The organism is Kribbella sp. NPDC050470 (assembly GCF_044458365.1).
Lineage (GTDB): Bacteria > Actinomycetota > Actinomycetes > Propionibacteriales > Kribbellaceae > Kribbella.
The window spans coordinates 1-115343 of record NZ_JBITHV010000006.1; the positions used below are offsets into that span (position 1 = coordinate 1).

The following is a 115343-nucleotide window of genomic DNA, read 5'->3' on the forward strand; positions in this document are numbered from 1 at the left end:
AGCGTTGCGCATCGGGGCCTGACCTTCGGAGGGATATCCGTTCGAGTTGTGGGTTCTCCTCTCGTCTGCGAGGGGAGAACCCACAAGCGAAGGGGCTATCCCCTCCCGCGGCGAGGGTGGGGGAGCTGAGGCGGGGCGGTCATGGCTGGGCTGGGTGGGGTTAGTTGAGGAGGCGGAGGGCGGTGAGGGTGTAGGTGCGGGTGGCGGTTAGTAGGTCGGCGATGGGGACTGACTCGTCGGCGCGGTGGGCTTGGGTGGTGACTGAGCCGGGGCCTAGGACGACGACGGGTACGGCGAGGTCTCGGGCGATGTAGCCGCCGTCGCAGGCGGCGGTCCAGCCGGCCAGGGGTACGTCGGGACCGCCAGCGTCGACGCGGGCCGCCTCGACCACCCGGACGAGGTCCGCGTCCGCGGGCGTCTCGAAGGCGGGCATCTCCATCGGCATGTCGAGCTCGACCGACAAGCCGCGGTCCTCGAGCCGCAATGCGGCCACGCGGGCGCGCAGATCGGAGAGTACGGCGGCCGGCGACTCAACCGGCAGCAGCCGCCGATCCGCCACGATCACGCACTCGGCGGGCACGATCGAGCCACCCGTACCGCCGTTGATCTGACCGACGCTCCACGTCGCCGGACCGAGCAACGGATGCGGGTCGGCAGCAAGCGACGTATGCAGCCGCTCGATCTCGGCCACCACCGCGGCGGCGCCGTAGATCGCGTTCGCCCCGTCGTCCGGGTTACCCGCGTGACAGGCCCGCCCATGGATCGCGACCCGCAGGTACGAGTCGCCCCGCGCCGCGATGATCGTCTGCAAATCCGTCGGCTCGGCAGTGATGCAGCCGGCAAACGCCCGCGGCCCACGCGCGACGTACGACCGGATCCCCTTGCCGGTCTCCTCCTCGTCGACCACCGCCGCGAGCTCGACCGGACCGCTCAGCCCGGCGCCGCGAAGGGCGGCCATCGCGACCAACGCAGCCGCCAGACCGCCCTTCATGTCCGACGCGCCACGCCCGTAGATGCGGCCGTCCTTCACGACACCGCCGTACGGGTCGACGGTCCAGCCATCGCCTACCGGTACGACGTCGGTGTGTCCGAGGATCAGCAACCCCGGACCGTTGCCCCGGGCAAGCGTGATGCTGAGGTTGTCCCGCCCGGGCTCGACCGTCGAGGTGACCACGTCGAGCCCGAGGTCACGCCCCGCCGCCGCGAGTACTGCGACGGTCGCGGCCTCCCCGCCGGGTGGGTTCTGTCCGGTTGCCTGCAGCAACTGACAGGTGAGCCGTACCAGCAGCTCCTCGTCGATCCGGTCGAGCACACTCTGTTCGGCGGGCGTCATGAGGACCAAGCTTAGGGCGACCCCGAAGCCAGGTACGCGCGCCAGCCGCCGAAGCTGGTGATGTCACGCGCTGGGACCGCGGCGTCCGCCGTACACACGAATCCTAGGATCCGCCGCCCGTCCGAGAGCTCGAGCGGCCCGATCGCCAGCGGCGGCTCGACCGTCTGCGCGAACCCGCCGAGTTCCGCCGCAGGCATGCTCCACACCTCCACTTCGATCCCGGGACCGGTCTCACGGGAAGGCGTCAGCCCGGGCCGCGGCCCCTCGACCAGATACATCCGGTACGACGAGGCCGTCCGCGCATTGAAGGCTAGCCGGGCGCCACGTCGTACCAGCTCCGCATTCAGAGGCTGGCCCGACAGATGAGCACCGGCTACCGCCAGCAGCACCTCGTCGTCGGCCGGCTCGGGTGGCGCGGTCTCCTCGCCGCACCACACGGCGGCGAGGTCGATCAGCACCCGATCGTGACCCGCCGGGGCGAGCAACTGGATGCCGAACGGCAGCCCGTCGGCCCGATCCGGCCCTGGGAAGGCGACCGCGCACAGGTCGAGCAGGTTGACCATGTTGGTGAACCGCCCGAGCCGGCTGTTCACGCCGATCGGGTCCGCCGCCACCTCGGCCAGTGTCGGATGTCCGTACGTCACCGGCAGCAACAACGCGTCGAGCTGCGTCCACAGGTGCTCGCTGGCCCGAGCGAGCGTGGCGAGTCGATCGAAGCCGGCGAAGGCGTCCGCCGCGGTCAGGATTGCCCCATTGTTGACAATCGACCGCACGGTCGGGTCCACCGCCGGATCGTCGTCCAGCTTGTCCCCGAACGCGAGCCACCGCTCAGCCAGCCACGGCCCGGAGTACAGCAACTCCGCCGCCTCGAGCAGCGGCCGCACATCCACCTTCACCACGTCCCCGAGCCGATCGACCTGACCGAGCGTCTCCTGCCACGCGGCCTCATGCAGCGGCTCCAGATCCAGATCCAAATCCGGTACGCCGATCACCGCGCGACCCAACGCCCGTCCGGAGACAACACCGGCCGACCGTGGCCCCAAGCGTGCAGCAGGCAGTGAAGGGGCACGCCGCGACCACGGGTCGTCCGGGTCGAAGGACACCATCACGTCGAAGGCGGCCCGCGCCGTACTGACCGTTCGCGCCATCACCGTGACGCAGTCGAGCGATCGGCACGCCGGTACGACGCCACGCGCCGACACGAGACCACGCGATGGTTTGATGCCGACAATCCGATTGAAGGCAACCGGCACCCGCCCGCTCCCGGCCGTGTCGGTGCCGAGCGCGAAGTCCACCTGCCCCGACGCCACCGCGACTGCACTGCCAGAGCTCGACCCACCCGACACGTGCTCCTCCGAGAACACCGAGTGACAAGCGCCGTACGGCGACCGCGTGCCGACCAACCCGGTCGCGTACTGGTCGAGATTCGTCTTCCCCAACGGAACGGCGCCCGCCTCGATCAACCGGTCGACCACGAATGCGTTCCGCTCGGCCGGCTGATCGTTGCGCGGATCGCCGGCAGTCGTCGGCACCCCGGCAAGGTCGATGTTGTCCTTCAGCGCGAACGTCAGGCCGTGCAGCTGTCCCGGCGCCGGCGCGACCGGGTCGACCCGGGTGATCCAGACGTTCACGCACCCCACCTCGCCCGCTCCGCCTCGAACGCGGCCCGCCGTCGGGCCCGCACTGTCGCGATATCCACAGGTGCCTCCTGTTCGATCCGGCGTACGTCGGCGATCGAGAAGGTCGCCGGGCTGACCCGCAGGTCGGCCCGCCCGGCCGCGAGCTCGGCCCGCTCGTGAGCAAGCTGCTCCGCACTCACCGGAGTGAATCTGATCAAGTCGAACTGCCGCAGCAACCACGGCTGCTCGTCGGCAGGCGACAACCGCCACACCGGGACGGTGCGCCCGACCAACTGGTACCCACCCGGCCCTTCCATCCCGTACACGCACAGGTAGATCCCGCCGATGCCGACCGCGTTCTGCGGCGTCCAGGTCCGGGCCGGGTTGTACTTCGTCGTCACCAGCCGGTGCCGCGGATCGATCGGTACGGCGACCGGCGCGCCGAGGTAGACGTCGCCCAGCCCGACCACCAGGTACGTCGCGGCCTGGACGATCTCGAACACCTCATCACGCTCGCCCAGATCGTTGACCCGCCGGATGAACTCCACGTTGTCCGGGCACCACGGCGCGTCCGGCCGCACCGACGTCGCGTACCGCCGCATCGCCTCGTGCGCCTCCGGGTGGTCGAACGCGATCGGCAGGATCACCTCGCGCGCAGGCAGCACCACCGTCTCCGGATCCGCCAGCCCGGCCGCGAGGAACGCGAGCCGCTCGGCCAGTTCGACCAGGCCGAGTCGATCCGAGTCCACGGCGACGAGGAGCGATCGCACACCCTCGACGATCTCGGCAACGCCCGCCGGCCGATCGTCCCGCAACGCCTGTGCCAGCAGGTGAATCCACACCCGCACAGTCAGGTCGAGCTCAGCCGGTCCGGCCTCGACCAGCAGATGCCGTTCGCCCGCACACCTGATGGTGTACGGCGGTACGCCGTCCGACCGATGCAGCACGTCCGGCCGCGCAGACCCACTGACTGGAGCCACCGCAGGCGCCGGTGTCTGACGGAGATCGGCCAGCCAAGCACGCCGTACGGCGATCGCCTCGGCGGCCGCATCCATAGACACGGGCACCAGCCGGACGGAGTCGCCGGCGCGCAGCTGACCGAGCATCCAGCGATCGGCCTCGATCACCACCGCGGGTACGACGAAGCCGCCGAGCGAAGGTCCGTCCTTGCCGACGATGACCGGGGTATCGCCGGACAGCATGATGCCGCCGACCGGGTATGCGGAGTCGTGCACGTTGGACGGGTGCAGACCCGCCTCGCCGCCGTCGGTCCGGGCCCATTGCGGTATCGGGCCGACGAGCCTGATCCCGGTGCGGTCCGAGCGATGGTCGACAATCCACTCGGTCCCGAAGAACACCTCGACGCCTTCGTCGGTCAGGTGGTCCGGAGCACCGTGTGGACCGGGGATCACCCGCATCTCCCAGCTGTTCGAGATGGTCGGCAGTTCGACCGAGATCGGGCTGAGCAGGTTCTCCCGTCGGCCCAGCGGTAGGTTGTCGCCGGCCGCGAGCGGTCGGCCCTCGTGACCGCCGAAACCGCCGAGCACAAAGGTGGATCGGCTACCCAGTACGCGCGGAACGTCCAGACCGCCTTCGATCGCGAGGTAGCCGCGCGTCCCAGGCCCGTCAAGCGGGCCGACATCCAGGACCGCGCCGGCCGGGAGCCGGACGACCATGCCGGGCCGCACGCGCAGGCCGTCGATTGTCGCATTGTTGACAGCGCCGCCGACGCAGACGAGTCGGTCCTCGTCGCACGTGAGTACCGGCCCGGCCAGGACGCACTCCAGACCTGCTGCGTTGTCGGGATTGCCGACTGCGGCGTTGATCAGCGCGAAGCTGAGTTCATCGGCCGCGCCGGAAGGCGGTACGCCGACATCCCACAGCCCGGGGCGGCCGGCTCGGTCCTGGACGGTCGTCTGGATTCCCGGGCTGGAGATCGTGATGATCGCCAACGTCACCACCAGCCCAGGAGCTGCACCGGCGTCGGGTTCCAGCCGTTGCAAGGATTGTTGACCTGCGGACAATTGCTGATCAGCACCAGGATGTCCCGGCTCGCGGTGATCTCGACGTACCTGCCCGGGGCGGACAGGCCGTCGTCGAACTTCAGGTCGCCGGCCGAGGTGACCGGCACGTTCATGAAGAAGTTGACATTGTGCGTGAGTTGGCGCTGGCCGATGCCGGCCTTCATGCCGTAGTACAGGAAGGTCTGGCGGCAGGCGTGCTGGTGTCGGGTGTGCTCGCCGTACCGGATGACGTTGCTCTCCTGCGAGCAGGCGCCGCCGACGGTGTCGTGCCGGCCGCAGGTGTCGCCGGTGATGACTGCGAGCTCGTCGAGCCTGGTCGAGAGCAGGCGGGATCCGGTCGTGAGGTAGACGGCGCGCTGTTCGCGGATCGTGTCGAAGGCGGAGTAGCGGTTGTCGATGTCGTGCGCGTCGTAGAACAGAGTGTCGACGGCCTGATTGCCGTGCAGGTCGACAATCCGCAACCGGCCGCCGGCCGGGACGGTGACGAGCGCGCCGTCGCCTGGTTGGACGACGGTGTCGAGCCCGGTGGTCGTGACCTCGCTGGTGGTCGTGTCGAGGACGGTCATGCGATCAACTCCCGGGTCAGCTCGAGTGCCCGCACTGCTTCTTCCCGCAACGGCGGGTCCGTCTGGTCAGCTGTGCCGAGCTGTACGGCGATCGCGCCGGACGGGCCGTCGGACATCGGGTGTGGCGCGGTGCAGATGAACACCAGGAGGTCCTGATCGGCCCGCAGTACGACGGTGTCCCCGGCTCGTGCGTGGTCGGGGACGAGTGTCAGCGAGGCGCGGTGGTCGTCGGCGATGGCCACCTTGGAGAAGAAGTTGATGCAGGCATGCAGGTCGGCCGGCCCGAGGCCGTGCTTCGCGAGCTCGATGAGCAGCAGCCGGTCGGGGAGCACCCCGGTCAAGCAGTCATGCCAATCGAGGCTGGACTCGACCACGGTCGCGAGGGCGAGACCGCGGTCGGACATCAGTACCATGCCGGCCCGAATCCGCGCCGACATCTGCGCCTTCAACGTGTCCGGAATGTTCAACCGATCAAGCCGATCGGCCCCCACAACAAGCAAGGACGCATTCGCCCCATCAGCAAGCGCAGTCAGCCTGAGACTGCGCCCCGCACGAACCGGAACCGACCACACCGCCCCACCGGGAACCTCACGGTTTGCCCGAGCGGGAGTCTCGCGGCTGGTGTCAGAGGAGTCCTCCTGGCCCGTGCCGGCGAGAGTTTCGTGGGTCATGCGCCGGCTCTTTCCGTCTCGGCGACGGCGGTGGGAGTCGCGGCCGGCACGTGGAGGCCGATGGAGGCGTGGTACGCCGTGCGCTGGGTGCGGTAGGCGATGACGCCGCCTACAGCGACGATGGTGAGGACGATCAGTGGGAGGTAGTGCAGGTACCAGCCCTCGCCTGCCGGGTCGTAGACCTCGGCGCGCGGCCAGCCCAGGTTGATTGCCATGGCAAGCCCGTAGGTGACCGCGATGATGTTGACAATCAGACCGAATCGGCCGAGCGAGAACAGTGGCTTCCCGTTCTCGTCGACGCCGGATGCGAGTCCGTTGCCGGTCAAGCGCCGTACCAGCAAGGGTGCGGTGACCATCAGGTACGCGACGTACAGCAGCATGATGCAGACGCTCGCGAGACCGAGGAACAGACCGGCGTTCCCCACGTTCACCAGCAGGCACACAGCGGCGAGAACCCCGGGCACGATCGTCGCGGCAACGGGGGTGCCGGTACGACGGGACACCTGACGCAGCAGCTCCGAAGCGGGCAGCACATTGTCGCGCGCCATCGAGAAGATCATCCGGGCCGCCGCGGTCTGGATCGCCAGCGTGCACACGCACACCGCGATCGCCACATCGAGCAGCAGCAGCTTCCCCGGCGCCGTGCCGAGCCGGCTGGTCAGCACGTACGGGAGCCCCTGGGTGGCAAGGTCGCCGTCAGTCAGCGACGGCGCGGCCATCAACGCCGCGACGATCAGGAACGCACCGCCGATCCCGGACGCGACGACCGCCCGGATGATCGTCCGTGGCGTGGTCGCGCGCGGCTTGTGCGTCTCCTCCGACAACTCACCCGCGCTGTCGAACCCGACCAGCACGTACGCCGCCATCAACGCCGAGATCAGCAGCGGTACGACGTAGCCGGTGCTGCTGTCGAGGCCCGTCGTGTGCAGTACGACGGACGGCCCGCGCTCGGCGTGCATTGTCAACAACACGACAATCAACACGACACCGACGAGCTCACACGTCACGCCGGCCGAGTTGACGATCGCGGTGATCCGCACGCTCGTCGCGTTGAGTAGTGTGGTCGCCGCGAGCAGCAGACATCCGAGTACGACGGCATTCGCAGCGCCATCGCGCGACGCGAGAGTGGAGTCGGTCCCGATCAGCTGGAAGCCGGACCAGACCGCGGGCAGCACGACCTGCAAAGCAATCGCGGCCGCGGCCAGCGTGATGATCTGCGCGATCACCATCGTCCAACCGGCGATCCAGCCGACGATCGCCCCGCCGAGGCGCCGCGCCCACTGGTAGATCGCGCCGGACAGGGGATAGCGCGCGGCCAGTTCGGCGAAGCACAGCGCGACCATCAGCTGGCCGGCCAGAACCGCGGGCCAGGTCCAGAAGAACGCCGTACCGCCGAAGCCGAAACCCAGCCCGAACAGCTGGAACACCGTGGTCAGGATCGACACGAACGAGAAGCCGGCAGCGAACGACGCGTAGCTGCCGACCCGGCGCGAGAGCTGCTGGGTGTAGCCGAAGCGGCCCAGGTCCTCTGCGCTTGGTGAGGTCAGTGTTTCAGGGGTGGCTGACATTCCGGCCTCCGTCGGATCGGCCCGGAATGCACACGGCAACCCGGGGCCTTCAAGGCCTCCCGGGCTTTTGTCCCGCCGTGGAACGGCGCCGTCGCGAACAGCGCCGCCTCCCCTCTCGGACCAGTCCTGCCGGTGCCGGCAGCGGAACCCTAGGGGCGCCCCGCCAACGTCGGCGGGTCCCGTTCAGTTCAGGGCGTGCGGGTTTCAGCGGCGCGCGTGGTGTGTAACACCTGCGTAAACGAATCCTCTCAGTCGCCCTGGCCTGTTGAGAGAACTGCGTGAGGAGTTGCCTAGGGCAACAGTTTGTCGGCGGCGCGGCGCAGGCGAGCGACGCCCTCGTGGATGCGGTCTGGTGGCGTGGAGGCGAAGCACAGCCGGAGGGCGTCGGTGAAGCGTCCGGTGGGGGAGAAGGCCGGGCCGGGGATGAACGCGACGCCTTCGGCGAGCGCGATCTCGAACAACTCCGCGGTGTTGACGCCGTTCTCGAGCGTCACCCAGAGGAAGAAGCCGCCCTCGGGATCGGTCCACCGGGCGATGTCGCCGAAGTGTTCCTGCAGTGCCGCGTGCATCGCTTCCTTGCGTCGCTTGTACTGCGCGCGCTGCGTGACCAGGTGCTCCTCGAGATGCCCGCCCTGCAGGAACCCGGCGAGCAGCCGCTGGGCCGGCAGGTTCGTGCAGGTGTCCATCGCCTGCTTCGCGTTGATCAGCAGCGGCTGGAGCTCGGGATCGGTGTCGACCCACCCCACTCGTAGTCCGGGCGCGACGATCTTTGAGAACGTGCGTACGGCGAACACCAGCGGATCGCCGGCCGCGAGTTGTCGGATTGTCGGCAATGGATCGCCGGCGAACCGCAGCAGTCCGTACGGATCGTCGTCGATCACCATCGAGCCCCAGGAACGGGCCAGCTCGAGGAGCCGGTGACGTCGCTCGAGGGAGAGGGTTGCGCCGGACGGGTTCTGGAACGTCGGGATGGTGTAGATCGCCTTCGGCCGGCGTCCGTCGAGGAGCCGTTCGAGGTCGTCGACCATCATGCCGTCGTCGTCGACCGGGATCTCCAGCAGTTCGGCGCCGTACGAGAGTGCGGTCGCGCTGCCGTTCGTGTACGTCGGCGACTCGACGACGACCAGGTCGCCGGGGTCGACGAAGAGCTTGCAGAACAGGTCGAGGCCCTGCATCCCGCCGGCGGTGATGGTGAGGCGGTCGGCGGTGGTCTCGTCGCTGGTGCCGCGGAGCGTCTCCAGGAGTGCCTCGTGGAGCGGCGGGTCCCCTTCGGTGGCGGCGTAGTCGTACGCGTCGGCGCGGCTGAGTTGGTCGGCGGCGATGCCGGCGAGGATTGCCGACGGAACGGCCTCGGCGGCGGGGGAGCCCATGGCGAACCGGACGATGTCGTGGGTCTGCTTGTGCAGCAGCGACGTGCTCGAGTCGATCACCGAGCCGACGAGTCCGGTGACGCGCTCGGCGTACGGGAGAGTCTTCACTGCATCGCCACGGGTTTCCTGCGTCACCTGGCTACCTCCTGATCGTCAGTTCGTGGGACAGGCCGGCCAGTCGCTCGACGCCGTCGTCGGTGACCACGATCGGCTCGGACAGCTCGTATCCCCAGCCGTCCATCCACATCCCGAGAATCACGTGGAACGCCATCCCGGCCTGGAGCACGGTGCTCTCGCCGGGGCGCAGGCTCACCGTGCGCTCACCCCAGTCGGGCGGGTAGCCGATGCCGATCGAGTACCCGATCCGCGAGTCCTTCACCAACCCGTGCGCGGCGATCACGTCGTTGAAGGCGGCGTGTACGACGCTGCCGGTGACACCTGGTCGGATTGTCGACAACGTGGCGCGCATCCCGTCGGCCACGACCTTCGCCGTCTCGCGCAACCGCTGGGGTGGGTCGCCGAGCATCACCGTGCGGGCGAGCGGAGCGTGGTAGCGGCCGAACACGCCGGCCAGCTCGATCGTGGTCGCCTCGCCGGCGCGGAACGGGCGGTCGGTCCAGGTGAGATGCGGCGTACCGGCTGCTTCACCGGTGGGCAGCATCGGGACGATCGCCGGGTAGTCGCCTCCGTGTTCCGGGGTGCCGATCGCCTGGGCGGCCATGATCTCGGCGACCAGGTCGCACTGCCGGCGGCCGGGGCGGAGTTGCTCGAGGGCGATCCGCATCGCCTGCGCGGCGATCGAACCGGCGATCCGGAGTTGGCGCAGTTCGTGCGGTGACTTGACCAGCCGGATCCAGTTCACCAGCTCGGCCGAGTCGACCAGCTGGTGCCCGGGCAGACCGTTGCCGAGGGCAAGGTACGCGCGGGCGGAGAAGTAGTGCGCGTCCCCCTCGATGCCGACGTCGCCGCCAGGCTCGATGAGATCGCGGATGCCGACGGCGATCCAGTCGTACGGGTGGACGTCGGGGCGGTGGACGAGGTCCTCCGGGTAGCCGTGGATCTGGTCCGCGGGCAGGTTGCAGGTGTACGCCGCCCCCGCTGCGTCCATCGCCCGCGCGAACAGCTGCGGCTCCCCGTCGGCCGGCACGAGGAGGCACTGCGGGGTGTAGAACGACCAAGCGTCGTACCCGGTCAGGTAGAAGAGGTTCGCCGGATCGCTGACCACTAGGGCTACGAGCCCCCGCTCAGCCATCGCCGCCCGAACCCGCCGCAGCCGGCCGGCGTACTCACCCGGCTCGACCGCCTGCTCCAGCAGGTCCGGCACACCCTCACCCCTGTCGATTGCAGATTGTCAACAATACGACGGAGCTTAACCGCAGACGCGGGGGAGGAGAAGCCCCGAATGACCGGTTGCTGCCACGACCCAGCGCGATGCGGTTGGCGAACCAGACTGGGGCGATGGCGACGTGTGACTTCTGCAATGAGAAGACCGACGCGGGGACCCGGTACGCGGCCCGGGCGGTGCAGCAGGCGGGCATGAGCGGGTTCCGTCCGTCCGGGCTGGCCGGAATGGATGCCGTGGCTCGAAACCTGGGGCTGACCAACCTCGATCCTGCTCGCGAGTGGCTCACCCAGGTAATGGCCGACCAAACAGACTGGCTCGCCTGCCCAACCTGCGCCGGGCAATTGGAGCAGTACCTGACCGCGGGAGGACACCCTGGGGCACCGTCGCCGTCGTCCGTGCGGTCGTCGGGGGCCTCGCGGGCTGACGTGGGGGCAGGGTCAGGTCGGTCCGGGTACGGCAGTGGAGTTCCGGGGGTCGGCGAGGTGCCTGGGCGGTGGGGCAGGGTTGTTGGGTGGGTGGCGGCTCTGGTTGTGGTCGGGGCGACGGTTTGGTTCTTGCTGGTCAGGTGAGGAGGCTTTGGCCGGGGCCTATGGGGGTGTGGGCGGTTAGGGAGAGGGCGGACCACATGGTGACTTGGTTGGCGGTGAGGACTGGTTTGCCGAGGAGGGCTTCCAGGCCGGGGATGACGTCGTACGTGGGGAGGTTGGTGCAGCTGATGAAGATTGCCTCGGCGGAGCTCGTGTCCATGCTGCGGACGAGTTCGACGATCGCCTCGTAGGGGACGGTCCAGATCTGGGCGATGAGTCCGAGGCCCGCGGTGGCGACCACCTCGACTCCGGCTTCGGCGAGGAAGGCGGTCAGCAGGGCGGTGAGGTCGTCCGTGTACGGCGTGACCGTCGCGATCCGGTTGATGCCGAGGTGACGCAAGGCGAGCAGCAGCGCGCCACTCGTCGTCACCGCGGCCGGCGCACCGGCGGCGACCATTGCGTCGACGAGCGCGACCTCCCCGGCGAGCCCACCGACGAAACTGCCCGAGGTGCAGGCGTAGGCAACAGCGAGCGGCGCCACCGGCAGGATGTCGGTCGCGGCGCGCGCGATCAGCTCCGGATCCGAGATGTGCACGGCCATCTCGAGGGTCGCGGCGAGCGGTGCGTACGGCGTCCGGGTGAGATGCAGCGTGACGTCGTCCGGGACCCATCGCCACAGCTCGCGATCGAGCGCGAAGTCGTACGGCGCGACCACGCCGATGCCCGTCTGCAGCAGCGGAGGCGTCGACGCCGGCAGCGGGTGGGTGGAGGGGCGGAGCGTCATGAGAGTCAGTGTGCGACCGGGGCGGCCAGGACAGCAAGAGATTGTTGACAATCCTACGGTTCGGTTCCTAGCCTCGATGGGTGCCTGCCCCCACTGAGCGTCCTGTCGTCACGGTGCTCTGCGAGCAGGCCACCGACCGGCCGCCCGGGCTGGAGGACCTGGACGGGGTCGAGTTCCGGTACTGCGATGCGGCGGGGCTGCGGGAGGCAGTTCGAGGGGCGAGGGCCTTGCTGCTGTGGGACTACTTCTCGAAGGCCGTCAACGAGGTCTGGGACGACGCGGGCGCGCTGGAGTGGATCCATGTGACTGCGGCTGGCGTGGACACGTTGTTGTTCGACGAGCTGCGCGACTCTGATGTGATTGTCACCAATGCGCACGGGGTGTTCGATCGGCCGATTGCGGAGTACGTGCTTGGTGCGGTGATCGCCCATGCGAAGGACAGTCGGACGAGCTTCGAGCTGCAAAGCCGGCACGAGTGGCGGCACCGCGAGACACGAAGCGTGCGCGGCGCCAAAGCGCTGGTCGTCGGCACCGGCGGCATCGGCCGCGAGATCGCCCGCCTACTCAAAACCGTAGACGTCCAGGTCCGCGGCGCCGGCCGAGTAGCCCGCATACCCCACCCCGACTTCGGTGAGGTGGTTGCCAGCAGCAACCTCGCTCAAGAGGTCGCCGACGTCGACTACCTGGTGCTCGCGGCACCCCTGACCACCGCCACTCGCGGGCTCGTCGGCGCGGAGGTGCTTGCTGCGATGAAGGGGGGTGCGCATCTGATCAATATTGCGAGGGGGCCGATTGTGGAGGAGGCGGCACTGCTGAAAGCCTTGCAGGGCGGGCGGATCACCGCGACGCTCGATGTCTTCGATCGCGAGCCGCTGCCACCCGAGCACCCGCTCTGGGACGCGCCCGGCGTCACGATCACCGCGCACATGTCCGGCGATGTGCTCGGCTGGCGGGAGACGCTCGCCAACCAGTTCGCCGCCAACCTGCACCGCTGGCTCGCCCGCGACCAACTGCTCAACGTGGTGGACAAGAAGCTCGGCTACATCCCCTCGGGAGCCCGATGACCCAGCCAGACAACTTCACCCCGGCCGCCGACCTGCTCGAAGGCTTCCGCGCCGGCACGATCTCCCCGGTGGAGGCCACCCAAGCCGCCCTCCAAGCCATCGACCGGTACGACGAAGACGTCAACGCCTTCGTCCTCGTCGACGCCGAAGGCGCGCTCGCCGCGGCCAAGGAGTCGGAGGTCAGGTGGCACCGAGGCGAGCCGCTCGGCCCGGGCGACGGAGTCCCCACGTCGATCAAGGACGCGTTGTGGACCAAGGGCTGGCCGACGCTTCGCGGCAGCACGATGATCGACGAGGCCGGCCCGTGGGACGAGGACGCTCCCGCAGTGGCGCGCCTCCGCGAGACCGGCGCCGTGATCCTTGGCAAAACGACGACCCCCGAGTATTCCTGGAAGGGCGTCACCGACTCCCACAAGTACGGCGCGACCGGCAACCCCTGGGATCCGTCGAAGACCTCCGGCGGCTCGAGCGGGGGTTCGGCGACCGCGGTCGGGCTCGGCATGGGCGCGTGGTCGCTCGGCACCGACGGCGGCGGCTCCGTCCGGATCCCCGCCGCGTTCACGGGCACCGTTGCGCTCAAACCGACGTACGGGCTGATTCCGCTGTTCCCGCCGAGTGCGTTCGGCACGTTGTCGCATGCCGGACCGATGACGCGGACCGTCCGGGACAACGCCGCGCTGCTCGATGTCGTGTCCGGATTCGATGCGCGTGACTGGTCGGCGATGCCGACACCGAGTACGTCGTTCCTGTCCGGGATCGACGACGGGGTTGCCGGATTGAAGATTGCCTTCTCGTCCGATCTTGGGTTTGTCGACAATCAGACGGAAGTCGAGTCACTGGTCCGGGCTGCCGTCGACGTGCTCGCCGACGCCGGAGCCGAGGTGACCGAGGTCGATCCCGGCTTCGCGGATCCGGTCGACGCGTTCAACGTGTTGTGGTGGTCGGGTGCGGCCAAGGTGCTGTCGGCGTACACGGTCGACGACCGGGTCGATCCCGGACTGCGCCGGGTCGCCGAGCTCGGGTCGTCGTACTCGGCGTCCGACTTCCTCGATGCGACCGCGGCCCGGATGGAGCTCGGGCTGCTGATGGGCCGGTTCCACGAGCAGTACGACGTACTCATCACGCCGACCCTCCCGATCACGGCGTTCCTCATCGGACAGGACGTGCCCGACGGCTGGTCGTCACCGGACTGGACGAGCTGGACGCCGTACACCTATCCGTTCAACCTCACCCAGCAGCCGGCGCTCAGCGTGCCCTGCGGGTTCACGTCGGCCGGGCTGCCGGTCGGCCTGCAGGTGGTCGCGCCTCGGCACCAGGACGCGCTCACGCTGCGAGTCGGCCAGGCATACCAGGCGGCCACCGATTGGCACACGCGGACACCGACCTTGGAGGCACGTTGAGCAGGTTCGTCACCGTCCGTCTGGACAAGCGCGGCGTGAGTTGTATGGCCAAACTGCTCGACGACGTCGCACCGCGGACCTGCGCGGCCGTGTGGGATGCGTTGCCGTTGTCGGCGCCTGTCTTCCACGGCAAGTACGCCCGGAACGAGATCTACACGTTGCTGCCCGCCTTCGCGTCGGCGGACCCGGGGAAGGAGAACACCACGGTCACCCCGATCCCCGGGGACCTGTGCTGGTTCTCGTTCGACTCCGACGATCTGGGCAATCCGGCGTACGGGTACGAGAACAGCACCGGGACCGGGACGACCGGGGCGATCGTCGACCTCGCGGTGTTCTACGGGCGGAACAACCTGCTGATCAACGGTGATCAGGGCTGGGTGCCCGGCAACGTCTTCGGCGCCGTCACCGAGAACCTCGAGGAGTTCGCCGCGGCCTGCCAGGACCTGTGGATGGGCGGAGCCCGCGGCGAAACCCTCACCTTCACCCGCCTCGACTGAGCGAGTGGCCGGCCGGCGACCTGCCCGGCCTAGAGGCCCTTCCGGAAGCCTTCCCGCCAGGAGGCGTACCCCGGCTCCCAGTCGAAGGTCTTCTGGGCCAGCGTGTTGTCCACGCCCCGGATCGTCGTGAACGCAGCCACCCCGGTGTCACCGATCGCCAGCCGCGCCAGCCACACCGGGATCCGCCGCGGCGGCTTCGCGCCGAGAATCCGAGCGAACTCGGGCAGCCACACCGAAGCCGCAGCCGGGTCGTCGTCGGCGATCTGGTAGATCCCCGTCGCGTCGCTCTCGATCGCCTTCACCGTCACGTCGGCCGCGTCGTCGTAGTGGATGAACGACCAGACCCCGGCGCCGTTGCCGACCAGCGGCAGCTTGCGCTTCCGGATCATCTCGACGATCGACCCGCCCTTGCCGATGTCGCCGGTCGGCCCGTAGAAGGCGGCGTACCGCAGGGCGACCCCTTCGATCCCGTCGGCTGAAGTGACGGCCGACTCGAGGTGCTTGATCCCGGCCATCGTCTGCCGTTGCGCCGGCACCGGGTCGGGGTCGAGCGGGTCCGCCTCGGTCTTCGTCGCGGATCCTTCTTGGAGCATGTTCCAGCCGGCGTACGACTGGACGACGAACCGTCGTACGCCGGCAGCCTGGGAGGCGGCGAGGAGGTGGTCGGTGCCCTCGGTGCGCAGCCGGTTCGTCAGCGCGAAGCTCTGGTCGAACTTCTTGAAGTCGATCCCGCCCTTGAGCGCCGTCATCTGGTGTACGACGACCTCCGGCCGGACCGCATCCACGGCTGCCATCACCGCGGCCGCGTCGAGTCCGTCGGCCAGGACGACGTCTGCGCCCTGTGCACGCACGCCCGCCGCGCCCGACTCCGACCGGATCATCCCGGTCACCTCGTGCCCGGCCGCGATCAGCTTCGGTACCAGCGATCGGCCCAGTCCGCCGGTCGCACCTGCCACCAACACCTTCATGAGATTCCTCCGTTATTCGTCGTCAACCCGGAGGACACGCGCACCCGCCGGGTTGTGACTGTGACGGAGGTCACTCCGATTGCAGCGTGAACGAAGTCGGTCCGAAGGAGACGTTCAGTTCGACGTCGAGGGTCATCGAGTCGCCGCTCTCGCGGCAGGTCGCGGTAGCGACGAACGGGGTGTCGAGCCAGCGGAAGGTCGCGACGAACGCGTCGCCGTCGCCGTACGCGCTGGTCACGATCCGCTGCCCCGGCTCGGCGCCCCGAGATGGGCTCCGCTGCTCACGCCACTCACCGGCCGCGCACACAACCTCATGCGGGGCATCGGAATCGAAGGTGAACGTCCCAGTCCCGTCCGGGTCGAGCCGGATCGTGGTCAGGCCGGCGTCGTTCTTCGCGAAGCGGTAGGTCTGTCCGCTCCCGCCGCGCGGCGCCGGGCCGGCCGGCGGCAGCAACGCCAGCCGCGAAGGCCGAGCCGCCGGCGTGACCTCCTTGCCCTCGAGCACCGGAAGCAAGTGCTCCCAGACCGTGTCCAGGACGGCCTGCATGTCGAACGTCGCACCCGTGACGATGAGCGCCGCGTCGTACGACGGGAAGATCAAGCAGAACTGGCCGAACGCGCCGTCGCCACGATAGGTGCCGTGCCGGCCGCGCCAGAACTGGAAGCCGTACCCCTGCTTCCAGTCCGGGTTCTCCTCGGTGTCGTTGGCAACCTGCCTCGACGTCGCGGCCTCGAACCACTCGGCCGGGACCAGCTGCTTGCCTTCCCAGACGCCGTGCTGCAGCAGCAGCTGCCCGAAGCCGGCCAACGACTCGGTGTTGAGGGACAGGCCCCAACCGCCGGTGGTGATGTCCTCCGCCGACACCTGCCAGGTCGCCTCAGTCGCGCCGAGCGGCTCGAACAGCCGCGGCTTCAGGTAGTCGACCAGCTTCTCGCCGGTCAGCCGTTGCAGGATCGCGGACAGCATGTACGTCGCGCCGCTGTTGTAGACGAACACCGTGCCCGGCTCGTGCTCGACGTCGAGGCCGAGAAAGATCTTCACCATCCGGCGGTCCCGGGTGAGCGCCTCGACGGTGTCCTGGCCGTGGCCGGACGTCATGGTCAGCAGGTGCCGGACCTTCATCGCGGCCAGGTTGTCGCTGATCGTCTCCGGCAGCTCGTCGGCGTCGAAGAACGAGATCACCGGGTCGTCGAGCGACAGCAGCCCGGCGTCGATCGCGAGCCCGACCGCGGTCGAGGTGAAGCTCTTCGACACCGAGAACAACGCGTGCGGATCGCTCAGCCGGTACGGCGACCACTCCTCCTCGAGGACCACGTGACCGTGCCGCAGCAGCATCACGGTCTGGATCTCCTGGGCGGACGAGTCCAGCGCGGCGACGAATGTGTCGAGAGCGGTGCTGGATAGTCCCTGGGTTTCTGGGGTACTCCGTGGAAGGCTGCTCACTCCGAGCACGCTATCCCCCCGAACGGACAAAATCAGGTGAGTTCCGCCCGTCGAGCAGCTGTCATCCTCAACCCGGTGAAAGTGCCGGACGTCGAGGAGTTCCGTCGTACCGTCGACCAGGCGCTCACCGAGCGCGGGTTCGACGACTCGCTGTGGCTCGAGACCACCGAGGACGACGCCGGGTCGACGATGGCCAAGCGTGCGATCGACGAGCCCGCCGACCTGGTCGTCGTGGCCGGCGGGGACGGCACGGTGCGCGTGGTCTGCGCCGAGCTGGCCCGCAGCGGGATCCCGGTGGCGGTGCTGCCGGCCGGGACCGGCAACCTGCTGGCCCGCAACCTCGGCATCTCACTCGACCTCGAGATCGCACTGACCGAGCTGCTCGGCGGCAACGAGCAGCGGATCGACAGCGTCGAGATCGAAGGCGACGAGCTGCCGACGGACCGCTTCGTGGTGATGGCCGGCCTCGGGCTGGACGCCGCGATCATCGCGGACGCACCCGACCAGCTGAAGAAGCGGGTCGGGTGGGCCGCGTACGTCGTCGCGACGCTGAAGAACCTCAACCACCCGTTCGTCCGGGTCGAGATCATCGTCGACGGCGAGCCGCCGGTACGGCGCCGCGCGCGGACCGTGGTGATCGGCAACGTCGGGACCCTGCAGGCGAACATCCCGCTGCTGCCGGACGCCGTACCGGACGACGGGCTGATCGACGCCGTCGTCCTCGCGCCGCGCCGGATCAGCCAGTGGCCGCGGCTCGCGGCGAGCCTGGTGGTGAAGCGCCTGCGTGAACGCCACGTCGAGCGCTTCACCGGCAAGCGGATCCAGGTGACGGCCGCCAAGACCGTACGACGCCAACTCGACGGCGACACGATCGCCGACGGCCGCACCCTGAGCGCCTCGGTCGACCCCGAGGCCCTGATCGTCCGCATCCCCTGAGGGACTTTCCGGCCTCGTGAAAAGGTGGGGCATGCAGAGGTTTCTCGATTCACTGGTGGACGAAGGCGCGGCCGGGGTGCTTCTGCACTTTCGGTCGCCGGAGCGGACCTGGGTCGGCTCGAGTGGAGTCGCGGAGCTCGGGACGGATCGCCCGGTCGATCCCGACGGGTGGTTCCGGGCCGGCAGTCTCACCAAGACCTTCACCGCCGTCGTCGTTCTGCAGCTTGTCGGAGAGGGCAAGGTGCAGCTGGATGCGCCCGCGCGGGACTGGTTGCCGGAGGTGCCGGCTGGGATCTCGGTGCGGCAGCTGCTCAACCACACCAGCGGGCTTCACAACTACACCGACGACCTCCCGGACGCGGCGGGAATCTTCCGGGACCGCTACCTGCACAGGGATCCGCGCGAGACGCTCCGGGTCGCGGTCGGCAAGCCGCGCCAGTTCGAACCGGGCGCTTCATGGTCGTACTGCAACACGAACTACATCGCCCTCGGCCTGCTGATCGAAGCGGTCACCGGAGGCGCATACGGCGATCAGGTGCGCGAGCGGATCCTGGACCCGGCCGGACTTCGCCGGACCGTGCTGCCGGGAGACGACGTGGAGCTGCCGGAGCCGCACGCCCACGCCTACCTGAACATCGACGACGAGTACGTCGACATCGCCCGGTGCAACGCCTCGCAGGCCTGGGCGGCCGGCGAAGTGGTGTCGACGGCGGCCGATCTCAACCGGTTCTACGCGGCCGTCCTGGGTGGCGAGTTGCTTGCGGAGGCCGAGCTGGAGGCGATGCTGACCGTCGTGGAGGCGGACGACTCGTTCGGGTACGGCCTAGGAATCGTGCGGCGGCGACTGCCGGACGGACAGGTCGTCTGGGGCCACCACGGCGGGTTCTTCAACTACCTGACGATCAGCTTCCACTCGGCAGACCTGTCCATGCAGCTCACCTTGTCCGCCACGGGCAGCAAGTCGGGCCAGCCGGAGACCGACCAGTGGCTGGTCGGTCTCCTGACCTGACTACTTCTGCACGAGTACGGCGACCGTGCGGGCCGGAACTGTGACGGTGCCGGACGCCGCGGTCCAGGTCGTCTGCTTCACCACCGGGTCCGATCCGGCGGCCTGAACCGGGGACAGGGACAGGTTGGCGCCGGCCAGGCCTGGGACCTGTTGCGTGACGGCCGAGCCGGTCGAGTTGAAGACGACCAGGACACCCTTGAGTGCCGGGTCGACGTTCGGGCCGACGGTGTCGTCGATCCGCATCGTGATCACGCCGGGATTGGCGCCGCTCAACGGGAAGCTGAGCTTCGCGTTGATCAGGTCGGCCGACCCGAGCCGGAACAACGGCGTCGAGAAGCGGAGCTTCAGCAGGTCGTGCGCTGCCGCTGACGCCGTGCCGACCTCCGATGCGGTCGGCTTCAGGGCCGGGTCGGCCAGCAGCGGCTTCATGAACGACCACTTGGCCTCGTTGTCCGGCTTCGGCGGCAGGCCGTGGCCGAAGCCGTTGTCGGCGCCGGTCCAGTCGAGCGTGTTGAACCAGTCGCCGGAGTCGTAGGAGTTCCGGTCCAGCGACTTGCTCCGCAGCAGGTCGGCGCCCGCGTGCCAGAACGACGGGGTCTGGGCCAGGGCGGTGGTCGCCAGCGACACCGTGTTCATCCGGATCCGGTCCGACATGGTCAGTGCCGTCGGCAACTTGTAGGTCAGCGCGTCCCACAACGTCTCGTTGTCGTGCGCGTCGACGTACGTGACCACCTCGTCCGGCTGGTCGGCGTACCCAGCCGGGTTGCCGTTGTAGTCGACCGCGTCGCCGCGGACGACCGCGCCGGTCTCGGCGGAGCGGAACGAGAAGCTCCGCAGGTTCGCCGCGAGCCCGAGCTGGATCAGGTCGGTGTCGTGGGCGAGCCGCTTCGCGCGCTCTGCCGGGGTGCCGTTGACCGCGTCGCCGTTCGGGTCGCTGGCGGCGCCGGACCCGAAGCCCTGGATCCGCGGGTTCTCGTCGAACGGGCCGCCGCCGCGGACCCCGTCGCGCAGCCGGTCGGAGAACGTGCCGATGCCGGTGCCGCCGAGGTTGCCCTGCCGGGCCTGCACGAACAGCGCGTCGTCCGCGACCTCGCCGAAGTTCCAGCCCTCGCCGTACACGTAGACCTTCTTGCCGTCGACGCCGTCCTTGGCCAGGGTCAGCTTGTCGAGCGCGGCCCGGACCTTGAGCATGTTCGCCTTGCTGTGGTGGCCCATCAGGTCGAACCGGAACCCGTCGACCCGGTAGTTCCTGGCCCAGCTGACGGTGCCGTCGACCATGATCTTCTCGGCCATCGCGTGCTCGGTGGCGATGTTGCTGCAGCACGTCGACGTCTCGACCTTGCCGGTCGCGTTCAGCCGCTGGTAGTAGCCGGGCACGACCTTGTCCAGCACCGACGTCGGCGCCTGGCCGGCCGACGGCGTGTGGTTGAAGACCTGGTCCAGTACGACGCGCAGCCCGGACTTGTGCAGTCCGCCGACCATCGTGCGGAACTCGGCGACCCGGGCCAGCCCGTCACGCTGGGTCGCGTAGGAGCCTTCCGGCGCGAGCCAGTGGAACGGGTCGTACCCCCAGTTGAAGCCGTCCTTCGCCGCGACCGCGGTGACGCAGGCCTGCTGCTGCTCGGAGTCGGGCGGGAACGACTTGAGGTCACACGCCGGCGACTGCTGACCGGTCTCCGGGATCGACGCGATATCGAACGTCGGCAGCAGGTGGACCGTGTTCAGCCCGGCGGCCGCGAGCGCGCGCAGATGCTTCGTCCCGTTGCCCTCGTCGGCGAAGGCGAGGTACGTGCCGCGGTGGGCGGCCGGAACCGTGGTGTCGTTGATCGAGAAGTCCCGGACGTGCAGCTCGTAGATCGTCGAGTCGACCGACCGGGCCAGCTTGGGCGCCGGTGTGTCCGACCACAGGGCGGGCTTCCCGGCCGGATCGTCGAGGTCGACTGCGACCGAGTGCGTCGAGTCGGTCGTCAGCGCGACCGAGTACGGGTCGGTGACGACGTTCGTCTCCACCTTGCCGGTCGACGGCGCGAACACGGTGACCTCGTAGCGGTACGACGCGTTCTTCCACGACCGTGGTCCGGAAGCCGTCCACGAGCCGTCGTCGTTGCGGCGCATCGGGACGGTGGACGATCCGATCAGCAGCTTGGCGTTCTGTGCGGTCGGCGCCCAGAGGGTGAAGGTCGGCTGACCTTTCCAAGTGACTCCGTACGAGCGCCCGGTCGCGCTCCCGTAGACGTCGTCGAGGACACCGGGTATCTGGACGCCGGTCGCGTCGAGCAGTCGCCCGGCGTCGTCGTACTGTGCCAGGCCGAGCTGGCCGGTGAGGATCTTCTTCACGTCGGCATGGTCGAGCCGCAGCGTCGTGTACCCGGGACGGACCTCGCGAGTGTCGTAGCGCAGGCCGGCCGACGAGCCGCCGATGTCGTCCGCGTCGACCTTGAGGGAGCCGTCGTACGACCAATGCAGCCGCCAGCGGAACCGCTCCGGGTGCGCGACCGCCGGTACGGCGAGGGTGTCCTTGCTGAGCCAGTACGCCTTGGCCTGGTTGAGGTCTGGCTGGGCGCCCGGTGTGGACGTGGTGACCGTCAGCACGTGCGTCGCAAGGACGTAGTTGAACGTGACGACCAGGCCGTCCGCGGGCACGGTGATCGGAATGTTGTTGGCCGGGTAGCTCTCGTCCCAGGACAGGTTGTGCGCGACCTTGGCCTCATAGCTCCCCGCTCCGATCTCCGTCGTCGACCAGGTGTACGTGCCGTCGCCGTCCTGGTCTGTCAGCCAGGGTCGCATGCAGGCCGGATCCCAGTCGTTCGTGCAGCCGAGCGCCTTCTGGAAGGTGCCGGGCACGGTGATGAGCGGGCCCTCGGCACTCGACGTGACGTAATGGCGGCCGTGCTCGTAGTAGAAGCTGACCGGGCCGTTCGGTGCGATGTAGGAGATGTTCGCGCCGTTCTGGTTACCGCCGGCGCCGTAGTTCTCGTCCCAGGTCTTGTTGATCGCGGCCTTGTAGGCGTGCTCACCGGCCGGGATCGTGTACGTGCCCTTCCAGACCTTGTCCTGCGGGTCCAGCGTCAGCTGCGCCTGGTCGCAGTCCGGAGACCAGTCAGCCGGGCAGCCCATCTCGCTGTTGTGGTCGCCGGGCACGCTCACGTTGGCCGGCTGGACGACCGGCCCGGTCCCGCCACCGCCGCCACCGGGCTTCGGTGCGTCGCCGACCACGCCGTACGAACCGGACACCGAGTAGTTGCCGGACACGTCCTTCAGTACGGCGCGGTACTCGAGCAAGGTGCCCTTCGGCAGCGCGGTCACGTCCTGGAAGACCCGGTACGGCGCGTTGTCGTCGGAGCCGAGTCGCTGCCAGGCCGTCGTACCCACCGGGCGGTAGCCGAAGGTCACGGTCACCGGGGTGTTCTCCGGCACCTCGGCGCCGATCTCGGCCCGCCCACCGACCGTCGCGCCCAGCTCGGGCGAGCTCATGTAGACGGCAGGCGCCTTGCTGCGGTTCGGGACCTTGTTCGCGGCCTGGTACACGGTCACCGACAGCGGTGGCTGGCTGATCACGACGCGGCCTTCGCGGTCGGTCTTGACGGCCTGCGAGCCGCCGTAGACCGGCTTCAGCCAGGTGTTCGGACCGTACGTCGGGATGGTTGCCGATTGTGCAGTTGTCGCATTGTTGGCAATCACCACGTACTCGACGTTGTCGGCGCCGAGGCGGCTGAACGCGTACAGCCCGCCGGAGTTCGACGAGTACCGGTGGACCTGGCGGCCGTCGGCGAGGGCCGGATACTTCGCCCGTAGCTTCTGCAACGCCGCGATGTGCTTGTACATCGGACCGTCGACGTCGTACCGGTCCTGGCTGCCGATCGTCGTCGTCCCCGTGCCGTCGACGATCTCGTCGTCCTTGTAGTCCGTGGTCTGCGTCGCGAACATGTCCTGCCGCGCGTCCTTGTCACCGCCGGGACCGGTGAAGCCTTGCTCGTCGCCGTAGTAGATGACGGGCTGACCGCGGGTGAGGAACATCAGCGAGTGCGCCAACTTGTCGCGGGCCAGCAGCTCCTGGCCGGCGGCGCCGCCCTGCTTGAGGAAGGTGCCGACCCGGCCCATGTCGTGGTTCCCGAGGAAGGTCGGCAGCTGGTACGCGTTCGAGTCCGCGTCGGTGTAGTAGTCGTCGTTCGCGTAGAGGTCGCGCAGCTTGGTGCCGGGGTCGCCCTTGGCGAACGCGACCGCGTTCTGCTGGAAGCCGAAGTCCAGCGTCGCCTGCAGCGCGCCCTGGGTGGTGTAGGTCGACATGAACTTCGGGTCGGCGTCGAAGACCTCGCCGAACATGAAGAAGTCCTTCGACCCCGCGCCCTGCGCCGCCGCCAGGATCTGCGGCGAGAACTTCTGCCAGAACTCCATGTTGACGTGCTTGACGGTGTCGATCCGGAACCCGTCGATGCCGAACTCGGCCCACGTCCTGTAGACGTCGATCATCCCGTCGCGGACCTTCGGTTGCTCGGTGAACAGGTCGTCCAGCCCGACGAAGTCGCCGTACTCGGCCGACTCACCGGCGAAGGTCGAGTCGCCGCGGTTGTGGTACAGCGTGGGGTCGTTCAGCCAGGCCGGGACCTTGACGGTCTCGTCGGCCGGGGTCCGGAACACCGGGACGTTCGGGAACGAGGTGTTGCGGTCCAGCGGCGGGAAGGTGTCACCGGCGGCGTAGTCCTTGTCGTCGAAGACGGTGCCCGACGCGTCCTTGTACGGCGACGTCGCCTTGGAGATGTAGCCGTACTGCCCGGACTGGTAGGCGATCACGTCCGCGGTGTGGTTGGTGATGATGTCGAAGAAGACCTTCATCCCCTTCGCGTGGGCGAGGCTGATCAGCCGCTTCATGTCCTCGTTCGTGCCCAGGTGCGGGTCGATCTGGGTGAAGTCGGTGATCCAGTAGCCGTGGTACCCGGCGCTGACGTCGTTGCCGGCGCCCTGCACCGGCCGGTTCTTGAACGACGGGGTGAGCCAGAGCGACGTCGTACCCAGGGACTTGATGTAGTCGAGCTTCTCGATCACGCCGGCCAGGTCGCCGCCGTGGTAGAAGCCCTTGTCGGTCGGGTCGAGCCCGGTGGCGAGGCGGTCGCCGGTCAGCCCGCCGGCGTCGTTCGACGTGTCCCCGTTGGCGAACCGGTCCGCCATCACGAAGTAGAACCGCTCCTTGGTCAGGTCCTGCCGCAGGCTCGGCGTCGACAGCGCCTTGTCCGCCGGCGTCACGGTCGCCCCGGCCAGGTCGACGGGCTTCACCGAGACGACATGGCTGGTGTCGTCGTAGCTGAAGACCAGCTTGGCCGGGCCCTCGATCCGCAGCGGGATGTTCGGGCCGTTCAGGACACCGCCGGCGCCGTAGTTCTCGTCCCAGCTGCCGTTGACGGTGACCTTGTACTCGTACGAGCCGGCCGGGACGTCGAACGTCTTCGCGTACGGCGCCGCCGTACCGAGGCTCGTCGCCGGACACGCGGGATCCCAGTCACCCGGGCACCCCAGCTCGCTCTGCAGCGACCCCGCCAACGTGATCACCCGATCCGCTGCCGACTGGGCCGGCGCCGGCGTCGCCGTACCGAGCCCGAGCACGATCACCGCAGCCGCGGTGAACCCCGCCGTCCATCGCCTGACCCCACGCATCACGGTCCCCTCCCGTTGATCCTGCCGCGGACGCTAACCCGCCCGATTCCCCCTGAGGAGACCTCAAAGATCACGGAACGGTCACTCCACCCCCACGCCTGGGCCGTCGAGTCGTCAAAAATGGCGCCGCCGAGCCAGAAATCCCAACCAAATTCGACAACTCGCCGCCCCGACTAGCACCCTCCCGCAGCGGAGCCCGCGAAACCACACCCGCGTCGTACCGCCAACCCACAACCCGCGCTCACCCCAAGCCTCAGCCGAGGAGCCCCGGGAGCGTCGTCTCGATCGGGGTGTGTAGGACGGTGGTCGCCTGCTCGTCGTACGGCGTGGGCTCGGCGTTGAGGATGATGAGGGGCTTGCCGAGGCCGAGGGCGATGTCGCACAGGCCGGCCGCCGGGTAGACCTGCAGCGACGTGCCGACGGCCAGGAACAGGTCGGCGGCCTCCGTGGCGGCGACGGCCGCGTCGAGGACGCGCTGGTCGAGCGATTGACCGAAGGAGACCGTGGCGGACTTCAGGATGCCACCGCAGACCTCGCACCCCGGGTCTTCCTCACCGGCGTCGAGGCGGGGGAGTACGTCGGCCATCGGAACCCGCCGGCCACACTCGAGGCAGTCGACGAACCAGATCGTGCCGTGCAGCTCGTGGACGATCTCGGGGGAGGACCCGGCCTTCTGATGCAGGCCGTCGACGTTCTGGGTGATCAGGCCGGTGAGCCGGCCCCGGCGTTCCAGGTCGACCAAGGCAAGGTGGCCCGGGTTCGGCTCGGCGGTCCAGGCGGGCGCGGCCAGCCGGTGCTTCCAGGCCTCCACGCGGACCGCCCGCGAGGCGACGTACTCGTCGATGTCGAACATCGCCGCCGCGGCCGGATTCTTCGTCCACAGGCCTTGCGGCCCGCGGAAGTCGGGGATCCCGGACGCGGTGGAGATCCCGGCCCCGGTCAGTACGGCAATGCGCTCGGCGTGGATCACGCGTCAGAGATTAGCTTTCCACTCCGGTGCCAGGACCGACATCACGATCGAGTCGACCCACTCGCCGTCCCAGTAGAGCTCGTCGCGGAGCCGGCCCTCGACGACGAAACCGGCCTTCTCGTACGCGCGCTGGGCCCGCGGGTTGAACGCGTACACGCCGAGGCTGATCCGGTGCAGCCCGATCTCCTCGATGCCGTAGCCGACGGTCAGCTTCGTGGCCTCGGTGCCGAGCCCACGACCCTGGCCGGACGGGCCGATCAGGATCCGGAAGTTGCAGGACCGGTTGTCCGGGTCCCACTCGTTCAGCACCGCCTCGCCGACGGTCGCGCCGGTCGCCTTGTCCACGATCGCCAGGTCGAGGCGGTCGGTCTGGTCGTTCCGGGTCCGGTACCACTGCCGGGCCTTCTCCTCACCGATCTCCCCATGGCTCCCGGTCAGCCTGGTCACGTCCGGGTCCGCCATCGCCTCGGCGAGTGCTTCGTAGTCGGCCTCGTCCACGGGACGCAGGATCACGAGCTCACCGGTCAGCGTGGGCTTGTACGAGAAGTCGGTCACGGACCGCAGTGTGCCAACGGAGCCGACGGCACCGCGAGAGGTTTTAGCCAAGTCGTCGTACGACGCTGTGCTCAATTGAGACGTCGTACGACGTAGTGCGGGGAGTCTGCGGAGACGAGCTCCTGGCCGCGGAGGCGGCACCAGGCCGGGATGTCGGTGGCGGCGGCCGGGTCGTCGGCGAGCACGGTGATCGTGTCGCCGATCTCGATCGTCGGCAGCAGTTTCGCCAGCTTGATCACAGGCAGTGGGCAAAGCAGGCCGAGGCAGTCGAGGTCGGTGTTCACAGGCCGACCTCCGCCCGGATCCGCTGCACGATGCCCGGCAGGACGGTGGCGAACCGGTCGATGTCGCCGTACGTCGTGCTCCGGCTGAGCGAGACGCGGACGTTGCCGTGGGTGAGGACGCCCATCGCGGCCAGGACGTGGGACGGTCGCAGCGTGCTCGACGTACAGGCCGAGCCGCTCGAGACGGAGAAGCCCTCCGCGTCCAGAGCGGTCACGAGGGCCTCGCCGTCGACGTACAGGCAGGAGAAGGTGAGCACGTGCGGGAGCCGGTCGTCCGGGTCGCCGACCACCTCGACGTCCGGGACGCCCGCGGCGACGCGGTGCCGGAGCTCGTCGATCCAGGCCCGGTGCTGCTTATTCAGGTCCTCGGCCTCGGCGAGCCGGGCCTGCAGGGCGGCCGCGGCGGCCAGGGTGTTCGGGACGTCCGGGAACCCGGGGGAGAGGCCGTCCTCCCGCTCGTCCATCGGCCAGGCCGGCGCCAGCCGGGTCCCTTTACGGACGGCGAGCAGCCCGACACCGGCCGGTCCACCCCACTTGTGCGCACTCGCGGCCAGCGCCGACCACCCGGCCGGTACGGCGTCGTGCCCGATCGAAGCGGACGCGTCCACGAACAGGGGTACGTCGCCACACGCCTCAGCCGCCGCCTCGACCGGCTGCCGCGTGCCGACCTCGTGGTTGGCGGACTGCAGCGCGGCCACCGCGACTCCCGGCTTGCCCACCTCAGCCTTGAACGCGTCCAGGTCGACCCGGCCGACGCTGTCCACACCCACCTCGACCCCGTCGCTCGAGGCCGTGTGCAGTACGGCGGAATGCTCGACGGCGCTGTGGACAACCGCGGTACCGACGCGCCTGCGGGCGGCCCGGATGGCGGTCAGCCCGGCGTGGACGGCCGCCGTACCGGAGGTGGTCAGGAAAAGCTCGTCCGGCCGCACTCCGACCGCGTCCGCAAGCACCGCTCGGGCGTTGTCCAGCAGCAGCCGCGCAGTCCGTCCCTCGTGGTGCAGCCGGACCGGATCGGCCCAGCCGGAATCGACTGCCGAGAGCAACATTTCCCGCGCCGCCGGATGCAGAGCCTCCGCCGACGCAGCGTCCAGGTATGCACGCTCGCTCACACGGGAAACGCTAGAGCATGTCTGCCCCTCCGGTGCCGTCGCGAGGAGGTGCTCGGTGGAGTGGCTCGGTGTGCTGGAGTGAGGGGCTCGATGCGGAGCATCGTGACCTTTGCTCCAGTGCAGCGAGACGCCCACCGAGTGCCCCGCAGCAGGCAGCGGAGGGGCAGACATGCTCTCGGCCCTACCTATGCGCAGGACGCCGGAAGGTGTCCAGTAGTGTTTGGTCGTCAGTCTCACTTGGGAAGGGAAAGGCGCCCCGTGGGTTCGAACGGCACGCCCGGAGTGGACGAGCGCGCGGCATATCCTGCCGACGCCACACGTCCGGGAAAGCGACGCCTGCTGGTCGGTACGGGAGTGGTGCTCGGCACCCTGCTGCTGACCGGTTGTTCGTCGGAAACCACTGAGCAGTGGAAACGACTCGGGCTTCCCGAGGGCGCATCGGACCGGACCGAGGCTGTCCGCAGCCTCTGGATCGGCGCCTGGATCGCCGCCCTGATCGTCGGCGTGATGGTCTGGGCCCTGATCCTGTGGGTCGTCGTGCGGTACCGCAAGCGCACCGACGACGCTCCCAAGCAGGTGCGGTACAACCTGCCGCTCGAGGTGCTGTACACACTGGCGCCGTTCGCGATCATCGGTGTGCTCTTCTACTACACCGTCGAGCACGGCAACCAGATCACCGCGATGTCGAACCAGTCGCAGCACAACATCAACGTGGTCGGCCAGCAGTGGCAGTGGACGTTCAACTACAAGGAGAACGTCGACGGGCAGGAGGGCGTCTGGGAGACCGGCACGCTGGACAAGCCTGCCGAGCTGTGGCTCCCGGTGAACGAGTCGGTCCAGTTCGACCTGACCTCGCCGGACGTCATCCACTCCTTCTGGGTCCCGTCCTTCTACTTCAAGCTGGACGTCATCCCGGGCCGGACCAACAAGTTCGAGCTGACCCCGACCAAGACCGGGACGTTCGCCGGCAAGTGCGCGGAGCTCTGCGGGCTCTACCACAGCCGGATGATCTTCTCCGTCAAGGTCGTCACCCGCTCCGAGTACGACGCGCACCTGCGGGACCTGGCCGCCAAGGGCCAGACCGGCGCCGCGACCGGTGGCCAGGACGCCACCACCATTCCTGGTCATGGGCCAGAGGAGGGCGAGAAGTGACCGACTTCGCCGAGCGCACCGGCGCTATCGGTGCTACTACCGCACTGCCCCGGCGGCGCAGCAAAGGCCAGCTCGCGGTCAAGTGGTTGACCACCACCGACCACAAGCTGATCGGGCACATGTACCTGATCGTCTCGTTCGCGTTCTTCCTGATCGGCGGTGTGATGGCGCTGGTCATCCGCGCCGAGCTGGCCAAGCCGGGCCTGCAGATCGTGAACGAAGAGGTGTACAACCAGCTCTTCACCATGCACGGCACGATCATGCTGCTGCTGTTCGCGACGCCGCTGTTCGTCGGGTTCGCGAACGTGATCATGCCGGTCCAGATCGGCGCCCCGGACGTCGCGTTCCCGCGGCTGAACATGTTCAGCTTCTGGCTGTTCCTGTTCGGCGGCCTGATCACGATCAGCGGGTTCTTCACCCCGGGCGGCGCGGCCGACTTCGGCTGGTTCGCCTACGCTCCGCTGTCGAACGCGGTCCGTTCGCCGGGCGTCGGCGGTGACCTGTGGATCATGGGCCTGTGGATGGCCGGTCTGGGCACCATCCTCGGTGCGGTCAACTTCGTCACCACGATCATCACGATGCGGGCGCCGGGCATGACGATGTTCCGGATGCCGATCTTCACCTGGAACATCCTGGTGACCTCGATCCTGGTGCTGATCGCCTTCCCGATCCTGGCCGGCGCGCTGCTGATGCTGGAGGCGGATCGAGCCCTGGGGGCTCACGTCTTCGACGCCGCGAACGGCGGGCCACTGCTGTGGCAACACCTGTTCTGGTTCTTCGGGCATCCCGAGGTGTACATCATCGCCTTGCCGTTCTTCGGCATCATCACCGAGATCCTGCCGGTCTTCAGCCGCAAGCCGGTCTTCGGCTACATCGGCCTGGTCTGCGCGACGCTGGGTATCGCGGTGCTGTCGGTGGCGGTGTGGGCGCACCACATGTTCGTCACCGGCGCGGTGAACCTGCCGTTCTTCTCGTTCATGACGTTCCTGATCGCAGTCCCGACCGGGGTGAAGTTCTTCAACTGGATCGGCACGATGTGGGGCGGGTCGGTGTCGTTCGACACGCCGATGCTCTGGTCGGTGGGCTTCCTGACCACCTTCCTGTTCGGCGGCCTGACCGGCATCATCCTGGCTTCGCCGGCGCTGGACTACCAGCTGTCCGACTCGTACTTCGTGGTCGCGCACTTCCACTACGTGGTGTTCGGCACCGTGGTGTTCGCGATGTTCGCCGGGTTCTACTTCTGGTGGCCGAAGATGACCGGCCGGATGCTCGACGAGCGGCTCGGCAAGCTGCACTTCTGGCTGCTGTTCATCGGCTTCCACACCACGTTCCTGGTGCAGCACTGGCTCGGCGTCGAGGGCATGCCGCGGCGCTACGCCTCGTACGGCGCCAACGAGGGCTTCACCACGCTGAACGAGGTGTCCAGCATCGGCGCCTTCGTGCTCGGCCTGTCGATGCTGCCGTTCTTCTACAACGTCTACAAGTCGCGCAAGGCGCCGCTGGTGGGCGTGGACGACCCGTGGGGCTGGGGCCGCTCGCTGGAGTGGGCGACCAGCTCGCCGCCGCCGCGGCACAACTTCGACCGGCTGCCGCGGATCCGGTCCGAGAGCCCCGCGTTCGACCTGCACCACGCAGACCTCGCGCTGGCCGAGTACCCGGACAACCGGGCGCCGAAGGACAACCTGCTCGACGCCGGTGAGGACGAGGGCCGGGTCGAGCACCTGGAGCGGCAGGCCGCGACGAGCGAGACCGAGGGGAAGGACAAGGCGTGAAGGTCGAAGCCTGGGTCTTCGGGATTCTGAGCGTGTTCGTGCTGGTCGTCACGCCGATCTACTGGCTGATGTCGGAGGACCCGACCGGCACCACAGCGCTGGTGATGACGTTCTTCCTGTCGCTGCTGGTGGCGTTCTACCTGAGCATCACCGCGCGCCGGATGGACGCCCGGCCGGAGGACCGCAAGGAAGCGGAGATCGTCGAGGGGGCCGGTGAGCTCGGCTTCTTTCCGCCGTACTCGTGGTGGCCGCTGTGGTGCGGGCTGACCCTGTCGGTCGTGGTGCTGGGTGTCGTGTTCGGCTGGTGGCTGTTCATCGCCGGCTGCGGGATCGGCATCGTGACGCTGTCGGGGTTCATCTTCGAGTACTACCGAGGTGACCACGCTCACTAGCTGAGCGCCGTACGGGCGCCATCCGGAAGCCAACCGGATGGCGCCTTCGTGCGTCTTAGGGGGTGCCACCCGGAGTACGGTCCGTTGTGGTCCGTACCACTTGAGTGGCGATGCGTTGCCGGGATCTGTCGGTTCGGCGGGTTACTCTGGGCGGCGGTTGGTTTGAACAGGGGAGAGCTGGGGAATGGTGATCGGTTCGGTGCGGAAGCACGGCCTTGCCGTGGCGGGGATCTGCGCGATGCTGCTGGTCGGCACCGCGTGCAGTGACACCGAGGCGGGCGGCTCGCCGTCGACGACCGGCGCGACCCAGAGCAGTGGTACGCCGGGGGCGTCGACCACTCCTGGTGCGTCCACCACGCCGACCCAGGACCCGGCCGCGGCCAGCGTGTCCGTGGTCCCGGCCAAGGGCGCGAGCTCGGTCAAGCCGGACACCGAAGTGACCGTGAAGACCTCGGTCGGCACGCTGAAGGACGTCACCCTCGAGGATGACGACGGCGACAAGGTGGCCGGCAGCTTCAACACCGACAAGAACGAGTGGACCGCCGTACCGCAGCTGAAGCCGGGTGCGACGTACACGCTGACCGGCTCCGCCGAGGGCACCGACGGCGCCAGCGTGCCGATCAGCTCCACCTTCAAGACCCTGAAGGCCGCCAAGAGCCTGAAGGCCTCGGTCGCTCCGCTGAACGGTGAGACCGTCGGCGTCGCGATGCCGATCCAGATCTACTGGAACAACCCGGTCACCGACCGGGCCGCGGTCGAGAAGCGGCTGAAGGTGACCACCTCGGTCCCGGTCGACGGCAGCTGGCACTGGGTGAACAGCAAGCAGGTCAACTACCGGCCGAAGAACTACTGGCCGGCCGGCACCAAGGTCACGGTCAGCATCGACACGCAGGGCGTGAACGCCGGCAAGAACACCTGGGGCGCGGCCGGCCGGAAGATCTCGTTCGCGATCGGCAAGTCCGTGGTCACCAGGATCGACGTCAAGCGGCACACGATGTCCGTCGTCATCAACGGCAAGCTGGCCCGGACCATCCCGATCACGGCCGGCAAGTCCGGCTTCACCACCCGCAGCGGGGTGAAGGTGATCATGGAGAAGTTCCCGGTCAAGCGGATGGACGCCCGGACCGTGGGCATCAAGCCCGGCGACCCGGAGTACTACGACATCCACGACGTGAAGTGGGCCCAGCGAGTCACCAGCTCCGGTGAGTTCATCCACGGCGCCCCGTGGTCGGCCGGCAGCCAGGGCAGCGAGAACGTCAGCCACGGCTGCGTCGGCATGAGCCTCGCGAACGGCCAGTGGTACTTCCAGCAGACCCTCCGCGGCGACCCGGTCATCGTCACCGGCACGACCCGCACGATGGAGCCCGGCAACGGTTGGACCGACTGGAACACCACCTGGGCCAACTACAAGGCCGGCTCCGCCCTGTCCTGAGCCCGGCGCCAGTACTGGTAGGTGAGGGCCGCCAGGAGGGGGCCCCAGGCCATCATCGGGGCGTAGGCGAGTAGTTGGACTGTGGTGGCTGGACCTGGGGTCATGGTGGTGTCGAAGGTTGCGTTCGTAAGGGCTGCGGCTGGGACGCCGATGGTCCAGATGGCGGTGAGGGCCAAGGAGCCTGCTGCGGCTGGGATGACGGCTATGAGGCGGGGGAGTGGGCGGCCGGCGAAGCGGGTCGGGAGCCAGTCGGGGTAGGTGTCGCCCCAGCGTTGGATGAGGCCGAAGGCGAGGAGAGCGAGGGCCTCGCTGAGGACGCAGAGGAACAGCAGGTAGAGCGCTCCGTGCAGGGTGTTCAGCTCGGAGCGCTCGATCCAGCCCTCGTCGTACCCGGCGGGGAAGCGGACGATGATGCCGATCCGCCAGACGGCCGACGGGATCGTGCAGAGGGCGATGACGTGGGCGGCGGCCGGGGCCAGGACGGTACGCCGGGCGCCAGCTGAGTCCAGCGGGATTTGGTGTCGGTGTGCATGGATCGACCGTCTCGTGACCGGCGGACCCGGCCCAGGTGCCGATCGGCACATCTTCAGGACGGTGGGCGACGTTGCGACCAGACCGCGGCAGCGATTCCGACCCGGTTCCGGACGTCGAGCTTGCGCTGGATGCTGGCCAGGTGGTTCTTCACGGTGCCGGGGGAGAGCACGAGTTGCTCGGCGATGTCGGCGTTCGTGCCGCCGTCGGCGACCAGTTCGGCGACCTCCTTCTCCCGTTCGGTCAGCGAGGACCATCGTGGGTCGGCAGGTACGTCGCGAAGTCGGCTCAAGAGTCGCGTGGTCAGTTGGGGGCTGACCAGCGTGTCACCGGCGACGGCCGCCCGGATCGCCTCGACCAGGAGCGCGGGTCCGGACCGCTTGAGGATGAAGCCGGCGGCGCCGTACTGCAGAGCCGTGTGCAGGTACTCGTCCAGGTCGAAGGTTGTCACCACGACCACCACGGTCATGTCCGGCTGCGCGTCGACCACCGCCCGGAACGCCTGCCGGATCACGGCCTGATCGTCGGCCAGCAACACCCGAATGGTCATCGCGGCACCACCAGCTCGACCCGCCATCCGCCGGCGCTCGGGCCTGCAGTCAGGGTGCCGCGAAGCGCTTCGGCCCACTCGGTCAGCATCCGCAACCCGCCCTCGGAGCCTGTCGCTGTTGCCGCCGACCCGTCGTCGGCGACCGTCACCACCACACCCTCGCCTTCGGACCGGATCGTGATCCTGACCTCCTGCGCGTCCGCCGCGTGCTTGCGCAGGTTGGTCAGGCACTCGGTCACCATCCGGTACACCAACGCCGCCCCCTCCGCAGACGGCTCGACGACCTCAGGAGCCACCAGTACGGCGCGCGGCCCAGGCGTCCCGTTGAAGCGCTCGACCAACCCCGGCAACGCCTCCAGATCCCGCCCGGCTCCCTCGGGCACACCGTCGATCCGCAAGGCCCGCACGGTCGCCTCCAGCGACTCCAGCGACCGGACCCCAGCCTGCTCGACCCGCTCGAGCTCCTCAGCCCCACCACCCAGGTACCGGGCCGCCTGCACTCGCGCCACGACCTCACTCAGGTCATGCGCCACGAATTCGTGCAACTCGGCCGCCACCGCCAGCCGACGCCGGGTAGGCCTCCGCCTGCCTCGCTGCCGCCCGCGCACGCTCCAGGCCGCGCAGGCCCCAGCCGAGCAACCCCGCCGCAGCACCCGCAGCACCCCAGAGCCCGACCGCCAGGACCTTGCCCCCAGCATCCAGCGCCGGCGCCTCCGAGTACCGCAGCACCATCACCGCCAGCGCCACCACGACGACCGGGGCTCCCACGACTAGCCGCTCCGACCACCGAGCGATTCCAAACGCCAGCCCGAGCAGCACCAGCGGCTCAACCAAAGCCGCCACATCCGGCCCACCCACCACCGGCCGCACGACCAGAGTGACCAGCACAGACCCAAGTCCGGCCACCACACCCACCGGACCCAGCCACCGAGCAGCCACCCCCCGCATGCGACCAGATCCTAGGGGCCGCACTTGTCGTCAGGCTGACAGCGCCTTGAGCACCTCGTCTGCGTGCAGGGCCGGCAGGGAGTGGTGGGTGGCGTCGTCGATCTGTACGACGGTCGCGCCGGCGGTGGTCGCTCGTCGGGCGAGCTGGTGTGGGTCGTGGGTCTTGCTGCGGCCGGCAACCACCACGACGAGGTCGGTCGTCAGGTCCTGAAGGTTCGACGGGCGGCGGGGGCGTACTGGGCGAGTGGTGGGCTCCAGCGTTGCCAGGGCGGAGAGCTCGACCCACGTGGGGTCCAGGGGGAGGCCTTGGGTCTCCCAGCGCAGGAAGGACTTGTAGCGGGCTGGGGAGGGCTTCACGAGCAGGGGGAGGGCTCGGGCGACGTACGGGAGGCGGAGGCCGGTGAAGCAGTCGGTGGGGTCGAGCAGGGCCAGGCGGCTGACGCGGTCCGGGTTCTGGAGGGTGTACGTGAGGGCGATCCAGGCGCCGTACGAATGACCGACGAGCATCGGGCGCTCGAGGTCCTCGAGTCCGGCGGCCAGCCACGTCATCAGGTCGTCCACGGAGCCCGGTGGCGTGGCGGTCGAGCGGCCGGCGTCGCCGGGGAGGTCGAGGGCGTAGACGCGATGCCGTTCGGCGAGGCGGGGTGCGACGGCGAACCACACCGGCGAGGTCGCGCCGTGACCGGCGAGGAGGACCACGGGCGGGGCGTCGGCCGGGCCGCAGGCGTTCACGTGCGTGCCGCGGATGTCGAGCCGCTCCACCGGGACATCCCACCGCTCGAGCATGGCGTCGTAAGCGTCCTGAAAGCTCATGACGCGAGAATAGCTCACTGAGTGAGGTAAATTGTAGGGCATGCGTGAAGGAGTGATGCCGGCGGACCCCGAGCGGGCGGCCGCACTGGAGCTGATCCACCGGCTGCGAGAGGTGGCGCTGCGGTTGGAGCTGGCGATCGGGGAGTTCGCGCGTGCGGCGGGACTGCACGCGACCGACGTACGCGCGCTGATCCGCCTCCTCGACGCCGAGCGGGCCGGCCTGGAGGCAACACCGGGATGGCTCGCTGGACAGCTCGGAATGACCTCTCAGGCGACGACGGCGGTCATCCACCGATTGGAGGCCGCCGGGCACGTCGAACGCCTCAGAAGCCGCTCAGACGGCCGTAGCTCCCGGCTCCAGGTCTCCGACAGCGCGGTCGCCCTCGGCTGGCAGTTCTTCGGGCCCCTGCTCGAGCGCCTGATCACCACCACCGAGGCCCTCAGCCCCGACCAGCGAACGGTCGTCAGCGACTACCTGACCACGGTCGCCGCAGCAATCGACTGAACCACCGCCGATGGCACCTCGACCGGGATAACCTCAGCCGCTGCTTCGACGTGCGAGGTGAAGGCGGCGGACGCAGCTGCACCGGGCAACCTGGTCGGCCGATCGACCCGGCCGAGACTGCGGTGACGGCGACCGGGACGTTCATCGGCTCGGCGGAGTACACGGCGCCGGAGCGGTTGCGCGGGTCGGACACCCCGGCGGGCGCGCCAGCAGGTACCAGCTCGACGATGAGACCCGAAGGGCGGCGTGCAAGCGGGTTGTGACCATGGATCCCTCCGGCTCGGAGGTCTTCAAGCTGAAGGACTCCAAGTCCGTGGTGTGCGTCGGACCTCGGTAACGCAAGAAGCCCCGGCGGGGGCCGGGGCTTCTTGACGGTGCTGCTGATCAGGACCTGTCGCTGGTGACCTCGCGATAGGTGTCCGTCTCGGACAGGTCTTGGATCTCGTCCGTGTCGTGCGCGTGCTCGTGTGCCGCCTCGAGCTCGTGCGTCGTCGGCTTCTGCACCGCGTCCGCGTAGTAGAAGCGCGACAGCCGGGCGCGGAGCTTGTTCAGGGCTCGGCGCGGGGCGCGGACGCCGTTGTCGTCGGTCTCCGGACCGATTTCGAGCGGAACGACCCGGTCCCGGGCGGTGAGCTCGTAGGCCTCGTAGGTCCCGATCGGCTGGTGCTTCTCGGAGTACTTGCCCTCGGGGGAGCGGACGATGACGCCGGTCTCCAGGCCGTGCAGGATCCGCTCGTTGTCGGCGCGCTGCAGCGAGATCGCGATCCGCCGGGTGATCCAGAACGCCAGGATCGGGCCGAGGATGACCGCGAACCGCAGGAACCAGGTCACGTTGTTCAGCGAGATCCCGAAGTGGGTGGCGATCAGGTCGTTACCGCCACCGACCCAGAGCAGGCCGTAGAACGTCATGAACGCGACACCGATACCGGTCCGGGTCGGGACGTTGCGCGGCCGGTCCAGCAGGTGGTGCTCGCGCTTGTCACCGGTGATCCAGCCCTCGATGAACGGGTAGAGCGCGACCAGCGTGACGAAGGCGGGCGGGATGATCAGCGCCGGGATGATCAGGTTCCAGCTCAGCGTGATACCCCAGAAGCTCGACTCGAAGCCGGGGAATATTCGGACCGAGCCTTCCAGCCAGCCCATGTACCAGTCCGGCTGGGATCCCGCCGTCACCTCCGCCGGGTTGTACGGGCCGTACAGCCAGACCGGGTTGATCTGCATCAGGGCGCCCATCAGAGCGGTGATGCCGAACACGACGAAGAAGAAGCCGCCGGCCTTGGCGGTGTAGACCGGCCACAGCGGGTAGCCGACCACGTTGTTGTTGGTCCGGCCGGGGCCCTGGTACTGCGTGTGCTTGTGGTACACGACCAGGAACAGGTGGACCGTGACCAGGGCCAGGATCAACCCCGGGATCAGCAGCACGTGCACGATGAAGAACCGAGGCACCATGTCGTCGCCGGGGAACTCACCGCCGAAGATGAAGAAGTTCATGTACGTGCCGATCACCGGCGAGGCCTGGATCATGCCCTGGGTGATGCGTAGACCGGTTCCGGAGAGCAGGTCGTCGGGGAGGCCGTAGCCGATGAAGCCCTCGATGATGCCGAGGAACAGCATCGTGAAGCCGATCACCCAGTTCAGCTCACGCGGCTTGCGGAACGCGCCGGTGAAGAAGATGCGGAGCAGGTGCACCATCATCGCGGCGATGAACAGCACCGCCGCCCAGTGGTGGATCTGCCGCATCAGCAGGCCGCCGCGGACGTCGAACGAGATGTCCAGCGTGGAGGCGTACGCCTCGGACATGTGCAGGCCCTTGAGCAGGCTGTACGAGCCCTGGTACTCGATCTCGGCCATCGACGGCTTGAACCAGAACGTGAGGAAGATGCCGGTGAGGATCAGGATGATGAAGCTGTACAGCGCGATCTCGCCGAGCATGAACGACCAGTGGTCCGGGAACACCTTGCGCAGGTTCTTCCGGCCGATCTTCGCAATGCCGAGCCGGTCGTCGACCCATTTGACCGGTGGCGGGAAATCCTTGTCAGACATCGCGGTCACCCTCGTTCGAAGAAGCTCGGACCGACTGGCTCGGTGAAGTCGCTCTGCGCGACCAGGTAGCCCTCGGAGTCCACTGCCAACGGTAGCTGAGGCAGCGGCCGGGCCGCAGGCCCGAACACGACCTTCGCGGCGTCGGCCAGGTCGAAGGTCGACTGGTGGCACGGGCACAGCACGTGGTGGGTGGTCTGCTCGTACAGCGAGATCGGGCAGCCGACGTGGGTGCAGATCTTGGAGTAGCAGAGGATCCCGTCGACACCCCAGTTCTCCCGGCCGGGAGGCGTCCGGATCTCGCTCGGCTTGATCCGGACCACGATCACCGCGGCCTTCGCCTTGGCGTTCTGGTACTCGACCGGGCTCTCCTCCTGGATCGGGGCCAGGTTGGCGGGCGCGGCGTTCACCAGCTGGCCGACGATCATGTCGGACGGCTTGATCGGGCGCAGCGTGACGTCGTTGACGACGCGAATGCCCTTGGCCCAGATCGTGTGGAACAGCGCCCGGCCCGGCAGCGGGCCCAGGTCGCGCAGGAACACGATGGCCGGCAGGCCGAGCACGGCGAGCGCGCCGATCATCGAACGGCGGATCATCTTGCGCCGGGTGAAGCCGGACTCAGCCACTCCCTGCTGGAAGGCGTCGGTGATGTCGGCCTTCTGCTCCAGCGTGGAGTGCGCGGGGTGCCGCTCCTCGACGATCTCCTCGTCGACCATCAGCTTCTTGGCCCACTGGATCGCGCCGGCGCCGATCAGGAACAGCGCCAGACCGATGCACAGGCCGAGCGTCATGTTGTTGGCGTTGCCGGACAGCGGGCCGAAGACCAGTTCGGCGTCCCGCGGGATGGCGAAGTACGCCACACAGGCGCCGAGCACGAGCAGCGTGGCCAGGCCGAACATCGTCGACACCTGGCGCTCGACCCGGTCGGCCGCCTTCGGGTCGATGTCGGTGATCCGGTACTCGTGCGGCTCCAGCCCCGGGTCCGGAATCGGCTCCGACACCTGGACCGGACCGTGTTCCTCTTCCTTCACTGCCGGCAGCTTCTCGTCACTCACTGGCCTTCGCTCCCTTGGCCTTGACACCCTTGGCGCCGATCCAGACTGCGATGCAGACCAGGACGCCGATACCGACCAGCCAGCCCCACAGGCCCTCGGAGACCGGGCCGAGGCGGCCGAGACCGAAGCCACCCGGGTCCTTCTGGGTCTCCAGCGCCTTCAGGTAGGCGATGATGTCGCGCTTGTCCTCCGGCTGCAGCACCTGGTCGGAGAAGACCGGCATCTGCTGCGGACCGGTCAGCATCGCCTCGTAGATGTGCTTCTCACTGACGCCCATCAGCGACGGCGCGTAGCGGCCGTTCGGCAGCGCGCCGCCCTTGCCGGCGAAGTTGTGGCACGCCGTGCAGTTGGTGCGGAACAGCTCGCCACCGCGCGTGACCTGCTCGTCGGTGGCCTTGCTGACGTCGTACGACTCCTGCGCCGGAACCGCCGGGCCGGGGGCCAGCGAGGCGACGTAGGCGGCCAGCGCCTCGATCTCCTCCTGGGTGTAGGCCGGGGTCTTGCGGGGCACCTGGGCGCCGGGCTGCATGGCCGGCATCCGTCCGGTGCCGACCTGGAAGTCGACGGCGGCCGCGCCGACACCGATCAGCGACGGTCCGGCCATCTCGCCCTCACCGTTGCCGCCGCCCTCGGCGTTCAGGCCGTGGCAGCTGGCGCAGCCGACCGCGAAGAGCTTCTTGCCCTCTTCGATCTGCTGGGACTGGGCCGAGTTGTCCGCGACCGCGTTGTCAGGGGCGAAGGCGGCGTACGCCGAACCCACTGCCAACAGGCCGAACAGGAGCACGACGAGGCCGGCTGACCGGTGCCGTCGTCGCGCGGAGAGAAAGCGCGCCGGTGACAAGGAAAGTCTCTTCTCACTCATTTGAGCAGGTAGATGGTCGCGAACAGGGCGATCCAGACCACGTCGACGAAGTGCCAGTAGTACGACACGACGATCGCCGAGACGGCCTGTTCGTGGGTGAACTTACGAGCCATGTACGTCCTGGCCAGGACGTACACGAAAGCGATGAGACCGCCGGTCACGTGCAGACCGTGGAACCCGGTGGTCAGGTAGAAGACCGACCCGTACGGCGACGACGAGATCGACAGGCCCTCGTGCAGCAGGGCCGCGTACTCGGTCACCTGGCCGGCGATGAAGACCGCGCCCATGATGTACGTGAGGATGAACCACTCACGCATACCCCACTGGCGGACGTTCAGCAGCGAGCCGGTCCGGCCCACCTTGCCGTGCTCGGCGGCGAACACGCCGGCCTGGCAGGTGAACGACGACGCGACCAGGATGAACGTGTTCACCGAGGCGAACGGCACGTTCAGCATCTCGGTGGACGCCTGCCACAGCGTCTCCGTACCCGGAGCGGCGGCGGCGGTCGTCACCGACCGGATCGTGAAGTACGCCGCGAACAAGGCGGCGAAGAACATCAGTTCGCTCGAGAGCCAGACGATCGTGCCGACACTGACCATGCTGGGACGGTCGTGGTGTCCGTGTTCACGAGACGCTGGGAGCGCGGTTGCAGTGGCCACGCGGTCATTATGTCGGTCGGCGAATCAGTTGCCACGACCACCCCCATGCATGTCGCAGACTCACGCTTTCTACTGTTGAAGCGTGCTTCCCCTCCACGCCACGCCGGGCGACCAGATCGCACCGCTCACGCCGGTCCGGTTGCTGACGGCCTGGACCTTCGAACCGGTGTTACTCGGCGTGATCATCGTACTGGCTGCGCTCTACCTGTACGGCGTCCACCGGCTCCGCGCGCGGGGTGACAAATGGTCCCGCGGACGGACGTTCGCGTTCGTCGGACTGGGCCTGGGAAGCGCCGTGATCGCCACCCAGTCAGCGCTCGGCACGTACGACACGGTGCTGCTGAGCGTCCACATGGCTCAGCACATGGTCCTGTCGATGCTGACGCCGCTGATGATGGCGCTCGGCGCGCCGGTGACGCTGGCCCTGCGGACGCTGCCGCCCCAGCCGCGGAAATGGTTGCTCTCCGTGTTGCACTCGCGGTTCGCGAAGGTGATGTGCTTCCCGCTGATCGGCTTCACGCTGTTCGTCCTGAGCCCGTGGGCGCTCTACTTCAGCGGCTGGTACGACGCCACGCTGCGATCGACCGCGCTGCACGACCTGCTCCACGTGCACTTCATCCTGGTCGGCGCACTGTTCTTCTGGCCGCTGCTCGGGCTCGACCCGGTGCCTGGCCGGGTGATCTACCCGTTCCGGCTGATCATGACGTTTCTCACGCTGCCGTTCCACGCGTTCCTCGGCATCACGATCATGTCCGCGAGCACCCTGATCGCCGAGGACTGGTACACCAGCTTCGACCGGGCCTGGTCGCCGTCGCCGCTGCGCGACCAGTACATCGCCGGCGGTCTGCTGTGGGGGTCCGGCGACATCGTCGGGCTGATCTTCTTCGGGGTGCTTTTCGTCCAGTGGGTGAAGGAGTCGCAGCGTGAGGCACGCCGCGAGGACCGCCGGCTGGACCGGTTGGAGGAACAGGCTCGCCGGAGTGGACAGGCGCCCCGGTAGCATTCGCGGTGTTGTTCGCTTGTCCACTGGTCACTGACACACAGCTTGGGATGGATCGATGAGTTCAGAGCGTCCGCTGAAGGTGCTCGTCTACAGCGACGACCGTACGACCCGGGAATCCGTCCGGCTGGCGCTCGGCAAGCGGCCGGCCGCCGACCTGCCCGTCGTCGAGTACGTCGAGTGCGCGACCGAGCCGGCCGTGATCAAGACCATGGACAAGGGCGGGATCGACCTGGCCATCCTGGACGGCGAGGCAGTGCCGGCCGGCGGGATGGGCATCGCCCGGCAGTTGAAGGACGAGATCTTCCAGTGCCCGCCGGTGCTGGTCATCACCGGCCGCCCGCAGGACGCCTGGCTGGCCACCTGGTCCCGGGCGGAGGCCGCGGTCTCGCACCCGATCGACCCGGTCCGGATGGCCGAGGTCACCGCCGAGCTGCTCCGGCAGCGGCTGGCCACGCTGCCCGCCACGACCGCCTGATCCTCCATGGCCGCGTACAGCTGGCCCCAGGTGCTCAACCCGCTGCTGCGGCGCGAGGACCTGGACGCCTCCGCCACAGCTTGGGCGATGGAGCAGATTCTGTCCGGCGCGGCGTCGCCGGCCCAGCTCGCCGGGTTCGTGATCGCGCTGCGGTCCAAGGGCGAGACGGTCAGCGAGGTCGAGGGCCTGGTCGCGACCATGCGCGACTTCGCCACCAAGATCACGGTCCCGGGCCGCACTCTCGATGTCGTCGGCACCGGCGGTGACCAGGCCCACACTGTGAACATCAGCACGATGTCCGCGATCGTCGCGGCCGGCGCCGGGGCCAAGGTGCTCAAGCACGGCAACCGCGCGGCCTCGTCGGCGTGCGGTGCGGCCGACGTTCTCGAGGAGCTCGGCGTACCGCTCGACCTGACCGCGGCGCAGGTGGCCGAGGTGGGGGAGCGGGCCGGGATCACGTTCTGCTTCGCGCCGGCGTTCCACCCTGCGCTGCGGCATGCCGCCGTACCGCGGCGTGAGCTCGGGGTACCGACCACGTTCAACTTCCTCGGCCCGCTGGCCAACCCGGGCAACCCGTCCGCGCAGGCGGTCGGCGTCGGCGACGGCCGGATCGCCGGGCTGATGGCCGGGGTGCTGGCGCGGCGCGGGATCGACGCGCTCGTGTTCCACGGCGACGACGGCCTCGACGAGCTGACCACGCGGACGACGTCGCAGGTGTGGACGGTCGGCGGGGGAGCGGTGGAAGGCCCGTTCACGCTGGATCCGCGGGAGCTCGGGATCGAGCCGGTGTCCGCGGACGCGTTGAAGGGTGCGGACGCAGCGTTCAACGCGAAGGTCGTACGGGCGTTGCTCGACGGCGAACCGGGGGCGGTGCGGGACGTCGTACTGCTGAACGCCGGTGCGGCGCTGGCGGCGTACGCGCCGACGGACGAGCCGCTGGTCAGCCGGATCCGGGCCGGGATGTCCAAGGCCGCGGAGGCGATCGACTCCGGTGCCGCGAAGGGCGTGCTGGACCGCTGGATCGCTGCCTGCGCTTCGGTGCGGTAGGTCTTTGATTGATCAGGGCCGGCGGGATGGTTCCCGCCGGCCCTTCTCGTCTACTGGCTGATCTTGATTACTGGCTGATCTTGATCTGGCTGACCTTGTAGCGCCAGACGTTCTGCCACGCCGGAGTGGAGCCGGCGATGTCCGCGATCGAGACGGCCGCGGTCTTGTTGTCGCCGCGGTCGATCACCGCGATCATGATCATCGAGAACGTCTCCTTCAGCGGCGGCTGGTTGACCGCGATCCGGGCGGTGATCTCGTGGCCCGGGTGCCCGTCGACGGTGATCGGCTTGTGCGTCACCGCGGAGATCTTGGCGTTCTTGTCGTACAGGTTGATGACCGCCCGCGAACCCGCCTGGCTCGCCGCCTCCTTGCGGCCGGCCGCGGTGTTCACGTACTTGATCGTCGGCGCCAGCTGGCCGAACGTGACCAGGTTGCCCCAGCTGTTCTTCTTGCCGTCGTAGTTGGCGTGCACGGTGAACCAGACCGCGGTCCCACCCCACAGCCCGGTCCGGTCGTACTCGCCGGTCCACGCCGAGCTCATGACCGGCATCATGTCGCCGTTCCCGGCCCGCATCTCGGTCCCGAGCACCTTGCCGGTCGGCGTCGGCGTCTCGGACGGCTTGGCCGGCGGATCAACCGTCTCCATCGGCGTCTGCCCACCCTGCGGCAACGCGACCGGCGTCACCGCATCAGCCTTCGTCCAGATCCACCCGACACTGATCCCAGTAGTAGCCAACGCAGCCACCACCAGCACCAACGCCCCCACCAACCGAGCCCGCATCCCCTCGACCCCGGCCTTACCAGGCCCCCCACCATCGCCCCCCGGCACCCGCTGCCCGCGCCCACCACGACCGCCGGCCCCAGCCTGCCGCCCAAATGAGCCCTGGCCCGCCATTCCCTGCCGCGCACCAGCCTGCTGCCCGTACGCCGCCTGCCCGCCCTGCTGTGCGTACGCCGGCTGTCCGGCCTGCTGTCCCTGCGACGCCTGCCCGGCCTGCTGTCCCTGCGACACCTGCCCGGCCTGCCGCGCGTACCCCGCCTGCTGCGCCGCCGACATCTGCCCGGCCTGCTGCCCGTAAACCGGCTGCCCAGCCTGCTGCCCCTGAGTCGGCTGCCCAGGCGCGTATGACGGCTGTCCTGGCTGGTGCACGCCGGGCGGCCCCTGCGGCTGTCCGCCGTGCGGGGCCTGCCCCTGACTGCCGTACGGGCGCTGTCCCTGGCCCGGCGCGTAGTTGCCTCCAGGCTGCCCGCCCTGCGGTGACCCGTGCGGCGGCGCCGCGTGCAGTGGCCCACCGTGCTGCCCCTGCTGAGCCCCACCACCCGGCTGCTGCCCATACAGCCCCTGCCCAGCCTGCTGCGCCTGCCCCAGCTGCTGCCCGTGATGTGCCTGACCGGCCTGCGGCGGGTGCCCGTACTGCGCCTGCTGCGGCTGTCCGTGCTGCGGCTGTCCGTGCGGAGCCTGCGCGTGCTGCGCCTCTCCCGGCTGTGCCTGCCCACGCTGCGGAGCCTGTCCGGGCTGCTGCGCCCGCGGCTGTTGCCCCGGCTGCTGTTGGCTCAACTGCTGCTGCGCCCACGACTGCTGTCCCTGTGGCTGCTGAGGCCGTTGACCTTGCGGCTGCCCTTGCTGCCCGCCAGCCTGCTGCGCGCCGAATTGCTGCGCACCCTGCTGTTGCGAAGCCTGCTGCTGGGCAATCTGCTGCTGCGCCCAGGACTGCTGCTGACCCTGCGGTGCCGAGTGCTGCGGATCCTGCTGCTGATACGGGTTCGCCTGTCCGCGCCGCTGCCCAGGACCCCCGTCGGAGCTCGCCGACGGCGAAGGCGGCGGCGCAGGAGCCGGCGACTGCCCAAACAACGCATCCGACGACCCACCCGCCTGCTGCCCGGTCACTTGCTGCTGCCCGGTCACCCGCGAGTCACCCGGCGTTGACCCGGCAGCTCTCCGGGCACCGACGTCCTGTGCCGCCACAGGCGAGTCACCAGTCGCCGACCCGGCAGCACCCAGGCTGCCGGCACCCTGTGCCGCCGTACGCGGGTCGCCGGTCGCCGCTCCGGCCGCACCCAGGCCGTCGGCACCTCGTCCCGGCGTACGCGCGCCAGGTGTCGAGTCGGCGGCACTCCAGTCGGCTGTGGACTGGTGCGGCGTACCTGCGTCGGCGCCGGACGGCTCGGGGGTGGGCCACGTGGTGGGGGCTGGTGGGGCTTGGGGGGTGCCGGCCAGGGGGTCGGCTGGGGGTTGGTCGGGTGGGTACGCCTGTGGGCCCGGCGGCTGGTGCGGGGGTGCACTGTGCCGTGCCGGGGGCCGCTGGGGCGGTTGCGGGGTCTGGTCTTCGTTTTCAGCCAACGTTGATTCCCTTGTAGGCCTGGCTCTCGGCCGCCCTCAGATCCGGCCGGTTGGTGGGGATGTCGCTGATGTACGCGACTGCTGTGCCGTCACCGAGGTCGAAAACGGCCACCGTCAGGGTAAGCACCCGGGCGGTCAACTTCGGCGACTTCGCGGTCACAAGCTGCTGGAAGTACCAGCCCGACTTGTCCGACCGCTTCACCGCGCCGTTGCTGACGGTCTTGAACGTCACCGGGATGTCTCCGTACATCGAGGTCCGCAACTGGATCGACAGCGCCGCCGCGGTCGCCTTCGGGTCGCCGTTGAACCCGGAGCCGGTGCCGAGCGCGCCGACGAAGATGTCGGCGTACCAGTCGTTCTTGCCGTCGAAGTTCTCCTGCAGCAGCACGTACTGGCCGCTGGAGTTGAGCAGCTGTGAGACGAGCCGCTTGCGATCGGACCACGGCGGGTTGCGGCGCGAGAACGAGATCGCGTCGGAGGAGATCCGGGCGCCCTCGTGGAGCTTCGGGTTCTTCGACTGGCCCGGCTTCGTGCTGCTCTCGCCGGACGGCTGGGTGGTCGGCTGGCTCCCGGTCGGCTGACTCGTCGGCGTGGTGTTGCCCGGGCCCGCCTCGTCGTCACCGGGCGAGGTGATCAAGAACACGGCCGCCACGATCAACATCACCAACGCCACAGCCCCCGCCACAACCAGCGGCGTCCGTCCCCCTAGACCTCCACCCCCACCGCTCGTCTTCGTGCCCTTCCCCGGGCCCTTCTTCCCCTTGCCGCCCTTGCTCCCCCCACGCGTGTCAACCCGCTGCTCGCCCCAAGCAGCCCCCTGCTCACCCCAAGCACCACCTGCAGCCCCCTGCTGCCGCTGCCCCCACCCACCAGACTCCTGCCGCACCTCACCCAGTTGCTCCCCCCAAGCCCCACCCTGCTGCTGCCCCCCATGCAACCCAACCCACGGATCAGCCGCCCCCTGCGACTCACCCGCCTGCTCACCCCATCCAGCACCCGCACCCTGCTGCTGGCCCCCTTGCTGCTCACCCCACGGGCCGGCTGCGCCCTGCTGCTCGGCAGCCTGCTCGCCCCATGCGGTAGCCGCGCCTTGCTGCTGGGCGCCTTGCTGTTCGCCCCATGGGCTGGCGGTGCCTTGCTGCTCGGCAGTCTGCTCGCCCCACGAACTGGCTGCACCTTGCTGCTGACCCGCCTGCTCACCCCATCCAGCAGCCGCGCCCTGCTGCCCGGCGCCTCCTTGCGCACCCCATGCGCTGGTCGTCCCCTGCTGGTCGGCAGTCTGCTCGCCCCATGCGGTTGCTGCGCCCTGTTGCTGGGCGCCTTGCTGTTCACCCCATGGGCTGGCTGCGCCTTGCTGCTCGGTCGCCTGCTCACCCCATGCTGTAGCCGCGCCTTGCTGCTGGGCGCCTTGCTGCTCGCCCCATGGGCTGACGCTGCCTTGCAGCTCGGCAGTCTGCTCACCCCATGCGGCTGCCGCGCCCTGTTGCTGGGCGCCTTGCTGTTCACCCCATGGGCTGGCTGCGCCTTGCTGCTCGGTCGCCTGCTCACCCCATGCTGTAGCCGCGCCCTGCTGCTCGGCGTCTGCCTGCGTACCCCAGGCGCTGGTCGATCCCTGCTGGTTCGTGGGTTGTGGTTCGCCCCAGCCGGTGGTTGGACTCTGCTGCGCGGGGTCCTGCTGTTGGCCCCAGTTGGTTCCTGCGGCCTGCTGCTGGGTGGCTTGCTGGTCGTCTGAGGCGGTGGTGCTGTGCTGGGCGGACGTTTGTTGCTCGCCCCAACCACCGGCCGACCCGTGTTGCGCGGACGTTTGCTCTTCGCCCCAGCCGGTGGCTGCGCCCTGCTGGCCGGTGTCTCCTTGGTCACCCCAGGCGGCGGTCGCCCCGCCTTGGCCGGCCGCCTGCTGCTCGCCCCAACCACTGGTCGGTCCGTACTGCGCGGACGATTGCTCTTCGCCCCAGCCGGTGGTTTCACCGTGGCGTGCGGGGTCCTGCTGCTGGCCCCAGGTGGTTCCTGCGGACTGCTGCTGGGTGGCTTGCTGGTCGCTTGACGCGGTGGTGCTGTGCTGGGGGGAGGGTTGCTGCTCGCCCCAGCCTGTGCTTGTCCCGTGCTGGGTGGGTGTTGGCTGGTCGCCGGATATGCCCTGTTGGTCTGGGCCTTGCTGGTCGCCCCACGTGTTGGGCGTTTCGTGTTGCGCAGGCGGGGGCTGTTGGCCCCAGTCGGGTCTCGCGGTCTGCTGCTCGCTGGAGGCGGGCGGTCCCTGCTGGGCGGGGGTTTGCTCGCCCCAGCCGCTGGGTGTCTCCTGCTGTGCGGGCGGTTGCTGTTCGCCCCAGCCCTGCTGCGCCGAGGCTTGTTCGCCCCATCCGGTGGTCGTCTCGTGCTGGGCAGAGTCGGGCTGTTGGCCCCAGCCGGTGGTCGCTGACTGGTGCTCGTCCTCGGGTTGGGGGGATTGTTGGTTGCCCCAACCCTGTGTGGTGGTGTCGTCGTCCTGCTGGGTTCCCCATGACTGGGCGGCCCAGGTCTGTGCACCGGCTTGGGACGGGGGCTGGGGGGTCCAGTCGCCTTCCTGGTCCAGGTCTACGGCTTGGGGGCGTGCGTTCTCCGGCGGGGTGGGGGCCAGTTTGAGGGTCCAGGCAGATTGCTGGGGCTCCTCCGCAGGCTCCGCGGGGGGTTCCTGCTGGGTCCAGTGGTTTGGGGGGCCGGGGGCTATGACGGGGGCGTTCCAGGTCGCGCGGGCGCGCTCGAAGGGGGTACGGCCGTCGTCCTCGGCGGGGGCGCCATCCTTGGCCGGGGTGGGGGCCTTGGTGAGTGTGGTCCAACCGGACTCTGGGGACCACTCGCTTTGAGTGGGTTCAGAGGAGGCAGCCTGCTGGGAGAGGTCTTCCTTCTCGGTGCGGTTGGTCCACTGCGTCCCGTTCCACCAGCGAATGGTGTTCGGCTGGCCGGTGGGATCCGGATACCAGCCCGCGGGAGGGTTACTCATGCGGTCACCGTAACTTCAGCTCGTGTCAGCAGGGTCGCGCTTGCCCAGCCCTCAGACACCGTCCTCCTGACCCAGGCTGAAGGCGGCCTCGAGGTCGTGCGTCGAGTACGCGCGGAACGCGATGTGCGTCTCGGTGCTGAGTACGCCGGCCACCCGGTTCACCTTCTCCGGGATGACGGTGGCCAGGTCGTCATGGTGCGCGACCCGGACCATCGCGATCAGGTCGAGCCCGCCGGTGACGGAGTACACCTCGCTGACACCCTCGATCGCCGCCACCTGCTCGGCGACCTCCGGGATGCGCGCGACGTCGGCCTTGATGAACACGATCGCGGTGACCATGCCGTCCTCTCCTCGAATCACACCTGAACCGCTGAAGCATAATGCGGACCACCCCCAAACCCGGCGTCCAGGAGCGCTCGGTACGACGCACCGACCGAGCCCGCCCGTTCCCCGCTCAGCCCGGCGCGGCCGGGTCGAGCAGCCGGAGCGCCTTCGCGGTCGGCTCGTCGGCCGGCAGGAACGCCTCCATGCGCAACTCCGACACTGTCACCTCGATCGCCGTACCGAAGCGGGTGAGGGTCGTGATCAGCCGCAGCTCGCCGTACGGGGAGTCCAGTTGCAGCGGTACGGCGAAGCCCAGGTGGTCCGGGCCGGTCGGGGGACGCGGCGGGACCAGGGCGGTCAGCTCCTCGATCAGCGCGTCGGCCTCTGGCGCCGGGTTCTGGGCCGCCTCGCGGGTGAGGGCATCGAGCACGTGCCAGGACCACTCGGCGAAGTTGACGATCCGCGGCGCGAGCCCGTCGGGGTGGAGGAGCAGTCGCGGGCCGTTGACCGGCTCCTCGAGCAGGTACGACGCCACGCCGCCGCCGATGAGTGCGTCGAAGGAGCGGTTCGTCAGCACCAGGTCGCCACGCCGGTCGACGACCACCGCCGGGTACGGGCGATGGCCCTCGACGATCCCGGTCAGCGCCGCACGGATCGCGCCGAGGCCCGGATCGTCGTACGGCGCCTCGTCGTACGCAGGAGCGAATCCGCCGGCCAGCAGCAACGCGTTCCGATCGCGCAGTGGGAGTTGGAGGGACTCGGCAAGGCGGATGACCATCTCGCGGCCGGGGAGCGAGCGGCCGCTCTCGATGAAGCTGACGTGCCGCTGCGTCGTGCCGGCGCGGATCGCGAGCTCCAGCTGACTCACCCGGCGCCGTTGCCGCCATAGCCGGAGGCCGGCGGACAGCTCGGTGGGGCGGGGTTCGGTCAGCATGAGTCTGGTCTAACGCACGCCACCGACAGTTCGCGTGATTCCCCGGAGGGAATTGTCCGGGCGCGGGTGCGCTCGGCATCGTCGAGGCAGGGCGGCGCCGGGTCGTCCACGACGGAGGAGAAACCCTTGCCGGACAAGAAGAACTCGGTCGCCGAGGAGTTGGCCGATCGTTATGTGGCGGTGTGGAAAGAGCCGGATGCCGACGTACGGCGGAAGGCCGTGGGGGAGCTGTGGACGGCGGACGGCGTGCACCTGCTGGAGCCGCCCGAGGAGGTGGTGAAGCGTGCGGAGGAGCTCGACATCCGGGCGACGTTCGAGGCGCGCGGGCATGCGGAGCTGGTACGGCGGGTGGCGCGGGCGTACGACGAGTTCGTTGCGCCCGGCCAGTTCGAGTTCCGCCGGGACGGGGCGGTCGCGGTCGTGCACGACATGGTGAAGCTCCGGTGGGTGATGGTCCCGGCCGGTGGCGGAGACCCCCGGGGCAGCGGCACCGACCTCCTGCTCCTCAGCCCCGACGGCCGCATCACCGCCGACTACCAGTTCGTCGACTAGCCAACGGCGCCTTCGGCGCCGGAAAACGAGGTGATGGTGAAGGCGTCGGGGCTGTGGTGCCGGGAATCGGGGGGGTGGAGGCGCCGGCCCGCCGGTGGTGCCCCTGGCGGCGGAGATCGGGGTGGCGGTGAGTGCGTCGGCTAGCTGGCTCGGGCGGGGCCTAGGGGGCGGAGTCGGCGGCGGCGGTCGGTGGGGTGGTGGTGGTCGTCGGAGTGGGCGTTGTCGAGGCGGGTGAGGTGGCGGCCGGCGCCGGAGACCGGGCAGGTCCAGGTGCCGTCCATCTCGACCAGGCGGATGCCGGGCTGGTCGAGCCAGCGGAGGACCAGCTCGATCTCCTCGGGGGAGGCGGAAGCGACCGGCCCGATGCCGGGCAGCACGGTCTCGGCCGAGGCGCGGAGCATGTCCAGGTAGCGCCGCGGGTCCGTCCCGCGCGGGCTGACCCCGGCCGCCGCGAGCCGGCCGCGACGGATCACGTGCAGCTCCCACCCGCCGTCGTCGGTCCGCCGCGCCGCACAGATCTCCGCGCACCCCGTCACCGACGCCATCCGCTGCATCCGCGCCGAGCTCCGCACGAAAGCGCTCAGCCGATCCCGGTGTACGGCGGCATCCTCGAACCGCTCGTCCGCCGACAACACGTCGATCCGCCGGTCCAGCGCCTCGACCACCGGGGTCGGGTCGGTGGTCAGCGCCGTCCGCAGCGACGTCACGAACTCGCCGTACGAGTCCGCCGAGATCCGCCCGTCGCACGGCGCCACGCAGCGGCCCATCTCGGCCAGCACGCACGGCGACAGCTGGGGGTGCCGCGACATCCGCGCCGTGCACTGCCGGATCGGGTACGCCTCGTGCAGCGCCGCCATCGCCCGCTCGGCCGTCTTCCGCGAGCTGAACGGGCCGAGGTACCCGGCGTCGTCGTCCCGCACCTGTTTCACCAGCGACAGCCGTGGAAACGGTTCTACGGTGACCTTCAGCCAGTGTTGCCGCTCCGGGAACTTCGAGCGCCGGTTGTACCGCGGCTTGTGCTCGGCGATCAGCCGCAGCTCCCGCACCTCGGCCTCGAGCGACGTCCCGCACTCGATCCCGCGCACCCCGGTGGCGATGCCGACCATCTCGCCGATCCGCGAGCGGGTCTCGGACGCGGTGAAGTACGACCGGACCCGGTTCCGCAGGTCCTTCGACTTGCCGACGTACAGGACCTCGCCGCGGTCGTCGGTGAACAGGTACACACCCGGTGCGTGCGGCAACGTTTCGGCCAGGTGTCGCTTCGCGCGCACCGCCGGCGCGACCCGCGACGAGAACGTCTGCAGATCCTCCAGCGTCTGCACACCCAACGAGCCGACCCGCTCGAACAGTCCGTGCAGTACGTCGACTGTCGCGCGGGCATCCGACAGTGCGCGGTGGTTTGGCGTCGTGGTGGCGCGGAACAGCTTGGCCAGCGTCCCGAGCTTGCAGTTCGGCGCCTCGTCCGGCGTGATCACGCGGCGGGCCAGCAACGCGGTGTCCACGACGGTGAAGTCGGGCCAGTCGTACCCGTGCACGAGGCTCTCGTGCTTCAGGAAGCCCATGTCGAACGGCGCGTTGTGCGCCACCATCACGCAGCCGTGGGCGAACTCCAGGAAGGCCGGCAGCACCGACTCGATCCGTGGTGACGAGGCAACCATCCCGTTGGTGATGCCGGTCAGCACGGCGATGAACGGCGGGATCGGGTCGGTCGGGTTGACCAGCGTCTGGAACTCGCCGACCACCTCGCCGCTGCGCACCTTGACAGCGCCGATCTCGGTGATGCCGGACTCGCCCGGCGCGCCACCGGTGGTCTCCAGGTCGACGACGCAGAACGTGACGTCGCGCAGCGGCGTCCCGAGGTCGTCGAAACTCGGCTGCACACCACGAATCGGCGTGAGCTGGTCCGGGGCCGGGCTGGTCATGGCAACGACGCTAAGAGTCGCCACCGACAATTCCGCAGGTGACACGCAAGAGAGTCGACTAGGCTCTCTGTATGCGTACACAGGCGATCACCGCGAATCCGGCCCAGCTGCCGGGCAGCTGTGGTCTGCGTCACTGGCCCAGCGCTTCGTGCAGCCAGACCACCGTTCGGGCCGGACTGCGGGCCGGTGACTGAGGCAGGCACCGCCGCGAGCTCCGCCGCTACCTCTTTGCCCGAACCGGTCCGGCAACGCGTTCTCGCCCTCGCCGCGCAGGCTCTCGGCCAGTTGCCGGCGTCCGACATCCCGCCGCCGCTGCGCCGGTTCGCCAGTTTTGCGCCGGCCAAGCGGGCCAAGCTCTCGGCGTCCGTCCTCGGCCCGATCCTGGAGACCGACGACCACTTCCGGAAGCTCACGGCCTTCGAGGTACGGCGCGAGCACCCGGAGCTCGGGGACGCAGTCGCCGACGGCGTCCCGGTCCCGGCCGCGGACCCCGTCGAAGTCGCCGCCCTCGCCTACCTGCTCCGCCCGGACGACTGGGAGCAGCACGTCACCGCAGCCGCCGCCCAGATCCCCGTCGAGGCGCCACGCGCGGCCGAAGAGGCAGTCAGCCGGCTGTCCGACCAGCTCGACCAGGCGCGCACCGAGACCCGGCAAGTCCGGGAACGCCTCCGCGAACAGGTCAACGAGCTCAAGGCCGAGAACGTCACGCTGCGCCGCAAACTCAACGAGGCGCGGCAGCGGATCAGCGGCCTGCAGAGCGAGCTCGCGGAACGCACCACCCAAGCGGAGACGGCCGACGAACGCGTCGACGCCGCCCGCGCCGAGGTGGAACGCGAGCTGCGCAAGCTCCGCGCCCGCATCACCGAGCTCGAAGCAGTCGAACACGCAGCACGCCGTACGGCGGGACAGGAACGCGAGCTCGCCTCGACCCGGACCAGACTGCTCCTGGACACGTTGCTCGAGGCAGCAAGCGGACTGCGTCGCGAGCTGGCCCTGCCACCCGGGGGCGAGCTCCGACCGGCCGACACTGTCGCCGGCATGGAGCCCGACGCCGCACCAGTCGGGCGTACGGCGCCTGACGACGACCCAGCGTTGTTCGACGAGTTGCTGGCGTTGCCGCAGGTGCATCTGATCATCGACGGCTACAACGTGACGAAGACCGCATGGCCCAACTCGCCGTTGCACTCGCAGCGTCAGCGGCTGGTCACAGCGCTGGGAGCGCTCGTCGCTCAACGTCGCATCGAGGTGACCGTGGTGTTCGACGGCGCCGAGCTTTCGGGCCCGGTGCAACTGAATCCGCCGCGCGGGGTGCGGGTGCGGTTCAGCCCGGCCGGTGTGATCGCCGACGAGGTGATCCGGCAACTGGTGCGGGCCGAGCCGCCAGGCCGCCCGGTCGTCGTGGTCTCGACCGACCGCGAAGTTGCCGAAAGCATCATCAAGATGGGTGCCCGGGCACTGTCCGCGACCACGCTGATCGGCCGGATCGCGCGCGCCTGACGACAAAAACTGTCGGAGCCGCCCTCTAGCGTCCTTCTCAGCCGGATGCAAGTCCGGGTGCTTCCCCACTTTGGAGGACGTTGTGCTGGTCGACTGCGACGCTTGTGTGATGCGTGGTCCCGGCTGCCAGGACTGCGTGGTCACCGTGGTCCTGGGCTTCTCGGCCGAACGAGCCGGCACGCTGCGGATCGACGACGACGAGAAGGCTGCGCTGGACGCGCTGGCCGAGTCCGGCCTGGTGCCACCGCTACGCCTCGTGCACGCCGTAAGCAGCATCACCCCCGAAACCCCTGACGACGAAGGCGAAACGGTCGTTGGGCTGGGGTGAGACTTCGTTAATTTTCGATCAAACCCGAGGGGCGAATTGCACTGGTCACGAAACGGTCACTACTGTTACCTCTCGTTGCCTCAGGGTGTCGGCCGATCAGACCGACCGGGCAGCACGAAGCCGATGGGTGACCCGCCAGGTCCCGCAGCGTAAGTCTCGTTGCGGCCGGTGTGGTCAATGGGGACGGCGCGAGCAGACGAAGGGATCGACCGGGCTGTGGCCAGCGGACGCATCAACCGCACCAAGGGAATCGCCCTCGCCGCCATCACCAGCACGGCAGTCGCCGCGGGTGTGTTCTTGATCCAGACGGGTGCGGACGCCGATCCGGCGCCGACGCTGGACCAGGCGAAGAAGCAGGTCGCGGCGCTGCAGCACAAGGCCGAGCAGGCCGGTGAGTCGGCGAACGACCTACGCGGCCAGATCGGTGCCTCGCAGGCCCGGGTGAAGGCTTTGCAGGCTGCCATCGGCACGCAGCAGGGCCAGGTCGACGCGGTGAAGAAACAGATCGGTTCGCTCGCGGTCGCCGGCTACCAGACCTCCGGGATGACGACGACGGCGCAGCTGCTGCTGTCGACGAACCCCGATCAGTTCCTCAGCCAGGCCTCGACCGCCCAGGCGTTCGCCGGCCAGCAGAACTCGGCGCTCCGCCGCTACCAGCAGGCTCAGGGCAAGCTGACCGACCTGCAGGCCAGTGAGCAGACCGAGCTGGCCGCGCTGCAGGCCGTGCAGTCCCAGCAGGACGCGCTGAAGAAGCAGATCCAGACCAACCTGGACGCCGCCGAGAAGGTGCTCGACAAGCTCAGCGACGCGGAGCGGGCCCGGATCCAGGCGGAGAACGAGAAGGAAGCCGAGGAGGCCCGGGACGAGCGCCCGAGCCGGGACGGCGACCGGACGGACGACTCGCCGGTGCCGGCCAACGGCCGCGCCGGGATCGCGATCCAGGCGGCGATGGCGCAGCTCGGCGAGCCCTACGTCTGGGGCGCCGACGGGCCGGACTCCTTCGACTGCTCCGGCCTGACGATGTACGCCTGGGGCAAGGCCGGTGTCTCGCTGTCGCACTCCTCGAAGGCGCAGGCCAGTGAGGGCCGCCGGGTCAGCAAGAGCCAGCTGATGCCGGGCGACCTGGTGTTCTACTACTCGCCGATCAGCCACGTCGGGATCTACATCGGCAACGGCCGGATCGTGCACGCGAGCCGCCCGGGCAAGCCGGTGAAGACCGACCCGCTCGACCTGATGCCGTACAACACCGCCGTCCGTCCGGGCTGAACCGCGCCCTTGTCATACTCGTCGGCTCCGGGGTCTCACCCCGGAGCCGAGTCGTTTCACCACCGTCCGAGTGCTCTACTGTCAGAGGAGGCACGTAGTGTCCCGCCTGACTGGGGCAGGTGAGCAGCGAGGGGCCGAGGTGATCGACGAACAGGGCGACACGGTGCCCCTCCCGGCGGTACCGCCCGCCGAGGACCGCCCGCAGCCCACCGAGCGACACGCCGGTGGGGGCCGCGTCCCGCCCACGGTCGGCCCGATCGTCAAGAAGGTCGCGCTCGGCGTCTCGATCTGCCTGGTCGCCGTCGCCGGGTACGCCGGACTCCGCCAGATCGCGGACGCGCCCGCCGATCCCGGTGCGCCGGTCATCGCGGAGTCCCCGCAGACCTCGACCACCCCGGACGAAGCCGCCGAGGGGGTACGGCGAGCCTCCGTCGGCGGAGCGGTGTTGCAGAAGATGGCCGTCGCGGTCCAGGACGACAGCCGGTCCGCGTTCCTGGCCACCATCGACCCGAAGGCGACCGAGTTCCGGACCAGCGCCCGCACGATCTTCGCGAACCTGGGCAAGCTCCCGGTCGGCAGCTTCCAGCTCCGCTACGTCAGCGACGACACGGCCGCGCTCAGCCCGGACCGCCAGACCGAGCTGGGCGGCACCGAGTCCTGGCTCGCCCAGGTCGAGGTCTCCTGGCAACTCACCGGGTACGACGTGAAGCCGGCCCGCGAGACCCTGCCGGTGACGTTCGTCACCCGCGACGGGACGACGTACGCCGCCTCGTTCTCGGAGCGGTTCGTGGCCGGTCAGCGGCGGCCGGTCTGGGCGCTCGGCCCGATCGACGTGGCCAAGGGCGACCACAGCCTGGTGATCAGCCTGGACTCCGCGGCAGACGCGGAAAGCTACGTCTCCGTGACGGATCGTGCGGTCGATTCGGTCAGCAAGGTCTGGGGCCGGAACTGGCGGCAGAAGGTCGTCGTCTACCTGCCCGCCAAACAGGCCCAGATGGAGTACGTCCTCGGCGCGCAGCCGAACACCTACACCCAGATTGCCGCCGTCACGATGGCCGAGCTGGATGCGCCACAGGTCGGCGCGCCGGTGCGGATCGTCGCCAATCCCAAACTGTTCGAGGAGCTCGGCAAGCAGGGCCGCCGGATTGTGCTGACCCACGAGACCACCCATGTCGCATCCACAGCGACCGCCTCGCCGGTGCCGTTGTGGCTGGCCGAGGGATTCGCGGACTACGTAGCGTTCAACGCCGTACCTGTGCAGGACGAGTCGGCGGCGAAGGAGTTGTTCAAGGCGGTCCGCGCCGGCAAGGTGCCGCCTGCGCTGCCGGCGCCGGAGGCGTTCGCCGCGTCGGCGGCGGAGCTGCCCCAGGCTTACGAGTCGGCGTGGCTCGCCTGTCGGCTGATCGCCGAGCGGGAGGGGCAGAGCAAGCTGGTGAAGTTCTACCGGGCCGTGCACGCGTCGAAGACCTCGGCCGGCCTGGCGGACGCCTTCAAGACTGTGCTCGGCATGACCGAGCAGGAGTTCGTCGCCGAGTGGCAGCAGTACATCAAGAGGCTCGCCGGTGTCTGAGCCGGCGGCCCGCTGGGCCCCGCCGGTGGTCGCCGTCGTCCTCGCCGCCGCACTGGTCGTCGTCATCGTCATCACGACGCCCTGGCACCTGATCGATGTACCCGAACCGGACGCGACGCTCGACTTCACGGCGGCCGAGATCGCCCGGCAGAACGCGTTCCGGCACGAGTTGCTGCCGTGGTCGACCACCTCGTGGGTGCTGTCCCTGCTGGTCCCGCTGGTGATCGGCTTCAGCCCGCTCGGCCGCCGTCTGTACGACGCGATCCGCATTCGCCGGTGGTATCTCGCCGTACCGCTGCTCGTGTTCGGCCTCGGACTGCTCGCCAGCGTGGTCACCCTGCCGACCGACGTGATGGCCGAGCGGGTCAGCCGGAAGTACGGCCTGTCCGTGCAGGACTGGGGGCTATGGACTCGCGACCGCGCGGTCAACTGGCTGCTGATGTCGCTCGCGCTCGCTGTGATCGCGGTCGGCCTGATCGCGCTGGCGAAACGCTTCCGGACCTGGTGGTGGTTGCCCGCGGCAATCGCCGGCGCGGTGCTGGTGCTCGGGGTGTCGTATGCGTACCCGGTCCTGGTCGAGCCGCGGTTCAACGAGTTCACCTCGATGCCGGCCGGGCCGCAGCGCGACGACTTCATAAAGCTGGCCGCGGACGACGGCGTGCCGGTCGAGGATGTGCTCGTCGCGGACGCGTCGAAGCGCACAACCGCCTTGAATGCTTACGTTTCCGGCTTCGGCACGACCCGCCGGCTGGTCGTCTACGACACGCTGCTGAAGGACGCGCCACCGGCGCAGGTCCGGCTCGTCGTCGCGCACGAGCTCGGTCACGCGGCCGAGGACGACGTACTGCACGGCACTCTGATCGGCGTGCTCGGGACCGCCTTCGCGGTCGTCCTGCTCCGATTGTTGCTCGGGGCCCGGATGTCCGACCCGCGCCGGACCGCGTTGCTGCTGGCCCTGATCGTCGCCGGTACGACGCTCGCCGCGCCGGTGCAGAACCTGGTCAGCCGCCGGATCGAGGCCCGCGCGGACTACCACTCGCTGCGGCTCACGAACGACCCGGGCAACTTCGTCGCCATGCAGCACGGCCTGGCCGTGACCAACATCTCCGGGCTGAACCCGCGCCGCTGGCGGTACTGGATGTTCGCCAGCCACCCGACCTCGCCGGAGCGGATCGCGATGGGCCGGGCCTGGGGAGCCGAGCACGGCACGCCGGTGCCGCCGCTGGTCCAGCGATGACCGTCCTCGTCGTCACCAACGACTTCCCACCCCGCCAGGGCGGGATCGAGACCTTCGTCCGCTCGCTGTGCGACGAGCTGCCCGACCTCGTCGTCTACACGTCGCACGAACCAGGCGACACGGCGTACGACGCCACGCTGCCGTTCCCCGTGATCCGGGACCGGACGACGATGTTGTTGCCGACGGCCCGGATCACGAAGAACGCCGTACGGCTGGCGAAAGCGCACAACGCGGACCGGGTGCTGTTCGGCGCGGCCGCGCCACTCGGCCTGATGGGTCCGGCGCTCCGACGGGCCGGCGTACGGCGGATCGTCGCGATGACGCACGGGCACGAGACATGGTGGGCCCACCTGCCCGGTGCACGCCGGGCGCTGCGGCGGATCGGCGATGCGGCCGACACCATGACGACGGTCTCGTCCTGGTGCGCGGACCGGATCGCTCCCGCGCTCTCGCCGGGCGCCGTACGACGGATGCGCCGACTGACTCCTGGGGTCGACACCGGCCGGTTCTTCCCGGGCTGTGGGGGAGAGCAGGTCCGGAAGCGGCTTGGCCTCGAAGGCGTTCCGGTGGTCGCCTGTGTGTCGAGGCTGATCCCGCGCAAGGGACAGGACACCTTGATCCGTGCTTGGCCGCGGGTGCTGGCCGCCGTACCGTCCGCGGTCTTGCTGCTCGTCGGCGGCGGTCCTGATCGAGAACGGCTCGAAGGGCTCGCGGCATCCCTTGGTGTCACGTCGTCGGTGGTGTTCGCCGGGGCGATCCCGTGGGCCGACATCCCGCCGTACGTGGATGCCGCGGACGTGTTCGCGATGCCGTGCCGGACGAGGCGGTTCGGCCTCGAGCCGGAGGCCCTCGGGATCGTCACCCTCGAAGCGTCCGCCACCGGCAAGCCGGTCGTGATCGGCGACTCCGGGGGAACGCCGGACACCGTCCGGCACGGCGAGACCGGCTACCTGGTCGACCCGTACAACCCGCCCGCGGTCGCCGCCCGTCTCGTCGCACTCCTCACCCACCCGGCCAAAGCCGCGGCGATGGGCGCCGAAGGCCGGGCCTGGGCTCAGCAGAACTGGACCTGGTCACGCAGCGGAGCCGTGCTCAGGGAATTGCTGGACATCTAGCTCGGGGATTCGTGTACTCTGGCCGACATGCACCGGATGTTCCGACTTGCCGCAGCCGTACGAGCTCATCGCTCTCCGGCTGCCGCGGCCTGACATCCTCAAACTTCCACCGGCGACCGGAAACGGTTCGCCGGTGTCGTTGTTTCCGCTCCCGGTGGTCCGGTTCCGGTCATTCAGAAAGACAGGACCAGAACCATGCAGACCAACGGAACCATCAGCAGGACCTTCATCGACTTCTTCCTCGACCGTGACCACGTGCCGACCACCGGGTCCACGCTCATCCCGCGCCTCGGTGATCCGGTGCTCTTCACGACCTCGGGGATGCATCCGCTGACGCCGTACCTGGAAGGTGAACCCCATCCGCTGGGGCGCCGACTCGTGGGCATCCAGCGATGCCTGCGCACCACCGATCTCGACGAAGTGGGGGATCCGACCCACCTGACCGTGTTCGAGATGCTCGGGTCGTGGTCGCTCGGCGACTACGGCAGCAGCCAGACGCTGCGCTGGGGCTACGAGCTGATGACCCAGGGCTTCGGGATCGACCCGAGCCGCCTCTACGTGACCGTGTTCGGCGGTGACGGCCAGGTGCCGATCGACCAGGAGTCGCTACGGACCTGGCAGGAGCTCGGGCTGCCGATCGAGCTGACCACCGACGACAACTGGTGGTCGAACGGCCCGACCGGCCCGTGCGGACCCGACTCGGAGATCTTCGTCTGGACCGGCGAGGGCGACCCGGAGGGCACACCGAGCACGGACAAGCGCTGGGTCGAGGTGTGGAACCACGTGATGATGCGCTACCGCCGCCTCGACGACGGGTCGCTCGAGCCGTTGCGGCAGCAGAACATCGACACCGGTCTCGGCCTGGAGCGGCTGACGATGCTGCTGGAGGGCAAGGACTCGGTGTACGAGACCTCGCTGTTCGAGCCGTGGATGCGGATCGTCCCGGAGCTGTGGCGGCTGGACGAGCAGTCGCAGCGGATCGTCATCGACCACCTGCGGTCCAGCATCGTGATCGTCGGCGACGGCGTGTACCCGTCGAACACCGGTCGCGGCTACGTGCTGCGCCGGCTGATCCGCCGGGTGCTGACGCTGCTGTGGCGCGACAACGACTCCCGGACGCTGTCCGACCTGCCGATGGAGCTGTTCGAGCACACGCTGCGACACTTCCACCAGGGCGAGACGGTGACGCTGGTCCGGCGGATCCTGATCGACGAGGAGATCCGGTTCAGCAACCTGCTGGACCGCGGCCGCAAGGTGCTCAGCCACGAGCGCTTCCACAAGTCCCTCGACGACACCGACTACGAGTACCTGCACGAGACCCACGGGCTGCCCCGGGAGTTGGTCGACTCCCTTCTGCAGCCCTCGCTTTAGCCAAGGCCGTCTTCGGTTGAGGTCCGGTGCAGTCGCCTGCGCCGGACCTCAGACGCCGGCCGGGTCCAGCGTGCGCGGGGTGTCGGTGTCCGGGATCTCCGGGGGAGCGACCTTGCCGACCGAGAACTGCGCGACGAAGGCGCCGGCCAGCACGATCACGCCGCCGAGGATCTGGTTGGTGCGCAGCGTCTCGTTCAGCAGGATCCAGGCGAAGATGCTTGCGGCAACGACCTCGACGTACGCCACCGCACCGCCCACCGCGGCGGAAAGCCGCTGAACCGCGGCCGCGCCGGCCAGGTAGGCCACCACCGTACTGACGACGATCAGCCAGCCGGCCAGCACCCAACCGGGCGCGGAACGGTCACCGATCGCGATCGTCTCGACCAGCGAGTGCCACGGGATACCCCAGGGCGCTGAGATCGCCGTCAACGCGACCGCGCCGACCACACTTCCGGCCGCGGTCATCACCAGCGGGTCCGCGGCGCCGGTCAGCTTGTCGATCAGGATGAAGTACGTCGCCTGGCACGCGGCCGCACCGAGTCCGGCCACCAGGCCGACCACGTCGAGCTTCAGCCCGGACCAGATCTCCACCACGGTCGCGAGGCCGACCAGCGCGATCCCGACGCCGACCGCCGCCGTCCTGGGCACGGCGACCTTCTGCCCGAACTTGAGCCACGCGACCACGAGCACCGGACCGGTGAACTCGAGCATCAGCGCGACCCCTACCGGCAGCCGGCTGGCCGCGATGAAGAACAGCGTCTGGCAGCCGGCGATCCCGGTCAGGCCGTACATCACGAGCGCCCGCCACGACGACCGGGCGGCCCGCAGCCCGCTCAGGCCGCGGAAGATCAGCACGAGCGGAATGAGCAGCGCCGCCGCGCCGAGAATCCGCAGCCAGGCCGCCTGCTCGGGGGTGAAACCGGCCCCGATCAGCGCCTTGGCGAACGGCCCCGAACCACCGAACGTGACCGCCGAGAACACGGCGAAACCGAGCCCCACCGACTTCGTGCTGTACATGGGCATAACACTCTCATGCCCATTACATGGCTGTCGAGAGCCTTTCTCACAGGACGTTCACGGCGCGCGCCGCGACCACCGCGACGGTGAGCAACGACACGGCCGCCTGGATGCCCATCAGCGTCTTCACCCGCGCGGTCAGCGGCATCGTGTCGGTCGGGCTGAACGCGGTCGCGGCGGTGAACGCGACGAACAGGTAGTCGGTGAACCCGGGCAGCCAGCGCTCCCAGCCCGGCAGGTCGACCGTCATCTGCGGGAACAGCAGGTCGGCCCGCTCCGCCTTCCGCTCGTGCTCGGGCGCCCGCGCGAACGGTCCGCCGCGGTCGACCTCCCAGTACCAGACCCCGAACGCGACCACGTTCGTCACCCAGATGAGCAGCGCGGCCTTGACCAGCACCGGGCCGTCGTTCGCCTCACCGGAGCTCAGATAGACGACCAGTCCGGTCAGGTAGATCGCATTGACGACCACCAGGACGCCGAGCAGCACCAGCTCGACCCACCGCAGCCAGGGCTCGTCCCGGCGCAGGTGGAACGGGTTCGCCCACACCAGCGGCAGCAGCAGCGCCGCACCGAGCACCGGCATGATCCACCGCGGCAGCGGGATGATCTCGGTCGGCACGACCAGTTGCAGGACCAGTACGGCGACCACAGCCAGCGAAGCCGGCCACCGCCGAATGTGACGAGTGCTGTTCACCAGTGCATTTAACCAACGGACGCGTCGATCACCGCTTGACCAACTTCGGTACGGCGGTAATGGACTTGATGACCCGTACGGCGCCGACTCGCGAGCCCCGCGTCGTACAGGGCCGCCAGGTGCTCAGCCACGGTCGCCAGCGCCAGCCCGTACTGCTCGGAGAGCGCACTGGTCGTGGCGGGTGGGTCGAGGGCTACCAGCAGGGTGGCGCGGGTGCGGCCGAGCAGACGGGCCAGTGGGTCCGGGGGAGCGGGGGCATCTGACCACAGGCGGGCCGCGCCGCGGGCCGGGTAGACCATAGTGGGCTGGTAGCTCGGGTCCAGGACCATGACGAGGTGTGGCCAGGCGAAGACGCCGGGGACGAGCAGGATGCCCTGTCCGGTGAGCTCGTGGTCCGGTTCGCGGTACCGGGTGGCGATCAGGCGGTCGTCCTCCCAGGTGAGTGTCGGGTGCAGGTCGTCGAAGAGGGCGGCCAGGCCGCCGTCGGTGAACTGCTGGCCGCGGTAGGCGATGTCGTCGTCCAGGACGCGGCTGATGAGCGGCCAGTCGGGTCGGACGAGTGCTTCCCAGGCGGCTTCGATCGCGTCTGCGAGGCGTTCTCGTGCGCCGGGCAGGTCCTCGAGCATCCGGTCGATCTCGGGGGCGCCGGGGTTGTCGAGTTCGTCGCGCGAGCGGGTCAGCTCGGATCGGACGCGGTCGAGCGGGGTGCTGCGGACGCGGGCGATCTCGGTCGCGAATCTGGCTCGTGAAGCTTTGGGCGGCGGGGTGAGGAAGTCCGGTGTAAAGCCAGTGCGCGGCTGGAGCGCCTGCAGCCCACGCAGGTCCAGCCCGGTCGCCGCCTCAGCCTTCGCAGCCGCCCACGGTGCGTACAACCCGCGATGGCGCACGCCGTGCAGTACCCGCACCGCCGACATCGTCTCCCACAACGGCGAAGCCCCGAACCGGCACCGCAACGCATCCCCCTGCGTGAACCGCAGAACAGTCATCCCCCACAACTTTCGGCCACAACCAAAACTCTACGCCGCAGGAGCAGCAGCAGACACCCTCGAGCTGTGAGGTCTTACCGAGCAGTCTTGGCCATCCCGGGCATGCGCACGATCTTCCTCGCCCACGCCGTGTCCATGGTCGGGACTGTCGCGGCGCAGGTTGCGCTCTCCATCCTCGTTTTCGAGCGGACCGGCTCACCGTTGCTCTCCGCGCTGGTGCTCGTCTGCTCGTTCCTGCCCTACGCGCTCGGCGGGATCGTGCTCTCCTCGATCGCCGACCGCTTCCCGGCCCGCCGCGTCCTGGTGTGCTGCGACCTGCTCAGCGCCCTCTGCATCGGCGCAATGCTGATCCCAGGCCTGCCAGTCGGCACCCTCCTCGGCCTCCTCCTGCTGACCGGCATCATCGCCCCGATCTTCGCCGGCGCCCGCGCCACCAGCCTCGCCCACCTGCTCCCGGCCGACCTCTTCCCGATCGGCCGATCGTTGCTCCGGGCAATCAGCCAGGTGACCGTCCTCACCGGCTTCTCCCTCGGCGCGATCGCCGTCGCCGCAATCGGCCCCACCTGGCTCCTCGCGCTCGACGCCATCACGTTCGGAGCATCCGCGATCCTGATCGGCGCAGGCACGCCGTACACCCCACCTGGCGAGCGGCAAAGCAACACAGTCAGCGATTCCCTGACCGGCCTGCGCTACATCTTCACCACGAAGCGCCTGCGCACCCTCATCCTGCTGACCTGGGTCACGCCAGCCTTCTCCTCGGTCCCCGACGGCCTCGCAGTCGCATACGCCGCCCAGACCGGAGCCGCCGCCTCAGCCGCCGGCGCCCTCTTCACCGGCTACGCAGCCGGCACGGTCCTCGGCGAACTCGTCGTAGCCCGCTTCACGCCATCCACCCGCCGACGCCTCGTCGTCCCGCTCGTCCTCGCCAGCCAGCTCCCCGCGATCGCCTTCCTGGCAACGCCTTCCATCCCGCTGGCCGCCGTACTGCTGGCCGTCTCCGGCGCCGGCTACGCCTTCAACCAGGCCATCGACCCGATGATCCTCGCGACGGTCGAACCGTCGTACCGCGGCCGTCTGTTCACCATCCAGACCAGCGGCCTGATGGCCATCCAAGGCCTGAGCATCGCCCTCGGCGGCTTGGTCGGCACATTCCTGAAACCCAGCCTGACCATCGCCCTGTCCGGGATCCTCGGTACGACGATCACCCTGCTGATCGCCCGTCAGGCGCTGGAGCGGACCACCAGGGGAGCGGTGACGAGGCAACCTGGATGATCCGGATCGCCGTTGATCTCCCGGATCGCCCGGTCGAACAGCGCGGTGGCGATGTCGCGCAACGGGATCCGCGCGGTGGTCAGCGGGGTGTCGAGCATGCTCGCGAACGGGAAGTCGTTGAACCCGGTCACCGCGACGTCCTGGCCCACGGTGATCCCGCGCCGCTGCAACGCGCGCATCGCGACCACGGCGTACGCGTCGTTGTCCGCCACGAACACGTCCGGCGGATCCGTCTCCTCGACGTACGACGCCACGGCCTCGAGCGACCCGAACGACTCCACGACCGTGGCCGGGAACTCCCGCAGGAACCCCTCCTGCCGCTGATGCACCCACGGCAAAGCACTGTCGGTCGCCAGGTACACCGCCCGCGAACGACCGGTCGCCTGCAGGTGCCGGGCGATCCCGGCCATCGACGTCTCGTTGTCGACGTCGACCCAGCACTGCCGGTGCTGATGCCCGGTCCGCCCGAACGCGACGAACGGGAACGGCCGCTGGCTCAGGTACTCGATCCGGTCGTCGTGCGGCATCGTCTCGAGGACCACGATCGCGTCGACCTGCCGGGCCGCGATCAGCTTCTCGTACAGCGCGATCTCGGTCGCACCCTCGGTCGGTGTGGTGACGTGGACGCCGTACCCGGAGATCGCGGCCGACTTCACCAGACCGCCGAGCAGCCCGTGCAGGAAGCCGCCCAGGCCGGGGTTCTGGTCGCTGAACGCGTCGTCCTCGAGGTACAGCGGAAGCCCGATCACCTGGCTGCGTCCGGACGAGAGCGCCCGGGCGGCGTGGTTCGGGGTGTACCCGAGCTCCTTGATCGCGGCCCGCACCGTCTGCACAGTCGGCGGGCTGACCCGGTGCGGCGCGTTGAGCACGTTCGACACCGTCATCGCCGACACCCCGGCCAGCCGGGCGACGTCCGCGACCGTCGTCCGTCGTGGCTTCTGCTGCTGCGTCAATCCAGCCCCCTCAGTTCCGCACGATCCGCGCCAGTCCGGCCACGGGGACGTCGATCGCCCACACCTGCGGCGGTGTCGTCGTCCCCCGGTACACCTCCACGCCCGTGCAGTCCGACACTACGAGGTCGACCGGTCCAGAGCTGGCTCCTTCGACCAGGATGCGCGGTTCGCTGCCGCCGTTCACCACCACGACGGACCGGTCGGACTCACTCAAACGCACGACAGGGTTGGCGAAAACGGCCACCACGGTCGACCCACCGGCCGCTCGCACCTGCGTGTAGCGAGCATCCGGGCGCATCGGAGTCAGTACGCCGCCAAGCAGCACGTCGGCCTGATCACGCAGGAACCCGAGCCAGAACCGCACGACCTGCTGATGCTCCACCGGCAGCGCCTCGAGCTCCATCGACACCTGCGGCGTGCTGAACATCGCGCCGATGAACTGCTGTGCGACCGTCTCCGGAGCGGCCGACGGATGCCACATCAGCATGTCCGAGTGCACCGCCCGATCGCCGGCCAGCAGCCGCGCGTCGACCGTGCGGACCCTGTTCTCGACCGGGTCCATCGCGCAGTCGCCGGCCCGCAGGAACGTCCCGAACTGCCACAGCCGCGGGTGCACATAGTCCTGCCGGAACTCGATCAGCACGTCGCTCCGCAGCCGCCGCAACTCGTCGGTGATCGCCTGCAGGGTCGATTCGACGCCCTCGTCCAGCCCCGGGAGCTGCCAGGACGCCCACGTGTCGAGGAAATCGAGCTTCAACCCGTCCACACCCCAGTCGCGCACCGGCCGTACACACGACTCGACGATGTGCTCCCGCACCTCGGGCAGCCGTGGGTCCAGCACCGACGCCTCGAGGTGCTCGAGATGGCCGAGCGTGCTGTCCTTCAGGCTCTCCCAGGCCTTCGAGTGGGGACCGATCAACGGCGGCGCGAGCCACAGGACGTACCGCATCCCGAGGTCGTGCACCCGCCGTACGTGCTGGGTCATGTCGTGGAACGTCGGCTCCCAGTCGCCGCAGTACGCGTACCCGCGGCGAGTGTCGTCGGTCTGCCACCCGTCGTCGACGATCACGGCCTTGCAGTCGTACGACGCTCCGGAGCGCGCGTGTTGTTCGACGGACTCGGCGGAGACGTGCTGGTGGTCGCTGTACCAGGTGGAGTACATCGCCTGCCGGGCCAGCTCGGGCACCGGCGCGATCCGGTCACCCAGCTCGCGCGTCCAGTCGTCAGTCACGCCGCGCAGCGACTCGGCGAAGTGCAGACCGCCCAGGTCGATCCGCAGGGTGAAGCGATGCACGCCGTCGGTCGGCGCGATGTCGTCGACCGCCAGCTGGATCAGCTGCTCGGCGCTTTCCTCGTTGACGCCGATCGCGAAGTCGCAGCCGCGGACCGTCGACGACAGCGAGACGGTGAGCAGGCTCCGGTCCTGCGCGTCGACGAGAGCCGCCACCGGCGCCGATCGGACCGACCGGATGTCGCGGTGCGAACCCCAGTCGGTCGGCAGCTCGCGATGTGACGACTGAGTCGCCCGCCACAGGGTCACGGCGGAGTCGGCCGGCCAGGTCCAGCGCAGCTGCACGGCGCCGTCGGCGACCACGTCGTACCGCAGCACGCCGGGCCCGGAAGCCGGCAGCTCGGTGATCGAGTGGGCGCCGGCGACCGAACCGGTTCGGTGCGTGCGGCCGTCGGGGGAGCGGATGTCGAAAGTCGTCACGAGCTGGACTATAGCGGTAAAACCCGATGCCAAGAAGGTATTGACGGAATTCCTGGAGACTTCTAGTTTTAGCGCTAATATCCGATTCTCCGAGGAGTGGCCGTGCTGGCTGTCAGCTCCGACAACCCGATCGTCGAGGACGCCTTCGGCTGGGCCCGCAAGCGCGCGCTCGACTGGGTCCAGACCGGCGCCGCGCCGGGCAACCTGCCGTCGTACTGGGCCGGTTACCCGTCCCGGCCGCTGTTCTACTCCCGCGACGTCTGCCACCAGGCGGCCGGCGCGCACCTGCTCGGCCTGGACGCCGAGAACTTCGCGATGTTCCGGCACTTCGCCCGGTCGGCGACGCCGGCCCGGAAGTGGTTCCCGCTGTGGGCGTTCCACTTCGACGGCCGGATCGCCGAGATCGACTACCACCACGACGAACACTTCGTCCGGGAGATCCCCGCGGTGTTCGACCTGACCTACCGGGCGCTGGAACAGTACGACTGGACCGGCGACCGGCAGTGGCTCGACGACCCCGACCTGGCCGCGTACTACCGGCACTCGATCGGCGAGTTCGTCGACGCCCACGACGCCGACGGCGACGGCGTCCCGGAAGCGTCCGGCACCGGCGACATCTTCGTCGGCACCGCCACCTACAACGAGCAGGACGCGCCCCTCGTCGTCGCCGGTGACGGGCTCGCGCTGCAGTACGCCGTACTCCGCAAACTCGGCCTGGACGACCGGGCCGAGCGGATCCAGGCGATGTTCCTGGACGACTGGTGGAACGGCGAGTGGTTCGCGCGCGGCCGGACGAAGGCCGGGCTCGACTTCGGGTGGGGGCTGGAGTCGCACTGGATCGTCGCGATGACGGGGCTGAGCGGGACGGGTGCGAAGAACGAGCGATTCCTCGACTACCTGGAAGCGCAACTGGAGCAGCGGCCGCCGCAGAACATCGAGGCGTTCAGCTACCTGCCCGAGGTGTTCTTCCGGCACCGCCGGGACGAGTCGGCCTGGCGCTGGATCCAGTACCTGATCGACAGCCGTGACGACTACCCGGAGATCTCCTTCACCGTGGTCCAGCACCTGGTGGCCGGCCTGCTCGGCCTGGTGCCGGACGCGGCGGCGGCCGGCCTGACCATCGACTCCCACCTGCCCGCCGGCATCGGCCGGCTGACCGCCGACCACGTCCGGGTCGGCGGCTGGGACATCCGCATCAGCCAGCAAGGCCGGCACACCACCGAGATCACCGTGCACAGCGGACCGGCGCCGCTCACGGTCACCGTCGGCCAGGCCGCACCTTACCTCCTCGAACCCGGTCGGACCGCCCGGGTCAGCACTCAGAGCAAGGACCTTTCATGAAGCTTTCGCACCGCCTGATCCCGGCGACCGCCGCCGTACTGCTGGCTGCCGGCTGCGCCACCAGCAACCCACCTGCCGCCAGTGACTCCGGCGACTCCGCCGACATCAGCTTCTCGTTCTGGGGGACGAACTCCGAGGCCGCCTCGCTGAAGGCGATCGCGGCCGCGTTCGAGAAGGCCAACCCCGGCACGACGGTGACCACCAACTGGATCCAGTCCGACTACGAGCAGAAGCTGCAGACCTCGATCGCGGCCGGCACCCAGTCCACGGTGATGGAGATCAGCAACACCAGCCTGGCCGGGTTCGCGCCCAGCTTCGCCGAGCAGCAGGTGGACGCCGGCAAGTTCGTCCAGCCGAACATCTCCGAGTCGCTGAAGTACGACGGCAAGTACTACGCGATGCCGTTCACCGCCAAGCCGAAGGTGATGGCGATCAACGTGGACGCGTTCAAGGCCGCCGGGATCCCGTTGCCGAGCGCAACGACGCCGCTGACCCTGGAGGAGTACCGCGACGTCGCGGCGAAGCTGTCGCACGGGGAGGGCAAGAGCCGGGTCTACGGCGCGAGCAACCTGTGGTTCAAGGGCTGGCTGACCGCGGCCGGCGGCGGGTTCTACAACGCCGAGGCGACTGCCTGCACCTTCGGCGACGCGCAGGGCGTTCAGACCGCGCAGTACGTCGTCGACATGCAGAAGGACCGGTACGCGCCGACCTCGCTCGACGTCCAGGGACAGGACCAGGCGCAGTGGTTCGCGGCCGGGCGCCTTGGCACCTTCAGCGACTTCGGGCCGTGGACGGTCGCCGACTTCGCCAAGATCAGCAAGCCGAACTGGACGCTGGTCCCGGTCCCGGGCAAGGGATTCCCGATGGAGGTCGGCGGCCTGGCGATCTCGAAGACCGCGAGCGGCAAGCAACTGGAGACGGCGAAGAAGTTCGTCGAGTTCGCCAGCTCGAACCCGGACGCGCAGAACCAGCTGATCCAGGGCAACACCGCGCTCGGCGTCCCGATCATCGCCGAGTCGACCGGAACGCTGGAGAAGGTGCTGCCGGCCGAGCGGAACCTGGCCGCGTTCACCACCGCGATGAAGACCGGGCAGGTCAGCCCGTCGGTGCCGCGGGAGGCGCAGATCGCCGGCGACGCCGACAAGGGCATCACCAGCTACACGCCGCTCGGCAGCGGCAAGGACGACGTCGCGAAGATCCTGCCCGGGCTCAACGACAAGTGCACCGCCGCACTGAAGCAGTGAGGTAGCCGATGAACCCGACCATCGGCTGGATCCGGAGCCTCGCGGAGTCCTGGGGCGTCCCCGCCGTACTCGTGCCGCTGGTCCCGTTCCTGCTCCTGCTGATCGCCCTGTACGCCGTCATCGGACTGGCGGCGTACGGGGCGAAGCGGAAGTGGCCGCGGGCCGACAAGACGATCGCGTTCTGGCTGTTCGTGTCACCCTGGCTGATCGGCTTCGCGCTGTTCACGGTCGGCCCGATGCTGTCGTCGGTCTACGTCAGCCTGACGTCCTGGGACCTGATCACGCCGCCGCAGTTCGTCGGCTTCGCCAACTACACCGAGGCCTTCCAGGACCCGCGGGTCGCGCAGGCCTTGAAGGTGACCCTGCTGTACGCCCTGATCAGCGTGCCGCTGCAGACCGCGCTGGCCTTCCTGGTGGCGTTGCTGCTGAACGCGGACCTGCCCGGGATGCGCTTCTTCCGGACCATCTGGTACCTGCCGAGCCTGGTGTCCGGTGTGGCCCAGATGGTGCTGTTCCTGTGGGTGTTCAACCCGCAGTACGGGCTGGCCAATGATGTGCTGGGCAAGATCGGTATCGAAGGACCCGGCTGGTTCAGCGACGCGTCCTGGGCGCTGCCGACAGTGATTCTGATGAGTCTGTGGACGGTCGGCGGAGCAATGGTGATCTACCTGGCCGGGCTCAAGGACGTGCCGACCAACCTGTACGAGGCTGCGGCCCTCGACGGCGCCGGTCCGGTACGGCTGTTCTGGCACGTGACGCTGCCGCAGCTGTCACCGATCATCCTGTTCAACGCGCTGACCGGGATCATCGGGTCGCTGCAGATCTTCACCCAGGGCTTCATCGCGAACGGCGGCCCGAAGGACTCGCTGCTGTTCTTCGTCTACTACCTCTACGACAACGCCTTCCAGAACTTCCGGATGGGCTACGCGTCCGCGCTGGCCTGGATCCTGTTCGTCGTCATCCTGGCGCTGACCGCGGTGACGCTGCGGGGGAGCGCGTTCGCCGTGTACTACGAGACCGAGCTGTCGGTCCGCCGCAGGAGGAAGAACCGATGACCGCGCTGGCAGAGCCCCGTCCGGCGGTGGCGATCCCTACCGACCGGCCGTACTGGCGCCGGAACGTCTCACTCACGATCGTGCTGTACGTCGTCCTGGTGCTCGGGTCGATCGCGTTCGTCTACCCGTTCCTCTGGATGATCGCGACCTCCCTGCGGTCGCTCGCCGGGGTGGGGAGCTCGGGCGCGAGCGTAGTGCCGGAGGAGTTCCTGTGGGACAACTACTCCCGGGCCGTGACGTCGTTCCCGTTCTGGCGGTACGCGCTGAACTCGGTGCTGACCACGTTCATCCCGATCGTCGGGACGGTGTTCTCCTGCGCGCTGGCCGGGTTCGCGTTCGCGCGGTTGCGGGTGCGGTTCTCCGGCGTGGTCTTCGCGGTCGTGCTGGCGACCATGCTGCTGCCGGGGGAGGTGACGATGGTGCCGCAGTTCATGCTGTTCAACAACCTCGGCATGATCGACACGCTGTACCCGCTGATCCTGCCGGCGTTCTTCGGGTCGCCGTTCTACATCTTCCTGTTCCGGCAGTTCTTCCTGCGGATGCCGGGCGAGCTGGCCGACGCGGCGGTGGTGGACGGGTGCGGCTGGTTCAAGATGTTCCTGCTGGTGTACCTGCCGCTGGCCCGGCCGGCCATCGTGGCGGTGTCGATCCTGCTGTTCATGGGCTACTGGAACAACTTCCTCGGCCCGGCGATCTACATCAACTCCGACGAGTGGAAGACGCTGCCACTGGCGCTGGCCGGCTTCCAGTCCGTCAACGGCACCGACACGCCGTTGCTGATGGCAACCTCCGTGCTGATCACGCTGCCCTGCCTGCTGGTGTTCTTCGTCGCCCAGAAGCAGATCACCAACGGGATCACCTTCAGTGGCGGCAAGTAGTCAGCCGATCGGTTGATCCGGCTATCCGAGTGGGCGGTACGCCGGGAGCGCCTCGGCGAGCGTGGGGTAGTGGGTGGGCGTGATCGTCCGCATCAGGTCCGCGAGCCATTTCGCGGCACCCGACGTACGCACCCATCCACCATGCTCGACGGCCAGATCGTGGGCGATGGACAGTACGTCGATTCCGGCCGGCTCCATCACGGTGACGCGGCGCAGATCCACCACGAGCTTCGGCAACTTGGTGGTGATCACGTGTGTGAGCTCGTACTCGAACGCCGGCGCCGTCACCAGGTCAACCTGACCGGCGACCCGGACCACCGCACATTCACCCACCGCGCTCCACCCACACACAAACGGCCCACTCACCTCGGTGGGCCGCCGCGAAGCCCCGACCACCCGAGGCTTTCGCGCATACCTCTCCACAGAACTCACAACATCTCCTCGATCCGGCACGGCGACCAGACCCAGCAGATCGCCTCACACCCCCGAAGTACCCACCACTAATCCCCGGCGAGCTCGATCAGCATGGGGAGGTGGTCGGAGGCGGCGGCCAGGTCTTCCCTGGTGGCGGGGGTTGGGAGGATGCGGCCGGAGAGGTTGGGGGACAGGTGGGCGCCGTCGATGCGTTTGTGGGGGTTGCTCGAGCTGAAGGTGGGGCCGGCGTCGGCGCCGAGGTCGGTGAGGCCTTCTTCGGCGAGGCGTTTCCAGATCGGGCCGTCGGGTTCCTCGTTGAGGTCGCCGACCAGGAGGTACGGCGTGCCGAAGGAGCGGCAACCGCGGAGCACCTGCTCGAGTTCGTGCTCGCGGCCGCGGATGTGCAGGCCGAGGTGGCAGACGATCAGCGCCAACTCGACGGTCCCGAGGATGACCCGGCCGCCGACTGCGCCGCCGGGGAGCTGGGTCGCGATCAGCCGGAGCCGGCGGCGGACGAACGGGCGCCAGATCCGCCAGTGCAGCGGTTCGGCCAGTTCGGTGCCGTCGGCAACCAGGATCGCGTTGCGTGCGGACGCGGCGACGTATGTCATCCCGAAGCTCGCCGCCATCGCCCGGCGTCTGCGTCGCGTGCCCCACCAGGTCGGCGCCTCCTGGACGAGCATCACGTCCGGCGCGCACGCCTTCACCACCCGGGCCAGCGCCTCCCGGTCGTCACCCCACCGATGCACGTTGTACGACAGCACCCGCAGGGTTGGACCGGACATCATGCGTCGTGGTCGCCGTTCAGGTCGGCGTGGTGGATCGGGTCAGGCGCCGTACGCATGCCGGTACGGCGGCTTGCCGACTTGCGGGCTGCTCTCTCGAGACGGGTGGTGCGGTTGCGGGCCGCCGCGGTCTTCGCGGTGACCGCGTTCGTCTTGACCCGGACGCGACGCAACCAGGTCGCCTCCTCGCGGGCCAGGTCGGCGGCGCCGACCAGGCCGGCCTCCGGACCGAGGACGGCGCGCACGATCCGCGCCTCCGGCCGGAACCCGCGACCGGTCAGCGTCCGCTTGAACGCCTCCCGGGCCGGCGCCAGCAACAGCTCACCGGCGTCCGAGACGCCACCGCCGATCACGAAGGTGCCCGGATCCAGCGCGGCGGCCAGGTTGGCCAGGCCGATCCCGAGCCAGCGGCCGACGTCCTCGAGCAGCTCGACCGCGACCGGGTCGCCGTCCTTGGCCAGCTCGGTCACCATCGGCCCGTTGATCTTCCGCGGATCGCCTTCGGCCCGGCGCAGCAGATTGTGCGCGACCGGCGAACCGGACAGCGCCAGCTCCCGCGCCTCCCGGGTCAGCGCGTTGCCGGAGGCGTACTGCTCCCAGCAGCCGCGGTTGCCGCACTCGCAGCGGTGCCCGCCCGGCACGACCTGCATGTGCCCGAACTCACCCGCGATGCCGAACTTCCCGCGCTGCAGCGACCCGTCGTTGAGGATCGCGCCGCCGATGCCGGTGCCGAGCGTCACGCAGACCAGGTGGCTCTCGCCCTGGCCGCCGCCGAACCGCCACTCCGACCAGGCCGCGGCGTTCGCGTCGTTCTCGACCACGACCGGCAGCCCGAGCCGGCGCTCGACCGCGTCCCGCAACGGCTCGTGCCGCCAGGCCAGGTGCGGGGCGAACAGCACCGACGAGCGGGTCCCGTCGACGAACCCGGCCGCGCCGATGCCGACCGCGATCACGTCGTGCCGAGACTCCAGGTCGCGGACGATCTCCGCGATCGCGTCCTCGGTCTCCTTCGGGTCCTTCGTCGGCGTGTCCCGGCGCAACCGGTCCAGGATGTTGCCCTCCGGGTCGACCACGCCGGCAGCCACCTTGGTGCCGCCGATGTCGATCCCGATCGTCAAAGCCTGCGTCAGAGCCACCGCACGACCCTCCTCGCCGTACCCCCGACCCCCGCCGGTCTATATCCAGTATCCACCGTCGTCAGGTCGCCGAGATCGGGCGGCGGGCCAGGTCGGCGGCGCCGATCAGGCCGGCGTCGTTGCCGAGCTCGGCCAGGCCGAAGGTCGGGTGCGGCCGGTTGGACTTGGCCGGCAGATGCCGCTCGAACGCGACCTGGGCCGACTTGAGCAGCAGGTCCTTGGCCGCACTCACGCCGCCGCCGATCACGACCACGCTCGGGTCGAACAGCGTCACGATGCTCGCCAGGCCCTCGCCCAGCCAGCGGCCGAGGTCGTCCAGCAGCTCGACCGCGCACGGGTCGCCCGCGGCGGCCGCGTCGGTGATCATCGGCCCGGTGAGCTCCGCCGGGTCGGTGATCCCGCAGACGCTCAGCATCTGCGCGGCCGCGAGCGACCCCGACTCCGCCTGGGCCCGGCCTTCCCGCACCAGCGCCCGGCCCGACGCGTACTGCTCCCAGCACCCGCGGGCGCCGCACCCACACCGATGTCCACCCGGTACGACGCGCATGTGTCCGAGCTCGGCCGCGACACCGTGCTCGCCACGCAGCAGCTCGCTGTCGATCACCACCCCGCCACCGATCCCGGTGCCGACGGTGATGCAGACCATGTGCTCGACGTCCTTGGCCGCGCCGAAGGCGAACTCGCCCCAGGCGGCCGCGTTCGCGTCGTTCTCGACCACGACCGGGATCTTCAGCGTCTCCGCGACCCGGGCGCCGAGCGGCTCGTCCCGCCAGGCCAGGTTCGGCGCGAACAGCACCGTCGAGCGGTCGGACGACACGAACCCGGCAGCGCCGATGCCCACCGCCTCGATGTCGTTCCCGGCGATCAGTTCTGCGGCCGCGTCGCAGATCGCGGCGGCGGTCTTGTCGACCGAGTCGGCCGGGGTGTCACGCTGCGTCCGCGCGCCGATCGTGCCGTCGTCGCCCACGACGCCGGCTGCGATCTTCGTTCCGCCGACGTCGATGCCGATGGTCAGTCCCATGGTTCGGGGTCCTCACTCACGTCGATCCGGTCCACCCGGGGCCGGCTCGGCTCCTCCTCTTGCTGTGAGGATCGCGACGCTGCGTCCTCCCGCGCCTGCCTGGCGGCCTCGGCGGCTGCCTCCAGCAACGACCGCACCGACCCGAGCACGTGCGCAGCCGCCGTCGACAGCTGCTCGATGGTCTCCGGGCTGGTGTTGCGCACCTTGTGGATCAGCTGGCACACAGGGCACCACTGACAGTCCGGCCCGAGCTTGTGCTCATGCGGCTCGTCCACCGCGGCTTCCGCCGTACCCTTCGTGTCGGCCGCGTTCTGCAGTATGGCGAACAGCTTGGCAGCCTCCTCGGCGACAGAACCGATGGGGTCTTTGGTCACCGGCCCTCTCCGATCGCGGCTTCGCGTTCGCGGCGTTGGGCGTGGTACTCGGCTGTCAGGCCTTGCGCCAGCTCTTGCGCCGACTCCAGCGGCCCGGCTCCACTTGGTACGTCGTTGGGCACCGAGCGAGCGAGCTCCCGCGGAGCGAACCGCACCTGCAGCCGGCCGTCGTCCAGCCGCGCGCCCGCGACCACACCACGCGCCAGTGCGGCCGGCAGCGGCAGCACGCGGCGGTAGGACCCGACCGTGATGATCAGCTCGTCGCCGTGCCGCGCCAGCTCCAGCTCACTGGCGGATGCCAGCGGCAACGGCATCGTCAGCGTGTACGTGCGGCCGTCGGTGTCGATGTGCCGGTCCACCCACAGCGAGGTCTCGTCCGTCGCACGGGCGAACGGGTCGTCCCCGCCGTACATCTCGACGGCGAACGCGGCCAGCTCCTCCACACCCACCGGCTCACAGACCCGGTACGGCGACTCCCAGATCGGCAGCGGCCGGAACGAGTCGGCGACCTCTTCGAGGATCCCGCGCTGCGCCGCGACCCACTGACGCCGCCAGCTGTCCGCACCGGCGGCGGGGAACACCCGGTTCGCCACCACGCCGTCCACTCGGTAGCCGTAGAGCGACAGCCGGGTCAGCGAGCGCCGCGCCTCGGCCACGACCACGGTCTCCGGCGTGAGCACCAGCCGCACGGACGCGTCCGGCCCGGCCAGCAGCGTCTTGATGTCCGACAGGTCGCTCTGCAGCCGCCGCAACGCGTCGAAGACGGTGTCGTCCGGCATCGGCAGCGCCGACCCGCGGCTGAGGAACGGCCGGAAGGTCCGCATCACCTTGCGCTCGGCGTTGAAGATGCGGTCCATGTACCAGTTGAGCGCCTCGGGCAACGCAAGCAGCCGCAGCGTCTCCGCCGTCGGCGCGCAGTCGACCACGATCACGTCCCAGCGGCCGGACCGGACGTGGTCGCGCACCTCGAGCAGCGCGAGCACCTCCTCGGCGCCGGGCAGCACGGTCAGCTCCTCGGCCTCGATCGGGTCCACCCCGACCATGTGCAGCACCGACCGCAGGTACGACTGGATGTCGCCCCAGGACCGCTCGAACCGGCGCTGCGCGTCGATCTGCTGGACGAACAGCAGGTCGTCGATCTCGGTCGGCTCACCGCCGACCTCGGAGTCGAACGCGTCCGACAGCGAGTGCGCGGCATCGGTCGACAGCACCAGCGTGCGCAGCCCGCGCAACGCGGCGAGCGTGGCAGTGCCCGCGGCGGAGGTCGTCTTCCCGACGCCGCCCTTACCTGTGTACAGCAGAACCCGGGTCACTGGATCAGGACTCGACGCGCTTCTTCAGGCCCTTGAGAGCCGTGTCGATGATGACCTTCTCCGCCTTCCGCTTGAGCATCCCGATCATCGGGATCGCCACGTCCACGGCCAGCCGGTACGTCACCTCGGTGCCCTCCGCCCCCAGGTCGCGCAACACGTACGCGCCGTCCATGCCCTTCACCATCTTGGCCTGCACCAGCGTCCAGGTCACCTCGTTGCGGGACCAGGTGTAGTCCAGCGTGTACTCGTCCGAGATCGCCCCGGCGTCCACCTTGAACCGCACCTGCTTCGGCCGGCCCGCCTCGTCGGTGGACAGCACCTCGGTCTCCCGCATCGAGTCGGCCCACTCCGGGTACGCCGCGAAGTCCGCGATCACCGTCATGATCTCTTTCGGAGTCGCGTTCACCACGATGGTCGAGGTGGTCTGTTCCGCCATCGATTCACCTCTTAGCTGCCGTGACGTGTGGAGCGGAGTCGCCGGTGGGCCGGTTCCCTCCCCGGAGACTATCGCGGGATCGGACCCGGTACGGCGCTCGCCCGCGGCGCGGCCCGCCTCGACTTCGTCCTTGAACCGCCACAGCCGCTCCCGGTACTGCGCGACGTACCGCTCCCGGAGCCTGTTCAGGGCCCGGCCGCGGACCGGTTTCGCCGGGTCGACACGCAGGTACCAGTGCACCACGACCCCGTCCCGGACCCGCTCCAGCCACCACTCCGCCGTACCGGTCGCCGCACCGGTCACGGACCAGCGGACACCCTCCAGGCCGCGCCGCTCGGACGGCGTCAGGATCAGGTCCGGCCACCACTCCCGCCACAGGGTGTCCGAACCGAGCCGCTCGGCGACGTAGGCTGGATCAGCAACGACCAGGTCGTCGCAACTGATGTCGAGCGTGGGCATTGCTGAGGGGCACCTGTTCCTTGAGTCACATGAACCTGGCTACTTCTGGGTAGGTGACTGTAGCGTGCGCCGGAAGTCGACGATTCGTGACCGACTAGGAGACGACGCGGATGCGTGAGTACACCGTTCCTGCTGTGACCGAGCCACCCACGGGGAGCCTGAGCGACCCGGTCTGGGCGAACGCGTCCTCTCATCCTGACACCGCGGTGTTCAGCCGACGTGCCGAGGGAGGCTGGCTGGACATATCCGCCGCCGAGTTCGCGCGCCAGGTGACCGCGGTCGCGAAGGGCCTGATCGCGGCCGGCGTGAAGCACGGCGACCGGGTCGCCCTGCTGAGCGCGACCCGGTACGAGTGGACGCTGGTCGACTACGCGCTCTGGAGCATCGGCGCGGTCACGGTGCCGATCTTCGAGACCTCGTCGGCGTCGCAGATCCAGTGGATCCTGACCGACTCCGAGGCAGTCGCCGCGGTGGTCGAGACCGCCGCGCACGGCGCCGTGGTGGAGTCCGCCCGGGCCGACGCGCCCGCACTGCAGGAGATCTGGCAGCTCGAGGCCGGCGCGGTCGAGGAGCTCACCGTCCTCGGCCAGCAGGTCTCCGACGCCGAGTTCGACAAGCGCCGTACGGCGGTCGAGCCGGGCGACCTGGCGACGCTGATCTACACGTCCGGGACGACGGGCCGGCCGAAGGGCTGCAAGATCAGCCACGCGAACTTCCTGGACGAGCTCAACCCCGCGGTGAAGGTGCTGGACGACCTGTTCGACGCGAACGGCGCGAGCACGCTGCTGTTCCTGCCGCTGGCGCACGTGTTCGCCCGGATCATCCAGGTCGGCTGCGTGATGATGCGGGTCAAGCTCGGACACAGCGCGGACATGAAGACCCTCGTCGAGGACCTCGGCGCGTTCAAGCCGACGTTCATCCTGAGCGTGCCGCGGGTGTTCGAGAAGGTGTTCAACTCGGCCAGCCAGAAGGCGCATGCCGAGGGCAAGGGCAAGATCTTCGACGCCGCCGCGGACACCGCGATCGCGTACTCGCGGGCGCAGGACAAGGGCGGCGCGTCGTTCGGTCTGAAGGCCAAGCACGCGCTGTTCGACCGGCTGGTGTACGGCAAGCTGCGGGCCGTCCTCGGCGGCCAGGTCCAGTACGCCGTCTCCGGCGGCGCGCCGCTCGGTGACCGGCTCGGCCACTTCTTCCGCGGCATCGGCGTACCGGTGCTGGAGGGCTACGGCCTGACCGAGACCACCGCCGCGGTGGCGGTGAACCTGCCCGACGACATCCGCATCGGCACCGTGGGCCGGCCGCTTCCTGGTGTGACGGTCGGCGTCGCGGAGGACGGTGAGCTGTGCTTCAAGGGCGGCCAGGTGATGCTCGGTTACTGGGAGAACGACGACGCGACCGCGGCCGCGATCGACGCCGACGGCTGGTTCCACACCGGCGACCTCGGTGAGTTCGACGTCGACGGGTTCATCAAGATCACCGGGCGGAAGAAGGAGATCCTGGTCACCGCCGGCGGCAAGAACGTCGCCCCGGCCGTGCTCGAGGACCGGATCCGCCTGCATCCGCTGGTCAGCCAGTGCATGGTGGTCGGCGACGGCAAGCCGTTCATCGCCGCTCTGGTCACGATCGACCCGGAGACGATCGTGCCGTGGGCGTCCGAGCGCGGCAAGCCCACCGACGTCCCGTCGCTGGTGGGCGACGAGGACCTGATCGCCGAGGTGCAGAAGGCCGTCGACGACGCCAACGACGCCGTCTCCAAGGCCGAGGGGATCAAGAAGTTCACCATCCTCCCGAACGACTGGACCCAGGAGTCCGACGAGCTCTCCCTCAAACTCTCCCTCCGCCGCCACATCGTCATGCGCAACCACGCCGCCGACGTAGAAGCCCTCTACGCCAAGTAAGAATCGGTCAGCGCCTGAGGAACAGCAGGACTGCCAGGACTCGGCGGGACTCGGCGCCGGTGGTGGGGATGCCGAGTTTGGTGAAGATGCTGGAGACGTACTTCTCGACTGCGCGGACGGTGATGACCAGGCGGTCGGCAATGCCCTGGTTGGAGTTGCCGGCGGCCATCAGGGCGAGGACCTCGCGTTCGCGCGGCGTGAGCTGGTCCAGGGGGTCGTCGGTACGGCGGCGGGACAGCAGCGTGGACACGATCTCCGGGTCGATCGCCGAGCCGCCGGCCGCCACTCGCCGTACCTGGGCCAGGAAGTCGGGGACGTCGCTGATCCGGTCCTTCAGCAGGTAGCCGACGCCTTCCGCGGAGTCGGCGAGGAGCTGCATCGCCAGCCCCGGTTCGACGTACTGCGAGAGCACGAGTACGGCGATCCCGGGATGCCGGGACCGGATGTCCACGGCGGCGCGGAGCCCTTCGTCGGTGTGGGTCGGCGGCAGCCGAATGTCAACAATCACAACGTCGGGCAAGTGCACTCGCAGTACGGCGCGCAGCTCGTCGGCGTCGCCGCAGCGCGCGATCACGTCGAATCCGGCGTCGCCGAGGAGCCGGGCGAGTCCTTCCCGCAGCAGCACGCTGTCCTCGGCGATCGCTACCCGCACGGCAGCTCCGCCCGAAGCCGGGTGCCCGCACCGCGCGGAGTCCAGATCCGCAGCCGGCCACCGAGAGACTCGACGCGATCGGCCAGACCGCGCAACCCGCTGCCGCGCTCGGTGTCCGCACCACCGATGCCGTCGTCAACGACCTCGACCACGAGCACGCCGCCGGCCACGTGCACGTCCACGCTCGCGGTCCGCGCCTGGGCGTGCTTGCCGATGTTGGTGAGGCTCTCGCTCACCACGTAGTACGCGGCGACCTCTACAGCCTCCGGCAGCCGCTCGACCAGCTCCACCTTCAGCTCGACCGGCACCGGTGCTCGGGCGGCCAACGACTCCAACGCGACCGCGAGTCCATGCGCGGTCAGTACGGCGGGATACAGACCGCGGGCGACATCGCGCAGTTCGTCGAGGGACACCGCGATCTCCTTGCGCGCCTGACTCAGCAAGGCCTTCGCCGCCGGATCCGACCCGAGTCGCGTCTCCAGTACGCCGAGATCGAGCGAGAGCGAGACGAGTCGCTGCTGGGCGCCGTCGTGCAGGTTGCGCTCGAGCCTCCGCCGTTCCTGCTGGCCGGCCTCGAGCACCCGAGCCCGGGATCCGCGGAGCTCGTCGACGTTCGCCCGCAACTCGGCCTGCAGCCGCCCGGTCTCGATCGCGATCGCGGCCGCGGCACTGACCGCATCGAGCAGATCGGGCTCCTCGTTGAGAGCCGGGTGGTGCAGCAACGCCGCGACCCGCATTCCGTCGCGCTCGATCATCGTGACCCGGTCCGGATCGGCCGGGAGGTCCACCGGTCGGCCGTCCTGGTCCGCCCAACTGCCGAACTGCGGCAGCCAATAGACCAGGTCCACCGACGGATCCCGCAGTGCGTGCGCCAATGGGCCGCGCAGGTCGAGCGGGTCGGCGCGCAACGCGAGTACCAGGTCGCCAACCGCCGTACGCGCGAGCCGAGCCTGCAGCAGACCGCCGAGATATGCGAGCGGCGCGAGACCGATCAAGGCCAGGCTGACCGACCGGACCGCCGGGAACGCCGGCCCTTCGAAGACACCGACGACGAGCAGCACGGCGATCATCAGCAACCCGAGCATGAACGCGTCGTCGAGCAGCGCCAGCGACCGACGCAACGGCCTGCCGTCCGCGCGCCGCCGTGCGATGAGCAACCCGACGCCGGTGAGCGCGACGCCACTGATCACGAGCAACTCGATCGCGTGCAGCGGACCGGCCACCTCAGGTACGTCGGCGATCGTCAGCAGATGCCCGCCGCCGGGCCCACCGAGCAGCATCACCAACAGCTGAACGCCGAGCGCGAAGACGTACCCGGTTCCGACCAGCACCCGCTCGTACCCATGCCGCAGCCGGCCCGCCGGAAACGCCAAGCTGACATGGACGACCAGCACCAGCGGCACCAGGTCGAGCGCCTGTCCGATCGTGTGGGGGAGTGCCGCGCTCGACCAGATCAGCGTGCTCGCCAGCACGCCGAACCCGGTCACGATCATCAGCGGCCCGAACCGGTTGGCCGGCCGGCGCGTCCAGGCGATCAGCCCGCTCCCGGCGTACGACGTGGCGATCCAGAGGATCAGGGCCGCGTGCAGCGGATCGGTTCCGCCGGCCGCGGCGAGCGCGATCGCAGCACCGATCGCGACCAGCAGAGCGGCCGTCGTCAGCACCAGCACGGGTCTCGTCGGCATCGGTTCCCCTCGTTCAAGCTACGCCCGGGGCCGGGTGATGACCAGAAACCCGAACCCCCGATCGGCCAGCCGGCCGCCTTACCGCCCGGCTCCCGCGCTGCCAGCGTGGAAAGGGATCGGAGGGGGTCGGAGCGATGAAGACGCGGATCATCCAGGACGAGCCGGCGAAGGCTCAGGTCACCACGAGCCTGCTGGCGGAGATACGCCGTACCGGGAGGTTCACTCCGGTCGCGTCGTACCAGGTGTTCGGCTACGTCTGCGCGGCCGTGCTCGTGCTGAGCGGACTGGTTCACGTGGTCGTCTTCCTCGTCGACGGCGGGCCGTGGGAGGGGCCGGTGTCGTGGCGGAAGCCGATCGTGTTCGGGCTGTCGTTCGGCATCACGCTGGCGACGATCACCTGGCTGATGAGCTTCCTGCGGTCCGGTCGGGTCGGCGGCTGGATCGTCGTCGGGATCTTCGCGCTCGCGTCGCTGGGTGAGGTGTTCCTGGTCTCGATGCAGACCTGGCGTGGGGTCGCGTCGCACTTCAACGAGACCACCGCGTTCGACGGGTCGGTGTTCTCGTTCATGGGGATGCTGGTCGCGGTCCTGGTGCTGGTGACGGTCTACGTGACCGTGCGGTCGTTCGTCCGGATGGACGCGCCGACGTCGCTCGCCTGGGCGATCCGGCTGGGGCTGCTGCTGATGCTGGTGAGCCAAGGGGTCGGCGCGCAGATGATCGCCGAGGGCGGCAACACCTTCGGTACGGCGGGTGCCCTCAAGGTGCCGCATGCCGTCACGCTGCACGCCGTCCAGGTCCTGCCGGCGTTGGCGATCCTGCTGCTGGTGTCCAGGTCGAGCGAGCGTCGGCGGGTCCGCCTCGTCGTCCTCGGCGCGGTCGGGTACGCCGTCCTGATCGCGTCGACGATGGTCCAGACGTACGACGGCCGCGGTCCACTCGACCTCAGTCCGCTGACGACCGCGCTGGCCTTGACCGGCGTCATCCTGCTGGCCGGCGTCGTCGTGGTGGCGCTGCTTGGGGTCAGGCGATCAAGAAGCGGTTGACCTCGTTGATCAGGACCGGCCAGGCGGGTTCGTGTTCGGTGATGATGTGGTTTGCGCTGTTCAGGAAGACCAGGCGGCTGCCGGGGATGAGCTTGGCGAGTTCGTGGGCCTGCGATTCGGGTACGCGGATGTCGTCGCGGGAGTGCACGATCAGGGTCGGGCAGCGGACCCGCGGGGCGACGGCCGAGACGTCGATGTGGGCGAAGGCGTCGAGGAAGCGGACGACGTTCTCCACCGAGGTCGTGGCTCGCTGGAGCTCGTTGAACGCATCCCACGTCTCCCGGGGCGCATCCGGCAGGAACTGGCTGGCGAACACCTGCCGGAACGCGGCGTCGCCGCGCCGCCAACTCACCTGGCCCAGCGTGAGATCCAACGACGCCTCCTGCCGCTCCTCCTCGGTTCGCGCCCGGGCCAGCCGGCCGCGGCAGTAGGCGCCGACCAGGACGAGCTGGCTGACCCGGTCCGGGTGCCGTTCGGCGTACTTGATCGCCACCGCGCCGCCCTGGGAGACGCCGAGCAGCGGGAACTGGTCGACGCCCGCTGAGTCGGCGACCAGTTCGAGATCCTCGACCCAGGCGTCGAGGCCGAACTCGGTCACGTCCCAGTCCGACAGTCCGCAGCCGCGTTCGTCGTACCGGATCAGGCGATGGGCGCCGGCGAGCCACTGGATCCAGTGCCGCCAGATGATGCTGCTCCACTCGTGATCGAGATGGGTCAGCCAGTTCGCGGCCTTCACCAGCGGCGGTCCCTCGCCGCAGATCGCGTACGCGAGCCGAACGCCGTCGGGGGAGTCGCAGTAGTGGATCTCCTGCGTCTGGCACTCGGCCGGAAGCGCTGACTCGCCGATCACCTCGACCGGGGCGACGAAGCGATAGCCGACGCCGTGCACGGTGGCGATCACCTCTTGCCGGTGCCCGTCGTCGCCCACTGCGCGGCGGGCGTCCTTGAGTCGAGTGGTCAGCGCGGAGTCGCTGATGAAGCGGTTGCCCCAGACGACGTCGAGAAGCTCGATTTTCGGGACCACGCGGTCGCGGTGCTCGATCAGGTGGACCAGGACACCGAAGACCTGGCGCTCCACGCGCACCGGATCGCCGCCCCGCCGGAGCTCGAACCCGCGGGGATCCAGCTCGCAGCCGTGGAAGCGGTACATCCGCAGGTCCCCTCTTCCGAGAGTGTGCCACTCTCCAGCCCTTCTCGGGACGGTCTGCAGAACTTCTTCATGACTCGCCCGCGCCCCGGCTGCCAGCGTGATCCGAACGGGTTCGCGGCCAGGGGGTGGCCGGCCCGCCTCCATTCCGGGGGGAATCAGCATTCCGAGGGGGAATCAGCAATGTACGACGACCGACTGGGCCACGCCGTGGTGATCGGCGGAAGCATGGCCGGCATCCTGACCGCACGCGTTCTGAGCGACCGCTTCGAGCAGGTCACCGTGATCGAACGGGACCAGTTGCCGGACGGGCCGGACGTCCGCAAGGGGGTGCCGCAGGCGCGTCACCTGCACGCGTTCTGGGCCGGCGGGATGGAGGTCGTCGAGCGATTGCTGCCTGGTGTCGAGCGGGACCTGCTGGCGGCGGGCGCCGTACCGATCGACCTGCCGACGGAACTGGCGTGGCTGACGCCGGCCAGCCGGTGGACCCAGCAGTTCCCGGCGACGCAGCGCCTGGTCTCGGCGACTCGTTCGCTGCTCGAGTGGATCGTGCGGAGTCACGTCGAGAAGGTCGGCAACCTCAGCTTCTACACCGACCATGAGGTGACCGCGCTCAGGCTTGGCGCGTCCGGCGAGGTCGCGGGGCTGACGCTGCGCGGCCGGCACCCGGGTACGACGGCCGACCTGCCTGCCGACCTGGTCGTCGACGCGAGTGGGCGCGGGTCGAAGCTGCCGGACTGGCTCGGGGAACTCGGGTTCGCGGCTCCGGAGGAGAGCATGGTCGACTCGTTCCTCGGTTACGCGACGCGGCTGCTGGAGATCCCGGACGGGTTCAGCGCCCGCTGGAAGGCCGTCTACATCCAGAACGCGCCGCCCGTCCAGCCGCGTGGCGGCATCATGTTCCCGATCGAGGGCAACCGCTGGGTGCTGACGCTGATCGGCGGCGGCCGGGACTACCCGCCGACCGACGACGACGGGTTCCGGGAGTTCGCGGGGACGCTGCAGAGTCCGCTTTTGTCGGACGTGCTCGACGTCGCCGCGCCGGTCTCGCCGATCTGGGGCTACCGCCGGACCAACAACCGCTGGCGGCACTACGAGAAGCTCGCGATGCCCGGCCGCCTGGTCGTGGTCGGAGACAGTCTGTGTGCCTTCAACCCGGCGTACGGCCAAGGGCTGACGGTCGCCGCGAAGGAGGTGGATGTGCTCGCGGACGTTCTCGCCGACTGCCGATCCAGTGCCGACCTGCCGCGTGCCCTGACGGGCGCCCAGCGATCGATCGCCGGCCGCGTCAAGGGTCCCTGGATGCTGGCCACCGGCTCGGACCTGCGCTACCCGACAACCGTCGGCGCCCGCCAGACCCGAATGGACAAGCTCGTCAACAGGTACCTCGACCGCGTCCTCACCGCCGTCTCCGACGACCGGGTGGTCAGCGCCGCCTTCCTCCGCGTCCTGAACATGTACGACGACCCCCAGGCGCTCTTCTCGCCCCGCCTCATGCCGCGCGTCCTCCGCCGCCCCCGCCGGTCCGTCCCCGTCTCGAACGCGTTCACCATCGCGGAGGAAACATCGGATGTTTCAGACGTAAAGGTCTAGCTAGCCCCCGCCAACGCCGTTAGGATCCCGGGGATTCATAGGATCTGTTCCGGGAGGCAGTGTGACGGCGCAGCGGCTGTACTACGACCGGCCGGCGGGGGAGTGGGTGGAGGCGTTGCCGCTCGGGAACGGGCGGATCGGGGCGATGTGCTTCGGTGCGGTCGGGGCGGACCGGATCGCCCTCAACGACGAGACCTGCTGGTCGGGGAGCCCGGAGACGGCGCGGTTGCTGTCCACGCCGCTCGGCGCCACCGGGGCCGAGGCGGTCGACGAGGCGCGGGCTGCGCTTGCGGCCGGGGAGATCGAGCGGGCGCACGAGTTGGTCCGCGGGTTCCAGGCCGGCCATTCGCAGGCGTACATGCCGTTAGGCGACCTGGTGCTCGATCTTCAGGTCGGCGACGCCACGCCGACGTCGGACGACGCGACGCAGTACGGGCGGATTCTTGATCTCGACACTGCGACGGCGACGGCGTCATACGAGGTCGGCGGGGTTGAGGTCCGGCAAGACGTCTTCGTGAGCGCGCCGGCCGGAGTGCTCGTACTGCGGATGACTGCCTCGCAACCGGTGACGCTGACCGCGCGGCTGACCTCGCAGCTGCAGTCACGACCGCATGCAATCCCCAACGGGCTCGGCCTACTCCTGCAGGCGCCGGCGAACGTCGCCCCGCCGAGCCGCGACGCGGTCGATCCGGTCCGCTACTCCGACGGCGCCGACCGCGGCATGGCAGCGGCCATCGCCCTCCGCACCCGGACCGACGGCGAGGTGACGGCGACCGACACCGCCCTCACCATCAGCCACGCCACCGAGCTCACCCTGGTCCTCTCCACGGCCACCGGGTACGACGGTCCGTCGACCCCACCCAGCCGCACGGCCGAGGAATGCCTCGCCCAGGCCGACGAGAAAGTCACCGCGGCCCTCGGCCGTGAGTACGCCGAACTGGTCGCCGAGCACACCCGGGATCACCAGGAGCTGTTCCGCCGCGCGTCCCTCGAGCTGACCGGTCTTGCGGACGTAGCGGATCTGCCCACCGACGTGCGGCTGTCCAGGCACGGTGACGATCCGGCGCTGGCAGCGCTGGTGTTCAACTACGGCCGCTACCTGATGATCGCCGCCTCGCGACCGGGCGGCCTGCCGAGCAACCTGCAGGGCATCTGGAACGACATCCTGCAGCCACCGTGGAGCTCGAACTACACGGTCAACATCAACACCGAGATGAACTACTGGCCGGCCGAGACCACCAGCCTGCCCGAGTGCCACGAGCCACTGCTCGACTTCCTCGGCCACCTCGCCGAGGCAGGACGCCGTACGGCGAAGGAGCGGTACGGGTGTGGCGGGTGGGTCGCTCACCACAACGTGGACGCCTGGTGCTGGACGATCCCGGTCGCGGGCAAGCCGAGCTGGTCCAACTGGCCCATGGCCGGCGCGTGGCTGGTCCGGCATCTGTGGGACCACTACGCGTTCGGCGGCGACCTGGAGTTCCTGGAGCGGGCCTGGCCGATCCTGCGTGGCGCGGCGGAGTTCTGCCTGGACTGGCTGGTCGAGCTGCCCGACGGCAGCCTGGGCACGTCGCCGTCGACCTCACCGGAGAACACCTACCTCGCCGACAGCGGGCCCGCGTCGGTCACCGTCTCGTCGACGATGGACCTCGCACTCATCTTCGACCTGTTCCACCGCTGCGAGCTCACGGCCGAAGCGCTCGAGCTGTCCGACCCGCTGGTCGAGCAGTTCGCCGCAGCCCGCAAGCGGATCCCGGACCCGCCGATCGGTGGCCAAGGGCAACTGCAGGAGTGGGCCGCCGACCTGCCCGAGGAGGACCCGCACCACCGGCACATGTCGCACCTGATCGGCCTGCATCCCGGCGACTCGATCACCCCCGACGCCACGCCGGCCCTCGCGGCCGCGGCAGCCCGGACCCTCGACCTGCGCGGCGACCAGGCCACCGGTTGGTCGCTGGCCTGGAAGATCAACCTGCGAGCCCGGCTCCGCGACGCCGCCGGCGCGCACCGGCTGGTCCGGGCGTTCCTCACGCCCGCCCACGAGACAGGCACGGACTACGTCGGCGCCGGAGCCGGCGTCTACCCGAACCTGTTTTGCGCCCACCCGCCGTTCCAGATCGACGGGAACTTCGGCGCCACGGCCGGGATCGCCGAGATGCTCCTGCAGAGCCACACCGGGGAGCTCGAGCTGCTGCCCGCCGTACCGGCCGAGTGGGCGACCGGGCGCGTGACCGGGCTGCGGGCACGTGGGGGAGTGACGGTCGACCTGGCCTGGTCACCGGCCGGCGTGGAGGCCGTGCTCACCACGAGCCGCGACCAGCAACGCATCATCCGGTACGGCGACCAACGCATCCCGGTCACGTTGACGGCAGGCGCCGTACACAGTCTGGATCTCAGCTCTTCCGGCGGTTGAGCCTCAGCTCTTCCGGCGGTTGAGGAAGGCGAGCATCGCCTCCTGAGCGGCCGGGGAGCCGAACAGCCCGGCCGAGAGCTCGGCGAGGTCCTTGCCACGGGCATCGATGTCGGCGAGCAGCTCGCGGTTGAGCAGCATCTTGGTCTCCCGCAGCCCCTGCGGCACGCCCTTCAGCAGGGACTCCAGGACAGTGCCGACCGCGGAGTCGAGCTCGGCCTCGGGAACAGTCAGAGTCACCAGCCCGAGCCGCGCCGCTTCCAGCCCGTCGAACCCGTTGCCGGTGAGGAAGGTGTACGACGCGGCGCGGTCCGTGAGCCGTGGAATGACGGTCAGCGAGATCGTCGCCGCGGCGAGACCCAGCCGGACCTCGGTGAGCGCGAACGTCGAGTCGGACGCCGCGACACTGATGTCGGCCGCCGCGACGATCCCGATCCCGCCGGCCCGGACCGGTCCGGCGACGCGGGCGACGACGGGCTTGGGGTTGGCCACGATCGCCCGCTGGACGTCGACCATCCGTTGCGCGCCGACGCCCATCCCGACCGTGGTCGCCTCGGACAGGTCGGCGCCCGAGCAGAACACGTTCAGCGCCGACCGGATCACGATCACCCGGACCGCGTCATCGCCGCCCGCCGTCTCCAGCCGCCCGAGCAGCTCGCCGGTGAGCTGCTGCGAGAGCGCGTTCTTGTTGTGCGGCGAGTCCAGGGTGATCGTCGCCACGCCGTCGGCCACCTCAAGATGCACCAGTTCCGTCATGAGGCCATCCTGCCCTGTCCACCTGCCGACCGCTGTGACCCGAACCGCCTTCGGTGGCCTCCATGGGCTACTACGATCGACCGCTCGACAACACTGACGAAGGAGTGACGTGATCGACCTGAGTGAGTCGGTTGCCATGAAAACCGTCAAGTTCGACCGGCCGGTCACCGGCCAGGAGCTCATCGACGCCGTGCGAGCCACCTGCGAGAGCGAGAACGGGCGAGCGGACGAGTTCGGCTCCCGACGCGGTGGCGGTTTCCACGAGGAGAAGAAGTACGACGACGGCTACTTGTACGTCGTCGGCCGCAGTTCGTCCACGCCGTACAAGAACCTGTTGGTGACACCGGACAAGGACTCCGCCTACATCAAGCCGGGGGAGACCTACGCGTCCGCGGTGGTCGTCCGGCACGATCACGCGGCCCAGGGACACCAGACTCTGGGGCGTTTCAGCGTCGACGACGAGATCGATTCCGTCCTCGAGTTCAGTGAGCAGCTGGCGCACACCGTTCGGCACGGGCGGCATCTCGGTGGGGAGATGGCGCGCGACCCGCGAGGTCCGGGTGTGGACGATCGTGGGGAGCAGGTTGTGCGGGCCGAAGACACCGCGAAGACCTGGGGACCGCGGTCGGCCGCCCGCACGCAGGGCACTGGTCGCGGCTACTGAAACCCACCGCCCCCTGGGCCGGCGGTCCGTGAGGTGCGTCGTCGAGGGCGGCTGGGTGAGGTGCGCGGCCGGCGAGACTGGGTCAGGAGGCCGCTGGCGGCGAGGCCGGGCCGAGCGGGTCCGCGTGCCGGTGCGCGATCTTCCAGTCGCCGTCCTCGCGGCGGAAGACCATGGTCGCCCGGAGGACGTGCGGGATCGGCTCGGGCCGGTGCACGTACTCGACCGTGCACCGCTCGATCGCGACGTAGTACGCGGTGTCCGTGCTGACGTGCTTCTCCAGGTACTCGAACTCGACCCGCGCGGCACTCGGCCGGAACTGCGCCGCCGCCCACTCGTACCGCGGCCCGACCTGGGACCAGCCGACCTCGAGGCCGCCGAAACCGCCGAAGATCGAGGTCTGCTCGCTGCGCGACACCAGCGGCAGCCACAACGAGACGTCGCCGTTGACGAACGCGGTGTTCGCCTTCTCGTACTCCTGCAAAAACGATTCGAAGCTCTGGCTCATTTCCCGTCAGCGTACGCGGGCGACAGTTCACGAGCGAGATGCTCGACGAACAGCCCGACGTCGGTGACGATGCCGCGGGCCTGGGACGAGCCGCGGTCGGCCAGCTTGGTCACGGTGGCCGGGTTGATGTCGACGCAGGTCAGCGGGATGGACGCCGGCAGGATGTTGCCAGTGGCAACCGAGTGCAGCATGGTCGCGGCCATCAGGCAGTAGCCGACGCCGGGCAGCTCGGCCCGCATCGCCCGCTGGCCTTCCAGTACGTCGGTGTAGACGTCCGGCAGCGGCCCGTCGTCACGCACCGACCCGACCAGCACGAACGTCTTGCCCATCTTCACCAGCGCGTGCATCACGCCGGAGGTGAGCACTCCCTGCTCCACCGCGGCCGCGATCGAGCCGGCCTTGCGGATCGTGTTGATCGCCCGGATGTGGTGCTCGTGGCCGTGCTCCACCCCGCGACCACGGGCCAGGTCGACGCCGAGCGACGTACCGTAGAGCGACGACTCGATGTCGTGGGTGGCCAGCGCGTTCCCGGCGAACAGGATGTCGACGAAACCGGCCTCGACCAGCGCCACCATGGCCGGCGCGGCGCCGGTGTGGACGATGCCCGGGCCGCCGACCCAGAGCACCTTCTGGCCGTTCGCCTTGGCCTCGCGCATCCCGTCCGCGACCTGCTTGACCAGCACCCGCTGCGGCTTCTCGCTGGAGACGTCCGACTCCATGAAGCCGAACCCCTCCTCGGTGTTCACCGCGATCGGCGGGATCACCTTGACGCCCTGGGCGCTGGTGATGATCTTCATCCCGGCCTTCACGTCGGACATCGGGATGGTCCGCACGGTCTCGCCCTCGACGAGCAGGCCGCAGTCCATCTCCGGGTTCTGCACCGCGACCCAGTGGCCGCCGAGCCGGACGCTGGTCGGCAGGTTGGTGGTCGAGTAGAAGCCGTCCGGGAACACCCCGTCCTGGGACACCTCGGTGATCTCCGGCGTGCCGGGGTCGACCAGGTTCGCGCCCTTGGTCTGGATCCGCATCAGCAGTCGCTGCAGGGACTCCTCGTCCTCCGCGCCGACCGTCATCCGGACCGTGGAAGGGTCGTCCTTGTCGTAGCCGAGGTCGAACCGGTCCAGCGTGTACTCGCCGCCGTACCCGCGGATGTCGTCCAGGACGCGGGACAGCAGCCCGGAGTCCATCAGGTGGCCGGTGATCTCGACGGTCTCGGTGACCTGCACGGGTTACCTCCCTCGGTGTTCGTCGGATTGTCCGACGATCCGCACTCTAGCGTGCCGGTGTGACAAATGCTTCACCCGGCCCGGAGTGCGGTCCAGGGTCTAGACCACAGCGCCGTCGTCGCCGGTGTCGTCCGGGGGGAGCCGGTCCTTCATCCGGATCACCAGGGTGAGGAAGCCGGCGATGAAGCCGACCACCGCGATCGTGGTGATCCGGCCGGTGCCGAAGTCGAGCACCGCCGCGGCGATCAGCAGCAGCGGGCCGCCGAGCAGGCCGAGCCAGGCGAGCCGGCTGATCCAGTCCAGTCGCGGGCCGCGCGGCGGCTCCGGCGGGACGTAGTGGTCGTGCGGGTCGTCCGCCTTCCGGACCGGCCGCGCCTCCTCCTCGTCGTCCTTCTCCTCGGCCGCGTCCAGCCCGGCCGGCACATCGATCAGTGGCTCGTACTTTTCGTCGACGTCCTCACTGGCCGGCCACCGCGGCACCGGCGTCTCGCCACCGTCGTGCCCCGGCGCCGACGGCGCGTTGAACTGCTCGACCAGCGACTTCCACTCCGCATCCTCGGTACTGCGGGCAATCACCGGCCGAGCCCGTTCCACTGCCCCCGAATCCACGAAGATCTCCTCGAAGCCGGCCGGCACCCGAACCGGTTCCTCGGCCTTCGCGGGCGCCTCGGGCTTCTCGTTCACCTCTGCCTCGGCGCCGACCTCCACCGGGTCCGCCGTACGGCCGTCGGTCTCGGCTGCTTCCGCCGTACGGGACTCGCCGGGAGTCCCGCAGTACGCGGCGATGCCGGCTTCGGCGAGGGCGGTCAGGACCGGGTCGGCGACCAGGGGGTCGATGCTGCCCAGCGAGGTGTAGTCGGTGGCGGTGAGGCCGTTGTCACGCATCGGCGACCTGCTCTCCGACTGCGCTCAGGCGCCGAATGAAGGCTGCGGAGTCCGCGAAGATCCGCGGTGCGTCGTTGTCCAGAGTTGCCACGTGATAGCTGTCCTCGAGCAGGGTCTCGGTCACGTCGCGGGACGAGATCGAGGCCAGCACGGTGCGCCCCGAGCTCGGTTCCACCACGTGATCGACAGTACTGCGGAACATCAGCACCGGCTGTGTGACCTTCGCCAGATCGTCCCGGGTCAGCTGCCACAACTGCGACAGCGAGCGCAGCGCCCGCAGCGGCATCCGGTCGTACGCGCCCTCGTCGACGCCCGGCTTCTTGATGTCGTTCGCGACCCCCGGGAACGACGGCACCAGCCGCGACAGCACCGGCAGCAGCACCAGCCGCTTGTCGTCGGTCTGCACCGACGGGTTGATCAGGACCAGACCGGAAACGTCGGTCCCGTGCTGCTCGGCCAGCCGCAGCACCAGGCAGCCACCCATCGACTGCCCGGCCAGGAACACCTGGTCGTGCTCCTTGCGCAACCGCTCCAGCTCGTTGTCCAGTACGGCGTACCAGTCGGGCCAGCCGGTCTTGTTCATCTCCTGCCAGCTCGTCCCGTGCCCGGGCAGCCGCGGCACGGCGACGCCGTACCCCTCGGCCGCCAGGTGCTCCCCGAACGGGCGCATCGACCGCGGCGAGCCGGTGAAGCCATGGCTGAGCAGCACCCCGACGGCGGCGTTCGGCCCGGCTCCCGGGCTGCGGAACTCCTCGGCATGGGGTTGCACTGGCACGGTCGACTCCTCGCCGGTCATGGTCCTCACAGGCGGTCTGGCAGGTAGCACGCCCACCGCAGGCCAATGGTCGCATCTGGGCTGCATCCAGTCTGCATCCAGGTGACAACACGGTGAGCAACACGGACATTCCTGGCGGTGACATTGCCTGAGGAGGAAGCTGGAACGTAATGTCCTGCACCGACGGTGGACGCCGGAGCTGTCGTGACCGTCGCCACCGGAGGACACTGGTGCCGGACGAGGTACGGGCCGAAGATGGCCGGTGGTTGGCGTGTCGGGCGAGTGACGGAGGTCGAGGCGAATGCTGTACCTGTTCCTCAGACGGTTCTTGGTTGCGCCACTGGTGAAGCTGTTCTTCCACCCCAAGGTCACCGGGCTCGAGCACATCCCGGCCACCGGACCGGCCCTGCTGGTGAGCAACCACCTGGCCTTCTGCGACTCGATCTTCCTGCCCGTCGCGGTGCCTCGCCAGATCGTCTTCCCGGCGAAGTCGGAGTACTTCACCGCCCCCGGCCTCAAAGGCAAGCTGGTCGCGACCTTCTTCCGGTCGGTCGGCCAGATCCCGATCGACCGCTCCGGCGGCCGCGCCTCGCTGGCCGCGCTGAACACCGGCCTGGAGATCCTGCAGAAGGGTGACCTGTTCGGGATCTACCCCGAAGGCACCCGCTCGCCCGACGGCCGGCTCTACAAGGGCAAGACCGGCGTGGCCCGGATGGCGATCGTGGCCGGCGTGCCGGTGATTCCGGTGGCGATGATCAACACCGAGAAGCTGCAGCCGCCCGGCAAGGTCTGGCCGAACTGGTTCTACCGGGAGAAGGGCCGCCGGCTGCCGCGGCTGGTCCGCCCGGGCGTCGCGTTCGGCAAGCCGCTGGACTTCTCCCGCTACGAGGGCATGGAGCGGGACCGGTTCGTACTGCGCTCGGTCACCGACGAGATCATGTACGCGCTGATGGACCTGTCCGGCCAGGAGTACGTCGACATGTACGCCGACAAGGCCAAGGAGCTGATCAAGGCCGGCGAGTCGGTCGACGAGCACGTCCGGCTCGGCGACACCAAGGCGAGCTGACGCCCGGTTGCCCGCCCGGCGGGTGAGGATGGTCGGCATGGAGAGCGACCTGAACGTCCTCGGCGAGCCGCTGGAGGAGTGCGGTACCGACCCGGTCACCGGGTTCTACCGTGATGGCTGCTGCACGAGCGGCCCGGAGGACCTCGGCAGCCACACGGTCTGCGCGGTGATGACGGCGGAGTTCCTCGCCCATCAGGTCTCGGTCGGGAACGACCTGGTGACCCCGCGCCCCGAGTTCCACTTTCCCGGCCTGAAGCCGGGTGACCGCTGGTGCGTGGTCGCGGTCCGCTGGTTGCAGGCGTACCACGAGGGCGCTGCGGCTCCCGTCGTACTGGCGTCGACCCATTCTCGGTCGCTGGACACCATCCCGCTGGCGGTGCTGCGGGAGCACGCTGTCGACGTACCTCCGGATCTCAGCGCGCTGACCTGAGACGGTCACGGGTGGTCGTGGGCGCTGGCCTAGAGTTGGGGCCATGCAATTCGCGACGTTGACTGCGGGGGAAGTGCCCGGTGTGCCGAGCCTGGACGAGCTGCGGGCGCTGAAGCCGCTGCAGCAGCCGGAGTGGCCGGACTCGGCGGTGCTGGACCAGGTGATGGGCGAGCTGCGGACGTTGCCGCCGCTGGTGTTCGCCGGTGAGTGCGACGACCTGACCACGAAGATCGGTGCGGTCGCCCGCGGCGAGGCATTCATCCTGCAGGGCGGCGACTGCGCGGAGACCTTCGACGGCGTGACCGCGGAGAACATCCGGGCCAAGCTGCGGGTGCTGCTGCAGATGGCCGTCGTACTGCAGTACGCCGCGAGCGTGCCGGTGGTGAAGGTGGGCCGGATCGCCGGCCAGTACGCCAAGCCGCGCAGCTCCGGCGAGGAGACCCGGAACGGCGTCACGCTGCCGTCGTACCGGGGCGACGCGGTCAACGGGCTCGAGTTCAGCCCCGAGGCGCGGATCCCGGACCCGCGGCGGCTGCGCGGGGTCTACAACGCGGCCGCGGCGACGCTGAACCTGACCCGCGCGTTCACCACCGGTGGGTACGCCGACCTGCACCAGGTGCACGCCTGGAACACCGACTTCGTGAAGTCGTCCCCGGTTGGGCAGAAGTACGAGCGACTCGCCTCCGAGATCGAGCGCGCGCTCGCCTTCATGCGGGCCTGCGGGGCGAACTCGGAGGAGTTCCACACCGTCGACTTCTACGCCTCGCACGAGGCGCTGATCCTGGAGTACGAGCACGCGCTGACCCGGATCGACTCCCGCACCGAGCTGCCGTACGACGTCTCCGGCCACCTGCTGTGGGTGGGGGAGCGGACCCGCCAGCTGGACGGCGCGCATGTCGAGTTCCTGGCCTCGCTGTCGAACCCGCTGGGCGTGAAGATCGGCCCGACCACCACGCCGGACTACATCCGGACCCTGATCGACAAGCTGAACCCAAAGGGTGTCGAGGGCCGGCTGACCTTCATCACCCGGATGGGCGCCGGCAAGATCCGCGAGGCGCTGCCGCCGCTGCTGGAGGCGGTCCGCGACCACGGGTCGCCGATCGCGTGGGTCTGCGACCCGATGCACGGCAACACGTTCGAGACGCCGAACGGGTACAAGACCCGCAACTTCGAGGACGTCATGCACGAGGTCCAGGGCTTCTTCGACGCCCACGAGCAGGTCGGGACCTGGCCGGGCGGGATGCACATCGAGCTGACCGGTGACGACGTGACCGAGTGCCTAGGCGGCGGTGAGGAGCTGGTCGCGGAGGACCTGGTCAACCGCTACGAGACCGCCTGCGACCCGCGGCTGAACCGGCACCAGTCGCTCGAGCTCGCCTTCCTGGTCGCGGAGCGGCTCCGCGGCGCCCAAGCATGATCTGGGTGCCTGCATGATCGATCTCCGGTCGGACACCGTCACCCGCCCGTCGGCGGGGATGCTCGCCGCGATGACTTCGGCACCGCTCGGCGACGACGTGTACGGCGAGGACCCGACGATCAACCGGCTCGAGGAGACCGTCGCGGACCTGCTCGGTCACGAGGCGGGTCTGTTCACGGTGACCGGTTCACTCGCCAACATCCTCGGCGTCCGTGCGCTCGTGCCGCCGGGCGCGGAAGTCCTGTGCGAGGCGAGCGCCCACATCGCCCGGGCCGAGCTCGGCGCGCACGCGGCCGTCAGCGGCGTCACCACGCGAACCTGGAGCGCGCCGGCCGGCCAGATCGACCTGGAGCAGATCCGCGCGCTGATCGCTGCTGACCTGGGCGCCTACTTCGTGCCGACCGCAGCCGTCTCGGTCGAGAACACCCACAACTTCGGCGGCGGCGCCATCCAGCACGCGTACGACGCGCTGGCCGACGAGCTCGATGCCCGTGGCCTGCCGCTCCACCTCGACGGTGCACGGCTGTGGAACGCCTCGGTCGCGTCGGGTGTGTCGATGGCGTCGTACGCGTCCCGGGCTGCCGCTGCCAGCGTCTGCCTGTCCAAGGGGCTCGGCGCGCCGGTCGGCTCCGTCCTGGTGGGCTCTGTCGAGCTGATCCGTGAGGCGCGGGTGTGGCGGAAGCGTCTCGGTGCGGGCTGGCGACAGGCCGGCGTGCTGGCTGCGGCCGGGTTGTACGCGATCGAGCACAACGTGGAGCGGCTGGCCGAGGACCACGCCAACGCTCGGCTGATTGCCGACGTACTGGCCGATGCTGCGCCCGGGTCGGTCAAGCCCGACCAGGTCGAGACCAACATCGTGGTCGCCGACCTCGCCGCCACCGGCAAGTCGGTGCCTGAGGTCGTCGAGGGCGCTCGCGCGGCCGGCGTACTCGTGGGCGGCGTCGGGCCGACCCAGCTGCGGGTCGTCACGCACCTCGACGCCTCTACCGAGGACTGCCGCACCGCAGCGGAGACGCTGGCTCGCGTGCTCGACACCTGAGTTGTCCACAGGCGCTGGCACGAGCTTGCTGCTCGGCGAGATAGGCTGCGGTTGTCGGGTCGGCAGCATTCGGGGAGAGCCGTGCGAGAGATCGTCGTGTTCAGCGGAAGTGCCCACACTGGTTTGGCGGAGCGGATCTGTGCCGATCTCGGCGTAGCGCTCTCACCGGTCGAGATCCATCGGTTCAGCAACGACTGCTTACAGGTCCAGCTGCAGGTCAACTGCCGGCAGCGGGACGTGTACATCGTCCAGCCGCTGGTGCCACCGACCCAGGAGCACCTGATGGAGCTGCTCCTGATGATCGACGCCGCGCGCGGCGCCTCGGCGCAGCAGATCACCGCGGTGATGCCGCACTACGCGTACGCGCGCTCCGACAAGAAGGACGCCTCCCGCATCTCGATCGGCGGCCGCCTGGTCGCCGACCTCCTGGTCGCGGCCGGCGTCGACCGTGTCCTGACGATGGCGCTGCACGCGCCGCAGGTGCACGGATTCTTCTCGGTCCCGGTCGACCACCTGACCGCGATCGGCGTACTCGCCGACCATTTCCGCGGCCGCGACCTCAGCGACACCGTCGTCGTCAGCCCGGATCTCGGCAACGCGAAGACCGCGACCCAGTTCGCCCGCCTGCTCGGCCTGCCGGTCGCCGCGGGCAGCAAGCAGCGGATGGCCGATGACCGCGTCGTCATCGACGCCATCGTCGGCGACGTGTCCGGCAAGCGAGCCATCATCCTCGACGACGAGATCGCCACCGGCGGCTCGATCATGGAGCTCCTCGACCGCCTCAAAGACCTCGGCTGCACCCAGGCCGCCGTCGCCTGCACCCACGGCCTCTTCGCCGGCCCCGCAGTCGAGCGCCTCCGCTCCCACCCCTCGGTCACCGAGGTCATCAGCACCGACACCGTCCCCCGCCCACCCGGCTTCCCCGAACTCCAGGTCAGCTCCGTCTCCACCCTCTTCGCCGAAGCCATCAAACGAATCCACGAAGGCGAATCCGTCAGCAGCCTCTTCGACGGCGTAGACCCCACCCACGCCCCACCCCAACCCAAACTCCCGTTCTAACTGCTCCACCCCACGCGTACTGCGCATGGTCCGACCCACGCGTGCCACGCGGGCGCCTTTCGTCGCTCCGCTCCTCCCGGCGCCCACTACGCCCGCTCCCACCCACCCCCCGGCGTACCGCCGGTGCATCCTCCCCGGCTACCGCCGGGCTCTTCCGGCTATCGCCGGGACCTGCGGGCTATCGCCCGCCGCGACTACTCGGCCGGCGCTCGTGGTCAAGCGGACTGCGACGGTCGTGACCGCACGGAATGCGTCTCTTAACCACGCGCCTTGAGTTCGACGATGGCGAAGCGGGCCTGATTCCCCCAACCGCTGATTCCCAGCCGAGCGTGATCGATGGTGCTGATGGCTCGCCACCTCGGCTCCGGCCGCAGTCCAGCCAAGTCACGATCCACACCAGCGCGTCGGATGACCCGCCAGCTCATCGCCGGCACATCCTTCGGCTACCGCCGGGGGCGGTCGGCTACCGCCGACGTCTGTGGATTGCCGCCCGAAGGCGACACTTGGCGCCCGCGGTCAACCCGATTGTGATGAGCGTGAGCGTGGCAACGTCCTATTGGCAAGGGAACCGGGAAGGCGTTCACGTCAGTGCGCTGAATACCAGTTGGCCTGCGCCCCTTAGCGAGGGCGCCCCAGAAGTGGGTAGGTTTGGAGGCGGCGAGCGGCTACCGTCGGCTCACTAGTTCCGGCACCACCGATTTGACTTCGTACTCATTGCGAAACGGGCTCGAGTTCCTCGATCTTGCCACCCGCTCGCTACGGATTCCGGAGCCGAGCGCGCTCGAGCAGGCCGTTCTGAACCTGCACGTCGCGGCAGAGATCCTGGTTCAATGTCCGTCTCGAGCGAATCCGGTGGCAGTTGGTCGTCGCAGACGAGAACCCGATCGAGCCTCGTATGAGAGAGGCGAAGTCCGCAGTGTGATGCTGCGCGGCGCCATCCGGCAGCGCACTGCAGATCGCTGCGTCATCCAGCCACCCGGCAACCGCCTGGGCCCATTACGCACACGACTCACTGAGGAAGCTTCTGTGACCCCTGACGGTATTGCCCTGCGCCACTCCACCGTGATCGACGACGTGTGGAACACGCTGATCGAGGTGTATGCCGACGTACGTGCGGATCAACTTCATCTCCCGCACTACTCGGTCGAGCGATTCGGAGAACAGCTCGCCCGGCACGCGTCCGATCCCGGCTGGGAGGTTGTCATCGGCTACGACGCGGAAGATCCGGTGGGGTTTGCGTACGCGAACTCGCTCACGCCCGACGACCGCTGGTGGCGCCGGATGACCACGCCGCTTCCTGACGGCTGCACCGAAACGCCGACCGTGGCGGTGAAGGAGATCATGCTGCGCAAGCCGTGGCGGGGTCAGGGGATCGCCCGGCTGATTCATGACGAGCTTCTCCGCGATCGTCCCGAGGCCCAGGTCTCGTTGCTGGTCAACGCGCTGAACGGTGACAGGAAGGTCAAGGCACTCTACGAATCCTGGGGTTACGAGCGGATCAGTACACAACAGCCGTCCATCGACGACCCGATCCTCACCGCGATGCTCCGGCGAACGCGTCCTGCATCGCAGTCTGCAGGTTGAGTCGGCACGCCAGCGACCTGCCGGAGACGTTGGGTGGGTCCCGCTCTGCGTGGCTTTCGCCCTACTTCTCTCTCAGGATCGGCGAGTGGACGCTCGTTGCGACGTGGATGGCCGATGACCGTTCAGCGCTCCGGACGAGGACAGCGAAGCGGGCGTCAGGGCTGCTTCTCGTCGCCCTTGTGAAGTGCCTTCGCCTCGGCTTCCGTGCGTTTGCGAGCTGCGCGTTCGCGCTTGAGGCGCGGTTTGAGTTCTGCGTCCCAGCTAGGTAAGGAATCGCCGTAGGGGAGCAGCTTGTCGTAGGCCTTGCGGGCGTTGAGAGTGTCGAGGACATCATGTTGCATCGCGAGTGAGAACGCGTCCTCGATTGTGAACGTCGTGAGCTGGTGGCGGGCGGCGAGGCGCTGCCCCTTGAGGTCGTCGATGGACACGACCACATCCATTCCGCGTCGGCGAGCGAGAACGCCGTGGTAACGACGACGCATTCGCCTAGGTCTTCGCTGCTGTTGCTCTTGGTGCGTCCTGCCATGATGTTCGGGTGGCGGGACCGGACCTGAGCGAGCAGTGTCGCGGCCTCAGGCTCCGCGGCGCTGATCTCGGGAATCTCGACGGTGCAGGCGTCGGAGGCGCCGCGGAGGTAGTAGTCGAGAGCGCTGATGTTCCAGCCGTTGCCCTTGGCCTTGTCGCGGACCTCACTCAGTACCTCGGTGGGTAGCAGGATCCTGTAGTTGGCCGTCGTGAGGATGTCGACGAGCAGGCTCAGTTGTCCGGATGCTGCGAAGTACAGAACGCACACCGCGTCGAGGATGTTCAGCGGCTGACGCGCAATGGCGGGGACGGCGGCGGGCTCGGCGCCTTCTTTGCTCACGCGGGGCTTGGGACGTCGGACGCTTCCCCGGTCCGGGGCCCGTCGACGATCGCGCGTGCTTCGCTCAGTATGTCCGGATCCTGGCCCAGAGCGTTCGCTGTGGCATCAGCCGACAAGAATCCGTAGCGGAATGCCTCAAGGATGCGAGACTCGACGCGCGTTGGCACCCGTTCGGCGTGACAACTCCGCTCTCGTGTCTGGTGGCGCGCCAGCGTCCCGGCGACAACGGCCGCGCTGGCGCTGGTCGGCGCCTGCTCCTTCGGGGCGGCGCCGATGTCTGCCAACGCAATCCACGCCGTTGTCGGTGAGACGCCGTACAGGTCGGCCAGGCGGCAGCCGTCATTGCGAGTCACGCGATCGTTCGGCTCGTACTGCTGTTCGGTCATCCACGCGCGAACGCCGGCTTCAGGGATCAGGAAGTTCTGCGCGAACTTCTCCGCGCGCATCTCGGTCGGTGAGTGCCGGTGGTCGTGGTCGTAAGCGTGACCATCAGCGAACAAGACGTGTGCGAGCTCGTGTGCGAAGCTGAAGCGCTGACGGACCCACGGTTCCGATGCACAAACGGCAAGGAAAGCCAGCGCTCGCTCGTCGTCGAAGGCGGCCACAGCCGAGAGGCCGTCGGGGAAATCCAGAACCGCAGCGTCGACCCCAAGGTTGTGTTCCAAGACCGCAGGGACGTCGTCCAGGGGTTCGACCCCCAGACCAAGGGCCTCTCGAAGATGTTCGGCTCGTTCCTTGCCCTGCCGGCGCGACGCGTGCGTCATAGGCTGCACAAACCGTTGCCAGACGGGGTCGTCAACGACCCGCGGCCCTAGATCCGTGAACTCGGCGACATCGTCGAGCTCTGCATCGAGCTCCATTAGCCCCAGCGCCCGCTCGGCCCGAATGCGGCCGTCCTGCTCGTCGGTTCGTCGCGCCGCCAACCGGACTCGGGCTCGGACCGGAGATCCCAGCAAGAGCCATGCCATCGACCGACTCACAGCCTGTGAGGCACGTTCAAGGAGGGTTGAGGTCACCCTGCTCGGTTCGATCCGTCCGTTCTCCATCCGCGAGTAGGTGGCCTGTGACACGCCAAGGAGCTTGGACATGTCGATTTGCGACAGGTTCGCGGCCAGGCGTGCATCGCGAAGGCGCGCACCGAACCCGCCGGCGTCAAACTGCGCCTCCGCGTCGACGGTCTGCCCTGCAACGCCCTGGCGGGCCGCTTCCTCGTCCCAGAACATGCCAGCCTCCTCTCATGTGAATAAGAGGGATACATCGCCTATTCACGTGACTCAACTCCGTCGCGGGCCGCTGAGCGCTACCAGGGGATTGGGCCGGATTCGTCTTGGAAGGTGCCGGAGGGGCCGTCAGGGGGGAGGGTGGCGTAGTGGACGACGACGGTGGCGGCTTGGGTGGCGGGGCGGGTGGCCGTGGGGGACATGTCGGTTTTGGTGTAGCCGGGGTTTACTGCGTTGACTTTGATCGGGGTTTTTCTGAGTTCGGTGGCGAAGGCGACAGTTATGGCGTTGACGGCGGTTTTCGAGGTGTTGTAGGCGAGGCCGTTCCACTCCGGGCGCCAGTCGGGGCGGCTGACGATGGTGAGGGAGCCGGCGCCGGAGGAGAGGTTGACGATTCGGCCGGCTTCGGACTTGCGTAGTAGCGGGAGGGCGGCCTGTGTGACGGCTACCAGGCCGAAGACGTTGGTGTCGTAGGTTCGTTTGAGGACGTCGAGCGGAACCTCGCTCGGCGGGCCTTCGGGTGGGGCGGTGGCGGCGTTGTTGATCAGTACGTCGAGACGCGCGAGCTGCTGGATCGCGGCCGTGACGCTGTCGGGGTCGCTGACGTCCAGGACGACGTACGACGCGTCCGCGCCCTCGGAGCGGAGTTTCTCGGCGGCTGTCCGGCCGCGCTCCTCGTCACGCGATCCGATCACCACTCGGTGGTTCAGCTGGGCCAACTGCCGGGCCACCTCGAAGCCGATGCCCTTGTTGCCGCCGGTCACCAGCGCGACCTTGCCACGGTCGGTCATAGGTCGTAGTCAACCGTGATGCGAGCGCCCTGTTCGTCGTGTTCGTAGACGACGGTGCCGGTGACGCCGGTCAGGTCGCCATCGGCCGAGCTGGTGCCGTCGAGTTCGCCGCCGCCGAAGGTCTTGCCGACCCTCGCGCGACCGAGCTGGAGCTCGCCCGCTTCGTCGTACGCCGCTTGCTCCCACTGGGTGATCTCGAAAGCCTGAGTGAACCGCATCCGTCCTCCAACCTGGTCATCCGCAGGTAGATCTATCAGACCCCGCCGACAACGTGCCGCTCTAACGGCCGCGCCCGCCGGCGGGGTCACTCCAGATCCAGACGTCGGTCCCGTCGCCGGCCGGTCGGTAGGCGAGCGCCCAGCCTTGGATGTCCTCGGCGGTCCGCCCCATTCGCCGCGCCGCGCGACGACGTTCCTCCCAGTCCTCGACGTAGAAGACCTGGCCGTGACCGGGACCACCGGACAGCCTGACAGTCCGGCGGAACTCGGCCATTCAGACCGACCGCCGACCACCCTGACCCATACTCCGATCATCGACCGCAGCACCGACAATTTTCAGCCTCAGGGGGCGAGTGACCAGTGGCGTGCGGTCGGTGGGGCCTCGATTCTCCAGGGTGGTGGGGTGGTGGGATAGACGCGAGTGCTCAGTGCGCGGCCGCCGCTCGTGAAGACCTCGACCACCGAGCCGTCGATGAAGATCCGCGCGGCCGGGCGGTCCGACGTCGGGTCGAAGGCCTGGGTTGCCTGCATTCGTCCGTCGTGGGCATGGGCGTCGAGGCTGGCCTGGCCGCGGTCGATCGTGAGGGTGTCGGCGGCCGGGTCCAGCTCGATCTCGAGCCGTTCGTAGTCATCGAAGTGCACGACCACCCGTCCTGGTCCGTCCGGTACTTCGATCTCGCACTGGGCGCCTGTGGTCACGCCGTCGGCGGGGGACCCGGAGCCGATCCGCAGGGTTTCGACGGTCGGTACCGGTGCGCTGCGGAGCGAGCCGTCCGCACCGAGTCGGACGACCCGGGGGAGTGAAATGACGCCCGCCCACCCGTCGGTCCAGCCCAGCTTGTCGCGCCCTTCGGTCAGCCAGCCGAAGAGCAGCGGCCCGAACCGGCTGTCGCGCAGTGCCGAGGCCGCGTAGAAGTTGGTGCCGTGGTCGACCCGATGCGGCAACGTCGGTACGGCGACATCGAACGACAGCACCTGGTTCGGCCCACCCTCGGGCGACCAGGACGAGACGACGGCAATCCGCCTGCCGTCGAGAGTGAGGATCTGCGGACATTCCCAGGCAGCGCCGGTGTCATCACCACCGGCGTGGCTTCGGGGCAGTTCGGCCAAGTCGTCTTCGGTCGTCCAGGTTCGCAGATCGGCCGACCGGTAGAGCCGGATGCTGGCACCTCGACCGGCGTACCCGACGCCGACCGCCATCCACCACGTGTTGTCCTCGCGCCAAACGAACGGGTCGCGGAACATGATCGCCTGCTCGGCCGGCGCCGGATCGGGGACCGCCTGGCTGGGCGGCCCGAACGTGCGGCCGCCGTCGTCCGAGACGGCGGTGAGCACCGACTGGTACGGGAGACCGTCCACTCGTCCCGAGTAGAAGGCCCGGATCCGGTCGCCGTCCCACACGGTGTTGCCGGACCAGCAGCCGTCAGTGTCCAGCCCGCCGGGATGTGGAGCCATCGCCGGCCGGTGCAGGGTCCAGCGCACATAGTCGGACGAGGTGGCGTGCCCCCACTCGACCGGCACGTCCATGTCGAGCGTCGGCCGGTACTGGAAGTACAGATGTACGTCGGAGCCCGCCTCGATCGGGCCGTTCGGGTCGTTGAGGTATCCGCGCGGCGGCCGGACGTGGAAGGCCGGGCGGAGGTGTGTCACCGCGCCGGCAGTTTGGGTCGCGGATCGGGTTCGGGTCAACGGGAAGCTCCTGCCGTGATGCCAGCGATGAAGTATCTCTGCGCGAAGATGAACAGCACTACGCTCGGCAGGATGGCGAGCACGACGCCCGCGAGCACCACCGAGATCGATCCGGTGCCGAGGTTTCCCTGCAGCCCGACCAGGCCGAGCGGCAACGTGAAGTTGTCCTGGCTCTGCAGGAAGATCAGCGGCCGGTAGAACTCAGCCCAGAAGCCGGAGAAGTTCAGGATCGCGAGGGTGGCGATCGCCGGACCGGCCATCTTGGCGTAGACCAGCAGGAACGTCTGGAAGTGGCCGGCCCCGTCGATCCGGGCCGCCTCCCCGAGCTCCTTGGGCATCTGCATGAAGTACTGGCGCATGAGGAACGTGCCGAACGCGCTGCCCAGCGCCGACACCACCAAGGACATCGGGCTGTCCGACAGTCCGAGGTACCGGATGATCACGAACACCGGGATGATGATCGTCTGCAGCGGCACCATCATGGTGGCCAGGAAGATCCCGAAGATCACCGAGCGGCCCGGGAAGCTGACCATCGCGAATGCATACCCCGACAGCGTGCAGGTGATGGTCTGGCCGACCACGATCAGCGCGGTCACGATCACGCTGTTGACGAAGAACCGGCCGATCGGGATCCGGTCGAACACCGCGCTGTAGTTGGAGAAGTCCGGATTCGTCGGGATCCACTGCGGTGGGTTGGTGAACGCCTCGGCCGGCGTCCGCAGCGACGTGGTGACCGTCCAGAGCAACGGGCCGAGGGCAATCATTGCCGCGACGACCAGCACCACGATGCCGGCGGTCCGGCCGATCCGGGCGACCGGCCCGGTCCTGTGCACTGTGCTCATTGGTAGAACACCAACTTCCGGGCCGCGAGGAACTGGAGTCCGGTGATGGCCAGGATCGCCGCCAGCAGGACGATCGCGATCGCCGAGCCGTACCCGAACTCCAGGTTCTGGAACCCCTTCTGGTACATCGAGATCGTCACCGTCGTCGTCGCCGACCCCGGTCCGCCCTTGGTCATGATGTACGGCTGGTCGAACAGTTGCATCGCGTTGATCAGGGCAACCACCGCCGCGAACAGGATGGTCGGGCTGATCAGCGGGATCTTGATCCGGAACAGGGTGCGCACGGCGCCGGCCCCGTCGATCTGCGCGGCCTCCTGGACGTCCGTGGGGACCGACATCAGCGCGGCGACGAACAGGACGAAGGTGAACCCGGCCTGCTGCCACACGGTGATCAGGACGATGGTGGTGGCCGCGCCGAACCCGCTGGTCAGCCACGGCACGTTCGAGATCCCGACCAGCCCGAGGTAGTAGTTGACGACCCCGAACTTGTAGTCGAACAGATAGCCCATGAAGATCGACACGGCGGCGGTCGACGCCAGCAACGGCAGGTAGAACGCCGTACGGAACAGGGTCCGCACCCACACCAGCTCGCGCTGGTTGACCAGGACCGCCAGGCCGAGACCGATGGTCAGCTGCAGCACGACGATGGCCAGCGACATCCCGAGCGTCACGCCGAAGGACTTGAGCACCGGTCCGTCCTCGAACAGCCGCTGGTAGTTCTCCAGCCCGACGAACTGCGGTGCGGAGATGACGTCCCAGGAGAAGAACGACAGGCCGAGGGAGGCGACGATCGGGATGGCGGTGAACACCGCGACGAACAGGACGGACAGGCCGATCATCGCGAAGCCGAAGGGTGCCTCGCGGTAGGAGGAGGGATGCCTTCGCCGCCTCGACGCGGTGGCCCGCAGCTCTGCGGTGGCGGCGGACATCAGCTGGCTCCTGCGGCCTTCTCGAGGTCGGCCTGCAACCCGTCCAGGGCCGCCTTGGCGTCGCCGGAGGAGATCGCCTGGGTGGTGCGCTGGTTGAGCGCCGTCGCCAGGGCGTTGTAGTACGGCGGGGCCGGGATGGGCGCCGTCTCGGGGTGCTTGGTCAGCGTGTCGTAGAACACCGACCAGTGCTTCGGGCCGGTCTTGGCGTACCGCTCGGCCGTCACCAGGGACTTGCGGCCGGGAGTGGTCACGTTCCCGGGGAAGACCAGGTCGAACGACTCGGGCCGCACCATCAGCTTCAGGACCTCCCAGGCGAGGTCCTTCTTCTTGGACGACTTGAAGATGGCGTAGCCGCCGGCGCCGAACAGGTGCCGCTGGCTCTTCCACTTCGGGAACATCGTGACGTCGAAGCTGCCGTTCTTCATCCCCGCGTTGGTCAGGCCGCCGGCCCAGAACCCGCCACCGATCGACATGCCGATCCGGTTCGAGGCGAACAGGCCCTGCAGCGTGCCGCCGCCACCGACGTCGGGCGACGGCGACAGTCCCTTCTTGGTCAGCTGGATCATGTAGTCGAGCGCCTCGACGGTGCCCGCCGAGTTGGCGGTCGGAGCGCCCCACTTCCAGCCGCCCTTGCGGCCCGCGGCGGCCGGGTTGCCGGCGTATGCCTTGTTCCACAGCCAGTCGCCGCCGTCGTACTTGCCCTCCTCGAGCAGGTTGGCGTTGTTGGCGTACATGAACGACGTCCAGCTGCCCCACAGCCGCACGACCCAGCCGAACGCGTTGACACCGCCGAACTTGGCGATCTTGGTCGCCGCCGACTCGAAGTCGTCGAGCGTCCAGTCGTCACTCGGGGGCGCGACCCCGGCCCGCTGGAACAGGCTGGTGCTGTAGAACATGTTCCCGGCGTTGTAGCTGTCCGGCAGCTCCCACAGGTGTCCCTGGTACATCATCGACTCGACCAGTGCCGGGTGGATGTCGGCGAAGTAGGTCTTCAGCGCGTCCAGGTCCTTGGTGACGTAGTCGTCGAGCGGGATCGCCAGTTCCTTGGACGCCATCAGCTGCAGGCCCTCGGTGGCGACGCTGATGATGTCCGGCGGGGTGCCGGCCGCGATCTGGGTCAGCACCTTGGCGAGGAAGTCGTTCCAGTCGGTGCCGTTGATGGCCGAGATCTCGAACTTGATACTCGCGTCGAGTTTGGTGATCTCCGGCTGCAACCGGTTCTGCAGCTGCGTCGCCTGTGCCTGCTCGCCGAAGTACAGCATCTTGAGTGTCTTCGACGACGAGCCGCTGCTGTTGCCGCAGGCGGCCAGATCGGCCAGCGCAGCCAGCCCGAGGCCGCCGACTCCGGCCTTCAGCAGGGTCCGGCGAGCGACGGAGCTACCGGGTGTATTGATGCCTGTCATGGGTCTGCCTCCTTGACCGCTGGGTGGCCCGGCGTGCCACCCAATACGTATTGACCGGCGACGGTAGCAGCGGTGTACGGTAGGACGCAATACGTATTGGCCCATGCTGTGATATTGATTTGGTGCGACCGCGGCGACGGTGCCGCCGACCGTGAAGGGGGACCATGGCGAAGGATCCGGCCGGCCGGCCGAAACGCATCACGATGACCGACGTCGCGCGCCGCGCGGGCGTTTCGCAGCCCACCGTCTCGTTCGTGCTGAACGACCGCCGCGACGTCGCGGTCGCCGAGGAGACCAGGCGCCGGGTGCTCCAAGCCGCGGCCGAGTTGGACTTCGTGCCCAACCGGGCCGCGCAGCTGCTGCGGTCGAACCGGTCGTACACGATCGGCGTGGTGACCAACGGGATCGTCTCCCAGCCGTACGCCGGTCTGATCGTGCTCGGTATCCAGCAGGTCGTCCAGCCGGCCGGCTACGTGTGCATGGTCGTCGACACGACGGGCGACCCGCGGCAGGGTGACGATGCGGTGGCGAGCCTGTTGGGCCAGGGGGTCGCCGCGATCCTGTACGCCTCGCTCTCGCCCAAGCCGCTGCACCGCAGCGCGCGGCTGGACGGGATCCGGACGATCTTCGTGAACTGCTGGCCCGAGGAAGGCCATGCCGACACAGTGCTGCTCGCCGACGAGTACGGCGGCGGTCGTGCGGCCGCTGCGTCGGTGTTCAGCCGAGGACACCGTGAGGTGGCCTTCCTGGGCGGCCCGCGCAGCGACTACGCCTGCAAGGAACGCCGGCGCGGTTTCGCCGACGCCGCTCGCGAGGCGGGTCTGCGCCCGAGTGACCTGGTCCAGCGGTTCGGCGACTACTCGATCGGCTCCGGGTACGACCTGGCATCCGAAGTGGTGCTGGAGCACCGCCCGACCGCGCTCGTGTGCGGCAACGACCGGATGGCGATCGGTGCGCTGCTGGCCTTGCACGCCCTGGGGCTTGACTGTCCGCGCGACGTCAGCATCGTCGGTTTCGACGACCAGCCTGATGTCGCGGACCAGGTCCGTCCGCGACTGACCACGGCCGCGTTGCCGCACCTGATGCTGGGCCGCCAGGCCGGCGAGCTGGTGCTGGCCGATCCCGACGGCGCGCCCGAGCGGATCACCGTGGACTGCGACCTGATCGAGCGCGAGTCGGTCGGCGATCCGCCGCGGCGGCGCCGGCGGCCGGCGGCAGGGCGTCGTACATGATCAACGAATCCCTGCACTGGCGGCCTCGCTCTGGCTACGTCGGTGACGTCATCCCCTTCAGCCACGCCGGCCGCATCTGGCTGTTCTACTTGCTGGACGAGCGACCGGACGACCCGGCAGCGGGACCGTCCGGGATGCCGTGGGCGCTGGTGTCGACCACCGACTTCGTGCAGTACGTCGACCACGGCGTCGTACTGCACGGCGGTGACAGGGATGCCGTCGACTTCGACTGCTACACGGGGTGCGTGATCTCGGACGGCGACCGGCTGCATCTGTTCTACACCGGCCACAACCCGCGCATCGGGACAGACGCAGGTTCCTTTCAGGTGGTGTGCCACGCGACCAGCGACGGCGATCCGACGCAGTGGACCAAGCATCCCGACCACACCTTCGGCGCGCCGCCGGGGTATCTGGCCCAGGACTGGCGCGACCCCTTCGTGTTCCGGACGGCCGACGATGAACCGTGGCACATGGTGCTGGCGGCCCGGTACGACGAGGGGCCGGACCGGCGGCGTGGTGTCGTCGCCCGGCTCACCTCACCGGATCTGCAGAAGTGGACGATCGCCGAGCCGCTGTGGCAGCCGCACCGGTACATCACCCAGGAATGTCCCGATGTGTTCCAGTGGGGCGACTGGTGGTACCTGGTGTACTCCGAGTTCAGCGATGCGTTCCAGACGCGGTACCGGGTTGCCCGTCATCCGGACGGCCCCTGGTCGGCTCCCAGCCGCGACACCGTGGACGGTCGAGCGTTCTACGCGGCCAAGTCGGTGGACCATCAGGGGCGACGCTTCTTCGTCGGCTGGATCCCTACAAAACAAGGGCGATCCGATGCTGGCCGATGGGAATGGGCCGGCACGCTGGCTGTGCTGGAGGCGCGTCAGGAGGCTGACGGCAGCCTCGCGTTCGGTTTCCCGGCGGAGGTTGTGGGGGCTCACTCCGACCCACATCCGGTGTCGCTGGCTCCGCTTGACGATGCGGCCTCCGAGCCTGGTCAAGGTGCAGTCGACCGGTACGCGGCATGGATCGGCGATCCACTGCCTGACAGCTGTCTGATCGAGTTGACGGTCGAGGTTGCCCCGGACACGCAGGCGCTTGGACTGCTGCTGCACTCCAGCGCTGACGGCGAGGAAGCCGCCGTACTCCGGCTCGAGCCTCAACGAGACCGCATCGTTTTCGACCGCTGGCCGCGGCAGCGGACCGGCCCGGCCCAGTGGCACGTCGACGGCGACGTCCCGCACGTGGTCGAGCTCGAACGCCCTTGCCCGCTCCCGCCCGGCAGCCACACCGTCCAGGTGATCCTCGATGGCACGACCGGGCAGGTGGTCGTCGACGACCGCGTCGCCCTGAGCTTCCGCCTCTACGACCACCGCCGAGGTCACCTCGGTCTCTTCGTCACGGACGGCGCCTTCGCCCTCCGCAGTCTCACCGTCGCTGCCCGCCGCTAGCCGCGGAGTGCGACTCGCGGCGGCTGGTAAGCGCTTGCCGGTGTGGCATAGGGTGAGGGGAGTCGAAGCGACGCCGAGTCGGAGGAGTACGGGTGACTTCCACGCAAGCTGTCAGGTTCGCCGCCATCGGGCTTGACCACGCGCACATCTTCGGTCAGATCGCGGGCCTGGTCGGGGCCGGTGCGGAGTTCGTCGGGATGGCGACCGACGATCCGTCGGCCGCGATCGCGACCCGGGTCCGGGAGCGGTACCCGGAGGTTCCGATGGCCGACAGTCCGGACGACCTGATCGGACGGGACGGGATCGACCTGATCGTGACCGCCGCCGTACCGGATCGACGCGGGCCGATCGCCGTCGCGGCCTTGCGGGCCGGCAGGGACGTCGTCACCGACAAGCCCGGCTGCGTCAGTTTCGATCAGCTCGAGGAGATCGAGAAGGCGGTCAGCCAGAGCGGGCGGTTCTGGTCGGTGACGTTCTCGGAGCGGTTCGAGGTGCCGAGTGTGATCAAGGCCGGCGAGTTGGTCCGCGAGGGCCGGATCGGGACGGTGGTGCAGACGATCGGGATCGGGCCGCACCGGATCGGGGACCGCGGCCACCTCGGCGGCGGGGCCGGCCGCCCGGACTGGTTCTACGACAAGAACCGGTACGGCGGCATCCTGACCGACATCGCCTCCCACCAGATCGACCAGTTCCTCTGGCTCACCGGCGCACGGACCGCCGAGGTCGTGGCCAGCACGGTCGGGAACTTCGCCAACCCCGACGAGCCGGGCCTGCAGGACTTCGGTGAGATCCTGCTGCGCAGTGACCACGCCCAGGCCTACATCCGGGTCGACTGGTACACGCCGGACGGTCTGCCGACCTGGGGTGACGGCCGCCTGATGATTCTCGGCACCGACGGCTACATCGAGCTGCGCAAGTACGTCGACATCGCGGGCCGGGACGGTGGCGACCACCTCTTCCTGGTCAATCACGAAGGTACGCAGCACATCGACTGCTCGCAGGTCGAGACGACGTACTATCCGGACCTGGTGCGCGACGTCCGGGAACGGACCAGCTCGGCCGCGCCGCAGGAGCACACGTTCGAGACCATGCGCCTGGCCTTGACCGCCCAGCAGCAGGCAACGGTCCGCGGAGCTGCGCGATGATCCAGTGCGCCGGGTGGCACGATTGACGGATGGATGGGGCTCGCGGGCTGCTCGAGGCGGAACGTCAGCAGGCGCTCCGGCGGCTCGCGGCTCTGACCGGCGACTTCAACGAGGTTGTCGCGGCCTCGCGGGACGCCAATGCCGACGACGAGCACGATCCTGAGGGTGCGACGATCGCGTTCGAGAGGTCGCAGGTCGCAGCGCTCGTGCTGCAGGTTCAGGGCCACTTGGTAGAGGTCGAGGCGGCGATCGAACGGTTGGCGGCCGCGACGTACGGGGTCTGTGAGCGGTGCGGCCAACCGATCGCCCCGGCCCGGCTGGAGGCGAGACCGACTGCGCGTACCTGCATCGGCTGCGCCTGAACCGTCGCCCCTCGTCAGCCGAGGGCGGTGATCGCGTCCACGAGCCTGGTCCAGTACGCCGTACTGTCGAGCTCGACCGCGACCCGGGCATTGGCGGGGCGGCCGGTGTAGTGATGCAGGTCGACCACTGTGGCGCCGGCCGTCCATTCGCCGGCGGTCTCGATCACCACGTTGGCGTCGACGCAGCGGACGATCGCCGGATCGATGACTCTGGCGACCGCGACAGGGTCGTGCAACGGCGGTGCGGTGAACCCCCACAGTCGCCGGTACGTCGAGGCGAAGAACGTCATCCACTCGACGCAGATGCGCGCCAACGACGTACCGATTCCGGCAAACGCGGCGAGGACGTCGTCGGTCACCAGCGCCTGGTGGGTGACGTTGAGCCCGCACATGGTGAACGGGACCCCGGACCGCAGCACCTGATCCGCCGCCTCGGGGTCGACGAAGCAGTTCGCCTCGGCGTACGGCGTGACGTTGCCGCGCTCGGTCGATCCGCCCATCCACACGATCTGAGCGATGTTCGCCTGCAGCTCCGGGCGAGCGGCGAGCAGCCCGGCGATGTTCGTCAGCGCGCCGGTTGCCACAATCGTGACCGGCGCATCGTGCTTCGTCAGTACGTCGACCAGCAGCTCCCCAGCCGTGGACGCCGCCTCGGGCACCTCCGGCTCGCCGTCGAACAACGGCCCGTCCAGCCCGCTCTCGCCATGCACGTCATCGGCAATACGCAACGGCCGAACCAACGGCCGGTCAGCCCCACGAGCAACCGGAATGTCCGACACGCCCGCCAGAGACAACACCCGACGAGCGTTCAGCGTGCACTTCTCAACCGTCTGATTCCCCGCCACCGTCGTCACCCCGAGCAGCTCCAGGGCCGGATCCGCCACGGCCAGCAACAACGCCATCGCATCGTCATGCCCAGGATCACAATCAACCATCACCGGACTGCCCACCCACCCAGCCTAGTCGGGTATCAGCCTGCGAGCGGTTGCTGGCAGCAACATTCGGCTTGATGGTGTGGGGCCGAGATCTGTCTCCGTTGCCGGGCCGCAGTGAAGCTCTATGCCATGTCTCGCCGGGGGCGGAGCGGGTACGGTCGGTCCATGGTCTTGTCCGCACGGAATCGTCGGCGTAACTGGTGGGCCGTGGTTGGTGCGGTCGTTCTGGTCATCGCCAACGCGGTGTGGGCCGGGTTGGCCGGCGGCTCGGAATGGACAGACCCGGCAATCGTCCTTGCGCCAGTCGCTGCGTTGATCGGGGCATTTGCTGGGTATGGAGTCGCGATGCTTGTGGAGCGACGTACCCGTTAGAGCCCCGTCATGCCCGGTCCTGGTGATTCAGTGATCCTTTGCGCCGGATCGTTCGGTGCCGTACAGGCCAGGTGCCTGGACTCCCGGGTTGATGATCCTGTGGTCGTCGTAGGCGACGAGTAGTCGACGAAGCCGCCCGTCATCACGCTCCCCGCAGTCGACCACGGCGAGCCGCTGCGCGTGCGGCTTCCCCGGCGCGCGATTCGTTCGGTCGACCACGAGTGAGCACAAGTGCGGGGCGGTCGCGCCGCGTGGGTTGACTACATCAGCCCTCGCAGCAGGAGCGGTGGAGCCATTCGGGTTCGTGCCACCAGTAGGTGGGGTTGTGGGCGTGCGCCTCGGCGCGGGTGAGGGGCTTTGGGCTGGCGAGGGTGGTTGGGGCGGTGGCGTATGGCTTGAGGAGGTCGGCGACAGTGTGCAGGGTGCCGGCGATCATGACTTGGTCTACTGCGGCTGCGGCTCGGATGTCGGCTAGGGGGTTGCCGGTGATGAAGGAGAGGTCGGCTTGGGCGCCGGGCTTGATGACGCCGAGTTTGTCCTCGAGGTTGAGCCAGCGCGCGGGATTGCGGGTCGCGGTGGTGAGGGCCTCGTACGGCGTGAAGCCGCCGGCGACCATGGAGCGCAGGTTGGCGTGGAGTGAGATCGCGATGTTGTCGAGTGGCGTGTCGGTGCCGGAGATGACGAAGCCTCCGCCACGGTGGATCCGCAGGACCATGTCGACGTTGCCGCGGAGCAGTTCGCGCGTCGTCGCACCCGCCGGCCCCTTGGCGGTATTCACTTCGCTCAGCAACGCGTCGTACTCCCAGCTTGGGAAGAGCGTCGTCGTACGGCGGTCAGTCAGCAGGGACGGGTCGTCCACGTGGGCCATCGTCGAGTTGAACAGGGTCGGCGTGACGGACAGCCCGGCCTTGGTGAACAGCGTGACGACATCCGCGTACGCGCGTCCGAGCCGGCTGACCGTGTGCGAGTACCCGAGCCGGTTCGTCGCGCCGGTGTGCTCCATGCCGTCCATGCCGAGGTGCTCGGCCGGGTAGAGGTAGTGCGACGACAGCTGCAGCCCGAGGCGGTGTACGGCGGCGATCGCACGCCGCTGGTACTCGATGGGCAACCGCACATAGGTCTTCACGAGGTCGTACGCGAGCCCTTCGACGCGGTCGATCTCCAGACCGAGCTGCCGCAAGGAGAGCGTCGGGCGCATGAAGTTGTAGTAGACCCGCGACCCGTCGATCGCTTCACCGGTCGCGAAGTACCGCGGCCCGAGCAGCGACCCGTGCGCCAGCGCCTCCCGCGTCTCCTGCATCTGGTAGACCGGATCGCCCGGCGAACGCGTGGTCGTGATGCCGTAGGACAACCACAGGTTGCCCTGCCGAGCACCCCACGCGCGTCCGCGCAGGTGCCAGTGGTTGTGCGCATCGATCAGCCCGGGCATCACGGTCAGATGCTTCGCGTCGATGTCCGCCTTGCCCTGGTGCGGCCGTACGGCGGCGATCCGCGAGCCGTCCAGTACGACGTCCACGTCCCGCCGGAGCGTGGTCGCGCGGCCGTCCCACAGTGCGCCGGCGTGGATCGTGACGTGCTGGTTGATCGTTGCGCGGCGCCAGTGCAGGTCGAGTTTGACGGTCTGTGGGCGGGAGCCGGTGACTGTGGTGCGGCGAAGGCGGCCGTTGTTCAGGTAGAGCAGGGTGGTGTTGTCCTGCCAGACCGGTGAGTCGGTGACCTCGTCTGTGACAGCTCGTGGGTCGGCCGTGAAGCGTCCGCGGGTGTCGACGGGAGCGACGTACAGGAGGCTCTCGACGACGAAGGCGAGCCACTTGCCGTCGGGGGAGAAGACCGGGCCGTCGTCGCCGCGGGTGGCGAGGGAGCGGAACGGCATGGGTTCGACGTACTCCAGGGCGGTCGTTTCGACGTCGACGTACAGGAGTTGGCTGGTGCCTTCGCGGAAACGCTTGGAGAACGGCTTGACCGCGGCGAGCACGATGGTCCGCCCGTCCTGCGACCAGCTCACCCGGCCGGGCTGGAACAGCGTCGGGGTCAGTTGGCGGACCTGGCCCGACGCGAGGTCGAGCGTCCAGGCGATGCCGTCCTGGTCCTGGTATGCGACCTGCTTGCCGTCGGGGGAGAACCGCGGCGCAGTCTGTGCCCCGGGTAACGACGATAGCTTGCTGTCTGCACCGGTCTTCAGGTCGTGCAGCCACAGGTCGGCGGTGCCGTCGCGATCGCTGGCGTAGAGCAGCTTCGTCCCGTCCGGGGAGAAGTCGGGGTCGGAGTTGAAGTAGCCATCGGCAACCAGCTTGCGGGGTTGGCCGCGGCCGTTCGTTGCCGCCAGCCACAATGCGTTCAGCGCCCGGAAAGCGACCCATTTGCCGTCGGGGGAGACGGTGGGGCTCGCGATGCCCCGGACTTGCCGCCGCGCGGTCGACTCGAGGTCCGGCGCCTTCGGTCGCGGCCGCTTCGACGTCACCGGCACGGTCGCGGTGAACGGTACGACGGTGGGCGCGCCGTCGGCCAGGTGACGCAGGACGTGGCCGTCGGCGGTGTAGTACAGCGCGGATCCCCACGACGGTGGGACCGCGAAGACGTCCTTGCCATTGGTGACTTTCTGATTGTTGA

General features: G+C 69.0%; 103 protein-coding genes and 1 riboswitch (1 of these 104 running past the window's edge). Of the genes, 42 read left to right on the plus strand and 61 right to left on the minus strand.

Annotated elements, in window-relative coordinates:
* Positions 1–160: 160 nt before the first annotated feature.
* The 9 genes from ACIBGM_RS18150 to ACIBGM_RS18190 all read right to left on the minus strand — a co-directional run bounded on the left by ACIBGM_RS18150 (position 161) and on the right by ACIBGM_RS18190 (position 11807).
* Entirely contained in the window at positions 161–1333 is a 1173-nt protein-coding gene (locus ACIBGM_RS18150) for a M20 family metallopeptidase (protein ID WP_396386227.1), read from the minus strand.
* An 11-nt stretch (positions 1334–1344) separates the two neighbouring features.
* Positions 1345–2964: an allophanate hydrolase gene (gene atzF, locus ACIBGM_RS18155; RefSeq protein WP_396386228.1), complete on the minus strand. Its 1620-nt coding sequence runs from the start codon at positions 2962–2964 to the stop codon at positions 1345–1347.
* Positions 2961–4955, minus strand: coding sequence for a 5-oxoprolinase/urea amidolyase family protein (locus tag ACIBGM_RS18160; protein ID WP_360535506.1), 1995 nt, complete (start codon positions 4953–4955; stop codon positions 2961–2963). The genes atzF and ACIBGM_RS18160 overlap by 4 nt, the downstream gene beginning before the upstream one ends.
* Positions 4907–5542: an urea amidolyase associated protein UAAP2 gene (locus ACIBGM_RS18165; RefSeq protein ID WP_360535504.1), complete on the minus strand. Its 636-nt coding sequence runs from the start codon at positions 5540–5542 to the stop codon at positions 4907–4909. The genes ACIBGM_RS18160 and ACIBGM_RS18165 overlap by 49 nt, the downstream gene beginning before the upstream one ends.
* Positions 5539–6213, minus strand: coding sequence for a DUF1989 domain-containing protein (locus tag ACIBGM_RS18170; protein ID WP_360535502.1), 675 nt, complete (start codon positions 6211–6213; stop codon positions 5539–5541). Before ACIBGM_RS18170 ends, ACIBGM_RS18165 begins: the two co-directional genes overlap by 4 nt.
* Entirely contained in the window at positions 6210–7781 is a 1572-nt protein-coding gene (locus tag ACIBGM_RS18175) for an amino acid permease (protein ID WP_360535500.1), read from the minus strand. Before ACIBGM_RS18175 ends, ACIBGM_RS18170 begins: the two co-directional genes overlap by 4 nt.
* 54 nt (positions 7782–7835) lie before the next feature.
* Positions 7836–7945: riboswitch (guanidine-I (ykkC/yxkD leader) on the minus strand.
* Between the two features lie 126 nt (positions 7946–8071).
* Positions 8072–9286 carry a PLP-dependent aminotransferase family protein gene (locus ACIBGM_RS18180; protein ID WP_360535498.1) on the minus strand — a complete coding sequence of 405 codons (1215 nt, stop codon included), beginning with the start codon at positions 9284–9286 and terminating at the stop codon, positions 8072–8074.
* A gap of 4 nt (positions 9287–9290) precedes the next feature.
* Complete coding sequence (locus ACIBGM_RS18185; RefSeq protein ID WP_396386229.1) at positions 9291–10475, minus strand: M24 family metallopeptidase; 1185 nt, start codon at positions 10473–10475, stop codon at positions 9291–9293.
* A 582-nt stretch (positions 10476–11057) separates the two neighbouring features.
* Positions 11058–11807, minus strand: a complete 750-nt coding sequence (locus tag ACIBGM_RS18190) for an Asp/Glu racemase (RefSeq protein ID WP_396386230.1) — start codon at positions 11805–11807, stop codon at positions 11058–11060.
* A gap of 113 nt (positions 11808–11920) precedes the next feature.
* Here ACIBGM_RS18190 and ACIBGM_RS18195 point away from each other — a divergent pair, with 113 nt between their 5' ends.
* The 3 genes from ACIBGM_RS18195 to ACIBGM_RS18205 are packed head-to-tail and all read left to right on the plus strand — an operon-like array spanning position 11921 to position 14768.
* Positions 11921–12871, plus strand: coding sequence for a D-2-hydroxyacid dehydrogenase (locus tag ACIBGM_RS18195; protein ID WP_396386231.1), 951 nt, complete (start codon positions 11921–11923; stop codon positions 12869–12871).
* On the plus strand, positions 12868–14271 hold the full coding sequence (locus ACIBGM_RS18200) for an amidase (protein ID WP_396386232.1): 1404 nt from the start codon (positions 12868–12870) through the stop codon (positions 14269–14271). Before ACIBGM_RS18195 ends, ACIBGM_RS18200 begins: the two co-directional genes overlap by 4 nt.
* Positions 14268–14768 (plus strand): DUF3830 family protein, encoded by a 501-nt coding sequence (locus ACIBGM_RS18205; RefSeq protein WP_360535488.1) that lies wholly within the window; start codon positions 14268–14270, stop codon positions 14766–14768. Before ACIBGM_RS18200 ends, ACIBGM_RS18205 begins: the two co-directional genes overlap by 4 nt.
* Positions 14769–14797: 29 nt before the next feature.
* Here the strand turns inward: ACIBGM_RS18205 and ACIBGM_RS18210 are convergent, their stop codons facing one another.
* A complete protein-coding gene (locus ACIBGM_RS18210) occupies positions 14798–15736 on the minus strand; it encodes an NAD(P)-dependent oxidoreductase (protein ID WP_360535486.1) in 939 nt (312 codons plus the stop codon).
* A 70-nt stretch (positions 15737–15806) separates the two neighbouring features.
* Positions 15807–17180 carry a serine hydrolase gene (locus ACIBGM_RS18215; protein WP_360535484.1) on the minus strand — a complete coding sequence of 458 codons (1374 nt, stop codon included), beginning with the start codon at positions 17178–17180 and terminating at the stop codon, positions 15807–15809.
* Positions 17181–17255: 75 nt separating this feature from the next.
* Here ACIBGM_RS18215 and ACIBGM_RS18220 point away from each other — a divergent pair, with 75 nt between their 5' ends.
* Entirely contained in the window at positions 17256–18116 is an 861-nt protein-coding gene (locus ACIBGM_RS18220) for a diacylglycerol/lipid kinase family protein (protein WP_396386233.1), read from the plus strand.
* A gap of 31 nt (positions 18117–18147) precedes the next feature.
* Positions 18148–19125, plus strand: a complete 978-nt coding sequence (locus tag ACIBGM_RS18225; RefSeq protein WP_396386234.1) for a serine hydrolase domain-containing protein — start codon at positions 18148–18150, stop codon at positions 19123–19125.
* Here ACIBGM_RS18225 and pulA read toward each other — a convergent pair whose 3' ends face one another.
* The 5 genes from pulA to ACIBGM_RS18250 all read right to left on the minus strand — a co-directional run bounded on the left by pulA (position 19126) and on the right by ACIBGM_RS18250 (position 27695).
* Positions 19126–24774: a pullulanase-type alpha-1,6-glucosidase gene (pulA, locus tag ACIBGM_RS18230; protein WP_396386235.1), complete on the minus strand. Its 5649-nt coding sequence runs from the start codon at positions 24772–24774 to the stop codon at positions 19126–19128.
* A 253-nt stretch (positions 24775–25027) separates the two neighbouring features.
* Positions 25028–25744, minus strand: coding sequence for a Sir2 family NAD-dependent protein deacetylase (locus ACIBGM_RS18235; protein WP_360535476.1), 717 nt, complete (start codon positions 25742–25744; stop codon positions 25028–25030).
* 3 nt (positions 25745–25747) lie between these two features.
* Complete coding sequence (locus ACIBGM_RS18240; RefSeq protein WP_396386236.1) at positions 25748–26299, minus strand: GNAT family N-acetyltransferase; 552 nt, start codon at positions 26297–26299, stop codon at positions 25748–25750.
* Between the two features lie 71 nt (positions 26300–26370).
* Positions 26371–26583 (minus strand): sulfurtransferase TusA family protein, encoded by a 213-nt coding sequence (locus ACIBGM_RS18245; RefSeq protein WP_360535473.1) that lies wholly within the window; start codon positions 26581–26583, stop codon positions 26371–26373.
* Positions 26580–27695 (minus strand): aminotransferase class V-fold PLP-dependent enzyme, encoded by a 1116-nt coding sequence (locus tag ACIBGM_RS18250; RefSeq protein ID WP_360535471.1) that lies wholly within the window; start codon positions 27693–27695, stop codon positions 26580–26582. The genes ACIBGM_RS18245 and ACIBGM_RS18250 overlap by 4 nt, the downstream gene beginning before the upstream one ends.
* 258 nt (positions 27696–27953) lie before the next feature.
* Here ACIBGM_RS18250 and coxB point away from each other — a divergent pair, with 258 nt between their 5' ends.
* The 4 genes from coxB (at position 27954) to ACIBGM_RS18270 (ending at position 32443) form a co-directional block, all read left to right on the plus strand.
* Positions 27954–28847 carry a cytochrome c oxidase subunit II gene (gene coxB / locus ACIBGM_RS18255; RefSeq protein ID WP_360535469.1) on the plus strand — a complete coding sequence of 298 codons (894 nt, stop codon included), beginning with the start codon at positions 27954–27956 and terminating at the stop codon, positions 28845–28847.
* Between the two features lie 119 nt (positions 28848–28966).
* Positions 28967–30619, plus strand: coding sequence for a cytochrome c oxidase subunit I (ctaD, locus tag ACIBGM_RS18260; RefSeq protein WP_396386494.1), 1653 nt, complete (start codon positions 28967–28969; stop codon positions 30617–30619).
* A complete protein-coding gene (locus ACIBGM_RS18265) occupies positions 30616–31011 on the plus strand; it encodes a cytochrome c oxidase subunit 4 (RefSeq protein WP_360535467.1) in 396 nt (131 codons plus the stop codon). The genes ctaD and ACIBGM_RS18265 overlap by 4 nt, the downstream gene beginning before the upstream one ends.
* A gap of 184 nt (positions 31012–31195) precedes the next feature.
* The gene (locus ACIBGM_RS18270; protein WP_360535465.1) at positions 31196–32443 is read left to right on the plus strand and encodes an Ig-like domain-containing protein; all 1248 of its coding nucleotides are present in this window, start codon (positions 31196–31198) and stop codon (positions 32441–32443) included.
* Here the strand turns inward: ACIBGM_RS18270 and ACIBGM_RS18275 are convergent.
* Genes ACIBGM_RS18275 through ACIBGM_RS18295 form a run of 5 tightly spaced genes read right to left on the minus strand, consistent with a single transcriptional unit; the run spans position 32416 to position 35285 of the window.
* Positions 32416–33027 carry a hypothetical protein gene (locus ACIBGM_RS18275; RefSeq protein WP_396386237.1) on the minus strand — a complete coding sequence of 204 codons (612 nt, stop codon included), beginning with the start codon at positions 33025–33027 and terminating at the stop codon, positions 32416–32418. The genes ACIBGM_RS18270 and ACIBGM_RS18275 overlap by 28 nt on opposite strands.
* A gap of 2 nt (positions 33028–33029) precedes the next feature.
* Positions 33030–33524, minus strand: a complete 495-nt coding sequence (locus tag ACIBGM_RS18280; protein WP_396386238.1) for a LuxR C-terminal-related transcriptional regulator — start codon at positions 33522–33524, stop codon at positions 33030–33032.
* Entirely contained in the window at positions 33521–34033 is a 513-nt protein-coding gene (locus tag ACIBGM_RS18285) for a sensor histidine kinase (protein ID WP_396386239.1), read from the minus strand. Before ACIBGM_RS18285 ends, ACIBGM_RS18280 begins: the two co-directional genes overlap by 4 nt.
* A gap of 13 nt (positions 34034–34046) precedes the next feature.
* The gene (locus ACIBGM_RS18290) at positions 34047–34472 is read right to left on the minus strand and encodes a hypothetical protein (RefSeq protein ID WP_396386240.1); all 426 of its coding nucleotides are present in this window, start codon (positions 34470–34472) and stop codon (positions 34047–34049) included.
* 30 nt (positions 34473–34502) lie between these two features.
* A complete protein-coding gene (locus ACIBGM_RS18295) occupies positions 34503–35285 on the minus strand; it encodes an alpha/beta fold hydrolase (protein ID WP_396386241.1) in 783 nt (260 codons plus the stop codon).
* A gap of 40 nt (positions 35286–35325) precedes the next feature.
* Between ACIBGM_RS18295 and ACIBGM_RS18300 the strand changes: the two genes are divergently transcribed.
* Positions 35326–35790 carry a MarR family transcriptional regulator gene (locus tag ACIBGM_RS18300; RefSeq protein ID WP_396386242.1) on the plus strand — a complete coding sequence of 155 codons (465 nt, stop codon included), beginning with the start codon at positions 35326–35328 and terminating at the stop codon, positions 35788–35790.
* 384 nt (positions 35791–36174) lie between these two features.
* Here the strand turns inward: ACIBGM_RS18300 and ACIBGM_RS18305 are convergent, their stop codons facing one another.
* The 4 genes from ACIBGM_RS18305 to ACIBGM_RS18320 are packed head-to-tail and all read right to left on the minus strand — an operon-like array spanning position 36175 to position 40406.
* A complete protein-coding gene (locus ACIBGM_RS18305; RefSeq protein WP_360535452.1) occupies positions 36175–37833 on the minus strand; it encodes a cytochrome bc complex cytochrome b subunit in 1659 nt (552 codons plus the stop codon).
* 5 nt (positions 37834–37838) lie between these two features.
* A complete protein-coding gene (locus ACIBGM_RS18310; protein WP_396386495.1) occupies positions 37839–38861 on the minus strand; it encodes a Rieske 2Fe-2S domain-containing protein in 1023 nt (340 codons plus the stop codon).
* A 16-nt stretch (positions 38862–38877) separates the two neighbouring features.
* Positions 38878–39747: a cytochrome c gene (locus ACIBGM_RS18315; RefSeq protein WP_360535448.1), complete on the minus strand. Its 870-nt coding sequence runs from the start codon at positions 39745–39747 to the stop codon at positions 38878–38880.
* A complete protein-coding gene (locus ACIBGM_RS18320; RefSeq protein WP_360535446.1) occupies positions 39744–40406 on the minus strand; it encodes a heme-copper oxidase subunit III in 663 nt (220 codons plus the stop codon). Before ACIBGM_RS18320 ends, ACIBGM_RS18315 begins: the two co-directional genes overlap by 4 nt.
* A gap of 82 nt (positions 40407–40488) precedes the next feature.
* Between ACIBGM_RS18320 and ACIBGM_RS18325 the strand changes: the two genes are divergently transcribed.
* The 3 genes from ACIBGM_RS18325 to trpD are packed head-to-tail and all read left to right on the plus strand — an operon-like array spanning position 40489 to position 42931.
* On the plus strand, positions 40489–41406 hold the full coding sequence (locus ACIBGM_RS18325) for a cytochrome c oxidase assembly protein (RefSeq protein ID WP_396386243.1): 918 nt from the start codon (positions 40489–40491) through the stop codon (positions 41404–41406).
* 58 nt (positions 41407–41464) lie between these two features.
* Positions 41465–41884 carry a hypothetical protein gene (locus tag ACIBGM_RS18330; RefSeq protein WP_396386244.1) on the plus strand — a complete coding sequence of 140 codons (420 nt, stop codon included), beginning with the start codon at positions 41465–41467 and terminating at the stop codon, positions 41882–41884.
* A gap of 6 nt (positions 41885–41890) precedes the next feature.
* Complete coding sequence (trpD, locus tag ACIBGM_RS18335) at positions 41891–42931, plus strand: anthranilate phosphoribosyltransferase (RefSeq protein ID WP_360535440.1); 1041 nt, start codon at positions 41891–41893, stop codon at positions 42929–42931.
* 67 nt (positions 42932–42998) lie between these two features.
* On the opposite strand, the gene ACIBGM_RS18340 is transcribed toward trpD, so the two are convergent.
* A complete protein-coding gene (locus ACIBGM_RS18340; protein WP_396386245.1) occupies positions 42999–43988 on the minus strand; it encodes a hypothetical protein in 990 nt (329 codons plus the stop codon).
* Between the two features lie 237 nt (positions 43989–44225).
* Between ACIBGM_RS18340 and ACIBGM_RS18345 the strand changes: the two genes are divergently transcribed.
* Positions 44226–44858: a hypothetical protein gene (locus ACIBGM_RS18345; RefSeq protein ID WP_396386246.1), complete on the plus strand. Its 633-nt coding sequence runs from the start codon at positions 44226–44228 to the stop codon at positions 44856–44858.
* Positions 44859–45264: 406 nt separating this feature from the next.
* Here ACIBGM_RS18345 and ACIBGM_RS18350 read toward each other — a convergent pair whose 3' ends face one another.
* The 3 genes from ACIBGM_RS18350 to ACIBGM_RS18360 form a co-directional block, all read right to left on the minus strand.
* Positions 45265–48249: a hypothetical protein gene (locus tag ACIBGM_RS18350; RefSeq protein ID WP_396386247.1), complete on the minus strand. Its 2985-nt coding sequence runs from the start codon at positions 48247–48249 to the stop codon at positions 45265–45267.
* A 51-nt stretch (positions 48250–48300) separates the two neighbouring features.
* The gene (locus ACIBGM_RS18355; RefSeq protein ID WP_360469428.1) at positions 48301–48588 is read right to left on the minus strand and encodes an Lrp/AsnC ligand binding domain-containing protein; all 288 of its coding nucleotides are present in this window, start codon (positions 48586–48588) and stop codon (positions 48301–48303) included.
* A 115-nt stretch (positions 48589–48703) separates the two neighbouring features.
* A complete protein-coding gene (locus ACIBGM_RS18360) occupies positions 48704–49507 on the minus strand; it encodes a helix-turn-helix domain-containing protein (RefSeq protein ID WP_396386248.1) in 804 nt (267 codons plus the stop codon).
* Positions 49508–49633: 126 nt separating this feature from the next.
* Here ACIBGM_RS18360 and ACIBGM_RS18365 point away from each other — a divergent pair, with 126 nt between their 5' ends.
* Complete coding sequence (locus ACIBGM_RS18365) at positions 49634–50059, plus strand: hypothetical protein (protein WP_396386249.1); 426 nt, start codon at positions 49634–49636, stop codon at positions 50057–50059.
* A 140-nt stretch (positions 50060–50199) separates the two neighbouring features.
* Here the strand turns inward: ACIBGM_RS18365 and ACIBGM_RS18370 are convergent, their stop codons facing one another.
* The gene (locus ACIBGM_RS18370) at positions 50200–51981 is read right to left on the minus strand and encodes a DEDD exonuclease domain-containing protein (RefSeq protein ID WP_360529900.1); all 1782 of its coding nucleotides are present in this window, start codon (positions 51979–51981) and stop codon (positions 50200–50202) included.
* Between the two features lie 186 nt (positions 51982–52167).
* Here ACIBGM_RS18370 and ACIBGM_RS18375 point away from each other — a divergent pair, with 186 nt between their 5' ends.
* The 7 genes from ACIBGM_RS18375 to ACIBGM_RS18405 all read left to right on the plus strand — a co-directional run bounded on the left by ACIBGM_RS18375 (position 52168) and on the right by ACIBGM_RS18405 (position 60365).
* The gene (locus ACIBGM_RS18375; RefSeq protein WP_396386250.1) at positions 52168–53478 is read left to right on the plus strand and encodes an NYN domain-containing protein; all 1311 of its coding nucleotides are present in this window, start codon (positions 52168–52170) and stop codon (positions 53476–53478) included.
* 109 nt (positions 53479–53587) lie between these two features.
* Complete coding sequence (locus ACIBGM_RS18380; protein ID WP_360529906.1) at positions 53588–53806, plus strand: hypothetical protein; 219 nt, start codon at positions 53588–53590, stop codon at positions 53804–53806.
* Positions 53807–54022: 216 nt separating this feature from the next.
* A complete protein-coding gene (locus ACIBGM_RS18385; protein ID WP_360529909.1) occupies positions 54023–55072 on the plus strand; it encodes an NlpC/P60 family protein in 1050 nt (349 codons plus the stop codon).
* 139 nt (positions 55073–55211) lie between these two features.
* On the plus strand, positions 55212–56642 hold the full coding sequence (locus ACIBGM_RS18390; RefSeq protein WP_396386251.1) for a hypothetical protein: 1431 nt from the start codon (positions 55212–55214) through the stop codon (positions 56640–56642).
* Entirely contained in the window at positions 56635–57879 is a 1245-nt protein-coding gene (locus tag ACIBGM_RS18395) for a M48 family metallopeptidase (protein WP_396386252.1), read from the plus strand. The genes ACIBGM_RS18390 and ACIBGM_RS18395 overlap by 8 nt, the downstream gene beginning before the upstream one ends.
* Entirely contained in the window at positions 57876–58994 is a 1119-nt protein-coding gene (locus ACIBGM_RS18400; RefSeq protein ID WP_396386253.1) for a glycosyltransferase family 4 protein, read from the plus strand. Before ACIBGM_RS18395 ends, ACIBGM_RS18400 begins: the two co-directional genes overlap by 4 nt.
* A gap of 195 nt (positions 58995–59189) precedes the next feature.
* Entirely contained in the window at positions 59190–60365 is a 1176-nt protein-coding gene (locus ACIBGM_RS18405; protein ID WP_396386254.1) for an alanine--tRNA ligase-related protein, read from the plus strand.
* A 48-nt stretch (positions 60366–60413) separates the two neighbouring features.
* Here the strand turns inward: ACIBGM_RS18405 and ACIBGM_RS18410 are convergent, their stop codons facing one another.
* From ACIBGM_RS18410 to ACIBGM_RS18420, 3 genes are read right to left on the minus strand one after another with little or no spacing between them, the layout of a single operon-like run.
* A complete protein-coding gene (locus ACIBGM_RS18410) occupies positions 60414–61382 on the minus strand; it encodes an EamA family transporter (RefSeq protein ID WP_396386255.1) in 969 nt (322 codons plus the stop codon).
* Between the two features lie 46 nt (positions 61383–61428).
* On the minus strand, positions 61429–62076 hold the full coding sequence (locus ACIBGM_RS18415) for a hypothetical protein (protein ID WP_396386256.1): 648 nt from the start codon (positions 62074–62076) through the stop codon (positions 61429–61431).
* Between the two features lie 8 nt (positions 62077–62084).
* Positions 62085–63062 (minus strand): DUF5937 family protein, encoded by a 978-nt coding sequence (locus tag ACIBGM_RS18420; RefSeq protein ID WP_396386257.1) that lies wholly within the window; start codon positions 63060–63062, stop codon positions 62085–62087.
* Between the two features lie 66 nt (positions 63063–63128).
* Here ACIBGM_RS18420 and ACIBGM_RS18425 point away from each other — a divergent pair, with 66 nt between their 5' ends.
* A complete protein-coding gene (locus ACIBGM_RS18425) occupies positions 63129–64334 on the plus strand; it encodes an MFS transporter (RefSeq protein ID WP_396386258.1) in 1206 nt (401 codons plus the stop codon).
* On the opposite strand, the gene ACIBGM_RS18430 is transcribed toward ACIBGM_RS18425, so the two are convergent.
* Both ACIBGM_RS18430 and ACIBGM_RS18435 read right to left on the minus strand, forming a co-directional pair.
* Positions 64283–65287 (minus strand): LacI family DNA-binding transcriptional regulator, encoded by a 1005-nt coding sequence (locus ACIBGM_RS18430; RefSeq protein ID WP_396386259.1) that lies wholly within the window; start codon positions 65285–65287, stop codon positions 64283–64285. The two genes, ACIBGM_RS18425 and ACIBGM_RS18430, sit on opposite strands and share 52 nt — an antisense overlap.
* A 10-nt stretch (positions 65288–65297) precedes the next feature.
* Entirely contained in the window at positions 65298–66998 is a 1701-nt protein-coding gene (locus ACIBGM_RS18435; protein ID WP_396386260.1) for a glycoside hydrolase family 36 protein, read from the minus strand.
* A 102-nt stretch (positions 66999–67100) separates the two neighbouring features.
* Between ACIBGM_RS18435 and ACIBGM_RS18440 the strand changes: the two genes are divergently transcribed.
* Genes ACIBGM_RS18440 through ACIBGM_RS18455 form a run of 4 tightly spaced genes read left to right on the plus strand, consistent with a single transcriptional unit; the run spans position 67101 to position 71516 of the window.
* On the plus strand, positions 67101–68339 hold the full coding sequence (locus tag ACIBGM_RS18440) for a hypothetical protein (protein WP_396386261.1): 1239 nt from the start codon (positions 67101–67103) through the stop codon (positions 68337–68339).
* Positions 68336–69583, plus strand: coding sequence for an extracellular solute-binding protein (locus tag ACIBGM_RS18445; RefSeq protein WP_360529945.1), 1248 nt, complete (start codon positions 68336–68338; stop codon positions 69581–69583). The genes ACIBGM_RS18440 and ACIBGM_RS18445 overlap by 4 nt, the downstream gene beginning before the upstream one ends.
* A gap of 8 nt (positions 69584–69591) precedes the next feature.
* Positions 69592–70638, plus strand: coding sequence for a sugar ABC transporter permease (locus ACIBGM_RS18450; protein WP_360529948.1), 1047 nt, complete (start codon positions 69592–69594; stop codon positions 70636–70638).
* A complete protein-coding gene (locus tag ACIBGM_RS18455; RefSeq protein ID WP_396386262.1) occupies positions 70635–71516 on the plus strand; it encodes a carbohydrate ABC transporter permease in 882 nt (293 codons plus the stop codon). The genes ACIBGM_RS18450 and ACIBGM_RS18455 overlap by 4 nt, the downstream gene beginning before the upstream one ends.
* Positions 71517–71537: 21 nt before the next feature.
* Here the strand turns inward: ACIBGM_RS18455 and ACIBGM_RS18460 are convergent, their stop codons facing one another.
* The 7 genes from ACIBGM_RS18460 to ACIBGM_RS18490 form a co-directional block, all read right to left on the minus strand.
* Positions 71538–71849: an STAS domain-containing protein gene (locus ACIBGM_RS18460; protein ID WP_360529954.1), complete on the minus strand. Its 312-nt coding sequence runs from the start codon at positions 71847–71849 to the stop codon at positions 71538–71540.
* 167 nt (positions 71850–72016) lie between these two features.
* Positions 72017–72715: an endonuclease/exonuclease/phosphatase family protein gene (locus ACIBGM_RS18465; RefSeq protein ID WP_360529957.1), complete on the minus strand. Its 699-nt coding sequence runs from the start codon at positions 72713–72715 to the stop codon at positions 72017–72019.
* Positions 72715–73851: an ROK family glucokinase gene (locus ACIBGM_RS18470; RefSeq protein WP_360529960.1), complete on the minus strand. Its 1137-nt coding sequence runs from the start codon at positions 73849–73851 to the stop codon at positions 72715–72717. The genes ACIBGM_RS18465 and ACIBGM_RS18470 overlap by 1 nt, the downstream gene beginning before the upstream one ends.
* Positions 73852–73912: 61 nt before the next feature.
* Positions 73913–74872: an ROK family glucokinase gene (locus ACIBGM_RS18475; RefSeq protein ID WP_360529963.1), complete on the minus strand. Its 960-nt coding sequence runs from the start codon at positions 74870–74872 to the stop codon at positions 73913–73915.
* Complete coding sequence (locus ACIBGM_RS18480) at positions 74863–75246, minus strand: hypothetical protein (RefSeq protein ID WP_396386263.1); 384 nt, start codon at positions 75244–75246, stop codon at positions 74863–74865. Before ACIBGM_RS18480 ends, ACIBGM_RS18475 begins: the two co-directional genes overlap by 10 nt.
* Positions 75243–76559, minus strand: coding sequence for an ArsA family ATPase (locus tag ACIBGM_RS18485; protein WP_360529969.1), 1317 nt, complete (start codon positions 76557–76559; stop codon positions 75243–75245). The genes ACIBGM_RS18480 and ACIBGM_RS18485 overlap by 4 nt, the downstream gene beginning before the upstream one ends.
* Before the next feature lie 4 nt (positions 76560–76563).
* Positions 76564–77454 (minus strand): SRPBCC family protein, encoded by an 891-nt coding sequence (locus ACIBGM_RS18490; protein ID WP_360529972.1) that lies wholly within the window; start codon positions 77452–77454, stop codon positions 76564–76566.
* A 110-nt stretch (positions 77455–77564) separates the two neighbouring features.
* Between ACIBGM_RS18490 and ACIBGM_RS18495 the strand changes: the two genes are divergently transcribed.
* Complete coding sequence (locus ACIBGM_RS18495) at positions 77565–79352, plus strand: AMP-dependent synthetase/ligase (RefSeq protein ID WP_396386264.1); 1788 nt, start codon at positions 77565–77567, stop codon at positions 79350–79352.
* A 7-nt stretch (positions 79353–79359) separates the two neighbouring features.
* On the opposite strand, the gene ACIBGM_RS18500 is transcribed toward ACIBGM_RS18495, so the two are convergent.
* On the minus strand, positions 79360–80004 hold the full coding sequence (locus ACIBGM_RS18500) for a response regulator transcription factor (RefSeq protein ID WP_360529978.1): 645 nt from the start codon (positions 80002–80004) through the stop codon (positions 79360–79362).
* Positions 79995–81689 (minus strand): histidine kinase, encoded by a 1695-nt coding sequence (locus ACIBGM_RS18505; RefSeq protein ID WP_360529981.1) that lies wholly within the window; start codon positions 81687–81689, stop codon positions 79995–79997. The genes ACIBGM_RS18500 and ACIBGM_RS18505 overlap by 10 nt, the downstream gene beginning before the upstream one ends.
* Before the next feature lie 134 nt (positions 81690–81823).
* Here ACIBGM_RS18505 and ACIBGM_RS18510 point away from each other — a divergent pair, with 134 nt between their 5' ends.
* Entirely contained in the window at positions 81824–82732 is a 909-nt protein-coding gene (locus ACIBGM_RS18510) for a hypothetical protein (RefSeq protein ID WP_396386265.1), read from the plus strand.
* Here ACIBGM_RS18510 and ACIBGM_RS18515 read toward each other — a convergent pair.
* Entirely contained in the window at positions 82710–83882 is a 1173-nt protein-coding gene (locus ACIBGM_RS18515; protein ID WP_396386266.1) for an alpha/beta fold hydrolase, read from the minus strand. The genes ACIBGM_RS18510 and ACIBGM_RS18515 overlap by 23 nt on opposite strands.
* A gap of 180 nt (positions 83883–84062) precedes the next feature.
* Here ACIBGM_RS18515 and ACIBGM_RS18520 point away from each other — a divergent pair, with 180 nt between their 5' ends.
* A complete protein-coding gene (locus ACIBGM_RS18520; RefSeq protein WP_360529989.1) occupies positions 84063–85472 on the plus strand; it encodes an FAD-dependent monooxygenase in 1410 nt (469 codons plus the stop codon).
* 61 nt (positions 85473–85533) lie between these two features.
* Positions 85534–87882, plus strand: coding sequence for a glycosyl hydrolase family 95 catalytic domain-containing protein (locus ACIBGM_RS18525; RefSeq protein ID WP_396386267.1), 2349 nt, complete (start codon positions 85534–85536; stop codon positions 87880–87882).
* 3 nt (positions 87883–87885) lie between these two features.
* Here the strand turns inward: ACIBGM_RS18525 and ACIBGM_RS18530 are convergent, their stop codons facing one another.
* Positions 87886–88635, minus strand: coding sequence for an enoyl-CoA hydratase-related protein (locus tag ACIBGM_RS18530; protein ID WP_396386268.1), 750 nt, complete (start codon positions 88633–88635; stop codon positions 87886–87888).
* Between the two features lie 109 nt (positions 88636–88744).
* Here ACIBGM_RS18530 and ACIBGM_RS18535 point away from each other — a divergent pair, with 109 nt between their 5' ends.
* Entirely contained in the window at positions 88745–89299 is a 555-nt protein-coding gene (locus ACIBGM_RS18535; protein WP_360529998.1) for a hypothetical protein, read from the plus strand.
* An 82-nt stretch (positions 89300–89381) separates the two neighbouring features.
* Here ACIBGM_RS18535 and ACIBGM_RS18540 read toward each other — a convergent pair whose 3' ends face one another.
* From ACIBGM_RS18540 to ACIBGM_RS18555, 4 genes are all read right to left on the minus strand, one after another.
* A complete protein-coding gene (locus ACIBGM_RS18540) occupies positions 89382–89804 on the minus strand; it encodes a YybH family protein (RefSeq protein WP_396386269.1) in 423 nt (140 codons plus the stop codon).
* The gene (locus tag ACIBGM_RS18545; protein WP_360530004.1) at positions 89801–91030 is read right to left on the minus strand and encodes a TIGR00300 family protein; all 1230 of its coding nucleotides are present in this window, start codon (positions 91028–91030) and stop codon (positions 89801–89803) included. The genes ACIBGM_RS18540 and ACIBGM_RS18545 overlap by 4 nt, the downstream gene beginning before the upstream one ends.
* A gap of 99 nt (positions 91031–91129) precedes the next feature.
* Entirely contained in the window at positions 91130–91915 is a 786-nt protein-coding gene (locus ACIBGM_RS18550) for a hypothetical protein (RefSeq protein ID WP_360530007.1), read from the minus strand.
* Complete coding sequence (locus ACIBGM_RS18555; protein WP_360530010.1) at positions 91908–92690, minus strand: alpha/beta fold hydrolase; 783 nt, start codon at positions 92688–92690, stop codon at positions 91908–91910. The genes ACIBGM_RS18550 and ACIBGM_RS18555 overlap by 8 nt, the downstream gene beginning before the upstream one ends.
* 301 nt (positions 92691–92991) lie before the next feature.
* Here ACIBGM_RS18555 and ACIBGM_RS18560 point away from each other — a divergent pair, with 301 nt between their 5' ends.
* The 6 genes from ACIBGM_RS18560 (at position 92992) to ACIBGM_RS18585 (ending at position 99285) form a co-directional block, all read left to right on the plus strand.
* Positions 92992–93756: a lysophospholipid acyltransferase family protein gene (locus tag ACIBGM_RS18560; RefSeq protein WP_360530013.1), complete on the plus strand. Its 765-nt coding sequence runs from the start codon at positions 92992–92994 to the stop codon at positions 93754–93756.
* Between the two features lie 37 nt (positions 93757–93793).
* Positions 93794–94186: a DUF2237 domain-containing protein gene (locus tag ACIBGM_RS18565; RefSeq protein ID WP_360530016.1), complete on the plus strand. Its 393-nt coding sequence runs from the start codon at positions 93794–93796 to the stop codon at positions 94184–94186.
* Positions 94187–94229: 43 nt separating this feature from the next.
* The gene (locus ACIBGM_RS18570) at positions 94230–95603 is read left to right on the plus strand and encodes a class II 3-deoxy-7-phosphoheptulonate synthase (RefSeq protein WP_360530019.1); all 1374 of its coding nucleotides are present in this window, start codon (positions 94230–94232) and stop codon (positions 95601–95603) included.
* Positions 95604–95616: 13 nt separating this feature from the next.
* Positions 95617–96642 carry a threonine aldolase family protein gene (locus ACIBGM_RS18575; RefSeq protein ID WP_396386270.1) on the plus strand — a complete coding sequence of 342 codons (1026 nt, stop codon included), beginning with the start codon at positions 95617–95619 and terminating at the stop codon, positions 96640–96642.
* Positions 96643–96723: 81 nt separating this feature from the next.
* Entirely contained in the window at positions 96724–97701 is a 978-nt protein-coding gene (locus tag ACIBGM_RS18580) for a ribose-phosphate pyrophosphokinase (protein WP_360530025.1), read from the plus strand.
* A gap of 648 nt (positions 97702–98349) precedes the next feature.
* Complete coding sequence (locus ACIBGM_RS18585; protein WP_396386271.1) at positions 98350–99285, plus strand: hypothetical protein; 936 nt, start codon at positions 98350–98352, stop codon at positions 99283–99285.
* Positions 99286–99440: 155 nt separating this feature from the next.
* Here the strand turns inward: ACIBGM_RS18585 and ACIBGM_RS18590 are convergent, their stop codons facing one another.
* The 9 genes from ACIBGM_RS18590 to ACIBGM_RS18630 all read right to left on the minus strand — a co-directional run bounded on the left by ACIBGM_RS18590 (position 99441) and on the right by ACIBGM_RS18630 (position 107242).
* Positions 99441–99713 (minus strand): hypothetical protein, encoded by a 273-nt coding sequence (locus tag ACIBGM_RS18590; protein WP_396386272.1) that lies wholly within the window; start codon positions 99711–99713, stop codon positions 99441–99443.
* 433 nt (positions 99714–100146) lie between these two features.
* On the minus strand, positions 100147–101373 hold the full coding sequence (locus tag ACIBGM_RS18595) for a helix-turn-helix domain-containing protein (protein WP_396386273.1): 1227 nt from the start codon (positions 101371–101373) through the stop codon (positions 100147–100149).
* A 77-nt stretch (positions 101374–101450) separates the two neighbouring features.
* Positions 101451–102161, minus strand: coding sequence for an SDR family oxidoreductase (locus ACIBGM_RS18600; RefSeq protein ID WP_360530037.1), 711 nt, complete (start codon positions 102159–102161; stop codon positions 101451–101453).
* Positions 102158–102379 (minus strand): hypothetical protein, encoded by a 222-nt coding sequence (locus tag ACIBGM_RS18605; RefSeq protein WP_396386274.1) that lies wholly within the window; start codon positions 102377–102379, stop codon positions 102158–102160. Before ACIBGM_RS18605 ends, ACIBGM_RS18600 begins: the two co-directional genes overlap by 4 nt.
* Before the next feature lie 61 nt (positions 102380–102440).
* Positions 102441–102653 carry a hypothetical protein gene (locus ACIBGM_RS18610; RefSeq protein ID WP_360530043.1) on the minus strand — a complete coding sequence of 71 codons (213 nt, stop codon included), beginning with the start codon at positions 102651–102653 and terminating at the stop codon, positions 102441–102443.
* A gap of 68 nt (positions 102654–102721) precedes the next feature.
* Positions 102722–104029, minus strand: coding sequence for a glycoside hydrolase family 32 protein (locus ACIBGM_RS18615; protein ID WP_396386275.1), 1308 nt, complete (start codon positions 104027–104029; stop codon positions 102722–102724).
* 35 nt (positions 104030–104064) lie between these two features.
* Positions 104065–104910, minus strand: a complete 846-nt coding sequence (locus ACIBGM_RS18620) for a carbohydrate ABC transporter permease (RefSeq protein ID WP_360530049.1) — start codon at positions 104908–104910, stop codon at positions 104065–104067.
* Positions 104907–105839 (minus strand): sugar ABC transporter permease, encoded by a 933-nt coding sequence (locus tag ACIBGM_RS18625; RefSeq protein ID WP_360530052.1) that lies wholly within the window; start codon positions 105837–105839, stop codon positions 104907–104909. Before ACIBGM_RS18625 ends, ACIBGM_RS18620 begins: the two co-directional genes overlap by 4 nt.
* Entirely contained in the window at positions 105839–107242 is a 1404-nt protein-coding gene (locus ACIBGM_RS18630) for a sugar ABC transporter substrate-binding protein (RefSeq protein WP_360530055.1), read from the minus strand. The genes ACIBGM_RS18625 and ACIBGM_RS18630 overlap by 1 nt, the downstream gene beginning before the upstream one ends.
* 164 nt (positions 107243–107406) lie before the next feature.
* Here ACIBGM_RS18630 and ACIBGM_RS18635 point away from each other — a divergent pair, with 164 nt between their 5' ends.
* From ACIBGM_RS18635 to ACIBGM_RS18650, 4 genes are all read left to right on the plus strand, one after another.
* On the plus strand, positions 107407–108474 hold the full coding sequence (locus ACIBGM_RS18635) for a LacI family DNA-binding transcriptional regulator (RefSeq protein WP_360530058.1): 1068 nt from the start codon (positions 107407–107409) through the stop codon (positions 108472–108474).
* The gene (locus ACIBGM_RS18640) at positions 108471–109919 is read left to right on the plus strand and encodes a GH32 C-terminal domain-containing protein (protein WP_360530061.1); all 1449 of its coding nucleotides are present in this window, start codon (positions 108471–108473) and stop codon (positions 109917–109919) included. The genes ACIBGM_RS18635 and ACIBGM_RS18640 overlap by 4 nt, the downstream gene beginning before the upstream one ends.
* A 92-nt stretch (positions 109920–110011) precedes the next feature.
* Entirely contained in the window at positions 110012–111064 is a 1053-nt protein-coding gene (locus ACIBGM_RS18645) for a Gfo/Idh/MocA family protein (protein WP_396386276.1), read from the plus strand.
* Positions 111065–111093: 29 nt separating this feature from the next.
* A complete protein-coding gene (locus ACIBGM_RS18650) occupies positions 111094–111426 on the plus strand; it encodes a TraR/DksA family transcriptional regulator (RefSeq protein ID WP_396386277.1) in 333 nt (110 codons plus the stop codon).
* 14 nt (positions 111427–111440) lie between these two features.
* Here ACIBGM_RS18650 and ACIBGM_RS18655 read toward each other — a convergent pair whose 3' ends face one another.
* Both ACIBGM_RS18655 and ACIBGM_RS18660 read right to left on the minus strand, forming a co-directional pair.
* Positions 111441–112361 (minus strand): nucleoside hydrolase, encoded by a 921-nt coding sequence (locus tag ACIBGM_RS18655; protein ID WP_396386496.1) that lies wholly within the window; start codon positions 112359–112361, stop codon positions 111441–111443.
* A 637-nt stretch (positions 112362–112998) separates the two neighbouring features.
* On the minus strand, positions 112999–115343 hold the 3' portion of the coding sequence (locus ACIBGM_RS18660; protein ID WP_396386278.1) for a DPP IV N-terminal domain-containing protein. 778 nt of this gene lie beyond the right edge of the window; 2345 of the gene's 3123 nt are visible here — the last part of the coding sequence; its start codon lies beyond the right edge, outside the window — the gene reads right to left on this strand; its stop codon occupies positions 112999–113001.

What these genes read in the sequence shown, in the direction of transcription:
- ACIBGM_RS18150 (WP_396386227.1), bottom strand. Translation starts at nt 1,333, where the DNA reads ATGACGCCCGCCGAACAGAGTGTGCTCGACCGGATCGACGAGGAGCTG.
- ACIBGM_RS18165 (WP_360535504.1), bottom strand. Translation starts at nt 5,542, where the DNA reads ATGACCGTCCTCGACACGACCACCAGCGAGGTCACGACCACCGGGCTC.
- ACIBGM_RS18170 (WP_360535502.1), bottom strand. Translation starts at nt 6,213, where the DNA reads ATGACCCACGAAACTCTCGCCGGCACGGGCCAGGAGGACTCCTCTGAC.
- ACIBGM_RS18175 (WP_360535500.1), bottom strand. Translation starts at nt 7,781, where the DNA reads ATGTCAGCCACCCCTGAAACACTGACCTCACCAAGCGCAGAGGACCTG.
- ACIBGM_RS18190 (WP_396386230.1), bottom strand. Translation starts at nt 11,807, where the DNA reads ATGACGCTCCGCCCCTCCACCCACCCGCTGCCGGCGTCGACGCCTCCG.
- ACIBGM_RS18200 (WP_396386232.1), top strand. Translation starts at nt 12,868, where the DNA reads ATGACCCAGCCAGACAACTTCACCCCGGCCGCCGACCTGCTCGAAGGC.
- ACIBGM_RS18210 (WP_360535486.1), bottom strand. Translation starts at nt 15,736, where the DNA reads ATGAAGGTGTTGGTGGCAGGTGCGACCGGCGGACTGGGCCGATCGCTG.
- ACIBGM_RS18225 (WP_396386234.1), top strand. Translation starts at nt 18,148, where the DNA reads ATGCAGAGGTTTCTCGATTCACTGGTGGACGAAGGCGCGGCCGGGGTG.
- pulA (WP_396386235.1), bottom strand. Translation starts at nt 24,774, where the DNA reads ATGCGTGGGGTCAGGCGATGGACGGCGGGGTTCACCGCGGCTGCGGTG.
- ctaD (WP_396386494.1), top strand. Translation starts at nt 28,967, where the DNA reads ATGTACCTGATCGTCTCGTTCGCGTTCTTCCTGATCGGCGGTGTGATG.
- ACIBGM_RS18270 (WP_360535465.1), top strand. Translation starts at nt 31,196, where the DNA reads ATGGTGATCGGTTCGGTGCGGAAGCACGGCCTTGCCGTGGCGGGGATC.
- ACIBGM_RS18275 (WP_396386237.1), bottom strand. Translation starts at nt 33,027, where the DNA reads ATGTGCCGATCGGCACCTGGGCCGGGTCCGCCGGTCACGAGACGGTCG.
- ACIBGM_RS18280 (WP_396386238.1), bottom strand. Translation starts at nt 33,524, where the DNA reads ATGACCATTCGGGTGTTGCTGGCCGACGATCAGGCCGTGATCCGGCAG.
- ACIBGM_RS18290 (WP_396386240.1), bottom strand. Translation starts at nt 34,472, where the DNA reads ATGCGGGGGGTGGCTGCTCGGTGGCTGGGTCCGGTGGGTGTGGTGGCC.
- ACIBGM_RS18295 (WP_396386241.1), bottom strand. Translation starts at nt 35,285, where the DNA reads ATGAGCTTTCAGGACGCTTACGACGCCATGCTCGAGCGGTGGGATGTC.
- ACIBGM_RS18300 (WP_396386242.1), top strand. Translation starts at nt 35,326, where the DNA reads ATGCGTGAAGGAGTGATGCCGGCGGACCCCGAGCGGGCGGCCGCACTG.
- ACIBGM_RS18305 (WP_360535452.1), bottom strand. Translation starts at nt 37,833, where the DNA reads ATGTCTGACAAGGATTTCCCGCCACCGGTCAAATGGGTCGACGACCGG.
- ACIBGM_RS18315 (WP_360535448.1), bottom strand. Translation starts at nt 39,747, where the DNA reads ATGAGTGAGAAGAGACTTTCCTTGTCACCGGCGCGCTTTCTCTCCGCG.
- ACIBGM_RS18330 (WP_396386244.1), top strand. Translation starts at nt 41,465, where the DNA reads ATGAGTTCAGAGCGTCCGCTGAAGGTGCTCGTCTACAGCGACGACCGT.
- trpD (WP_360535440.1), top strand. Translation starts at nt 41,891, where the DNA reads ATGGCCGCGTACAGCTGGCCCCAGGTGCTCAACCCGCTGCTGCGGCGC.
- ACIBGM_RS18340 (WP_396386245.1), bottom strand. Translation starts at nt 43,988, where the DNA reads ATGTCGGCGGCGCAGCAGGCGGGGTACGCGCGGCAGGCCGGGCAGGTG.
- ACIBGM_RS18350 (WP_396386247.1), bottom strand. Translation starts at nt 48,249, where the DNA reads ATGAGTAACCCTCCCGCGGGCTGGTATCCGGATCCCACCGGCCAGCCG.
- ACIBGM_RS18355 (WP_360469428.1), bottom strand. Translation starts at nt 48,588, where the DNA reads ATGGTCACCGCGATCGTGTTCATCAAGGCCGACGTCGCGCGCATCCCG.
- ACIBGM_RS18360 (WP_396386248.1), bottom strand. Translation starts at nt 49,507, where the DNA reads ATGCTGACCGAACCCCGCCCCACCGAGCTGTCCGCCGGCCTCCGGCTA.
- ACIBGM_RS18370 (WP_360529900.1), bottom strand. Translation starts at nt 51,981, where the DNA reads ATGACCAGCCCGGCCCCGGACCAGCTCACGCCGATTCGTGGTGTGCAG.
- ACIBGM_RS18380 (WP_360529906.1), top strand. Translation starts at nt 53,588, where the DNA reads ATGCGTGGTCCCGGCTGCCAGGACTGCGTGGTCACCGTGGTCCTGGGC.
- ACIBGM_RS18400 (WP_396386253.1), top strand. Translation starts at nt 57,876, where the DNA reads ATGACCGTCCTCGTCGTCACCAACGACTTCCCACCCCGCCAGGGCGGG.
- ACIBGM_RS18405 (WP_396386254.1), top strand. Translation starts at nt 59,190, where the DNA reads ATGCAGACCAACGGAACCATCAGCAGGACCTTCATCGACTTCTTCCTC.
- ACIBGM_RS18410 (WP_396386255.1), bottom strand. Translation starts at nt 61,382, where the DNA reads ATGTACAGCACGAAGTCGGTGGGGCTCGGTTTCGCCGTGTTCTCGGCG.
- ACIBGM_RS18420 (WP_396386257.1), bottom strand. Translation starts at nt 63,062, where the DNA reads ATGACTGTTCTGCGGTTCACGCAGGGGGATGCGTTGCGGTGCCGGTTC.
- ACIBGM_RS18445 (WP_360529945.1), top strand. Translation starts at nt 68,336, where the DNA reads ATGAAGCTTTCGCACCGCCTGATCCCGGCGACCGCCGCCGTACTGCTG.
- ACIBGM_RS18450 (WP_360529948.1), top strand. Translation starts at nt 69,592, where the DNA reads ATGAACCCGACCATCGGCTGGATCCGGAGCCTCGCGGAGTCCTGGGGC.
- ACIBGM_RS18455 (WP_396386262.1), top strand. Translation starts at nt 70,635, where the DNA reads ATGACCGCGCTGGCAGAGCCCCGTCCGGCGGTGGCGATCCCTACCGAC.
- ACIBGM_RS18465 (WP_360529957.1), bottom strand. Translation starts at nt 72,715, where the DNA reads ATGTCCGGTCCAACCCTGCGGGTGCTGTCGTACAACGTGCATCGGTGG.
- ACIBGM_RS18475 (WP_360529963.1), bottom strand. Translation starts at nt 74,872, where the DNA reads ATGGGACTGACCATCGGCATCGACGTCGGCGGAACGAAGATCGCAGCC.
- ACIBGM_RS18490 (WP_360529972.1), bottom strand. Translation starts at nt 77,454, where the DNA reads ATGCCCACGCTCGACATCAGTTGCGACGACCTGGTCGTTGCTGATCCA.
- ACIBGM_RS18495 (WP_396386264.1), top strand. Translation starts at nt 77,565, where the DNA reads ATGCGTGAGTACACCGTTCCTGCTGTGACCGAGCCACCCACGGGGAGC.
- ACIBGM_RS18505 (WP_360529981.1), bottom strand. Translation starts at nt 81,689, where the DNA reads ATGCCGACGAGACCCGTGCTGGTGCTGACGACGGCCGCTCTGCTGGTC.
- ACIBGM_RS18510 (WP_396386265.1), top strand. Translation starts at nt 81,824, where the DNA reads ATGAAGACGCGGATCATCCAGGACGAGCCGGCGAAGGCTCAGGTCACC.
- ACIBGM_RS18515 (WP_396386266.1), bottom strand. Translation starts at nt 83,882, where the DNA reads ATGTACCGCTTCCACGGCTGCGAGCTGGATCCCCGCGGGTTCGAGCTC.
- ACIBGM_RS18520 (WP_360529989.1), top strand. Translation starts at nt 84,063, where the DNA reads ATGTACGACGACCGACTGGGCCACGCCGTGGTGATCGGCGGAAGCATG.
- ACIBGM_RS18530 (WP_396386268.1), bottom strand. Translation starts at nt 88,635, where the DNA reads ATGACGGAACTGGTGCATCTTGAGGTGGCCGACGGCGTGGCGACGATC.
- ACIBGM_RS18540 (WP_396386269.1), bottom strand. Translation starts at nt 89,804, where the DNA reads ATGAGCCAGAGCTTCGAATCGTTTTTGCAGGAGTACGAGAAGGCGAAC.
- ACIBGM_RS18550 (WP_360530007.1), bottom strand. Translation starts at nt 91,915, where the DNA reads ATGCGTGACAACGGCCTCACCGCCACCGACTACACCTCGCTGGGCAGC.
- ACIBGM_RS18560 (WP_360530013.1), top strand. Translation starts at nt 92,992, where the DNA reads ATGCTGTACCTGTTCCTCAGACGGTTCTTGGTTGCGCCACTGGTGAAG.
- ACIBGM_RS18565 (WP_360530016.1), top strand. Translation starts at nt 93,794, where the DNA reads ATGGAGAGCGACCTGAACGTCCTCGGCGAGCCGCTGGAGGAGTGCGGT.
- ACIBGM_RS18570 (WP_360530019.1), top strand. Translation starts at nt 94,230, where the DNA reads ATGCAATTCGCGACGTTGACTGCGGGGGAAGTGCCCGGTGTGCCGAGC.
- ACIBGM_RS18575 (WP_396386270.1), top strand. Translation starts at nt 95,617, where the DNA reads ATGATCGATCTCCGGTCGGACACCGTCACCCGCCCGTCGGCGGGGATG.
- ACIBGM_RS18595 (WP_396386273.1), bottom strand. Translation starts at nt 101,373, where the DNA reads ATGTTCTGGGACGAGGAAGCGGCCCGCCAGGGCGTTGCAGGGCAGACC.
- ACIBGM_RS18600 (WP_360530037.1), bottom strand. Translation starts at nt 102,161, where the DNA reads ATGACCGACCGTGGCAAGGTCGCGCTGGTGACCGGCGGCAACAAGGGC.
- ACIBGM_RS18605 (WP_396386274.1), bottom strand. Translation starts at nt 102,379, where the DNA reads ATGCGGTTCACTCAGGCTTTCGAGATCACCCAGTGGGAGCAAGCGGCG.
- ACIBGM_RS18610 (WP_360530043.1), bottom strand. Translation starts at nt 102,653, where the DNA reads ATGGCCGAGTTCCGCCGGACTGTCAGGCTGTCCGGTGGTCCCGGTCAC.
- ACIBGM_RS18620 (WP_360530049.1), bottom strand. Translation starts at nt 104,910, where the DNA reads ATGAGCACAGTGCACAGGACCGGGCCGGTCGCCCGGATCGGCCGGACC.
- ACIBGM_RS18625 (WP_360530052.1), bottom strand. Translation starts at nt 105,839, where the DNA reads ATGTCCGCCGCCACCGCAGAGCTGCGGGCCACCGCGTCGAGGCGGCGA.
- ACIBGM_RS18630 (WP_360530055.1), bottom strand. Translation starts at nt 107,242, where the DNA reads ATGACAGGCATCAATACACCCGGTAGCTCCGTCGCTCGCCGGACCCTG.
- ACIBGM_RS18635 (WP_360530058.1), top strand. Translation starts at nt 107,407, where the DNA reads ATGGCGAAGGATCCGGCCGGCCGGCCGAAACGCATCACGATGACCGAC.
- ACIBGM_RS18640 (WP_360530061.1), top strand. Translation starts at nt 108,471, where the DNA reads ATGATCAACGAATCCCTGCACTGGCGGCCTCGCTCTGGCTACGTCGGT.
- ACIBGM_RS18650 (WP_396386277.1), top strand. Translation starts at nt 111,094, where the DNA reads ATGGATGGGGCTCGCGGGCTGCTCGAGGCGGAACGTCAGCAGGCGCTC.
- ACIBGM_RS18655 (WP_396386496.1), bottom strand. Translation starts at nt 112,361, where the DNA reads ATGGTTGATTGTGATCCTGGGCATGACGATGCGATGGCGTTGTTGCTG.